Consider the following 113112-nt stretch of genomic DNA (forward strand, 5'->3'; position numbering starts at 1 on the left):
GTGCACCGCATCTGTTCGGTGACCGCCGTCAGCCCGTTCGCCCCCAGCCACATGGCCACGAGCAACGCGGACACGGCGATCGCCGCCTCGACCGTGACCATGCCCCGGTCGTCAGACCGAAGACAGCGCACGCTGTATCAGCCCTTCCATCAGTTTCCGCATGAAGTCGCTGGTGAGGAGCACGTACAGCAGACCGCCGAACGCGGCCGCCGCCAGCGTCCCGATCGCGTACTCCACCGTGCTCATACCGCTGTCGTCCTTCAGCAGTTCCATCTGCTTCTCCTAGTTGAGGAATTGGCCGGCCAGCCCCAGCACCACCGGTGCGACGCCGAGGCACAGGAAAGCCGGGAGGAAACACAGTGCGAGCGGGGCCGCCACCGCGACCGCCGCCTGCTGCGCCTTGGCCTCGGCGTCGTCACGCGCCTCGGCTCTGGTCCGTTCGGCGAGTTCAGCGGTCTGCCGGGCCAGTGCGGCACCCGATCGCGCGGTCCGGCGCGCAGCCCTCGCGAGCAGCGCCGTCGCGGGCTGGTCGAGCGCGGACGCCCACGCCGTGACCGGATCTGCGCCGAGCCTGAGCATCTCGGCGACCTGGCTCAGTTCCTTCATCTCGACCGCCTGGATCGCCGTGGACACCGGCAACCCGGCCTTCAGGCACGCGGCCAGCAGATCCCAGGTCGCCGCCCGTTCGAACGGGCCGTCCGGCTTCGTCCTGCCGTGCGGCGGGTCGTGGGACCTGGGCTTGAACCGGTCAATCGATCGTCGTGGCGCCGGTGCCAGCAGGACTGCCAGCGCGAGCAGGAGGAATGTCACGGCTGCACCTCCGTGATCCGCTGCGTCCACCACACCCCCGCCGCCCCGAGCACCGCGCCCAGCGCCAGCAGGAACTGCCCGGCCGCCGTGCTCGTGAGGACGTGGAACGGCCTGGCACCGCTGAACTCGCCCAGCAACACGCCCAGCACCGGAAGCACCGCCAGCACCAGCGCGCTGGCCCGCGGCCCGGCCATCCGCGCGTGCACCTGCCGCGCGAACGCCGCCCGTTGGTCGAGATCGCGCCTCGTGGCGTCGAGGACGTCCGCCAGCGCCACACCGTGCTTCGCCGACACGTGCCACGCCCTGGCCAGCTGGTCCACGGCTTTGCCGAGCAACGGCTGCTTCATCTCACGCAACGTCCGCTCCACATCGCCACCGAGCCTCGACGCGGCCGCCGCGGCTTTCAGCACCTCCTTCGCCGGCGCGGGCGTGTCCTCCGCCGCGCTTTCGGCCGCCTGGGCCGGGTGCGCGCCCGCCCGCAGCTCGTCGATCACGCCGCCCAGGCCGTTGCTCAACGCTTCCGCGGCTTGCCGGAGCGCCTTGTTCCGCCTGTGCTGCTTGAGGATTCGCCGCCCGGTCACCGCCAGCACCGCTCCGGCGACCAGTCCGCCGACGCCCGCCACGAGGTAGGTGAGCGTCGCCGCGGCCGCCAGCCAGATGTACGGCGGCACAACGACTTCTCTCTTGTCGCGCGGCCTGAGTCTTCGGAGCGGTCTGAGTTGCGGCCAGACGATCAGTGCCGTTGCCAGCAGCAGAAGGCTCAGCACAGCAACTCCTTCGCGAGCCACCCGCTTTCTCGCGTCCAAACCGGACGGACCGCGAGTTCCGGCTCCCGCTCGAACACCCCGATCTCGTTGAGGTACCTGCTGTTGTCGTCCCGGCGCATGTGGAGCACGACCCGGACCGCCGCCGCGACCTGACTGCGCAACGCTTCGGGTGAGAGCCCTCCCAACGCCCCCAACGCTTCGAGCCGCGCGGGCACCTCCGCCGGCGAGTTGGCGTGCAACGTCCCGGCGCCACCTTCGTGCCCGGTGTTGAGCGAGGTGAGCAACTCCTTCACCTCGGCACCGCGCACCTCCCCGACCACGATCCGGTCGGGCCGCATCCGCAGGGCCTCCCGCACCAGTTCCCTGGTGGTGACCTCACCGGCCCCCTCGACGTTCGCCGGCCGCGCGGTGAGCCGCACGAACTGCGGATGGTCGGGACTCAGCTCGCTCGCATCCTCGACACACACGATGCGTTCGGCCGGCGACACACAACCCAGCAGCGCCGACAACAACGACGTCTTGCCCGAGCCGGTCCCGCCGATCACCAGGAACGCCAAGCGCTTCCGGACGATCGCCCGCAACGCATCAGCGATCTCGGCGTCGAACGTGCCGAGCTCCTGCAACGCCCGCAGGTCGTGCGTCGCCGGCCTGAGGACGCGCAGCGACAGGCACGTGCGATCCGCGATGGGCGGCAACACCGCATGCAGGCGGACCCCGCTCCCCGGCAACCACCCGTCGACGCACGGCGAGGCGTCGTCGAGCCGCCTGCCCGCCGCCACCGCCAGCCGTTGGGCGAGGCGCCGCACGGCGTCCTCGTCGGGAAAGGTGATGCCGGTCCGGCGCAGGCCCGTCGTGCCGTCGACCCACACCTGGTCCGGCGCGGTCACCAGGACGTCGGTGGTGCCGGGGTCGTCGAGCAGCGGGTCGAGGGGCCCGGCACCGCTGAACTCCTGGCGGAGCACCTGGAGTGCTTCGAGGACGTCCGAGTCGGCCAGGACGCCGCCTGCCTCGGAGCGGACCGCATGCGCCACGACGGCCGCGGTCATCTCCATGTCGGCGCCGGCGAGGCGGTGGCGGACCCGGTCGATCAAGGCGGAGGTCATGTCGCCTCCGGGCGGTGGGCGTGGCGGCCGTAGGTGATCTCGCGGCCCGTGAGGCGGAGCCAGGTTTCCTGGCACCAGATGAGGAAGCGGTTCACTTCGGCTCCTCCTTGAAGATGTAGCGGGGCGGGTAGAGGCGGCGGTAGACGACGAGGTTGCGCAGCATCCGGCCGAGGATGCGAAGCAGGATCACGGCTGGAACTCCTTCGGTGGCAACGGGATCCGGAGGCGCTGACTACGAGCGGAGGGGCTACCTGGCTGCGGCGGATGACGCGGAGGCCGTGCGTTCCGCAGGCACGGGGACGTGCGGCGGAAGCTGCTAGGCGGTGGCGGAGGGTGGTGTGGAAGCGGTGAGTCCCACAGGGACAAGGGCGTGCGGCGGAGACTGCGATGCGGTGGCGGAGGCCGTGCGGCTCGCAGGCACAGGGACGTGCAGCGGAAGCTGCGAAGCGCCAGCAGACGGTGACGCGGAAGCGGTGCGTCTCGCGGAGACAGGGGCGTGCGGAGGCGCGCTGGCCTGAACCGGAACCTCCTCTGCCGCAAGGAAGTGGCGGGAAGAACGGGGCTGCGGGACCTCCGCCCCGTCCCCGCGCAGAACCGGGATGCACCCGCATCCGAAGGAGTCCGTCGACGCGACCTCGACATCTCTCGTGGCCAGCGCGACGTACTCGGCCTCATCGGCCACCACAACACCCATCGCGGCTTCGGGGGCGCTCACGGGCGGAGCTCCTTCAGCACCACGCGGGCCGCGGTGGCGAGCGGGCCCTTGGGGTTGCGGGGGAAGCGGCCCCGTTCGAGCACCTCGGACAGGCCCGGCTCCGGGCGCATCGAGGTCAGGAGGGAGACGCCGATCACGTCGGCCATCTCGGCCGGCTGGAGGTTGCCTGGGGACGGGCCGCGGACCACCAGGCGGAGGTTGCGGCCGTTGGTCAGGAGGGTGGTGGCCACCCGGCTGGCGGCCGCGGTGGCGCGGACCTCTGCCGGGACCACGAGGATCGTCAGGTCCGTGCGGTCCAGGGCTGCCGAGGCGGAGGCCGTGGGGAAGCGCGGGAGGTCGCAGATCACCGTGCAGCCCGCTCTGCGGCCCGCGTCCAGGACCGCCGCCACCGCTGCCGGTTCCGGGTCCGGGGCGGACCGGTCGCAGGCCAGGACGGTCAGGTTGCCCGTGGCCGGCAGGGCGGCTCGCAGGGCCGACATCGGGACCCTGCCGCCGGTGGCGTGCACGCCCGGCCAGCGGGCGCCCTGGTCGGACTCGGTGCCCAGGGCCAGGTCTATGCCTCCGCCGAGCGGGTCGCAGTCGACCAGCATCGCTTCGCCGCCCAGGGCCACCGCCTCGCGGCCGCAGGCGATGGCGAGGGTCGAGGCTCCCGCGCCTCCTCGGCCGCCGATGAACGACACCACGCGGCCCCGGTCCGAGGGCGGGCCCTCGCCCAGGTCGGTCAGCGCCGACACCAGGGAGCGGCCCTCCACCGGTAGTTCCAGGACTCCGTCCGCGCCCAGGGCCACGGCCGGTGCCCACGGCGGGTCGCCTCCGTGGACCACGAGGACGCCGGTGCGGCGGGGGAAGCCCGCGTCCAGGCAGGCGGAGACCGCGGCGGGGTCGAGGAGGACCAAGGGGGCGGTGTGCCACTGCGAGCGCAACGACGTGATGTCGGGGGCGCAGGAGAGCGGGCAGTCGGCCGCGGCGGCCACGCGGAGGACCTCGTCGAGCAGGTCCTGGTCCGTGAGCAGGGCGATGGGGTGGGTCATGGGTCTGACCGTGGCCGGTCGTGATGAATGACACAACGGGGTGAAGATCCACTTGTGGACAACACGGCGGCTGTGGACAAGTCGCGATCTTGGAAGCCTTGCCGGGCCTGAACTGTCGGACCCGTGTGCGACGCTGAAGGGTTGGGCACTCGGCGCTCGGACAAGAGCGGCAGAGGTCCAGTCGTACCCAGGCGGAAACGGGGTCCGGATATGGGACGACCCCCGCCAGGGGGGAGGGACGGGGGTCGTCAATGGTTCAGTCCCGGGGGGTCGGACTGAACCCGTCCGTCGAACCGGACTCTCCTACTGTATCCCCATGCGCCAGTGCTGCGCGCAACTTCCGCAACAGCTGAGGGCCAAGTTTCGGTAACCGTGAAGCACCAGGGTTTCGTACACGAACGAAATGCCGCCCGAACGGCCTACTGACGAGTACACCTAAGCTGAGGTACATGAGCCGGATCGCCGCCTTCTTCGACCTCGACAAGACCGTCATCGCGAAGTCGAGCACGCTGGCGTTCAGCCGGCCCTTCTTCCAGGAGGGTCTGATCAACCGCCGCGCCGTGCTGAAGAGCGCATATGCACAGTTCGTGTTCATGCTCGCCGGCGCGGACGCGGATCAGATGGACCGCATGCGCGCGCACATCACGGCGCTCGCCGCGGGCTGGGACGTGGAGCAGATTCGCGGCATCGTCAACGAGACGCTGTTCGACATCGTCGACCCTCTTGTCTACAAAGAGGCGACACAGTTGATCGCCGACCACAAGGCGGAGGGCCACGACGTGGTCATCGTCAGCGCGTCCGGCGAGGAACTGGTCGCCCCCATCGCCCAGATGATCGGGGCGGACTACAGCGTCGGCACGAAGATGGTGGTCCACGACGGCCGCTACACCGGTGACGTCGCCTTCTACTGCGCCGCCGACAACAAGGCGGTCGCGATCAAGCAGCTGGCCGCCGAGCACGCGTACGACCTGTCGAAGAGCTACGCGTACTCGGACAGCGTCTCGGACCTGCCGATGCTGGAGGTCGTCGGCCACCCGACGGCCGTGAACCCCGACCGGGGCCTGCGCCGCATCGCCGCCGAGAAGGACTGGCCGGTGCAGCAGTTCGTCGACCCGGTGAGCCTGCGCTCCCGCATCCCCACCCCTTCGGGCAAGGCGGTCGCGGTCGCGGCCATCGGCATCGGCGCGGTCGCGGCGGCCGGAGCGGCCTGGTACGGCCTGCGCCGCAAGCGGTCCCGCGACTGAAGTCAAGCCCCGGCGACCACATTGCACCGAGAAGTGACGGGTACCGGCGAGTAGCGGCAACACGCCGCACACGTGGTGCCCCGGTGAGTGTCCGGCGCCGCTCTCCCGGCGGTACCGAACACGAACCAAACCTCACAAATCCAGAAACCCCAGCACTTTCACTACTGAACGTGGCTTGACCGGTGCACCCGTCCGAGCCCTTGCTGTGACCGGGCCCACGCACTTAAATGGGTGGTGCGGACCTGGGGTCGGCCAGGGACCAGACGAAGAGAAGTCAGGATCCACCCCGGCCAAGCTCCGTGCGCGGACTTCGAGTACCCACGCGCAGCACGCCGCGGGAGGCTTGTCGTCTAGGGCCTGCGTACCGGGACGCCGGACGCCGAGGCCAGGGTTGTACGACTGGAGTTGCACGCTTGGTAGCTCGCAAGCCCGCGCTGAAGACGGGGCACCCTTTCGAGGGTGCCCCGTCTGCTTGTCCGGTCAAAAGTCAGCACCGAACGGCAGAATGTGCGCCCGTTGACCCACCACGCAGTCGTGAGTAACTTGCGAAATACGCCAGTTACCTGTGGGAACATCACCGGGAGGCACGGACAAGTGCGGAAGTTCGCCGCGTTGACGCTGGTCACAGCCATGGTCGCCCTCACGCCGGTGGCGAGAGCGGACGCCTCGGTGACCACCCTCCGCGGGATGTCGCTGGAACAGAAGGTCGGCCAGCTCTTCGTCACGTACGTCAACGGCCAGGCCGCCGACGTCCCGCACCCCAAGAACCAGACCGACTTCGGAGTGGCGACGGCCGCGGACATGGTGCGCAAGTACCAGCCCGGCGGCGTCATCTACTTCAACAACTCGAGCCGCGACAACATCGACACCCCCAAGCAGATCGCGGAGCTCTCCAACGGCCTGCAGAAGGCCAGCAAGATCCCGCTGCTCATCTCGATCGACCAGGAGATGGGTCTCGTCACGCGCATCGGCCCGCCGGCCACCCAGTTGCCGGGCAACATGGCCCTCGGCGCGGGCCGGAGCACCGAGGACGCCGAAGAGGCCGCGCGCATCACGGGCCGGGAGCTCCGCGCGATGGGCATCAACCAGAACTTCGCGCCGGACGCCGACGTCAACTCCAACCCGGCGAACCCCATCATCGGCGTGCGCAGCTTCTCGAGCGACCCGAAGCTCGCCGCCGACATGGTCGCCGCCCAGGTGCGGGGCTACGAGGGCCGCCGCTGGTTCGACATGACCTCGGTGACCTCGACCGCCAAGCACTTCCCGGGGCACGGCGACACGTCCGAGGACAGCCACACCGCCCTGCCGGTCTCGAACCGCAGCCTCGACCAGTGGCGCCAGATCGACGCGCCGCCGTTCAGTGCGGCCATCGCCGCCAAGATCGACTCGATCATGACCGCGCACATCCAGGTGCCGCAGATCGATCCGTCGGGCAACCCGGCCACGCTCAGCCCGAAGATCATCACCGGTCTGCTGCGCGACGAGCTGAAGTACGACGGCGTGATCGTCACCGACTCGCTGGAGATGGCGGGCGTCCGCAAACTGCACTCCGACGCCGAGATCCCGGTGCTGGCCATCAAGGCGGGCGTCGACCAGCTGCTGATGCCGCCGAACCTCGGCCTCGCGATCGACAGCGTCGTCAAGGCCGTGCGCAGCGGTGAGATCACCGAGCAGCGCATCGACCAGAGCGTCCTGCGCATCCTGAAGATGAAGCTCCTGCGCGGCGTCATGCTCACCGCCGAGGTCGACCTGAACAAGGTCGACCAGATCGTCGGTTCCGGCACGCAACAGGCCCAGGCCATCGCCGACCGCACCATCACGGTCGTCCGCAACGACGCCCAGGCGCTCCCGCTGAACGCCACCGCTCCCCTGGTCGTCGGCACCAGCGACGCGACCACGACGGCCCTCGCCACCAGGCTCAAGGGCACCAGGTTCGTCACCGCGACCAGCCCCACGGCCGCGCAGATCCAGCAGGCAGTCGCCGCGGCGGCCAACGCGGACAAGATCGTGGTGCTGACCAATAACGCGAGCACGAGGTCTGCCCAGGTCGACCTGATCAACAAGCTCGTCGCCACCGGCAAGCCCGTCGTCGCGGCCGCCACCGGCAACCCGTACGACGTCGCCCACAGCGGCGCCAAGACGTGGCTCGCCACCTACTCGACCACCACGGTCTCCATGGAGGCGCTGGCCAGGGTCCTGCTCGGCGAGGTCAAGCCGCAGGGCAAGCTCCCGGTCGACGTGCCAGGCCCCACCCCCTACCCGTTCGGACACGGAGTGACCTGGTGAGAAGGCGGAGCTTCCTCGCGGCAGGCGCCCTGTCCATCCCTCTCGCCGGCACCGCCACCGCCGGCGCGACCCCGAAGCTCGCCACGGCGGCCGAACAGCTCTCGCAGGACGGCTGGCACAAGCTCAAGGGCCGCAAGGTCGGCGTGCTGACGAACCCGACGGGCGTCCTCAAGGACCAGACCCACATCGTCGACTCGATGGTCGCCCACGGCGCCAAGCCGGCCGCCGTCTTCGGACCGGAACACGGCTTCCGCGGCACGGCGCAGGCAGGCGGCTCCGAAGGCGACTACGCGGATCCACGCACCGGTATCCCGGTGTACGACGCGTACAGCGCCAACGCCGCAAAGCTCCAAGCAATGTTCACGAAGGCGGGCATCGACACGGTCGTGTTCGACATCGCGGACGTGGGCGCGCGCTTCTACACCTACATCTGGTCGATGTACGTGGCGATGGAGGCCGCGCCGAACCTGGACTTCATCGTCCTGGACCGCCCGAACCCCATCGGCGGCACCGCGAACGGCCCGCAGCTCGACCCCGCCTACGCGACGTTCGTCGGACTGAAACCGATCGTGCAGCAACACGGCATGACGGTCGGCGAACTGGCGCGCTACTTCAAGGGCGAGTTCGACCTGGCCACGAGGCTCGAGGTGGTCAACGTCCGGGGCTGGCACAGGAACCAGCTCGACACCGGCCTGCCGTGGGTCCCGCCGAGTCCGAACATGCCCACCCCGGACACCGCGCTGGTCTACCCCGGCACGTGCCTGTTCGAGGGCACGGTCCTGTCCGAGGGCCGCGGCACCACCCGCCCGTTCGAGACCATCGGTGCGCCCGGCATCGACTGGCGCTGGGCCGAGGCCCTGAACGCCCTGGACCTCGGGGGCGTCCGGTTCCGCGAGACCTACTTCTCGCCCACGTTCAACAAGTTCCAGGGCAAGACCTGCGGCGGTGTCACCCTGCACGTCACCGACCCGCGGAAGTTCGACGCCATCAAGACCGCCGTGGCCATGCTGATCACCGTGAAGTCGTTGTACCCCGGCGTGTTCGCGTGGCGCCCCGACAACTGGATCGACAAGCTCAGCGGCTCCGACCGGCTGCGCAGGATGATCGACGCCCAGGCTCCCCTGGCCGAGGTCGTCGGCGCGTGGCAGCAGGAGCTCCAGCAGTTCCGCCGCACCCGCCTGCCCTACCTGCGCTACCGGTGAGGACGCCATGCTCATCCCTGCCCTGGCCACCGCACTCGTGACAGCCCTGGTCCCCGGCCACTTCGACCAGCCCCAGGACGGCTTCGCACACCAGTGGACGACACTGCGCGCGTCGAACCCGTTCTGGGCCGGCCTCGACCCGGAGCCGGTCAACGCGGCCCTGCGCCAGCTCCGCGACTTCACGAAACCCCAGGCCAACGGCAAGCCGCTCTACGCAGGCGCGGTCACGATGTACGTGCACGACGGCAAAATCGTCACGCACGACCGCACGGGCTACGCCGTTCTCTACCAGGATCAGCAGACCCAGCTGCCGGAAGCCGAACGCGTCCCGATGAAGAAGGACACGATCTTCGACTTCGCCTCCATCTCCAAGCTGTTCACGTCGATCGCGGTGATCCAGCAGGTCGAGCAGGGCCGGGTGGGCATCGACGAGAAGGTCGCCACCTACCTGCCCGAGTTCGGCGTGAACGGCAAGGAGAACATCACCGTCAAGCAGCTCCTCACACACACGAGCGGCCTCGAACCGTTCATTCCTTTGTGGAAGCTGTACCCGGACATCCCGTCACGCATCAAAGCCGTGATGGACGTGAAGCCGAAGTCCACGCCCGGCACCACGTACGTCTACTCGGACCTGAACCTGATCACGCTCGGCGAGCTGGTCTTCAAGGTCAGCGGCAAGAAGCTCGACCAGGCGGTGCGCGACGGCATCACCAGGCCGCTCGACATGAAGGACACCGGCTACAACCCGAAGGCCAAGGACCGCACAGCTGCAACGGAGTTCCAGTCGGCACCGCCACGCGGCATCGTCCGCGGCGAGGTGCACGACGAGAACGCGTGGTCCCTCGGAGGAGTGGCAGGCCACGCCGGTGTGTTCGGCACGGCCAAAGACCTCGCCATCCTCGGCCAGACGATCCTCAACGGCGGCACCTACCAAGGCCGCCGGATCCTCAGTGAACACTCGGTCGAGCTGATGCTCACGAACTTCAACCAGCAGTTCCCGGACAACGCCCACGGCCTCGGTTTCGAGCTCGACCAACGGTGGTACATGGGCGCACTGAGCGGTCCGGGAACCGCGGGCCACACGGGCTACACCGGCACGTCGTTCGTGATCGACAAGGCCTCGCGCTCGATCGCGATCCTGCTGACGAACCGCGTGCACCCGAGCCGTGACTGGGGCAGCGTCAACCCGGCCCGCCGCGTCGCCGCCGACGGCCTGGCCAACGCCCTCGCCGTCAAGTCACGCGGAAAGCAATGGCGCGCAACGACTTCCGGCGGCACCCTCACCGCGGAGCGTCCGGTCGAGGTCTTCGTGGACGTCGACAAGGGCGACAAGCTGACCGTCCAGCACTGGAACGGCACGGACTGGCAGGACGCGCGCACCATCACGACGACCGGACGCCGTTGGATGCCAACGGAATCCGTGAAGACCAGGTTCGTCTACACCAAGGCGGGCCAGTACAACGGCCGCGGTGTCTACGTGCACGCACGCGGCGATGTCACGGCCGAAGGCTGGTCAGTGGCACGCCGCTAGCACCTCGGTGAACAGCGGGAGCGCCCGTGCAAACGCGGGCGCTCCGAAGCTCACCACGATCCCCGTGCGGTCGTCGTCGCTCAGTTCATGCCGGAACCACGAGAGAGGACTGAGCTCGATTCCGCGTTCACGCGCGGTCCGCACGATCTCGGCTTCATGAGGCGTGTCAAGCACTGCGTGCATCCCGGCCGCGATGCCCGACACCGACGCGTACGGCGAGACGGCTTCCACCAGCCGGTCGCGGCGCCGCTGGTACTTCGACCGCATCCGGCGCACATGGCTGTCGTACGCCCCAGACTCCAGGAAGTCGGCCAACGTCAACTGGTCGAGCATGCTGATGTGCTGTTCGCGAGCGGTCTTCAACGCCAGCACGGGGTCCACGAACCGGTCCGGCAGCACCATCCACGCGATCCGCAGCGCCGGTGACAACGCCTTGCTGGACGTGCCCAGGTACACGACGTGCTCCGGGTCGAGCCCCTGCACGGCGCCGACGGGCTGCCGGTCGTAGCGGAACTCGCCGTCGTAGTCGTCTTCCAGCACAAGGCCGTCCACGCGCCGTGCCCACTCCACGGCTGATGCACGCCGCCGTGGGTGCAACGGGCCGCCCAACGGAAACTGGTGCGCGGGAGTCAATACACACGCCCGCAGGTTGTCCGGCAGTTGCTCGGTGTTCGCGCCGTGGTCGTCCACCGCCAACGGCACCGTCGACGTCCACATCGACCGGTGGAAGCCCAGCCCGTACTCCTCGACGACGACCGGCGGCGTCAGCAGCCGGTCGAACATCTGGACCGCACCCCCGAACCCCGAGCACACCACGATCCGCTCGGGATCGGCACGCACGCCCCGCGCCCGCGCGAGGTACTCGGCCAGTGCCGTCCGCAGTTCGATCCGGCCCTGCGGATCCCCCGGACCGAACGCCTCCGAAGGCGCCGCCGTCAGCGCCCGCCGCGTCGAACGGATCCACTCCGCGCGCGGGAACTCGGTGACGTCCGGCGTGGAGACCCTGAGGTCGAACCGCACCTCGGCGTCCACAGCACGGCGGGTGACTGGAGGAGGAGGCTCGACTCGTTGCGCCACAACGGTTCCCGAACCCTGACGCGCGGTCAGCCAGCCTTCCGCCACCAGTTCCGCATATGCCTCGGCGACGGTGTTGCGCGCGATCCCGAGGTCGAGCGCGAGCGACCGCGACGCCGGCAGACGGGTGCCGGGTGGCAACCGCGCCGACCGGACCGCCTCCCGCAACGACGCCGTCAACCGGTGCCGCAGACCACCCGGGCCGGACAGGTCCAGGTGGAAGTCAAGATTGGCCCACGATTCCACGATCAGATTGCACCATGCACAGGGCCAATCAGCGCCATAGGTTTGAGCCATGACGAACCGCATCGACCTCGCCAAGAAGGCACCGAAGGTCTACCGCGCCATGATCGCCCTCGACGCCGCCGCCCGCGAGGGTCTCGACGAGCAGCTCGCCGAGCTCGTGCGCATCCGCGCCTCCCAGCTCAACCACTGCGCCTACTGCATCAACATGCACACCGTGGACGCCCGCAAGGGTGGCGAGTCCGAGGCCCGCATCTACCTCCTCAACGCGTGGGAGGAGGCCGGCGACGTCTACACCGAGAAGGAGCAGGCGGCGCTGCGGCTCACCGAGGCCATCACCGTCATGAGCAGCCACGAGTACGTCAGCGACGAGGTCTACGAGCAGGCCGCGCAGCACTTCGGCGAGGAGGAGCTCGCGCAGCTCATCGCGTTGATCTTCACCATCAACTCGTGGAACCGGATCGCCGTGTCGACCAGGAAGAAGCCCGCCGTCCAGTGAGCCGTTCCGGGCCGAGAGAGTGACTTTCGGACACACTCCGTTGACCCTTGGAGTGGCGGTTAGTAAGTTTCCCACGTGTCCACTGAAAGCAGTGCCGAGTCCAGTCCGCTGGTGAAGATCCGGTCGTTGCTGCCGGGTCTCGCGCGCGCCGAGCAGCGCGTCGCGAAGGTGGTGCTGGAGAACCCCGGAACTGTCGCGCACCGCAGCATCACCGAGGTCGCCGAGCAGGCGGGCACGAGTGAGACGACGGTGACGCGGTTCTGCAAGGCCATCGGCGTCGGTGGATATCCGGAACTGCGCATCGCGCTCGCCGCCGACACGGCCCGCAGCCAGGTCAGGGCCAACCACGACATGGGTGGCGACATCGGACCGGGCGACGACCTCAAGCAGGTCGTCGGCAAGGTCGCGTTCGCCGACGCCCGCGCCGTCGAGGAGACCGCCGAGCAGCTCGACATCGAGTCGCTCGACAAGGTCGTCCAAGCCGTCGCGGGCGCCCGCCGTGTCGATGTCTACGGCTTCGGCGCGTCCGCGTTCGTCGCGTTCGACATGCAGCAGAAGCTGCACCGCATAGGGCTCACGTGCTTCGCGTGGAACGACACGCACATCGCGCTGACGTCGGCCGCCGTGCTCACCGCCGCGGACGTCGCCGTGGGCATCTCACACACCGGCTCGACCGCGGAGACCGTCGAGGCCCTGCGCGTCGCCCGCGAGACCGGCGCCACCACCGTCGCGCTGACGAACTTCCCGCGCTCACCCATCACCGAGGTCTCCGACCACGTGCTGACCACGGCCGCGCGCGAGACCACGTTCCGCTCCGGCGCGATGGCGAGCCGCATCGCCCAGCTCACGGTGATCGACTGCCTGTTCATCGGCGTCGCCCAGCACCACGTGGACACGGCGAAGATGGCGCTGGAGGCGACCTACGAAGCGGTGTCCGGCCATCGGCTCGGTGCCAGACCAGACGGCCGGCGGCGGCCGCGGGAGACGACTAAATGATCTCCCCCCGGAACGGTGTGGTGGTGCGCGTGGAATCTCCGACCGAGCAACGGAACCCGCGCACCGCGGACATCGACCGGGTATCCACGATCGACGTGCTGCGCATGATCAACGAGGAGGACCGCACGGTCCCCGCGGCGGTCGCGCAGGCACTGCCGGAACTGGCCGGCGCCGTCGACCTGGGCGTGGCGGCGATCATGTCCGGTGGCCGCGTGCACTACGTCGGCGCGGGCACGTCAGGGCGTCTGGCGACGCTGGACGCCGCTGAGCTCGTACCGACGTTCAACGCCCCGGCCGACTGGTTCGTCGCCCACCACGCCGGCGGTCCGGAAGCCCTCGTCCGCGCCGTCGAGGAGGTGGAGGACCACTCGGGCGCCGCCCAGATCCGCCGCCACGCCACCGCGAAGGACCTGGTCGTGGGCGTGACGGCGTCCGGGCGCACGCCGTTCGTGATCGGTGCGCTGCAGGAGGCGCAAGCGCTTGGCGCCCGCACCGTGCTGGTGTCGAACAACGCGTCGGTGCCCTTCACGCCCGACGTCCTCGTCGCGCTGAACACCGGTCCGGAGGCCATCGCCGGCTCCACGCGGATGAAGGCGGGATCGGCCCAGAAGCTGGTCCTGACATCGTTTTCCACGGCGGTGATGATCAAGCTCGGCCGCACGTACTCGAACCTGATGGTCAGCATGCGCGCCACCAACGCGAAGCTGCGCGGCCGGACGATCCGGATCCTGCACGAGGCCACCGGCCAGCCCGAGAACGCGTGCGAGCAGGCACTGGCGGACGCGGACGGCGACCTCAAGGTGGCGCTGGTCCACCTGCTCTCCGGCGCACCGACCGAACGTGCGGCCGCTGCCCTGGAGGACACCAAGGGCCACGTCCGCAACGCCCTGGACCGCCTAGCTGGTTAGGTCCGGACCGAACACCTCGTAGTGGATGTCGGTGACACCCGCTTCGAGGAGTTGGGCCCGCATCGCGCGCAGGAACGGCACCGGTCCGCACAGGTAGGCGGTGGTGTCCTGCGGGAGCTCGACCCCGCCGAGATCGACCAGCCCGGTCCGCTCGGCGGGCCAGTCGCCGATCGGCCGCTCGTAGAAGACGTGCGCCCGCGCGTTCTCCAGCTTGGCGACGAGCTGGGCGAGTTCCGCGCGGAACGGGTGCGTGAGCTGGTCGCGGTCCCCGTGGACGGCGACGACCCGCCGGGGTGAGTCCGTGGCGGCCAGCTCGGCGAGCATGGAGATCATCGGCGTGCAGCCGATGCCCGCCGACGCGAGCAGCACCGGACCGTCGCCGGGCTGCAGCGTCAGGTCCCCGGCCGGGTGGCTGACCAGCACGGTGCTGCCGACCGGCGCGAAGTCGTGCAGGTGGTTCGACACCTCGCCGTCTCGCTTCACCGAGAACTGCAGCGCGTCGTCGGACCGTCCGGACAGGCTGTACTGGCGGATCTGCCGGGCGCCGTCGGCCAGCGGGACCTGCACCGACACGTACTGCCCCGGCTCACCCGCTCGCACTTGCCCGTCGACCGGCCTGACCACGAACGTCACCACGTCCTCGGTCTCCTGGAACCGGGCGATCACCCGGTGCTCCTGCTGCCCCTGCGGCAGGAACCGCTCCAGGCCGATCAGCGTGTCGGCCATCAGCCAGTAGACCTCGCTCCAGGCCGCCGCCACCTCGGCCGAGACGTCCAGGACGTCGGCGATGGCCCCGAGCAGGTGCTTGTGCACGACCGCGTACTGGCCGGGCGTGACGCCGACCGAGACGTGCTTGTGCGCGATCCGCCTGAGCATCGCGTCGGGTGTCCGACCGGCGAGCAGGCCGGTGGCGAAGGCGGCGATCGACCCGGCGAGCGCCTGGGACTGCGTGCCGTTGGCCTGGTTGCCGCGGTTGAACACGTCCCGCAGCAGGATCGGGTGCTCGGCGAACATGCGCTCGTAGAACAGCGCGCTGATCTCACCGATGGCGGCGCCGACCGCGGGCAGGGTGGCTTCGAGAAGTTCAGCCGACTTCGGGGACAACATCGAGGATCTCCTCACCTCAGCCGCAGGCTGAGCAGGACAGGACCGGTGGGATCAGCGACGAGGTCCTCGACGCTCAGCGGATCGAGCGAGGCGTAGAAGGCTTCCTGGGCCTGGCGCAGCGCTTGGCGCAGGCGGCAGGCCGCGCTCAGCGGGCACGGTGCGTCGCCCTCGCAGTCGACGACGTCGCCCTCGCCCTCCAGCCGGCGCACGAGCCACCCCACCGAGACGGACCGTCTCGTCTCGGCGAGCGCCAGGCCGCCACCCCTGCCGCGGCGTGCCACGACCACGCCGAGGTGCTGGAGCTGGGCCACGACCTTGGCCGCGTGGGTGTACTGCACGCCCATGACCTCGGCGACTTCTCGCGTGGTCGGGTTCGACGAGACGAGATGGTCCGTCTCGTCGACGGCCAGCCGCATCACGATCCGCAGCGCGATGTCGGTGCTCTTGGTCAGCCTCACAAGATCGAGACTAGCTTAATTGGAATCTAAGATGCGTGTTATCCCGGCAACACCGGACGCCACGGGATGGGCGTCGACAGCACCATTGCGCTGGACGTCTCCCCGTGAGCGGCCAGCCGGACCAGCAGCCGTTCCAACTCGACGATGGACGTGGTGACGACCTTCACAACCGAGCAGATGTCTCCGGTCAGCCGGACGACCTCGACCACTTCGGGGAGATCGTCGAGCAGTTCGGGGTGCACGGTGATGCACCGCGGGCCGTAGCACTTCATGCGCACCAACGCGACGACCGGACGTCCGACGACGGTGGGGTCGACCACGGCGCGATAGCCGGTGATCGCGCCCATGTTCTCGAGCCGGCGGACCCGCTGCGCGACCGTCGGCGGTGAGACGTGGACCCGGCGGGCCAGTTCGTTGTACGACAGCCGCGCATCCTCTTGGAGTGCCTCCAACAGGGCCTTGTCCACCTCGTCCAACATGAACGCAAAGCTACTCGGCGATCCGTTTTGCGATTGGAAGAAGTTCGGGCCGAACGCCTTTCGTCGCCCATTCAGGTGACGGGCCGTTCCGGCGACGATTGAGCCATGAGCTGCCCCGTATCCCCCAAGCTGGATTTCGGCGGCACCACGCCGTACGAGGACTACGTGCACGCGTCGGTGCTGCACACCCTTCAACAGCAGTGGTCCAAAGATCCCCGTGAGATGTCGTTCCTGGTCATCACGCAGGTGATGGAGCTGTACTTCGGCCTGCTCTGCTTCGAGTGGCGGCAGGCCCAGACCGAACTGCGCGCCGACGACCTGCGCGCGGCCGTGCGCACGCTCCGGCGTTCCGACCTGCACCTCCAGGCACTCTCGGCGGCATGGAGGCCGATCGCGCGGATGACGCCGACCGAGTTCAACTCGTTCCGCGACGCGCTCGGCGAGGGTTCGGGCTTCCAGTCGGGCATGTACCGCGAGATGGAGTTCCTGCTCGGCGAGAAGTCCGCGTCGATGCTCGTGCCGCACCGCGCGGTGCCCGCGATGCACGACCAGCTGGAGAAGTCGCTGGCCCTGCCCTCGCTCTACGACGACGTACTCGCGGCCCTCAAGCGCAAGGGTTTCGACATCCCGCAGAGCGTGCTGGACCGCGACCTGACCAAGGCCTACGAGCCGTCGGCCGAGGTCGAGCAGGTGTGGGCGACGATCTACCGCGGCGACGACCGCGAGCTGCTGGAGCTGGGCGAGGCGCTGACCGACATCGCCGAGGAGTTCGCGCGCTGGCGCTACGACCACCTGCTGGCGACCCGTCGTTCCATGGGCTCGAAGGTCGGCACCGGCGGCTCCGCTGGTGTTGCATGGCTGGAGAAGCGCACCCAACGAGCGGTGTTCCCCGAGCTGTGGACCGCGAGGAGTCACGTGTGAGGCGCGAGCTGTTCGACATCCCCGAAGGCATCATCTACCTCGACGGCAACTCGCTCGGCGCGCCGCCGAAGCACGTGGCCGAGCGGATGCAGGAGGTCGTGAAGCACCAGTGGGGCACGCGGCTGATCAGGTCGTGGAGCGAGGGCTGGTGGGAGGCGCCGCAACGGATCGGCGACCGGATCGGCCGGCTGATCGGAGCCGCGGAAGGCCAGGTCGTCGTCGGTGACTCGACGTCGGTCAACGTCTTCAAGGCGTTGATGGGCGCGGTGAAGGGCACGAGCCGCACCGAGATCGTCGTGGACGAGTCGACGTTCCCGACCGACGGCTACATCGCGCAGTCAGTCGGTGAGCTGACCGGCCTGAAGGTGCGTGCCGTCAGTCCGTCCTCTTTGGACCTCACCGAGGACACCGCCGTGGTGCTGCTCAACCACGTCGACTACCGGACCGGCGCCATGCTGGACATGGCGAAGCTGACGGAAGAGGCACATTCCGCCGGGACACAGGTCGTCTGGGACCTCTGCCACAGCGCGGGCGTCATCCCGATCGAACTCGACGAGCTCGGTGTGGACTACGCGGTCGGCTGCACCTACAAGTTCCTCAACGGCGGACCGGGCTCGCCCGCGTTCATCTACGTACCGCACGACAAGCAGGCCAGCTTCGAGAACCCGCTGTCAGGGTGGAACGGCCACCGCGCACCGTTCGCGATGGAACCGAGCTACGAGCCCGATGCCGGTATCGCGCGGGCACGCGTCGGCACGCCGGACATCCTGTCGATGCTCGCGCTCGACGCGGCGCTGGACGTGTGGGACGACGTCGATCTCCACGTGCTGTGGAAATGCGGGCTGAGCCTGACGGCGCAGTTCCGCATGCACGTCTCGAACCTGACCTCACTCGAGATCATCACGCCGGACGAGATCCCGCGTGGCAACCAGATCTCGGTGCGTTGTCCCGACGCGGCCGAGGTGATACGCAAGCTCATCGCACGCGGGGTCATCGGCGACCACCGGCCGCCGGACATCCTCCGGTTCGGTTTCGCCCCGCTCTACGTGACCAGCGCCGACGTCCGGCGGGCTGCGGAGATCCTGGCCGAGGTCGTCAACTCGTGAGTGCGGCGTCCGCGATGCTCTTCGCCTCGCGGGCGCCCGCCTCCAGCGACGAGCAGACGAACAGGATCCACTGCGCGAGGCCCTCCAGGGACCCCGACGCGAACGCCACGGACGCGGCCTCGTACTCCGCCGAACGACGCAGGCACGCCACTTCCGGCACGCCGAGACCCTTGGGGTCGAGGCCGGTGGAGATCGACGTCATCCGCGCGGCCGCACGGGCAACCACCCCGTTGGCGACGCCGAACGGCGCCAGCCCGAGCAGTTCACCGTGCACCACCGCGACGACGATCGGCGCCGGCACGGACGTGCCGCCGGTGACCAGCGAGCCGAGCATGTCGAGCCGTTGCGACACGTCCTCGGAGACGCGCGGGCGTCCGACGTCGGTCGTGAGGTCGGCGGCGGCGAGAACGTGCAACCGCGCGAGGGCCTGCAACGGCGCGCGCTGCCACGTGGCGACGAGCCCGCCCAGTGCCTCCGCGATCCGCAAAGACCCTGCCAGCACGGGGTCCGAGACCTCACCGGACTCCGGGATGTCGGTCGGACCGCCTTCCAAAGCCGCCGACGCACGGGCCGCGCGGACGGACGCTTCGGCCGCCGTCGTGGCCCAGCCGCGCAGGTTCACCCGATGGCGGTGCACCTGGAAGACGGCGTCCTTGGCGGCGCTCGCGGCGTCTGCCACGCCAGGCAAGGAAAGCAGCGGTGCGAGAGGATCGGTCACGGTCGCGCAGAGTACCTGACCAGGTGAAACGGGTGACCCAGCTCACTGACCCAACCGCTGAGCGCGCAACTGCGCCCGTTCAACGCGCCACACGTGCCTGGACCAGACAAAACGGGTTACACAATGACAGCCGTGTAACCGATCTCCCCAGATTGGTCTGAACCTTTTTGGGGAGGAACCTGTTGGAAGTGAGCTGGCTCGCACTACGGTCAGTACCCGCATCCCCAACCGGTCTGGACTTTCCAGGAGGTCTCGCACCATGACGCAGTCGCCAGGCCAGGGCAACGCTCTGGACAACCTGCTCACGGAGAGCAGGACGTTCCCGCCTTCCGACGAGTTCGCGGCACAGGCGAACGCACAGCCCGCGCTGTACGAGGAGGCGAAGGCCGACCGCGAGGCGTTCTGGGCGAAGCAGGCGGAACGGCTGCACTGGGACACCAAGTGGGACCAGGTGCTCGACTGGTCCGGCGCTCCCTTCGCCAAGTGGTTCGTCGGCGGCAAGCTCAACGTGGCCTACAACTGCGTGGACCGCCACGTCGAGTCGGGCCACGGCGACCAGGTCGCCATCCACTGGGAGGGTGAGCCCGGTGACTCCCGCGCCATCACCTACGCCGAGCTGCAGCGCGAGGTCTCCAAGGCCGCGAACGCGTTGACGTCGCTGGGAATCGGCGCAGAGGACCGCGTCGCGATCTACATGCCGATGGTCCCCGAGGCGATCTTCGCGATGCTGGCGTGCGCCCGCGTCGGCGCGATGCACAGCGTCGTGTTCGGCGGGTTCTCCGCCGAGGCGCTGCGCACCCGCATCGAGGACTCCTCGTGCCGGCTCGTGATCACGACCGACGGCCAGTACCGCCGCGGCACGCCTGCTCCGCTCAAGCCCGCCGTGGACGAGGCCGTCGCCGGCGCGCCGTCCGTGGAGAAGGTCATCGTCGTCAAGCGCACCGACACCGAGGTCGCGTGGACCGACAAGGACGTGTGGTGGCACGAGCTGGTGGACTCGCAGTCCGACCAGCACACCCCCGAGGCGTTCGACTCGGAGCACCCGCTCTTCATCCTCTACACCTCGGGCACCACGGGTAAGCCGAAGGGCATCCTGCACACGTCCGGTGGCTACCTCACGCAGGCGTCGTACACGCACAACTACGTGTTCGACCTCAAGCCGGACACCGACGTGTACTGGTGCACCGCGGACATCGGCTGGGTCACCGGCCACAGCTACATCGTCTACGGCCCGCTGTCGAACCGCGTGACGCAGGTCGTCTACGAAGGCACGCCGAACACCCCGAACGAGGGCCGGCACTGGGACATCGTGCAGAAGTACGGCGTCTCGATCTACTACACGGCGCCGACGCTGATCCGCACCTTCATGAAGTGGGGCGCGGACATCCCGGCCAAGTACGACCTCAGCTCGTTGCGCGTGCTGGGTTCGGTCGGCGAGCCGATCAACCCCGAGGCGTGGATCTGGTACCGCGAGAACGTCGGCGGCGGCAAGGCCCCGATCGTCGACACGTGGTGGCAGACCGAGACCGGCGCGATCATGATCTCGCCGCTGCCCGGTGTCATCTCGGCCAAGCCCGGTTCGGCGCAGCAGCCGCTGCCCGGCATCGGCGCGAAGGTCGTCAACGACGAGGGCGTCGAGGTTCCGGCCGGTGGCGGTGGCTACCTCGTGCTGGACGAGCCGTGGCCGGCGATGCTGCGCGGCATCTGGGGCGACGAGGAGCGCTACCGCGACACGTACTGGTCGCGCTTCGGCGAGCAGGGCTTCTACTTCGCCGGTGACGGCGCGAAGTACGACGCCGACGGCGACATCTGGCTGCTCGGCCGCGTCGACGACGTGATGAACGTGTCCGGTCACCGCATCTCGACCACCGAGGTCGAGTCGGCGCTCGTGTCGCACCCGACCGTGGCCGAGGCCGCCGTCGTCGGCGCGTCCGACGACACGACCGGCCAGGGCATCGTGGCGTTCGTGATCCTGCGCGGTGGCGCGGGTGCGGACGCCGGTGGCGCGGACGCGATCAAGGCGTTGCGCGACCACGTGGCCAAGGAGATCGGCCCGATCGCGAAGCCACGGCAGATCATGGTCGTGCCGGAGCTGCCGAAGACGCGCTCGGGCAAGATCATGCGCCGCCTGCTGCGCGACGTGGCGGAGAACCGCGCGGTCGGCGACGTGACGACGCTGGCCGACTCGTCGGTCATGGACCTGATCTCGGCCGGTCTGCAGTCGGGCAAGTCCGAGGACTGATTTCTGCTTCAAACGTGACGGGCGTCCTCACTGAGGGCGCCCGTTCGCGTTAAGATTCCATCTTGGTGAGCCGGGAAGTCTGGTCGGCAGGATTATTTCGCGTACCTGCTGATCGCCCCGGGAGCCGTTTTGTCGCGTAAGAAGGCCGCAGTCGCCGATTTCGCCCGTTACCTGCGCACGGAAACCGTGGGCGGCACCGTGCTGCTCATCGCCACCGCCATCGCGCTGTTGTGGGCGAACTCGCCGCTCTCCCCCTCTTACTTCGGCCTGCGGGACCTGCATCTCGGACCGTTGAGCGTCGGCGACTGGGCCAAGGACGGACTGCTGGCGGTCTTCTTCTTCGTCGCCGGGCTCGAGCTCAAACGCGAACTCGTCGTCGGCGAGCTGTCCAACGTGAAGGCGGCGGTCCTGCCGATCGTCGCCGCGGTCGGCGGGATGGTCGTGCCCGCGCTGGTCGCGCTGGCGATCGGCTGGGGGCAGCCGGGGATCGAGAAGGCGTGGGCGATTCCTGTTGCGACGGACATCGCGTTCGCCTTGGGAGTGCTGGCGCTGACGGCGTCGGGGCTGCCGTCGAGCCTGCGGGTGTTCTTGCTGTCGCTGGCCGTTGTGGACGACCTGGGCGCGATCATCGTGATCGCGATCCTGTTCACGGCGAAGTTCAACCTGCTCGCGGCGGGCGCGGTCGTGCTGCTGCTGGCGCTGTACTGGTTCCTGCAGCACAAGAGGATCACCAGTCCCTGGATCTACGTGCCGGTCGCGCTGGCCACCTGGTGGTTCATGCACGAGTCGGGCATCCACGCCACGATCGCGGGCGTCGCGCTGGCGTTGCTGACGCGGGTGAGGCGTGACCCGTACGAGCAGGAGGCACCGGCGGTCCGGCTGGAGCACCGGCTGCAGCCGTGGTCGGCGGGGGTGGCGGTGCCGGTGTTCGCGCTGTTCACGGCTGGTGTGCCGGTGGGCGCCGAGGCGATGGGGAAGCTCTTCGCGGACAAGATCGCGATCGGCGTGATGGTCGGGCTGATCGTCGGCAAGGTGATCGGGATCGTGGGGGCGTCGGCGCTCGCGGTGTGGTTCAAGGCGGCGGTGTGGCCGTCCGGCGCGGGGCCCCGGGACGTCGTCGCGGTGGCCGTGCTCGGCGGCGTCGGGTTCACGGTCAGTCTCCTGATCGCGGACCTCTCACTCGACGAGCCGGAGACCGCGAAGGCCGCCGTGTTGATCGCCTCGCTGATCGCGTCGCTGCTCGCCGCGGTGTTGCTCATTCGTCGCAGCCGGGCTCATGGCACCATGTCCGAGTGACCACCAGGGAGCACATCGCGTCGATTCCGCTGACCGCAGACGACCCGACGGCCGAAGCGTCGATCGGCGGTCTTGTCCGTGATGCGACCGCCCACGTGTCGACTTTGGTCAGAGCAGAGGTCGAGCTCGCCAAGGGCGAGCTGGCGAAGGAGCTCAAGAAGGGCGTCAAGGGCAGCGTCTTCTTCATCGTCGCCCTGACGGTCCTCTGCTTCAGCCTGTTCTTCCTGTTCATGGCGCTCGGCTTCGGCTTCGCCGAGTGGTTCGGCTGGGGCTACTGGGCGGGCTTCGGGCTCGTGTTCGGCGTGATGCTGCTGACCGCCGTCGCCTTCGCCCTCCTCGGCTACCGCAAGGTCAAGAAGATCAGGGCGCCGGAGAAGTCGATCGCGGCCGCGAAGGACACCGTCGCGGCCCTCACGCGCAGGGGCGACGACAACTGAGCCGCAAACCCGACCCGTCCGTCGTGCGGGTCGCGGGTCCGTGGACGCACCGCGACGTCTCGGCCAACGGCATCCGCCTGCACGTCGCCGAGCTCGGTGAGGGCCCGCTCGTGCTGCTGCTGCACGGATTCCCCGAGTTCTGGTGGTCGTGGCGGCACCAGCTGACCGCACTGGCCGAGGCCGGCTATCGCGCCGTGGCCGTGGACCTGCGTGGCTACGGCGACTCGGACAAACCTCCGCGCGGCTACGACGGCTTCACCCTCGCGGGTGACATCGCCGGCCTGGTCAAGGCGCTCGGCGCCCCGCGCGCGCACCTCGTCGGTCACGCGTGGGGCGGCGCCACGGCGTGGACGGTCGGCGCCATGCACCCGCGCGTGGTCTCGTCGATCTCCGTGCTGTCCGCACCGCACCCCCTGGTGACGCGCCGGACGTTCCGCAGGCATCCCCGGACGAACTCGCACGTGCTGCGCTTCCAGCTGCCGATCCACCCGGAACGCTGGCTGACCGCCGAGAACGGTCTGCAGGTCGCCAAGCTGCTGTCCGCGTGGTCCGGCCCGAAGTGGCGGTCGGCGCCCGAGTTCGACGAGGTCATCCGCCGCTGCCGGCAGGCGATGACGGTGCCGGGCGTGGCCCACAGCGCGTTGGAGTACTACCGCTGGGCGGTGCGCTCGCAGCTGCGCAGCGACGGCCGCCGGTTCGCCGAGGCCGTCGACAAGCCGGTGCAGGTGCCGGTGCTGCAGATCCACGGCGCGCTGGACCCGATCGTCCTGGAGTCCTCCGCACGTGACTCGCTGCCGTGGCTCGGGCCCGAGTCGGAGTTCCGCTACCTGCCGGAGGTGGGGCACTTCCCGAACCAGGAGGCACCCCACACCACGAGCAGGCTGATCACCGAGTTCCTGCAGAAGCTGAGCTGAACGCGGTCGCGAGTGCGGCAGCCGGGTCGTCCGGCAGGTCCGCCGACCGCCAGGCGACGTAACCGTCGGGCCTGATCAGAGACGCACCCTTGGCGGACAGCCCGAACAGGTCCAGCTGCTCGATCCGTTCGTACCGGACGGCCAGGCCCGCCACGGCCTCCTCCCACTGCGGGTGGTCGGCCACGAGCACCCAGCCGCGCTGGAACAGGTCCAAAGTGGACCTGCCCGGCTCGATCCACGCGTGCGGTGCCCTGGTGCCCGGCTGGCCGTTCCACTGCTCGGGGAGCTGGGCGGGTGGGAGCTCCGGTCCCGCGCCGAGCACCGCGTCCGAGCGGTAGAGGACGCCGAAGTGCATGGCGTTGTTGTCGTACAGCGGCGCGTCGTCCGGTTCGCCGTCGCGGTTGTGGCCGTCGTTGCGCGCGAAGATCTGCTGGTGGCAGAGGGTCGCGACCGGACGCCGTTCCGCGTCGTAGGTGTCCAGGAGGGACGGTCGTGACTCGCCGTTCAGCACCGCGGCGAGCTTCCACGCGAGGTTGTGCGCGTCCTCGATGCCTACGTTCGCCCCGAACCCGCCGCGACTCGGTGGCAACGTGTGCGCGGCGTCGCCCGCGAGGAAGATCCGGCCCTGGGAGAACCGGTCGGCGACAGCCGCGCTGATCGTCCAGCGACCGGTGGTGATGATCTCGACGTCGAGGTCGTCGCGGCCGATGGCCTGGAAGATCTTCTGCCGCAGCTCGGGCTCGTCGTACTCGCGGTCGTCGAGCATCAGGACCCAGCGGCCGTCGCCGTACGTGGTCAGGAAACCGACGCCGTCGATGACGAACTGGCCGATCCCGTCCTTCAGGTACTCCTGCAACGGCGCGCGGAACAGCACGCTGCGGGAGGTGTGCATGTACCCGCGTCCGGTGCGGCCGATGCCGAGCCGTTCCCGGACTGGACTGCGGTGCCCGTCGGCCGCGATCAGGTAGTCGGCGCGGATCTCGTACGGTTCGCCGTCGCCCTGCACGATCGCCGTGACGCCCTCGTCGTCCTGCGTGAACTCCAGCATCCGGGTGCTCATGCGGATGTCCGCGCCGAGTTCGCGTGCCTTGTCGCGCAGGATCGGCTCCATCCGGTCCTGGGCCACACCGACACCCGTGGCGGGCGAGTGCTCGACGTCGGAGAGCTCGGCCGGTGGCGTCCAGAACGTCTCGTCGAACTTCTTCCCGACCAGGCTCTCGGCCCTGACCCGCCGGACGCCGAAGCCCTTCGTCATCCTGCTCGGCGGCAGCTCGTCCTCCAGCCCGACCGCCCGCAGCAACTCGCCGACCCGAGCGTTGAAACCGACTGCTCGCGGGTGCGCCGAGCTGCCCGGATGCTTCTCCACCAACGTCACGGACACCCCGCGCCACGCGAGGAACAACGCGGCCGACGTTCCCGCCAGGCCTCCCCCGACCACCAACACCGAAGTCTTCACGACCATCCCCTCTCAATACGGCGTATCGCTCAATACACCGTATCGGTAAGAGACGCTGTATTGTCCAGCCCGATGTCGAACGAACCCGTGTGGGACCGCCCAGAGCCGCCCGGCAAGCCGTCACCGACCCCGCTGACCAGGGAGCTGATCGTGAACGCCGCGATCAGGCTCGCCGACGGGGGCGGGCTCGACGACGTGTCGTTCCGCAAGGTCGCCGCCGCGCTGAACGCGGGCCCGATGCGCCTGTACGGCTACGTCGAGACCAAGGACGAACTGCTGGACCTGATGGTCGACGAGGTCTACGGCGAGATCACGCCACCGCCGGCGAAGTCGGACTGGCGTTCTGGGCTGAAGCACGTCGCGCACGAGATCCGGAACGCGGCGAAGCGGCACGAGTGGTTCATCGACCTGCTCAGCGGCCGTCCGCACCAGGGCCCGCACTCGCTCGCGCACATCGAGTCGACGCTCGCCACGGTCCGGCTCGCCGACATCGACCAGGTGCTCGGCGTGGTGAGTGCCGTGATGGCCTACGTGTTCGGCGCCGTCCGCAGCGAGATCACGGAGCTCCGCGCGGAACGGGCCACCGGCCTGACCGAGGAGCAGTGGCAGCGGGCGTCCGGCCCGTACATGGCACGGATGCTCGCCACCGGCCGCTTCCCGCTGCTGGGCAGGGTCATGCACGAGTCCACCGACCGCGACCACGCCGAGGTCTTCGGCACCGGTCTCGACTACGTCCTCGACGGCATCGCCGTCAGGCACGGTCTCTAGCTCGCGCAACCCTGGGTGGAGGCGCGTTTGGTCAGCGTCGGCGCCTTCTGCACCATCGGCTGCACCTGCTGGGCGGTGAGCACGAAGCCCGTCTCGGGGTCGTCGACCGCGGCGCCGAAGACCACGCCCATCACCCGGCCGTTCGGGTCGACCAGCGGGCCACCGGAGTTGCCGGAGCGGACCTCGGCACGCACCGTGTAGACGTCACGCGTGACCGTCTGGGCGTCGTAGATGTCCGGGCCGCGCAGCAGCGGAATCCGCTCGCGCACACGGGCCGGCGAGGCCTTGTACGGGCCGTCGAGCGGGTAGCCGAGCACGATGCCGTCCTCGCCCGGCTGCACCTCGTCCGAACGGAACTGCAGCGGCGTGGCCTCCAGATCCGGCACCGCGAGCACGGCGATGTCCGTGCGCGGGTCGTAGGAGACGACCGTCGCGTCGAACTGGCCGCGGCCGACCTCGACCGTCACCTCGTTCGTGCCGGCGACGACGTGCGCGTTGGTCATCACGCGTTCCGGCGCGATGACGAAGCCGGTGCCCTCCAGCGCACGGGAGCACGACGGCGCACGGCCGCGGACCTTCAGCACCGAGGCCTTCAGCCGGTTCGCGACCGGCGAGTTCGCCAGCTCGCCGTCCGGCGGCCCGACGTCCTTGAGCGGCGTGCGGTTGAACGGGTCCATCGCCTGCGGGAAGCCCGAGACGTCGAAGAGCTTCTGCAGGTCGCCGGACAGCACGCGGGCGGCCTGCGGCATGGTCTGGTCGACCTTGCCGAGGATCACCGACTGCTTGAGCGACGAGGTGAGGTCCGGCAGACCGACGACCGAGGTCAGCGGCAGCGCGATCATCCACGCCACGATGAAGACGACGAAGCCCTGCACGATGGCGCCCAGCGCGTTGTCCGCGCCGCGCAACGGCGACGCGTTGACCCGAGCCTTGATCGTCCGGCCGATGTACACGCCGATCGTCTCGCCGAGCGCCACGAGCAGCACGACGACGCCGACCGCGAACACGACCTTGGTGACGACGTTCTCGAACTGGGACACCAGCAGCGGAGCGATCTGCGTGCCGAGGACCAGGCCGACGAGCACGCCGACGAAGGCAGGCAGCGCGACGACCATGCCTTGCCTGGCCCCGGAGACCGCGGCGATCGCGGCAAGGCCCAGCACGAGCAGGTCAACCCAGTTCAACCCGAAACCTCCGCCTCACTGTGTAGCGCGCAACGCTAGTTCAAGGTCACGCACATCGGTCGCATCCCACGGCTGTTCCCAGCCGCCCAGTGCGATCAGGCCGTTGATCAACCCCGCGGTGAAACCCCACACGAGCATGCCCGGCGCGGAGAAGGCCGCTCCGACGTAACCCGCGGGGTGACGCACCCGGAACCTGTTGGCAGGATCGGCGAGGTGCGCGACCGGCACCCGCGCGACCGCGGCGGTCTCCGCCGGGTCGACAGGTGCGACGGGGCTCGGCTGTTCCCAGTAGGCGAGCACGGGCGTGACCACGAACCCGGACACCGGCACGTACAGCTCCGGCAGCGTTGCAAGTGGTCTCACTCCTGACTCAAGTACACCTGTCTCCTCGTAAGCCTCGCGTAATGCCGTGCCCACCGGCCCGTCGTCGGTGTCGTCCGACACGCCGCCGGGGAACGCGACCTGGCCGGGATGCGAGCCCAGCGTGTCCGAACGGCGCAGCAGCAACACGTCCGGCCCGTGCTCCTCGGACTCGCCGAACAGCATGAGCACCGCCGCCTTGCGCACGCCCTGCTCCGGCGCCCGCGGGACCCGCATGAACGTCGCCGCGTCGATCTCCTCGGTGGCCTTGGCCAGGCGCTGCATCCAGTGGGGTGGCTCTGCCGCCTCCGTCATCGAACCGCCTTCTCCACCTGTTCCGGTGCCGTGAAGTACGGCGGATCGGTGATCTGCCGGACCTGACCGTCCGCTGCTACGTAATACGTGGCGGGAAGCGTCATCGGCGCCTTGACTTGCTTGCGTAGCTCATCCGCCGCGTCGTGGACCGAGGGCAGCCGCACGCCGAGCCGGGCGAGCAACTCCAGGCCGTCCGCCTCCCTGCTCTCCACGAGAACTGGGACGACCGGGACGGCACCTGGTTGCTTCGCATAGGTGTCCAGCACCGGCAGCTCCTCCTGGCACGGCTGGCACCAGGTCGCCCAGAAGTTGATCAGGAGCGGGCCCTTGAGCGCGAGGGCCGTCCGGGTGCCGTCGCCGAGGCACGTCACGGCGACGCCGCCCTCCGCCCCTGGCACGCACGGCCGGAGCTGGGCCTGCGCGCGCAACGCGGCCATGTCCTGCGTAGGGCGGGAGGACGTGGGCGGCGGCCCCGGTGCAACGTCCCGGGGCCACAGCGCCAGGACACCCGCCACGCCGAGGACGAGGACCACGACGAGCCAGCGCGTGCGGTTGTTCACGCCCCTAGCTTCTCACCGGCCCGTACCCGCTCGGCGAGTTCGATCAGGTGTGGCTTCTCGTCGCCCTTCACGAGCTTGGCCGCCTTGTCCGGGTCTTCCGGGCCGAGGCCGTACGACGGGCAGTCGTTCATCAGCAGGCAAGCACCGCAGGCTGGGGTTTTGGCGTGGCAGACGCGGCGGCCGTGGAAGACGATCCAGTGCGAGGCCATGGTCCAGTCGCGCTTCTCGACCAGCTCGCCGATGGCGTGCTCGACCTTGACCGCGTCCTCCAGGTCGGTCCAGCCCCAGCGGCGCACGAGGCGGCCGAAGTGGGTGTCGACTGTGAGCCCGGGCACATCGAACGCGTTGCCGAGAACCACGTTGGCCGTCTTGCGTCCTACACCAGGGAGCTTGACCAGCTCCTCCATGTTGCCCGGCACCACACCGTCGTGCTGCTCCACCAGAGCGGCACCGAGACCCAGCAGAGACGTCGCCTTGTTCCGGAAGAAACCGGTGGGGCGGAGCATCTCTTCGAGTTCCGTCCGGTCGGCACCGGCGTAGTCGGCGGCCGTCGGGTACTTCGCGAAGAGCGCGGGAGTGACCTCGTTGACCTTTTTGTCGGTGCACTGCGCGGACAGGATGACCGCCACGACGAGCTCGAGCGGCGTGGTGAAGTCCAGCTCGCAGTGCGCGTCCGGGTATCCCTGGGCCAGCACGCGCACCATCCGGCGGGCCCTGCGGGTCAGGCCGAGTCTGGTTTCCGGTTTCTTGGTTGCGGGCACTGATCCAGAGTAGTCAACACGCCGAACCCCACCCCTAGATCCGCACTCGAATCCCTCATGCGCCACACTTCGGAGCATCATGACTGCCTGGCTTGTGATCGTCGTTCCGATCGTGATCATGTTCTTCGCGCTCTTCATGGAGCGCGTCGAAGCGAAGCTCCGGCACGTTGCCGTGCAGGAGAACGAGGTCGAGGAGTTCCTGGAGTCCGCCAGGCCCGAAGAGGTCAAGGCGCTCTACGGACACGGCATCGGTCGCGCCCTCGACATGTTCCGGCTCCGTCGCCGTGGCCGCGGTGGTGCGCGCAAGCGCGTCCGCTAGGGCCCGCGTTGACCGACACCCGAATGGCGTAGACTGGTTCGTTGGGTTCTGGATCGAGTCAGTCTTGTTCTGCCTAGTAAGACGGCGAGCCGAGCGGCGATCCACAAGCGAGCCCTTAGACTGCAACGCAGTGATCGGCGGCACGGCGCTGACTCCACCAAAGATGGTGGTAGGCGTGCCGTCGCGTCGATTAGGAGGGACGAGGTGGACGAGACCCTGGCGCGAGCGGGCATCTTCCAGGGGGTGGACCCGGCGGCCGCAGAGGCGCTGGCGACGACCCTGGAGACGGTGGAGTTCCCGCGTGGCCATGTGATCTTCGCGGAGGGTGAGCCGGGCGATCGCCTATACATCATCCAGTCCGGCAAGGTGAAGATCGGCCGCAAGTCGCCGGACGGCCGCGAGAACCTGTTGGGGATCTTCGGGCCCTCCGACATGTTCGGCGAACTGTCCATTTTCGATCCCGGGCCCCGCACGTCGACTGCGACGACGGTGACCGAGGTGCGCGCGGTGTCCATGGACCGCCCCGCGCTCCGTCAGTGGATCACCAACAGGCCGGAGATCGCCGAGCAGTTGCTGAGGGCCCTGGCCCGCAGGCTGCGCCGGACGAACTCGATGCTGGCCGACCTGATCTTCACGGACGTGCCCGGCCGCGTCGCCAAGGCGTTGTTGCAGCTCGCACAGCGCTTCGGCTCGCAGGAGGCCGGCCTGCTCCGCGTCACTCACGACCTGACGCAGGAGGAGATCGCGCAGTTCGTCGGCGCGTCCCGCGAGACCGTGAACAAGGCTCTGGCCGACTTCGCGCACCGCGGCTGGCTACGGCTCGAAGGCAAGAGCGTGCTGATCCTGGACCCGGAGCGCCTGGCGCGCCGAGCCCGCTAGTCAGAACGCAAAGCACCAAACGCAGCGGAGCCCCGGGCAGTCAACGGGGCTCCGCTGCGTTCAGGCCCCGAGTTCGCGACGCAGCTCCGACCGGGCGAGGAGTTTCGCGAGTTCGCGCTGGTCGTCGCCGTCTGCGGAGCAGCGGCCAACAAGCACAGCAAAACACAAAGGACCGGGCGCCACCCCCGACGTGGCGCACCGGTCCTTCGTGTTCGCGCGGCCCATCCCCCGACGAACCACGCCTTCCAACCCTCTGGCACGCAGGCCCCGACCCTCTGGCCAGAGGTTGGTCTTCGGTCGGCGAGTCAACTTTCGCATGTCAGCACCCCGACCACTCAAGCCCTTTCACCCTCAAGGACCTCGTATGTGGCCGATTCGTTGCATGTTTCACCCGGTCATCGCATTCCTGTGACCCAATCGCAACCATCGTGACCCTGCGCACCCGATCTGGTACATCCGTACCAGCTTTGGCATACTGGTACACATGTCCCACTCCGCCCGTCTCTCCGACTACCGCGCTGCCCTGACGACCCCCGGCATGCGCGGCCCCGTGGTCGCGTCACTGCTCGCCCGGCTGCCCATCGCGATGGTCGGGCTCTCGCTGCTGCTCTACGTCGAGCGCGCGACGGGGTCGTTCGCGGTCGCCGGCATGGTCTCGGCGGCGGCGCTGACGGGTGTGGCACTCGGTTCCGTCATCCAGGGCCGGCTGATCGACCGCTTCGGCCCGACCCGCCCCCTGCTCTGGGTGACCGGGATGTTCGCCGTCTTCGTCACCGTCGCCGTGCTCGCCGTCGAGGCGGGCGTGTCGGTGTTCGTGCTGGTCCCGCTGGCTCTCGGTGTCGGCGCGACCGAACCGATGGTGGGCTCGGCGTCGCGTGCGCTGTGGGAGCGGATGGTCCCGGCCGGCCCGACGCGGATGGCGGGTTACGCCTACGAGGCGATCAGCATGGAGGTCTTCTTCATCCTCGGACCGGGTCTCGCCGGTCTGCTGCTGGCCGCGCCGTGGGCGGGCACCGGTGTCATCGTCGGCGCCGTGCTGATGGTCATCGGTGCGATGTGGTTCGCGTTCAACCCCGTCGTGCGCGCCTGGGGTCCCGTCGTGCAGGCACCGCGCCCGTTGCTCGGCGCCTTCGCCTACCCCGGCATGCGCACGGTGGCGCTGGCCGCGCTGGGCTTCGGTGTGACCATCGGCTTCGTCGAGGTGGCCGTGCCGGCGTTCGCGAAGGCCGCGGGTCACGCCTCGATGGGTGGCCTGATGCTGTCGCTGTGGTCGATCAGCTCGGTGGTCTTCGGCGTGCTCTACGGCATGCGCCCGTGGCCGCGCCCGATGCACCTGCGCCTGCCGGTGCTGCTGGGCGGCTTCGCGCTGCTGACGTTCCTGCTCTCGATCCCGCTGACGCTGATCGGTCTCGCCATCGCGTTGTTCCTGGTGGGCACGCTGATCACGCCGCAGTCGACCGCGCACTCCGCGGCGATCGAGCAGGTCACGCCGAACGGCATGGCCGCCGAGGCGTTCGGCTGGGTGATCACCTCGGTGACCGTCGGCCTCGCCATCGGGCAGGGTCTGTCCGGCCAGCTGATCGAGCACTTCGGCACGCGGCCGGCGTTCGTCGCGGCAGGCGTCGCCGGGCTGCTGATCGCTCTGGCGGTCTGGCTGCTGCGCGGCACCGTGCAGCGCGGCGTGCCCGCCGAGGTGCCGGCCCGTTCCGACATGGAACTCGCCTCGCGCTAGATCCAGTCGCTGAAGGGCTCGGTGTTCGCACCGGGCCCTTCTCTCACGCCACCGAACGCATCGGCACCACGAGGTAGGTGAGCTCGACGCCGTCTTCACCGGGCGGCGACGTCAGCACCGTCGAGCGCAGGCCGTCCTGGATCTTCAGCTCGATCCGGCGGCCGGCGAACGCCTTCAGCGCGTCCGCGAGGTAGCGGGCCTGGAACGTCTTGGTCAGCCGGTCGCCCTCGACCGTGGCCTTGACGAACTCCTCCGACTCGCCCTGCTGCGGGTCGCTGCCCTTGACCCTGACCTCCGAGTCCTCGACCTGGATGGTCACGGCCTGGTGCGGGCCGCCGTAGGGCGTGGCTCTGCGGACGGCGCGCGCCAGCGCGTCGGCGTCCACGAGCACCGTGCTGTCGATGACTGCCTCCAGGAGTCGGCGCGCGCGGTCGTCCGGGAACGGAGCGGCCAGGAGCGCGGTGGAGATCGAGTTGTTGCCCCAGGCGAGGCCGATGCGGTCCTCGTTCGCGTGCAGGGCGACCTTGTTCGTCGCTTGCCGGGCCGCCTCGACGATGGCCTTCGCAGGTACCAACAGGTCGACTTGACCTTGTTGTTCCCACGGCAGTGTGGCGTAGGCCATGCGATAGCGGTCCGTGGCCATGAAGTGCAGCTTGTGGGCGTCCGACTGGATCCGGATGCCGGTGAAGATCGGCAACGCGTCGTCCTTGCTCGCCGCGCCCGCCACGGCCGCGATGATCCGGAGCTTGGCCGCGTCGATGTGGCCCTGGAGCTCCGGCAGCACCGGGACACCGGGGTGGTGGGCGAGGTCGAGCAACGGGAGCGCGAACCTCGACGTGGGCGTGCGGATGGCCAGCCGCTGACCCTCGACCTTGAGCCTCACCTGCGGCTCGTCGAGCGCCTGCAGGGTCGCGGCCAGCAGCTTCGCGGGCACGAGCACCTCGCCCTCGGTGTGCACCGTCGCGTAGACGCTCAGGCGCACGCCGTGCTCCTGGTCGCTGCCCGCGACCTCCACGTCGGTGCCCGCCTTCAGGCGGAGCCCGGCCAGCACCGGGTCGAGCACGCGGGTCGGCAGCAGCCGCGCCACCTCGGCGGCGGCACCGGCGAGCTCGGCTGTGGTGACGGTGAGGTCCATGCTTCCGGACGCTAGCGGGCACCCCTGACAATTTCGGGCGCCCCGGCCCCGGCTGGGACCTCAGGCACCCGCCTTGCGGCGCGCCAGGTCGATGATCCGCTGCAGGTGCAACCCACGCCGCACGTCGCATTCGTGCGTGGTGATGCCGCTGTCCACCATCGCCACGAAGTCGTCGAGCAGGTTCGTGAAGCACTCCAGCGCGGGCGTGTCCCGGTTCGTCAGGGTGCGGTGGCCCTCGGTGCCGAAGACGGTGAAGTCCGCGAACGGTGGCTGCATCGGCAGCGAGAGGCAGAGCGAGACGGTGCTGGTGGCGCCGCCGGCGTGCTGGAGGATCAGCTGCCACAGGCCGGTATCGGTGACGTTCGCGGCCAGGACGTCGGTGATCTCGCCCAGGGCGGCGTCGAGCAGGTCGAACGCGTGCGGGCCCACGTCGTCCAGTGCGCCCTTGTCGTGGCGCCACGGGGAGTTCGAGAACGGTCCGTCGAGCAGTGCACCGGAGATCCAGCGGCTGTCGGCTCCGGTCCAGCCGCCGGTGCGGTGCAGCTGGGCCAGCATCTGCTTGGTCTCGGGGGCGTAGCGGCGGGTCAGCACGACCAGGGACGCGACGCCCGCCTCCTCCACTGCCGCCACGAGCTCCGTTGCCACCTCGGCGTTTTCCGCGATCGGCTTCTCCAGAACGAGATGCTTGCCCGCGCGCGCCGCCTCGATCGCCATCGGGCCCTGCACGCCCGGCGGCACGCAGAACGCCACGGCGTCCACAGTGGACAGCATCGCCGAGTAGTCCTCGAACGGTTCCGCGCCGAAGGAGCCGGCCAGCGAAGCGGCCGCTTCCGGACGGCGCGCCCACACGCCGGTCAGCGTGGTGCCGGGATGGTTCGCGATTCCGGGGCCGTGGATCATCTGGGCCCACGGGCCCGCACCGACAAGTCCTACGCGCAGCTGTTCGTCCACTCGCACATCCTGCCTCAGGAGTAACTGGCCTTGGGGACGAAGATCTCGCCGCCGTTGTCGAACTTCAGGCGCACGCCGTCCTCGGCGGGCTCCCGCTTCGGCTCGTGACCCCAGCCACCGGGCACCGTCACCACGTAGCCGCGATCCGCTGACGGACCGAGCCAGATCTCGTAGTGGGTGGTGCCGACGACCCGTTCGATCTTCTTCACGTACATGCCCGGCGCGGTGGGGGTCGGTTCGACACTGGTCACGGTCGTGCTGTCCGGCACGAACATCACCACGCCCGCCACCGCGGTGAGGCCTGTGCCCATCACCGCGCCCAGCAGGAACAGCAGGACCTTCACCAGGCAGCCGGAGACGTTCGTCGCCATCACACCATCCTCGAGTAAGCGCGGTCGTACGCTCGGAGGATGCCCGACGACATGACCTTGCCGGGAAACCTGGTACCCGCAACGCCGGTTTCCCAACCCGCCGAGGCACGGGACGCCGTCACCGTGGTGCTGCTGCGCGACGGCGCCGAGGGCCTCGAGGCCTTCCTGCTGCGCCGCGTGAAGGGCATGGCGTTCGCGGGCGGCATGACCGTCTTCCCCGGCGGTGGTGTGGATCAACGCGACGCCGACACGTCCGTCGCGTGGACCGGTCCGCCGCCGGAGTGGTGGGGCGAGATCTTCGACGTCGACGCGGCGACGGCCCGTGCGTTCGTGTGCGCGGCCGTTCGCGAGATGTTCGAGGAGTCCGGCGTGCTGCTCGCGGGCCCCGACGCCACCTCGGTGGTCGCGGACACGAGGGACTACGCACAGGCCCGGCAGCAACTGGTCGACCGCGAGCTCTCCCTCGCGCAGTTCCTCGCGGCGAACAACCTCGTCCTGCGCGCGGATCTCCTGCGGCCGTGGGCGAACTGGGTGACCCCGTACGACGAGCCCCGCCGCTACGACACCCGTTTCTTCGTCGCCGCGCTGCCGTCGGGGCAGAAGGCCGACGGCGAGACGACCGAGGCCTCCGACGCGGCCTGGCAGACCCCCGCGGCCGCCATTCAGGACGCCCAGGAGGGTCGCCGCATGCTCATGCCGCCCACCTGGCGCACCCTCGACGAGGTGGGCGCTCTCGGCAGCGTCGAGAAGGTCATGGCCGAGGAACGCAGCATCGAGAAGATCATCCCCAAGCTGATCCGCGACGGCGACGTCATCCGGGTGGTGTTCCAGTGAGCGGCTCTCCGCTGATCGGCGCCCGCGCGCAGCACCCGCGGTACGGCGAGCTGCGCCAGATCACCGAACACGCCGCCGTGCTGCTGGCCGGCAATCCGTCCCCGATGACGCTCGACGGCACGAACACGTGGCTGCTCAAGGCCCCGGACGCGACGTCGTACGTGGTCGTCGACCCCGGCCCGCTCGACGCCGCCCACCTCAAGCGCATCGCGGAAGTCGGCCCGATCGCCGAGATCCTGCTGACCCACGGGCATCCCGACCACTCCGAGGGCGCGCGGGAGTTCGCAGAACTCGTGAAGGCCCCGGTGCGCGCGCTCGACCCGACGTTCACCTACGGATCAGAGGGCCTCACCGACGGCGATGTGATCACCAGCGCCGGCCTGGAGCTCCGCGTCCTGGGCACGCCCGGCCACACCAGCGACTCGCTGTGCTTCGTGATCGACGGTGAGGCGGTGCTGACCGGCGACACCGTTCTGGGCCGCGGCACGACGATCGTCGCCCACCCGGACGGCAGGCTCGGCGACTACTTCGAGTCGCTCAAGCTTCTCGCCGAACTGCCGGAGAACACCGCTGTCCTGCCCGGCCACGGTCCCGAGCTAGCGGACGCGGGCGAAGCGGCGCGGATGTACCTCGCGCACCGCACGCAACGCCTGGAACAGGTCCGCAAGGCCGTCCAGGAACTCGGCGGCGCACCGACGCCGCGCCAGGTCGTCGAGGTCGTCTACGCGGACGTCGACAGGGTGCTGTGGCCCGCCGCCGAGTGGTCGGTGCGGGCCCAGCTGGAGTACCTGCGGACCGGTTACTGAGGCTGGTGGCCGTTGTTCGAGGCCCCGAACGCCGACTGACGCGACGAGGACCGGTCGATCTGCCAGCGCCCGCTGTCGGTGGCCGGTGACCCGGTCTGCTCCCGTTGCGCCAGCTCCTCGTGCAGCTGCTGCAACAGGGCCCGCTCGCGCTCACTGAGGTTCGCGTCCACCGAGGACGGCTCGGCGGGCTCGGCCAAAGCCGCCTGCAGGGCCGCGAGCTCGTCGGGCTTGAGCTCGGTGGTGATCTCGGCCCGGTTGATCGGCATGGGCTCGGGAAGCGCCTCGATCTCGGGCTCCACGGTGGCCATCGGGATGCGCTTCACGGGCTTGGGCGGGAAGGGCTGCGAGCCCTCCATCGCCGGGGGTGCGGAACGAGTGCGTCGTGAGCCGGTCTCTTCCAGTTGCTCCGGCGCCGGTGTCGGCTCGGCCACCGGCGCCGGAGCCGGAAGCTCCTCGGCGGGCTGGTCGAACCAGGCTTGCTGCTGCTGTGAAACGTGGTCGGCCATCGGGGCCGGGGCACCGGAGATCGGCACCGCGAGAGACGACGTCACGGCGGCGGCGTGGTACTCGCTGACCTGCACACCGGTCGTCAGGACCTCGACGGCGGCGCGGACGCCCGCCTTGCGCAGCACCGAGTCGATCCGGTAGGCGGTCGCGGGCGCGAAGCCCTGCGGACCGATGTCCACCAGCACCACGCGCTGCGGTAACGGGCCCGGCGTGGAGCCCGTGGGCGAGGAACGCCAGACGCACCGCACCGAGCGGATGTCCGGCAGCACCGACACCGCACGGGTCAGGTCGCCGGCGATGTCCGAGGCCGGGTCGGTCTCGGAGGTGAAGCGGTGCCTGATGAACGGCAGCATCTCGACCACCGGCAGGCGGTCGGTCAGCGACGCGTCCGAGCGGACCTCGTGGAGGATCCACGTGATGGACGCGCGCTCGTCGGGAAGCACCGGGATGCTGCCCGCGACGAGCGAGCCGACGAGCAGCTCGATCGAGCGGTCCAGTTCTCCGACCGCGAGGAACTCGCGGGCCTGCGACAGAGCGGCGTCGTCCACGCGCCCGGCCATCGACAACAGGAGATCGTGGAGACGGACCGGCAGGCCGACACCGTCGTTCGTCACGTCAACTCTCCTTAGCTGAGCACCAGGTGCTCATCGGACTCGGCGCCGGCGCACACCAGCTCGGATGCGGCCAACGCCGCCCGGTGATAGGGCGGAAGGTCCATTCCGGACGACATGACCTCTACACACGGGTCGTGCTCGCCCAACGCTCGCAGAACGCGCTGCAACTCACCGGTCAGCCGGGCGTGGCCGGTGGTGGCCGCCACCAGCAGGACGCGGTTGATCCCGGAGGGACCGATGCGCCAGCAGGAGCGAACCTCACCGACCCCGTGCCGGCCTCGCAGCGTGGCACCGAGAACGACGGTCGCGGAATCACCCATCGGCACCCGATCGGGTGATTCCGGGGAAAAGGTGTAGTCGGTGGCAGGCAGTTCGTCCAGTCCTTTGACCGAACTGAGCGCACCGGGTTCCGCCCCGTAGGGCACCAGCGCGTCCTGCAAAAGGCGCAGTTCCTGATCGGTCAGAGGGATGCGTCCGTGCAGAAGGGTGCGCGGCAACGACCGCGCGAGCACCGCGTACGCGTCTGAAGCGGCCCAGTCCCGGTACCGCCACAGCAGCTCGTCCGGGAGGCGCCCGGCGAGCCGCAGCAGCAGTTCGTGGCACGTGTCCGACATGTCACACCCTTCAGCAGAACCCGTAACCCGAACCGGGAACTCAGACCTCGACGATCAGTTCGATCTCCACCGGAGCGCCGATCGGCAGCTCGGCCACGCCCACGGCGGAGCGGGCGTGCTTGCCCTCGTCACCGAAGATCTCGCCGAGCAGCTCGGAGGCGCCGTTGATGACACCCGGCTGACCGGTGAAGCCCTCGGCGGAGGCCACGAACCCGACAACTTTCACGACTCGCTTGATCGAGTCAATCCCCACGAGCGCGTGCACGGCCGCGAGAGCGTTGAGGATGCACGTCGCCGAGTACTGCTTGGCCTCCTCGGGGGAGACCTCGGCGCCGACCTTGCCGGTGGCGGGCAGCTTGCCGTCGACGAACGGCAGCTGGCCGGACGTGAACACCCACTGGCCGCTCTGCGTGGCGGGCACGTACGCGGCGAGCGGGGCGGCGACGCCGGGCAGCTCGATGCCGAGCTCCTTGAGGCGGTTGCTCCAGGTGGTCACGCCTTCACCCGCTTCAGGTACGCGACGTGCTGCTCACCGGTCGGATTCGTCAGCACGGTGACCAGTTCCCAGCCGTCCTCGCCCCACTGGTCGAGGATCTGCTTCGTGGCGTGGATCAACAACGGCACGGTCGCGTACTCCCACTTCGTCATGCGCGGAGCCTAACTTGCCACCCGAGCGGAGCCTGCGCGGTTGGTGCGATTGGAGCTACCTTGATCACATGGAGACCTGGCGGATCATCGCCACCGGCCTGTTCGCGGCGGGTGGGCTGGTGATGGTGCTCGTCGCCATGGCGCAGGTGCGTGACCGCAAGCACAGCCAGCGCGTCGCGGTGGTCCAGGCCGGACTGATCGGACTGGTGGTCGTGGTCGTCATCACGGCCAGCATCGCGCTGTGGCTGCCGTCGGTCGTGGCCTGGGCCTTGGTCGCCGCCACCGCCATGGCCGTTCTCTTCCTCACCATGGTCGATTGACCGACCGGTCCACCTTCGACCGATTTCACACATAGTCTGGACGTGTGACGTCGTGGACCGAGGAGCTGACCCGAGCCCGTCTGCACGTGGTCTCCGGCAAGGGCGGCACGGGCAAGACGACGGTGGCGGCCGCGCTCGCGCTCGCGCTGGCCACCGGCGGTCGCCGGGTGCTGCTGGTCGAGGTAGAGGGCAGGCAGGGCATCGCCCAGCTCTTCGACCGCGCCCCGCTGCCCTACTCCGAGGAACGGATCGCGTCCGCGCCGGGCGGCGGTGAGGTGCACGCGCTCGCGGTGGACGCGGAGGCCGCGCTCCTCGAGTACCTGGCGATGTTCTACAACCTCGGCTTCGCGGGCCGGACGCTGCGCAAGATGGGCGCGATCGAGTTCGCGACCACGCTCGCCCCCGGCCTGCGCGACGTACTGCTGACCGGCAAGGTCAAGGAGTGCGTGAACCGCACCGGGCCGGACGGCCGCCACCTCTACGACGCCGTGGTGCTGGACGCGCCGCCCACCGGCCGCGTGGTCAAGTTCCTCGACGTCACCAAGGCCATGGCCGACCTCGCCAAGGTCGGGCCGATCAAGGGCCAGAGCGACGGCGTCGTGCGGCTGCTGCACTCCGGCGACACGGCGGTGCACCTGGTGGCGCTGCTGGAGGAGATGCCGGTGCGCGAGACCCTCGACGCCGTCTCCGAACTGGACGGCGCCGACCTGCGTCCGGGCGCGGTGCTGGTCAACCGGGTCCAGCCGGTCCGGCTGCCCGCCCGCTCGCTGCCGGTCGCGGCCGAGGGCAGGCTCGACGAGTCGCGGGTGCGCGCGGGGCTGCAGACCGCGGGGCTCGACCTCGACGAGTTCACGCTCGAAGGTCTGGTCGACGAGACCGTGGAGCACGCCATCCGCGTGCAGTCACAACAAGAGGCCAAGGAGCTGCTCGCCGAGTCGGACCTGCCGACGCTGGAGCTGCCGGACCTGACGGACGGGGTGGACGTGGCCGCGCTGTACGAGCTGGCCGAGGCGCTGGTCGCGGCAGGAGTCCGATGAACAAGCTCGATTTCGACACGCTGCTCGACAACCTGGAGACGCGCGTCCTGGTCTGCTGCGGCTCCGGCGGTGTCGGCAAGACCACGACGGCGGCGGCGCTGGCGTTGCGCGCGGCCGAACGCGGCAGGCGCGTGGTCGTGCTGACGATCGACCCGGCGCGCCGCCTCGCGCAGTCGCTGGGCCTGCGGGAACTGGACAACCACCCGCGCGAGGTCGTCGTGGACGGCTTCGAGCCCAAGGGCGAGCTGTTCGCGATGATGCTGGACATGCGTCGCACGTTCGACGACATGGTGCTGACCCACGCGGGCCGCGACCGGGCCGACCAGATCCTGTCGAACCCCTTCTACCAGACCATTTCCTCGTCGTTCTCCGGCACGCAGGAGTACATGGCGATGGAGAAGCTGGGCCAGCTGGTGGCGCAGGACGAGTGGGACCTGATCATCGTCGACACCCCGCCGAGCCGGTCGGCGCTCGACTTCCTGGACGCGCCGCAGCGGTTGTCCACGGTGCTCGACGGCAGGTTCATCCGGATGCTGTCGGCGCCGGCGCGGGCGAGCGGCCGCGGTCTGCTCAAGATCGTTGGAACCGGTTTCAGCCTTTTCACGCGCGCCGTGTCGACCATCGTCGGTGGCCAGCTGTTGCAGGACGCGTCAACCTTTGTTCAGGCTTTCGACAGCATGTTCGGAGGATTCCGCGAGCGCGCCCAGCGCACGTACGAACTCCTGCGCTCGCCCGGAACCGGTTTCGTGGTGGTGGCGGCGGCAGAACCCGACGCACTGCGCGAGGCGAGCTATTTCGTGGAGCGGCTCGGCGCCGAGAACATGCCGTTGTGCGGGCTCGTCGCGAACAGGACGCATCCCGTGCTGGCGACCGATCTGCCCGCGGCGAAGGCGGTCGCCGCAGCGGACGAACTCGACCGCTCCGGTGACGCGCCGCTCGCCGCGGCAGTGCTCCGGCTGCACGCGGACCGGGTGGCAGTCGCCGATCGTGAGAAGCGGCTGCTGGCCCGGTTCACGCGTGCCCACCCCGGCGTTTCGCTGGTCGGCGTGCCCGCATTGCCTGCTGACGTGCACGACCTCGACGGCCTACGGGAGATAGGTCGCCGGCTGGCCGGCGAGTAGACGCTGACTGCGCCTAACCGACCCGTGTGTCCTCGACGTGTTCCTGACGTGCGTTGTCGAGGAGCTCGTGCCATGAGTCGACGTCCGGACGGCGGCGCAGCAGAGCACGGCGTTCGCGCTCGGTCATGCCTCCCCAGACCCCGAACTCGATCTTGTTGTCGAGCGCTTCGGCCAGGCATTCCATGCGCACCGGGCAACCCAGGCACACGAGCTTCGCCTTGCGCTGCTCCGCACCTCGGACGAAGAGCTGATCTGGCTCTTCATCACGGCACGAAGCGTTGATACGCCAATCCCCCTGGTTCATATCCCCCACTCCTCAGTGCTGTCCAAATGTGGAAATCCGCCACACCCCTGCCACGGATGCCGTAGCGTTCGAGCTACGGCTGCATTCCTTGGACGTTGACGGACTGTAGTGCCGTTCGGTTCCCTGTCCAAGCCTGGGTCACCCGACTGTTACCTGTCTTGCGTACGTCTACTCATGCTGAGTAACGGCACTTACTGATCACCTTCACCCGTTCGTGTACGGCGTACGCTGACCCGCGTGCGAGTCAGGAATGGCGTGCTCAAGATGCTCGGCCTGTGCCTGCTGGCTGGGGTTCTCCTCGCCGGCATGCTGTTCCCAGTCGTGGGTGCGACAGGCCTCGTCTCGAACAGAGCCAGCGACACGGTGGACAGCATCTCGGCCGACCTGGTGACGACGGATCCTCCGTTGATCACCACGGTCACGGACAAGGACGGGGCCCCGATCGCCTACCTGTTCGACCAGTACAGAGTGCTGACACCTCCCGAGAAGATCTCGCCGACCATGAAGGCGGCGCTGATCTCGGTCGAGGACCGCCGGTTCTACGAGCACCAGGGCGTCGACTGGAAGGGCACCATCCGTGCCGGTCTGACGAACCAGGTCAGCGGCTCGGTCTCGCAGGGCGCGTCCACGCTGACCCAGCAGTACGTCAAGAACTACCTGGTCCACGTCGTGGCGCGGAACAACAAGCTGGAGCAGGCCAAGGCCCAGGAGCAGACCATCGCGCGCAAGATGCGCGAGGCCCGGATCTCGTTGCAGCTGGAGCGCAAGCTCGGCAAGGAGGAGATCCTCGCCCGGTACCTGAACGTCGTTCCTTTCGGTTCGACCATTTACGGCATCGCGGCGGCGGCCCAGGCTTACTTCGGCACGACTCCGGACAAGTTGACGGTTCCACAAGCCGCGATGCTCGCCGGAATGGTGAACAGTCCGTCAGCACTCGACCCCGAAGCGTATCCGGACAAAGCTTTGGACCGGCGGAACAAAGTGATCGACAGGATGGTCGAGAACGACAAGCTGTCGCGCGACGCGGGTGAGGCGGCGAAGAAAGAAGGCCTGGGTCTCGCGACTCCGGTGCGTACCCCGCCGAACGGTTGTGTCGGTGCCGGTCCGGAAAACGGTTTCTTCTGCTCATACGTCGTGAACTACCTGCAGCGCGCGGGTTTCAGCGAGGAGCAGCTGCGCACCGGCGGCTACACCATCCAGACCACTTTGGACAGAGAAGCCACCTCGCAGGCGAAGGCCGCGGCGGAGGCCGGCGTCCCCAAGGGCACCGAGGGCATCGCGAACACGATGGCGATCGTGAAGCCGGGCAAGGAACGCCACGACGTGCTCGCGCTGGTCGCGAACCGCGACTACGGCCTGAAGTCCGACCTGCGCCAGACCACGTACGACCTGCCCAGCGGCGTGGAGAACAAGTTCGGCGCCGGCTCGATCTACAAGGTCTTCACGGCCGCGGCGGCGCTGGAGAAGGGACTCGGCATCGAGAACGTCATCCCGACGCCGACCTCCCACACGTCCAGGGTCTTCAAGGGTGGCGCCCAGCGCTGCCCGAGCACCGGCGAGCCCGGCACGCGCTGGTACTGCCTGTCGAACTTCGACTCGAGCTACCCGTCCTCGATGACGCTGCAGCAGGCCCTCGCGACGTCGCCGAACACCGGCTTCGTGATCCTCGAGGAGCAGACGGGCATGGACGCGGTCGTGGACATGGCCTCGCGGCTGGGCATGCGCGAGACGATGGCGACGAACCTGCAGGGCACCAGGCCCGACCCGAAGGCCAAGGACAAGCAGAACCGCATCTCGCAGACGGAGTTCTACAAGCAGAACGGCGGCAACGCGTCGTTCACGCTCTCGCCGGCGCCGGTGTCCACTCTGGAGCTCGCGAACGTCGTCGCGACCATCGTGAGCGGCGGCAAGTGGTGCCCGCCCACGCCGATCGCGAAGGTGCTGGACCGCAACGGCAAGGCCGTCCCCGTCAACGAGGCCCCGTGCGAGCAGGTCGTCGCCGAGGGTCTCGCGAACGGTCTCGCGGTCGGTATGAGCAAGGACGATGTCGGCAACGGCACCGCCGCGGCCGCCGCCCGTGCCGCCAAGTGGAGCCGCCCGATGATCGCCAAGACGGGCACCACCGAGGAGTACAAGTCGGCGGCGTTCATCGGCGCGACCCCGGACTTCGCGGGCGCCGTGCAGACGTTCAACGACGGCACCAACCCTCGTCCGATCTGCATCGGCGCCGCACCCCGGTTGTGCGGCAACGGCAACATCTTCGGCGGCACGATCCCGGCCAAGACGTGGTTCGAGACGATGACGAAGGTGCACGCCGCGATCCCTGTCTCGCAGCTGCCGCAGGTGGAGCAGCGCTACCTCAAGGGCGGCCGTGAGATCCAGGTGCCCGACGTGGTGGGCAAGCAGATCAACGACGCCACGCGGATCCTGAACCAGGCCGGCTACAAGGTGAGCCAGCAGTCGGTGAACTCCGAGCAGCCGAAGGGCACTGTCGTCAGCCAGACGCCGCGCGGCAACGCGTTGCGCGGCACGGTGATCACGCTGTCGGTGAGCTCGGGGTACGTGCCGCCGCCGGTAGCCCCGGAGCCGTCGCAGCCGCCGCCCACCCCCGGCAACCCGACCGAGCAACCACCGATCACGCTGCCGACCGAACCGGAGCCCGAGTAGTCACCGGCGGAGCAGCTGCTTGAGCTGCTCCACGCTCACGTCGATGTGCGCCCGGATCTCGGCGACCGCCCTGTCGTGGTCGCCGAGCCGGATCGCGTCGAGGATGACCCGGTGCTGCGCCACGACCTCCTCCGGCGTCTCGGACTTCGAGAGCACCGTGAGGTAGAAGCGCAGTTCCTTGGTCATCGCGGTGAAGAACTCGTCCAGCCTCGTGCTGTCGAGCAGCGCCACGATCGCCTGGTGGAAGGCCAGGTCTCGATCGACGATCCTGCCCGTGTCGCCTTCGGCTGCGGCCTCGGCGATCTCGTCGAACGCCCTGGTGATCGCTTCGAGCTGTTCTGGGCGCGGCGTGCGGATCACCGCCGCCGTCTCAAGGCGTTCACGGGCGGTGTAGAGCGCCTCGATCTTCTCCGGGGTCGGGGCGATGACGACAGCGCCCCGGTTGACCTCGTAGCGGACCAGGCCGGTCAGCTCCAGGATCCGGACGGCCTCGCGGATGGTGTTGCGCGCGACGCCCAACTCGGCCGCGATCGCGCTCTCCCTGAGCCTGTCACCAGGGCCGAAAGCGCCGGCCATGATCCGTTCGGAGAGGCCGTCGGCGAGCTGCTGGGCCGTCGTGGTGCGGCGCACTTCGAGGCCGTCGAGGGCTGACATGTGGCCAGTCTAACCAGTTGCACTACAGTTGAACTGTACTACAGTTTGGGTCATGGACCTGACGACGTTCAAGGCGCTCAGCTTCGACTGCTACGGCACGCTCATCGACTGGGAGGCCGGGCTCATCGCGGTGCTCTCGCCGTGGGCGCGGGAACAGGGACTCTCGCTGTCCGACGAGGAACTGCTGCTCGCCTACGCCTCCGCCGAAGCCGAGGTGGGGACGGCCGAGTTCGCGCTGTACCCGGATGTGCTGGCCGCCGCGTTCCGGCAGGCCGGTTCCGGCCTGGGCCGCGAGGTGAGTGACGAGTGGGCGCGGCGACTGGGCGCGTCCGTTCCGGACTGGCCGGCGTTCCCCGACTCCGCGGATGCGTTGGCGCGCCTGGCTTCCCACTACCAGTTGATCATTCTGTCCAACGTGCACCGCGAGGGGTTCGCCGGGAGCAACCGGCGCCTGCGCGGGAATTTCGCGGCGATCATCACCGCGGAGGACGTCGGCGCGTACAAGCCCGCCGAGAACCACTTCCGCGCGCTCGACGCCACGCTCGGCTCGTTGGGGGTGGAGCGTTCGGAACTGTTGCATGTGGCGCAGAGCCTGTTCCACGACCACGTGCCGGCCAAGCGCGAGGGGCTGCGGTCCGTGTGGATCAACCGGCGGCACGACCGGCCGGGCTGGGGCGCGACGCCCAAGCCGTCCGAGGACTTCAGCTACGACCTGGAGTTCGGCTCGATAGGCGAGTTCGCGGACGCGGTGGACAAGGCGTTCTGAGTTGGCGTGCCGCAGCGGTCACAGCCGCTGCGGCACACCAGTGCCGTGACCGGCACTGGTTTCAGCCGGCCAGCTTGGCCTTCACCGCGGCGGCCACCCGGCCACCCTCGGCGCGGCCGGCGACCTCCGCGTTGACGGCCTTCATGACCTGGCCCATCTGCCTCTGCCCCGGCGCCTCACCGAGCTGCGCGGCCACGGCGTCGAACGCCTTGTCCACAATGGACGCCAGTTCGGCGTCGTCGAGCTGCTTGGGAAGGTAGGTCTCCAGCACGGCGAGCTCCTGGCGCTCCAGCTCGGCCTTCTCGACCCGGCCGGCACCGTCGAAGGCCTCCGCGGCCTCCTTGCGCTTCTTCGCCTCGCGCGAGAGGACCTTCACGACCTCGTCGTCACTGAGCTCACGGGCCGTCTTGCCCGAGACCTCCTCGTTCGTGACGGCCGTGAGCGCCATCCGCAGCGCACCGGCCGTGACGGTCTCCCGTGCCTTCATCGCGACAGTCAGGTCGTTCTTCAGTCGCGTCTTCAAGTCCGCCATGACGCAGAACGGTACCGCCCGCCGGATGCCGCGCCGATCGAGTTACCGCCCTTCCGTACCCTTGAAGCGTGAACAAGCTGGGCCGCGCCCTCCTCGCCACGACCGCTCTCGGCGCCGCGACCGTCGCGTACGCGGCGGGAATCGAGAGAAGGCACTGGACCCTGCGCACCGCCACGGTGCCGGTCCTGTCCCCCGGTGCCAAGCCGATTCGCGTGCTGCACATCTCGGACCTGCACATGACGCCGAACCAGGTGTCGAAGCAGCGCTGGGTCGCTGCCCTGGCCGACCTGAACCCGGACTTCGTGGTCAACACAGGCGACAACCTCGCGCACAAGGACGCCGTTCCCGGCACCCTGCGCGCGCTCGGCCCGTTGCTCGACAAGCCGGGCGTCTTCGTGTTCGGCAGCAACGACTACTACGCGCCCAGGCTCAAGAACCCGGTGCGCTACCTGCTGCCGTCCTCCAAGACCAAGCGCATCCACGGCGTGACGCTCCCGTGGCGCGACCTGCGCGCAGGCATGATCGAACGAGGCTGGGAAGACCTCACGCACCTGCGCAAGACCATCATGGTGAACGGCCAGGCCATCTTCTGCGCGGGCCTGGACGACCCCCACCTGAAGCGCGACCGCTACGCCGACATCGCCGGCACCCCGGACCCGTCCGCGGCACTGAGGCTGGGCGTCACGCACTCACCCGAACCGCGCGTCCTGGACCCGTTCGCCGCCGACGGCTACGACTTCGTGATGGCCGGCCACACCCACGGCGGCCAGCTGCGCATCCCGTTCTACGGCGCCATTGTGACGAACTGCGAATTGGACCGGGGCCGAGCCCGCGGAGTTTCGCGCTGGGGTTCGCACATGTGGATGAACGTGTCCGCCGGCATGGGCACTTCGCCGTACGCGCCGGTGCGCTTCTGCTGCCCTCCCGAGGCTTCCCTGCTGACCTTGGTTCCGAGGCCCGTCACGCCTGGTCAGGGGCGCAATCAGGGGGTCCGATTCGGAGCTGGCGCGGACATGATGTAGAGTTCCACATGTTCCCAGCCGGGGTGTGGCGCAGCTTGGTAGCGCGCTTCGTTCGGGACGAAGAGGTCGCAGGTTCAAATCCTGTCACCCCGATTGAATAACACAGATCAGCCTCTGTCGCAGAAATGCGGACAGGGGCTGTTTTGTTTTTCTGGCCGTTTCTGGGAAGTCGGGGAGCACCGATAAGTCACCCGATCGTGTGACGAAGCTCGACACGCGCGGCCGTAGACGGGACCGTTCTTGCATGGCACAGCGCCATCGTTCCGCACCAAACTTTACGAACGACCACGTAACGTCAACTCTTAAGAGTGAAGGTTGACGGTTCAACTCACCTTGCGTAACTACCGCCTTGATCCGTACGCCGAAGGCAGTGGTTCAGGCATCGTGGATATGTCGGGAGATGTTCGTGATGGATTCCGCCTCCGCCGCCAACCCGTCTCATCGGTCGTGGATCGTCATTGCGGCCAAGGCAATTGTGGTGCTGCAGTGCCTGGGGATCGTTTTCATGCTCACTTCTGCCTGGGTGACGGCCGTGGTGGCCGTCGGCTTCATCGTGGTGTTCGTCGCGATCAGGGCGCTGTCGCGCACATCGAGGCAGGTCGACCAGATCTTCGAGGAGGAGCTCGGCCGCGAATAGGCTTGGCGCCATGCTGACGCGTGTGTCCGAAGCCGTGGTGAAGCCGGGCAGGGAGCAGGAGTTCGTCGCACGGGTGCGCGACCTCGTGAAGGGGTTTCCCGAGATCTACGACGGGCTGTTGGGGCACGAGGTGCTCGTCGACCTCGACGACCCGCTGCGCGTGCGGTATGTGAGCCGATGGCGGGACGAGCAGGCGCTCGAGAGCTACGCGGGAGCTGGGTGGCGCACCGATCCGGTGACGTTCCCGGACGAGGACGCGTACCTGCAGCAGCCGTTGGCGCTGCGGCACTTCCGGCACGTGAGCTGACTCAGCCGATGCCGGGACTCTAGTGTTGAACCGTGACCACGCACCCTTCTCCCGACATCCCGGAACAGCTCTTCGAGGACCCGGCCGCCGAGACCCGGTGGCGTGAGCGGTTCACCGCTCCCCGGATGAGCCTGCCCGGCTGGGCCGACGACGCCCCGGACCGCACCCTGTACGTCTCCAACGCCAGTGGCGTGTGGGAGATCTACGCCTGGGACCGCGCCACGGACGAGCACCGCAAGGTCACCGACCGCCCGAACGGCACGTCGCACGCCACGCTGAACCCGGACGGCACCGAGATCTGGTGGTTCGACGACCACGACGGCGACGAGTTCGGCGTCTGGGTCCGTGAGCCGTTCAAGGCTGACGGCAGCAAGGCCGAGCCCGCGGTCGCGGACGTGACGGCCGGCTACCCGGCGGGTCTGGAGATCGGCCGCAGCGTCACGGCCGTGGCCGCGTCGACGGACGACGGCACCACGGTCTGGCTGACGCGCGACGGCCGCAGCGAGGTGCTCTACCAGCACGTCAACGACGCCGGCGTCACCGCGATGGCCAAGGACGAGTCGATCGTCGTGATCGCGCATTCCGAGCACGGCGACAACCGGCACATGGCGCTGCGCGCACTCAACGCGGAGAACGGCGAGACGATCGCCGAGAAGTGGGACGGCAAGGGCAAGGGCCTCGACGCCATCTCGTTCAGCCCGGTGCGCGGCGACCAGCGGTTGCTGGTGCTGCACGAGCGCCGCGGCCGCGAGGAGCTGCTGATCTGGGACGTCGCCGCCGGCACCGAGCAGGAGATCGTCCTCGACCTGCCGGGTGAGGTCGCCGCAGACTGGTACCCGGACGCGTCCGCGCTGCTGGTCGTGCACACGCACCACGCCCGCAACACCGTGCACCGCTACGACCTCGCGACCGGCGAGCTGTCCACTCTGGACACCGCGCCCGGCGTGATCGGCTCGGCGGGCGTGCGGCCGGACGGCACGATCGAGTACTCGTGGTCGTCCGCCGAGAGGTCCACGGTCATCCGCGCGCTGGCCACCGACGGCACCGAGCGCGTGCTGGTCGAGCCGCAGGGCGCCGTGCCCGCGACGTCGCACAAGCTGGAGGACGTGTTCGTCGGCGACGTGCACGCGCTGGTCTCGAAGCCCGAGGGCGAGGGCCCGTTCCCGACCGTCTTCCTGATCCACGGCGGCCCGCACTCCTCCGACGAGGACCGCTTCTCCGCCTACCGCGCGGTCTGGCTCGACGCCGGCTTCGCCACCGTGCACGTGAACTACCGCGGTTCCAGCGGCTACGGCTCGAAGTGGCGCGACGCCATCGAGGGCAGGCCGGGCATCACCGAACTCGAGGACATCGCCGCCGTGCACGACTGGGCGGTCGAGTCCGGGCTCACCGACCCGGCGCAGTCGGTGCTCAACGGCGCGTCGTGGGGCGGCTACCTGACCCTGCTCGGCATCGGCACCCAGCCGGAACGCTGGGCCGTCGGCGTCGCGGGCGTCCCCGTCGCGGACTACTTCGCCGCCTACGAGGACGAGATGGAACCGCTACGGGCGTTCGACCGCGCGTTGTTCGGCGGCTCCCCGGAGGAGTTGCCCGAGCTGTACAAGGAGTGCTCGCCACTCACTTACGTCGACAAGGTCACCGCTCCGGTGCTGATCCTCGCCGGCGAGAACGACCCGCGCTGCCCGATCCGGCAGATCGACAACTACCTCGACGCCCTCGCGGCCCGCGGCCACACCTACGAGATGTACCGCTACGACGCGGGCCACGGCTCGCTGGTCGTCGCCGAGACGATCCGGCAGACGGCGGCCGAGGTGGACTTCGCACGGCGGCACCTCTCGAAGTAACCTGGTGACGGCGCCGCCGAGCGCCTCACCTCCTGATCGGTCACCCACGCTGGCCGGCGTCGCGGAGGCAAAGGGGACTCCTGTCCTCCCGGCGCCGGTCAGTCGTGTCTGTCGTGTACACCGCGAGCTGAGCCCGGACGAGCAGGGCCAGGCGTGGGGAACGGCTGCTGCGCGTCCGCGAAAGGCACGCCATGACCGAGCAGAAGTCGTTCAAGCGCCTGGTTCGCGCCCGGATGGAGCGCACCGGCGAGTCCTACACCACCGCCCGCAGGCACGTGCTGAAAGACGCGCGGCCCACCGGGCTGATGCACGACTCCTGGCTGCTGCGGGAGGTGCTCGACGACGAGTGGTCCGAGGCGATGCTGGCCGGGCTCGCCGGCGGCATCGGGTTCATGTACTTCGTGTTCGAGTACAAGGGTCACACGCCCACGATGACGATCGTGGCGCGGCACCATCCCGCGCCGTTCATCCCGACGGCGCTCATGCATGCCGGCATCGCGCACGAAGTCACCAGCACCACCTCCGCACGTAAGGCCGAGCAGCAGTTGCGATCGGCTGACGGGCCGGTGATCTGCTTGGTGGGCAAGGAGAAGCACCCGGTCGGGGTGCTCGGCACGGACGGCGACACCGTCACCGTGCACAACCACGGCACGCACCAACAGCCGCTCGCCGAGTTCATGGCGAGCTGGGGGCAGGGCAAGCACGAGATGATCAGCATCGGTGAGCACCGGGGCGAGCCGGATGTCGCGGCGGCGGTGCGGATGACGTGCGAGCACCTGACCGGGCCGGTGCTGGGCAACAACTTCGACGTGAACTTCGGCTTCTCCGGGATGCGCAGGTTCGCGGAGCAGTTGCGCGACAAGGGGAAGAAGGGCTGGGCCCAGCGGTGGGCCGACGACCCCGGGTTCGTTCAGCAGCGGCTGCACGACTGCCTGGAGGTCGAGTACACGGCGCCGGGTGCCACGCGGCCGCTGTACGCGGAGTTCCTGAGGGAGGTCGGACTTCCTGGCGTACAGGAGTTCCAGGAGTCCGGCAGGCTCTGGTCGGAGATCGCCAGGGGTGGCGACTACGACGAACTGGCCCGGAAAGTCGACGAGGCCCGTTCCATCGAGGAACGGGCCATCCGTCTGCTGTCGCGCTGACGGGCCAGACGAGAACCGGGCCAGGGCTAGGCCGCCTGGGCCTGCCACATCCAGTGCGCCTGCTCCAGTTCCTGCGTGATGCCGATCAGCAGGTCCTGGGTGACGAGGTCGGGCTTGTCGGTCTCGTCGATGCGCGAGCGCATGCGGGAGATCAGCGACGCCAGGGAAGCCGTGATCGACGTGACGACCTGCTCCTCCTTCAGCCAGCCGGTCTCCATCTCGGGCACGCCGGACGACGCGGCGATGGTCTTCGCCGTGCCGTTCGGCGTGACGCCGAGTGCGGCCGCGCGTTCGGCGACCTGGTCGGCTGCGTTGCGCGCGAGGACGACCAGTTCGTCGAGCTGAAGGTGGACGCTGCGGAAGTTCTTGCCGATCACGTTCCAGTGCGCCTGCTTCCCGATCAGGGAGAGGTCGACGAGGTCGACCAGGGTCGCCTGCAGAATGGCTCCGACCGCGTCGCGGTCGGCGTCAGCGAGCGGGCTGGTGATCGGGTTCTTGGCCATGGTGAAACGCGCCTCCTCAGACGGTGACGGTGAGCGCCACCTCGATGTTGCCGCGCGTCGCGTTCGAGTACGGGCAGACCTGGTGGGCCTGCTCGACGAGCTTCTCCGCGACCGCCTGGTCGAGTCCGGGGATCTTCACCGCGAGCTCGACAGCCAGCTGGAAGCCGCCGGTGCCGTTGGAGCCGATCCCCACCTTGGCGGTTACCTCAGAAGAAGCGACCTGAATCTTCCCTGCGCGCGCGACTGCTGCGATGGCGGAGTTGAAACACGCCGAGTAACCGGCTGCGAAGAGCTGCTCGGGGTTGGTCGCGTCGCCGCCGGGGCCACCCATCTCCTTCGGGATCGACAGCACCTCGTCGATCACACCGTCGGAGGAACGCACCTCACCGTTGCGGCCTTCTCCGTAAGCAGTCGCCTCAGCCGTGTACAGCGCTTCCATTCCGCTCTCCCTTGAGTCAGTGTTCAAAACCTTTCACTGCGGGAGAACGCATCGTGCACGACCTAAATGCCCGATCGTGACTCAGTTCACGTCCGAGATGGGGCGGCGCAGCGCGAACTCGGCCACCTGACGGCCGATCATCCGCAGGTTGCGGTCGACGTCGGCGTCCGAGCAGGCCCCGTCGCCGTCGAACTTGACCTGCGCGGAGTTGATCGCGGAGCCCAGCGGCGTCGGCCAGCCGCGCAGCGCGTGCACGATCGAGCGAACCGCCGCGAGCGTGTTCACCGCGGCCTGCCAGCCGTACGCGGCGGTGATGGTGCCGACCGCGCGGCCGTCGAGGTACGGACGGTCGTCGTCGCGCAGGTCCTCGATGTAGTCGAGGGCGTTCTTGACCAGGCCGGACACGGTGCCGTGGTAGCCGGGCGACACGACGATCACGCCGTCGCACCTGCGCAGGTCCTCGACCATCCGGAGGGCGACGTCCGTGCGGTCCGGCACCGACGGGTCGTAGAACGGGAGCACCAACTCGGGGCCGCTGTACTGGATCGTTCGCGCACCGAGCTCACGAGCACCCTCCAGAGCCACTCGCAGCGCCCGTTCGGACTGCGAGTCGGACCTGATCGAGCCCCCGATGCCTACCACCGTCACCGTCATGACAACGATCCTTCCACCTCCAGCTACCTGGAGATCCAGCACTACTCGCGAGTAACCTGCACCACATGTCGAACTTCCAGGCGGCCGTACTGGCCGGCGCTCTGCGCTTCGCGTTCGGTCTCCCCGGCCCCGTGCGCCGTCTCCTCGCCGGTGCGCCGATCCGCCTGGACGGCCAGGACCTGCATCCCGAGGCGCAGCTGCTGCTCAGGCTCCAGCAACTGTCCGGGACGGGTTGGCGCACGAGGACAGCATCCGAGAGCCGACTGGACCTGGAGTTGAGTTCGAAGCTCGTCTCCGGTCCGAAGATCACCGGAGTGGGTTCGCGCGATCTCACGGTCGGCGAGTTCGCCGGGCGCCTCTACACGCCGGACGGCCTCACGGAAGGCTCCCCACTGTTGATCTTCTACCACGGTGGCGGCTGGGTGACCGGAAGCCTGGAGACCCACGACAACCTCTGCCGCTTCCTCGCTCGCGAGGCAGGCATCCGGGTCCTCGCGGCCGACTACCGGCTCGCCCCGGAGGCACCGTTCCCCGCCGCGGCCGACGACGCCGCCGACGTGCTGCGCTACGCCGTCACGAAGGCCGAGGACCTCGGCATCGACCCGAAGCGGATCGCTCTCGGCGGTGACAGCGCGGGCGGCAACCTGGCCGCCGTCACGGCCCACAGCGCCGAGATCGACCTCGCGTTCCTGCTGCTCCTCTACCCCGGCGTGGACGCGTCGGTGCGCCGCCGGTCGCGGGAGATCTTCGGCAACGGGTTCTTCCTGACCGACGAGAAGATCGACTGGTTCCTCGACCAGTACACCTCCGGCGGCAAGGACCGGCACGACCCGCGCCTGTCGATCATGCTGGCCGAGGACCTGTCGAACCTGCCGCCGACCTACATCGCGACCGCGGGCTACGACCCGTTGCGCGACGAGGGCGAGGCCTTCGCGGAACGCCTGGCCGCCGAGGGCGTGCCGGTCGTGTTGCGCCGCCACGAGGGCCTGTTCCACGGCTTCGCGAACGTGCTCGGCGTCGGCGGGATCTTCCGCGAGGCCGTGTCCGAAGCAGTCGGTGCGCTCCGGACCGGCTTCGCGCTGGCCAACTCCGCTCAGGACGTGGAGGAGACCGCCTGACGCTGGCGCGACAGCACCCAGCCGACACCGGCGACCAGCAGCCCGGCCAGGCCCGCGACGAGGAAGCCGAGCGGAGGTCCGCTGTGGTCGACAGCGAGTCCCGCGAGCGGCTGACCGGCGGCGACGCCGAACGTGAAGGCGGAACCCTGCAGTCCCAGCGCGAGCCCGCGGGCCGTGGGTGGCGCGTTCTTGGCGATCAGCTCGGACGACGCCGTGATCGTCGGCGCGCAGGCGAGGTTCATCGGGATCAACGCGAGCGCCAGCAGCCACACGTTGCCGTCGCCGAGACCGACCGGTATCTCCAGCAAAGCCATGCAAGCCAGCAGGAACACACCGGTCGGCACCCGTTTGAGGCTGCCGTAGAAGAGCCCGCCGAGGGCCGACGCCGCGCACATCACCACGAAGACCAGGCCGAGCCAGCTCTGCTGACCCGAGCGCTCCAGCGAGGCGATCGCCGAGATCTCCATGCCGGACAACACCATCGTGGCGCCGAACGGGACGATCAGCGCCGCGATCATCGGCCCGCGCAGCCACTGCCGCAACGGAGGCGGCGGGCCCTCGGTCACGTCGTCCTCGTGCAGCAGCACCGGGTTCACGAGGAACAGCACCGCGCTCGCGGTCAGGATCGCCACGCCGATCACGATCAGCGCCGTCCCGGTCGAGTACTTCGTCGCGATCAGCACGCCCGCGGCGGGCCCGACCATGAACGACAGCTCGACCGAGATCGAGTCGAGTGAGAACGCGGGCCTGCGCTGCGGTTCGGGCACGATCGCGGTGAGCGCCTGCCGTCCGATCGACATCACCGGCACGGCCACGAGCCCGTTGGCGAAAGCGAGCACGAGCAGCAGGTAGTAGTCCATCAGCGGCGCCGTCACCCAGAAGGCGCCTTCGAGCAGGCTCAGTGCCAGCACGAACCGCAGGCCCTTGGAGTCGACCAGCTTGCCCATCAACGGCGACCCGAGGCCGAGGCCGACCATGGTCGCGAAGCCGACGGTGCCGGCCGCCGCGTAGCCCTTGTCGAGCGTGGTGACGACGTGCAGCGTCACCGTGACGCCCGCCGCCGTCGGAGGGATCCTGGCGAACAGCATCAGCAGCATCAGGGGACGAACCCCCGGCAGCGCCAGGACCGATCTGAACGGGGCGAGGTTCACGAGGACATCGTCACCTGGCTGGCAACGGGTTTGTTCTGCCGCGAGAGCAGCCAGGCGACGCCCGCGACCAGCAGTCCGATCACGCCGACGATCGCGAACCCGGCCGGTGCTCCCCCGCGGTCGATCGCGACGCCGGCGATCGGTGCGCCGATCGCGTTGCCGACGGTGAACGCCGACCCCTGCAGGCCGAGCGCCAGGCCACGGGCGGTGGGCGGCGCGAGCCTGCTGATGTGTTCACCGGAGGCTGCGATCAATGGCGCGCACATGAGGTTCATCGGCACGAGGAGCAGGCACAGCAGCAGCACGTTCCCGTCGCCCAGACCCACCGGAATCTCCAGAGCGGCCATCAAGACGAGCAGCACCAGCACGTTCGGCACTCTCTTCACGCCGCCGTAGACCAGGCCGCCGACGATCGACGCCGCGCACATCGCGAAGAACACCGCGCCAAGCCAGCTCTGCTTGCCGATGTGCTCCAGCGACGCGATCGCCGAGACCTCCATGCCCGTGAGACACACCGCCGTCCCGGCACACACGACCAGCACGCCGACGATCCGTCCCCGCATCCACTCGAACACGCGGGGCTGCGGCCCGTCGACGACCTCGTCCTCGTGCACCATCGGCGGGTTCGCCCAGTACAGGAGCACCCCGGCGACCAGGATCGAGACGCCGATGAACATCAGCGCGGCGCTCGTGGAGAACTTCGTCGCGACGAACACGCCGAGCGCCGGCCCGCCCATGAACGACAGCTCGACCGAGATCGAGTCGACGGACAGCGCGATCCGGCGCCGGCTCTCCGGCACGAGCGCGGTGATGACCTGCCGCCCGATCGGCATCATCGGCACGCCGAGCAGTCCGACCAGGAACGACGTCACCAGCAACGTCCAGTAGCCCATCAACGGCGCGGTCAGCCAGAACGCCGCCGAGGCCGTGACGCTCACGCCCAGCATCGACCGCAGACCTCGCGAGTCGATCAGCCTGCCCATCAGCGGGGCGCCGAGCCCCATGCCGATCGTGCCCGCCGCCCCGACCAGCCCTGCCGCGCCGTAGCCCTTGTCCAGCGTGACCGCGACGTGCAGCGTCAGGATCACGCCCGTGGCCGCCGGAGGCATCCTCGCGAAGAACATCAGCAGTGCGAACGGACGGACTCTGGGCAGCATCAGGACGTGTTTGAAGGGGGCGAGGTCCACACCGCCATCCTCACGCGGATGGCAAAAGGTTTTCTTTGCTAACGATGTGATTCGCCGTACAGCTCTTCCAGTACGCGGTAAGCCTTCACGACGAACGGCCGTGCGTTCGCGTACCTCTCGACCAGCCCCTCATCCGGCTTGATCGTCTGCGTCGGCCGCACGAGGTCGACGGTCAACGACTCGATCTCGTCCAGCGCCCGCCACGCAAGCAGCGCCGCACCCACGGCCGAACCACCACTGTCCTCGGTGAGGTGCAACGGCATGCCGAGCGTGTTCGCCAGGGTCTGGGCCCAGATCGGAGCGCGGAACGCACCGCCGGTGATCCGCAACGACTCGACGTGCGGCACGGCGTCCAGCACGAGCGCCAGCTGCTGACACACACCCTCGACCAGTGCCTTGGTGATCTGTTGAGGGGTGTGTTCGCGCCGGAGGCCGAGCAACGCCGCGTGCGCGGTCGGGTCCCACCACGGTGCCCGTTCGCCCAGCAGATAAGGCAGCGCGACGAGCCCATCGGAGTCGACGTCTGCGGCCTGGGCGAGCAGGTCGCCGACTGGAATGCCGAACGTCTCCGCGGCCCACTGGGCGACCACGCCACCGTTGCTGATCGCACCGCCGCGAACCCAGAGGCCCTCGCCGATGGCGTAGCTGAACGTGCGGCCTTCGTCGTCGACCCCCGGCCCCAGCTGCGCCACGCGGAGTGCGCCCGAGGTGCCGAGCGAGACCGCACCCGCACCAGGCCTGGCCGCGCCGACGCCGAGGTTGCCCAGCGGCCCGTCGCCACCGCCGACGATCACCGGGATGCCGGGGCGCAGTCCGGGGATCATGGCCGTCAGCGGCGTCGAGTGGGTGGGCTCGACCAGCGGCGGGAGCTGGTCCGCGGTGACGCCGGCGAACTCCAGCGACGGCTCGTGCCACTGCAGGGTGTGGATGTTCATCAGGCCCGTGCCGGAGCCGGACGAGTGCTCGTTGATCAGTTCGCCGGTCAGGTGCAGGTGCACGAAGTCCTTGATCTCGCACCACTTCGCGGCGCGGACGCCGTTCTCGTGGAACCAGGCGAGCTTCATCAGCGGGGTGAACGAGTGGATCGGCGCGCCGGTCGCCTGGTGCAGCGCACGGCCTTCCTCGGTCCCCCGCAACCGTTCGGTCTGCTCGATGGCACGGTTGTCGGCCCAGCTCAGGGCGTCCGTGATCGGACTCAGATCCGCGTCCAGGCCCATGATCGAGTGCATCGCACCGGTCAGCGCGATGGCCCGCACGTCCTCCGACGCCAGTTCGCGGAGGGCGTCGAGCGCGGCGTCGAGCACCTGCCGCGGGTCGTGCGTGGCTTCGAGACCGCTGGTGTGCATGGGATAGCGGCGTTCGGTCGAGGCGACGACACGAGCCTGCGCGTCGACCGCGACGACCTTGGTCGCCGAGGTGCCGAGGTCCACCGCGAGAACGATCACCGAACGCCTCGCACGGCCGAGAAGACGGCGAAGCTCGGGGACTGCCGCAACGGTCCCCAGAACTCCTCGCCACGGTCGTCGTCCGGCGTCACGGCGGGCTCCCGCGTGACTTCGAGACCCGCTCGGGTCAGCGCGCCGTCGAACACGCCGCGTTCCCAGTAGAACGAGTCGAAGTCGAACGGCGGATCGCCCAGCACATGCACGTTGACCGGCTGTTTCACGTTCATCGGGCCGGTGCGGGAGACCTCGTAGCCGTAGCGGCCGTACTGCGCGAGCAGGTCCCAGTCGGCGTCCGGGTTCGGTACCAGCACGACGAGCCGGCCGTCAGGAGCGAGGTTCGCGGTCAGGTTCGCGATCATGGCGTCCATCGCGGACTCGTCGTCCGCGTAGCCCAGCAGCCACACGGCCGTCACGACGTCGAACTCACCGAACACCGGCAGATCCGTCGCGTCGTGCTGCTCGTAGGTGATGCCGCGCGGCTCGCGTTCCTCGACGTAGCGGGCGTAGCCGATCATCTCCCCGGCCGAGTCGACGCCCACGACCGTCGTCGCGCCGAGGTCGTGGAACAGCCGGGCGTAGAACCCGGTTCCGCAGGCCACGTCCAGCACCGAGCGGCCCAGCAGGTCACCGACCGCGGACAGCAGCGTCGCGCGCTCGGCCAGTCCGGTCGGGATGTGCTTGGCGCGCTCGTAGATCGCGCCCAACGCGTCGTACTGATCGTCGCTCTCCGCCATGGATCACACCTTAGGGTCTGTTTCACAGGTCTCGTTCGATGAGAGTCGAGCCTGAGGTGGTTCCTGGCGGTGCGGCCGAATGGGCCGCATACCGGTGTTGTATGTGGTCCATTCGGCCGTGCCGTCAGGGGCCCGCCTCAGGCCCGGCTATCGCGAACACGGACCTGTGAAACAGACCCTAGGACGGCGGATACCGGACGAACCACTCCTGGGTCATCGGCGGGTTCGGGCCCGTCTCGGTCTCCCAGTCCGCGACCATCTCGTCGATGACGTCACGAAACTGCACGCGCTCGACCCAGTCCGGGCGGATCTTCTCGACGCCGTGCAGCGCACCGACGAGGTTGCCGCACAGGGACGCCGTCGAGTCGTTGTCGCCGCCGTGGTTGACCGAGATCAGCAACGCCTCGTTCGGATCGTCGGTGACCAGCGCCGAGTACAACGCGATCGCGAGCGCCGTGTCACCGACGCCGCCCCCGCCCAACTCCTCCACGCGCGCCACGCTCGGTTCTCCCAGCGCGGCGAGCTCGATGGCATGCTCGACGGCGGCGACGACCTCCTCGTGACCCTCGTGCCGCACGACCGCTTTCATCGCCGTGTCGACGCCGTCGAGTAACCCCTTGCCCCTCAACGCCTCCCAGACGAGTACGGCGAAGAACCCGGCGGACAGGTACCCGCTCGGATGGCCGTGCGTGAGCCCGGCGGCGCACTTGGCCAGCGCGAAAGCCTGCGAAGCGTCGTCGGCGTAGAAGGCGATCGGTGCGACGCGCATGACGCCGCCGCAGCCCTTCGAGTCGTTGGCCGGGTTCTCGGCCGTGGCCATGACGCCGGTGCGGCCGTACTGCTGCAACGCCGACGTCACGGTGAGACCGGGCGCCCGCAGGCGGAACAGGTCGCGGTGGCCGATCAGACGGCCGTCCGGCTCGTCCAGAGTGGACAGTGGTCCGCGCGCCTTCTCCCAAGGCGTCTTCTGGGTGTGCAGCCAACGCTGGTAGGCGTGTTGCACGACCGCGACGATCCCGCCGTTACCGGTGGTCCGCTCACGCACATGGCCCCTGATCATGGCCTCGAACGTGAACAGTGTCATCTGGGTGTCGTCGGTGATCGCCGGGTCGTCGGGCAGGTCGGTGATGCCCTGCGGACCGTGACGCTCGTAGACGACCTCCATCGGCAGGTTCTCGGTATTGGCGCCCAGCGCGTCACCGATGGCACCCCCGATCAGGCAGCCGCGCAGCTTTCCGTTGTCCTGACCCGCTTCCCGCTCCCGTACGACGAACCTGCGGCCTTGCTCATCGACGCCCAGCGTGAACTCGACCTTGACGGTGCGCACCGGCACGGCGTGGACCGGGCCCGAGCTCACGATGTGGTCCAGCGTCGCGATGTCCGCCCTGCTCAGCCACGGCGAGCGCTCGACCTTGAACGCGCCGTACTGCGCGCAGCCGCACATCCTGAGGTGCTGGGCGGCCTCGTCCACAAAGGTCCACATCCGCAGCTCGGTGTCGAAGGACAGGCCGGGGTTGATGTGCAGGTGCTGTGGCCGGGTGCCGGAGAAGTCGTCGCCGGCGAAGACCTTGCTGATGAACGTGTTGAGTGCGACCCGTGTCCACACCGCCGTGCCGGCGGGCAGCAGGTCCGGCCTTGTGAAGACCGGGAGGGTCTCCGGGTAGTCGAACCGGGTCGCCGGCACTTCCCCAGGGATGAGGACCTCGCCGTGGACGCCGTTGTGCCCCAACTGGTCCAGGCCGTACCAGCCGCGTCCGACGTAGTCGAGGAACCGTTCCATCGGGGTGAGCGGCAGAGGGTCGCCGGCCGCGATCGGGCCCGCCACCCGCGCCGGGTTCGGGTGAAACTCACCATCAGCGGTCCAGCCGGCGACGGCGGTGAAGTCCGGGTCCGTGCGCATGCCCGGCATGGAGATCAGCTCGGGATCGAACCGCGCCTCCCACGGCCGGTCCTTGACGCTGCCATCCTCGATGACGGCCGTGGTGCCGAGCACATGCACCTCGACGCCCTGCCTGGGCCACCTGCCGCCGGCGCGGACCTTGCCGTCCTTACCCGGAACGGCGTAGCCGATCTCCCAGCCGTCCCGCGTGCGGAACACGCTGTCCTGGTCGATCCGGAACTCCTCGCCCCGGCACTCCAGGATCCACCGCTCGGCGATCGCGAGCGCCTCGTCCCTGTTCACCACGACCTCCGGTGCAGCTGCTCGGCGACCTTCCGGACGTCGTGCTCCGGCCCGCCCCTGAGCGCTCCCGCGATCGCCCGCGCGACACCTCGGCCTTCACCCCGGACGGCCTGTGCCAACGCCCCCGCCGCGGTCGACGGGTCGGCGTCAGGAGGGTCGAGCTTCTCGGGCTCGAAGAGGTATTCGGCCAGCATGATCACGGCATCGGCGGCCGGCGAGTCCTTGCCGTGCGTGAGGGCGACGAGCTCGCGGACCTGGTCCGCCTCGAGGCGCCGGACGGCGGCGGGCAGCGCCCAGACCAACGCACCAGGCCCCTGCGATCTGACGCCGTTTCCCGCCTGCCGCGACACCAGGTCCGGTTGAACGGACGGCTGCGTGGCCCATTCGGCCAACGCCGTCAGCGGATCTCCTGCCGAACACGCGACCAGCTGGTCGACCAGTCCTGTTCGGACACCCGCGCCGTGCGCGAAACCCTGATAGGCGGCCACGACCTGAGAAAGTCGCGGCGGCCTGATCCATTCGATCTCCCCCATCGCCGTCCGACCATACCCGGACGGACGGCGTCACCAGATGACAATGCCGCCACCGGCGCCCAACGCCCAGCCCGCCGCGATCTGGATGTTGGCCAGGCGCGAGGAGATCCCCTCCAGGTACCACTCGCGGGTGCGGCGTTCGTCGACGCCTTGCGGCGCGAAGGAGGCCAGGTTCGCGCGGAGGACCTTCGTCTCCCGGATGAAGTCCGGAACCTGGTCCGGCGTCACGTAGAGGTCGTTCTCCGCCAGCACCGGGAAGAACCTGGCGCCAAGAGCACGCACGGCCTCGTTGCCCCACACCTCGGTGCGCCAGCTCTCGAACCCCGCGAGCTCCTCGCAGCCGGCCGGGGTCTCCGGGAACTGTCTGTTGCCGTTCTCGTCGAGGAGGTAGACGGACACAAGCAAGCTCATGCGGACAAGTAGAAGGCCCCTGCCGTTTCGCACCGGCAGGGGCCCTCGACTCACGTCGTTCAGAGGCGCTTCGCGAGCTCTTCCGCGACCTCGTAGGTGTTCAGCGCGGCACCCTTGCGCAGGTTGTCACCGCACACGAAGAAGTCCAGCGTGTTCGGGAAGTCCAGCGCCTGGCGCACGCGGCCGACGTACGTCGGGTCCTCGCCCACGGTGTCCGCGGGCGTCGGGAACTTCTGCGCGGCCGGGTCGTCGACCAGGACGATCGTCGGCTGCGACTCGAAGATCTTGTGCGCGGCCTCGACCGTGATCTCGCGGGCGAACGTCGCGTGGACGGACAGCGAGTGGGTCGTGACGACCGGGACGCGGACGCACGTCGCGGAGACCTTCAGGTCCGGGATGCCGAGGATCTTGCGGGCCTCGTTGCGGACCTTCAGCTCCTCGGACGACCAGCCGCCGTCCTTCAGCGAACCGGCCCACGGCACCACGTTCAGCACCAGCGGAGCCGGGAACGGCGAGTCCTCGGCGGACAGACCGGCGGCGGTCAGCGCCTCGGCCACGTCGCCCGCCGACACACCCGCCTCCTTGCCCGCCAGCGCCGCGATCTCGGCGTAGAGGCGGTCGATGCCGGACTGGCCGGCGCCGGAAGCGGCCTGGTAGGAGGCCACGACGAGTTCCTTGAGCTCGAACTCGCGGTGCAGGGCGCCCAGCGACGCCATCATCGACAGCGTCGTGCAGTTCGGGTTCGAGATGATGCCGCGCGGACGCTCGTTGATCTGGTCCGCGTTCACCTCGGGCACGACCAGCGGCACGTCGGCGTCCATCCGGAACGCACCGGAGTTGTCGATCGCTACGGCTCCGCGCTCGACGGCGATCGGCGCCCACTCGGCGCTGACCTCGTCCGGCACGTCGAACATCGCGATGTCGACGCCGTCGAACGCCTCGGCCGACAGAGCGACGACCGTGACGTCCTGGCCGCGCACGTTGATCTTCTTGCCCGCCGAGCGCGGGGACGCGATCAGCCTGATCTCGCCCCACGGCACGGACGAACGGGTGTTGATGATGTCGATCATCACGGTGCCCACGGCACCGGTCGCGCCCACAAGCGCGAGCACTGGGGCGGTCATCGTCCAGTCCCTGCGTAAACGACGGCCTCTTCGTCGGTGCCCAGGTCGAACGCGTCGTGCAGGGCACGGACGGCGTCGTCGAGCTGGGTGTCGCGGCAGATGACCGAGATGCGGATCTCCGAGGTGGAGATGATGTCGATGTTGACGCCGGCCGTGGCCAGCGCCTCACAGAACGTCGCCGTGACGCCGGGGTGCGAACGCATGCCCGCGCCGATCAGCGACACCTTGCCGACGTGCTCGTCGTAGAGCACCTGGTCGAACCCGATCTCGCCGCGGGACTTCTCCAGCGCGGCCACCGCGCGCGGGCCGTCGACCTTGGCCAGCGTGAACGTGATGTCCGTACGGCCGGACGCCGCCTGGGACACGTTCTGCACGACCATGTCGATGTCGAGCTCCGCCTGCGCGACGACGCGGAAGATCTTGGCCGCGATGCCGGGGTGGTCGGGAACTGCCGTCACGGTGATTTTGGCCTCGGACCGGTCGTGCGCGACGCCGGTGATCATCGCCTGTTCCACGGGAAGGTCCTCCACTGAACCGGACACGATGGTTCCGGTCTTGTTGCTGAACGAAGAGCGGACGTGCACGGGGACGTTGTAGCGCCGGGCGTACTCCACGCAGCGGAGCATCAGCACCTTGGCGCCACAGGCGGCCATCTCGAGCATTTCCTCGTAGCTGATCGTGTCGAGTTTCTTCGCGTTCGGCACGATGCGCGGGTCGGCGGTGTAGACGCCGTCCACGTCGGTGTAGATCTCGCACACGTCGGCTTTCGTCGCGGCCGCGAGTGCCACCGCGGTGGTGTCGCTGCCGCCACGGCCGAGCGTGGTGATCTCCTTCGAGTCCTGGGAGACGCCCTGGAAGCCCGCGACGATCGCGATGGCCCCCTCGGACGTCGCGTCCTGGATCCGGCTCGGCGTCACGTCGATGATCCGCGCTTTGCCGTGCACCGAAGTCGTGATCACGCCGGCCTGCGAGCCGGTGTACGAGCGCGCCTCGGCACCGAGCGTGTTGATCGCCATCGCGAGCAGCGACATGGAGATCCGCTCACCGGAGGTGAGGAGCATGTCGAGCTCACGGGCGGGCGGCACCGGCGAGACCTGGCGGGCGAGATCGAGCAGCTCATCAGTCGTGTCACCCATGGCGGACACGACGACGACGACGTCGTTCCCCGCCTTTTTGGTCGCGACGATGCGCTCGGCCACGCGTTTGATCCGCTCGGCGCTTCCAACCGATGAACCGCCGTACTTCTGGACGACGAGCGCCACCGACCTGACCTCCTTCACGCGACTAAAACCCCACGTCGAAGGCAGCCTACCCGGACCACCTGGTGAGACTCTGGAGCCGTGATGCGCGTGACTACTCTGTCCGGGTGTCGTCGAGTACCGATGTCGTGAAGGCCCCAGCTGCCGTGCATGAGAGCAGTGCGCGCTCGCGGATGGCCGAAGCGCTCAGACACCCGGCCGCGCTCTGGACCGCTCCCGCGCTCATCTACCTGATCGTCCGGCAGGTCGGCCTCTTCGTCCTGCAGCTCGTCGTGGAGTACCAGAACAAGCTGACCGGCAAGGCCGACACCTCGGTCGACAACCTGAGGTCGTGGGACGGCGACTGGTTCCTCGGCATCGCGTCGGGCGGCTACAACGGCGTCCCGTCACCCCCGTACGACGCGTTCGGCCACCGCACCGCCGAGACCCCGCTCGCCTTCTTCCCCGGCTACCCGGCGTTGATCAGGTGGGTGGACGGGCTGCCGGGTGTGGACGTGGTCGGCGCGGCCTTCGCGGTCAGCCTGATCAGCGGCATCTTCTGCGCGTACGGCCTGTTCGTCCTGGGCCGGGTCGTCCGCGACGGCTCGAACCGCGCGGGCCTGATCTTCGTGACGCTGTTCGCCGCGTCCCCGATGGCGGTCGTGCTCTCGATGACGTACTCCGAGGCCACGTTCTGCGCGTTCGCCGCCTGGGCGCTGGTCGGCGTGGTGAAGAAGCGCTGGATCCTCGCCGGCGTCTGCTCCGCGGCGGCAGGCCTGGTCCGCCCGACCGCGGCGGCACTCATCGTCGCCGTCGGCCTGGCCGCGCTGGTCGCCGTGCTGGCCGACAGGAAGGACTGGCGAGCCTGGGTGGGCGGCGCCATCGCCCCTCTCGGCCTGCTCGGCTACCTGGGCTGGGTGGCCGTCCGCACCGGCGACCTCATGGGCTGGTTCGGCGTGCAGCAACGGGGCTGGGGCTCGAAGTTCGACGGCGGCGCGGCCACCTGGGAGTTCGCCCTGGGCCACCTCGGCAACCCGCGCTCGCTGCTGGAGACCGGCACCGTCTGGCTCCTGGCACTCGCGATCGTCCTGGTCTTCTACGCCTTCCAGCGCCGCCTGGAGTGGCCGCTGGTCGTCTACGGCCTCGGCGTCCTGGTCATGGACCTGGGTTCGAACGGCCTGATGAACTCGAAGGCCCGCCTGCTGCTCCCGGCCTTCACCCTGCTGCTCCCCCTGGCCCTGGTCCTCGCCCGCCGCCGCCCGTCCACCGTCCTCACGATCCTGGGCATGGCGACGCTCTTCAGCGCATGGTTCGGCGCCTACTCACTGGCCGTTTGGCAGTATGCGATCTGATGAACGAGCTGATCTCGAAGCGCTGGAGCCCTCGCGCCTTCTCCGCCGACGCGACGGTGTCCGACGACGAACTCCGCACCGTGCTGGAGGCGGGCCGCTGGGCCCCGTCCCACGGCAACAGCCAACCGGCCCGCTTCATCGCGGGCCACCGGGGCACCGAGACGTTCGACGCGATCTTCGAAACCCTCACCCGCGGCAACAGGACCTGGGCCTTCCGCGCCTCGGTCCTGCTGATCGGCTGCGTGCTCACCACCGACCACCGCGGCGACATCCCGAACGTCGAGTTCGGCCTGGGCCTCGCAATGGAGAACATGGCCCTGCAAGCCGTGGACTCAGGCCTGATCGCACACATGATGGGCGGCTTCGACAAGGAAGCGGCCCACAAGACGTTCTCCATGCCCGCCGACGTCCGCCCGCTGGTGGCCATGGCACTGGGCAGGCAAGGCGACCTGTCAGCCCTCCCCGAGGACCTTCAAGCCCGTGAGCAGCGCGAACGCAAGCGCCTGCCGCTCTCCGAGACCGTCTTCACCGGCACCTGGGGCAAGTCACAGTTCAGTTGAGAAGTACTTCGTCGCAACGTCGTTGTGCAGCGGAAACGCCAACGGCACGCAGTCGAAGATGACCTTGCGCTCGGAAGCCTCGTCGTTGGGCACGAACGGCGGCATGTCCTCGGCGTTGATCGCGGGCGCGGTAGCGAACATCAACACCGTCCCACCGTCCGGCGTGGACACGAAGTGCAACGGCCGCAGGTCCTCCGGCGGAATGCGCACGTTCGCTTCTTCCTCAAGCTCCCGCACGGCACTCTGCTGCCAGGACTCCCCGCGATCCATGAAGCCACTGACGAACGCCAGCTCGCCAACAGGCGGAATCGCCCGGCGCACCGTCAACAGCCCGGTCCGGGGCCCGTCCTTCACAGGCACGAGCAACACCACGACCGGCGAGGGATTCGCCCACACCATGTGCCCGCAACCAACGCACCTACGCGGGTACGCGGACGTGTCGGAGTACTGAGTGCCACAGCTGCTGCAGAAGTCGTCGCGCGCCATGAACACGAACCTAGTTCAGCCGCCTAACGAGCTTAAGGACGATCGCTCGAACGCCAAGCCAGAACAACGCGGCCAGCCCAAAGTTCACGATCACCCGCAACTTGGCGTCCTCGGGCGAGAAGAGGTCCTTGAACGCCAACGCCACCGGCTCGGCCAGCGACTTGACCGTGCTGGTGATGGGGTTGCCAGGGTTGGCCCCGCCGACAGTGAGCACGACGTGAACCACGAGCAAGACCGCCAGCCCAAGGCCGACCCAACTGATGACTCCGGCGGCGATACCAACCACACGCGTCCGCATACCGCCGGAATCTACCCCTCAGTAGCGCGACAGCACACGCGCGATCAAACCGGTCACAACCAGCCAGAACACGGCAGCGAGACCGTAGTTGAGGAAGACGTCGAGGTTGTAGTTGCCGGTCGCGAAGAGCCCCGGGAAGAACAGGGCGAGAGGCTCGGCGAGGGACTGGATGAACTTGAAGAACGCGTTCCCCTGGTTCGCGCCCAACACGATCATCAGGATGTACAGCACCTCGATGAGGGCGAAGAGTGCACCGATGCCGCTGATCACGCGGGAAGCCGTGCCGCGGCCGCTGGAGGTACGTAATCTGGACATACATGAACAATTCCCAGATCTGAGCAAACCAAAACTTGCAGGTTGACCTGCTTCAGCCTGGTCACACGCGACGCCGAAGGCGAGCCGTCCTTACCAAAACGGGCCAACGCACTCTCTAAGCAACAGGCAGCCGCCCAACGCAACAGGCGTGCCATCAACCCGCTCGTGGCGTGGACCCCCTGATCAGATTGCCGGGGGTCTGGGGGCAGCGCCCCCAGGGGAAGCACGCAACCGCAAGGTCGCCGCCCGCAAGGTGACCACCCGCCCGGTCGCGGCACGCAAAGGTGATCACCCACAAGGGTCGCGACGCAGCCGGACGTCCCACGATCCGGTCGCCAAGTTCCATCAACCCCAGATCTGTGACTACTCTGTCCGACGTGTGGCGTTCCCTCCTGCTTCGCTGCCGTGACGGGGTCTGATCAGACCGGCCCCCCGTCGCGGGACTCAGCGTTGCCGCCGGTCGTTCCGATAAAACGACCCGCAGGAGCACAAGACCCATGACCTCGAACGAGGCCTTCACCACGACGAGCCCCGACTCGGCGGACGCCTACACCTCAGGCACCAGCCGAATCCGCAAGCCGTCCCGCCCGGCCCCGGACACCCAGCAGTCCTGGAACCGCCAACTGGGCAGCAGCATGCCGTTCCACCGCTACCGCCCGTTCGGCGAACTGGTCGAGGTCATCGACGTACCGGACCGCACCTGGCCGACGAAGAAGACGACCAAAGCACCCCTGTGGTGCGCGGTAGACCTGCGGGACGGCAACCAGGCCCTGATCGACCCGATGTCCCCGGCACGCAAGCGCAAGATGTTCGACCTCCTGGTCCGCATGGGCTTCAAGGAGATCGAGGTGGGCTTCCCAGCGGCCAGCCAGACCGACTTCGACTTCGTCAGGGAGATCATCGAGGACGGCGCCGTCCCGGACGACGTCACGATCCAGGTGCTGACGCAGTGCCGCGAGGAGCTGATCGCCCGCACGTTCGAGTCGCTGCGGGGCGCGAACAAGGCGATCGTCCACTTCTACAACTCGACGTCGATCCTGCAGCGCCGCGTGGTGTTCCGCAGCGACAGGGACGGCATCAAGAAGATCGCCGTCGAGGCGGCGAAGTTCGCCAAGCAGCAGGAACAGGGCTACCCGGAGACCGACTTCCGCTACGAGTACAGCCCCGAGTCCTACACCGGCACCGAGCTGTCCTACGCCCTGGAGGTCTGCAACGCGGTCCAGGACGTCATCCAGCCGACGCCCGAGAAGCCGCTGATCATCAACCTGCCGGCGACCGTCGAGATGGCCACGCCGAACGTCTACGCCGACTCGATCGAGTGGATGTCGCGCAACCTCGCCAACCGCGAGGCGATCATCCTGAGCCTGCACCCGCACAACGACCGCGGTACCGGTGTCGCCGCCGCCGAGCTGGGTTACCTGGCCGGCGCGGACCGCATCGAGGGCTGCCTGTTCGGCAACGGTGAGCGCACCGGCAACGTCTGCCTGGTCACGCTGGCCATGAACATGTTCAGCCAGGGCATCGACCCGCAGATCGACTTCAGCGACATCGACGAGGTCCGTCGCACCGTCGAGTACTGCAACCAGCTGCCCGTCGCCGAGCGCCACCCGTACGGCGGTGACCTGGTCTTCACCGCGTTCTCGGGCTCGCACCAGGACGCGATCAAGAAGGGCTTCGAGGCCCTGGAGGCCGACGCCAAGGAGGCCGGCCAGCACGTCGACGACTTCCTGTGGGAGGTCCCGTACCTGCCGATCGACCCGAAGGACATCGGCCGCAACTACGAGGCCGTCATCCGGGTCAACTCGCAGTCCGGCAAGGGTGGCGTGGCGTACCTGATGAAGCAGGAGCACCACCTGGACCTGCCGCGGCGCCTGCAGATCGAGTTCTCGAAGGTGATCCAGGAGGTCACCGACACGCAGGGCGGCGAGATCAACCCGAAGGAGATGTGGGACGCCTTCGCGGAGGAGTACCTGCACGGCAAGGTGCCGCTGTACCTGCTGAAGCACAGGGCGTCGGCGGACGGCACTGGGCGCGAGGAGATCACCGCGACGCTGCTGATCGACGGCGACGAGCAGGAGATCACGGGCTCGGGCAACGGTCCGATCGCCGCGTTCGTCGACGCGCTCGCCTCGGTGGGCTACGACGTGCGGGTGCTGGACTACGCCGAGCACGCGCTGTCCGCCGGTGACGACGCCCGCGCGGCCGCCTACGTCGAATGCGCCGTGGGCGACCGCGTGCTGTGGGGCGTGGGCATCGACTCCTCCACGGTCGCGGCATCGTTCCGCGCGATCGTGTCGGCGATCAACCGGGCACAGCGTTAGATCGTTCTGGGCTAACCGAGTACAAGCGACGGGGAGGACGCGTGCGGCACCAGTTGCCGCGGCGCGCCCTCCCCGTTCGCTTGCGCGGCCCAGATGCCCTCACCCGGCAGGCCGTAGGCAATGGTGTCGTTGTCGAGCCACACGACCTGGTCGTCGATCCCACGGGTCTCGGCCAGGGGTGTCTCCACCATCGTGGTCAGGTCCAGCACGTGCTGGCGCCACGGTCGCGCGCCGTCGCCGGGCACGCGCTTCTTGAACGCCACGCGCTTGCCGTCCGGGGAGAGCGACGGGCATTCGGCGTTCTCCCGCAACGTCTTCGCCGACTCGTCCACCGCGTCGCCCTGCACCAGGTAGGTCTTTCCGGCGGTGCTCATCGTCGCGTAGTACGTGCGGTCGTCCGGGGCGAACGTGACGCCCCACCAGTTCATGTCGTTGACGGTCTTCATGCCCGCGACGGACGTGCCCTCGATGTTGCTGGCGTAGGCCTCCGTCTGCTGGTCGAAGATCGCGGTGCGGGTGGAGAACGTGCCTGCCTGCGCGTACGAGTCGCCGGTGACGAACGTCGTCCACGACGCCATCCGCCCGTCCGCCGACAGCTTGGCGCGGTTGGGCACGCCGTCGACCTCGACGCGGCGGCGTTCGGCCAGCCCGCGGTCGACGAACACCGCGGTCGAGCCGGGCAACGGGCCGGAGGCGTCCGCGAGGCACAGCCCCTGCCCGCCTGCCGTGAAGAACCGCTTGCAGGACAACGAGCTCACCCGCCGCGGACCGGACGGGTCGGTCAGCGGCACCGACGCCACCCTGCCGCTCACCTCGTCCACGAACATCAGCCGTCCGGACGAGAGTTCGACCGGACCCTGTTCCACGGCAACGGAAATCTCGGCCGGAGCGCGCAGGGCGTAGGCGGTGGCGCCCGCGCCCAGCGCGATCACGGCGGCGATCACGATCAGGATCCTCACCAAGCGAACCACGTCCAAAGAGCACCGAAGAGAACGGAAGAGGCGGCGCGGGCGAGCACCTGCCCGGTCTGCAGCAGGGCCAGACCGGACGTGCGCAGCTCGTCCGGGATCATCGGCCCGGCAACGGCCATGAGCACGCCGTCGGTGCACGCGTAGAAGAGCCCGTGCAGCACCAGAACGCCGACCAGCAGGGAGATCCCGGAAACACCGGCGAGCAGCACGTACGCGCCGAGCAGCGCGAAATGTCCGAAAAGGAAGATCTTCCACCGGCCCACGCGATCGGCCAGTGAGCCCAGCGGCACGGCGGCGAGCAGGTACACACCGGCCGTACCGAGGGGCAGCAACGCGATGTAAGCGAGCTCGACGTCGAGCTTCTTCTGCAGCAACAGGTAGATGAACCCGTCGCCCAGCGTCAGGAACCCGAGCCCGCACGCGACCAGGCAGACCCGCCGGAACGGCCTGGACCGCAGCAACCCGAAAGCCGATCGCAGCGACACCGCGACGCGTGGCAGCACGTCCCGGTGATCACGCACGAAGAGCACCAGAACCAGAAAACCCAGTGCGGCGAAGCAGAAGCTCACCACGAACACCACGTCGTAGCGGGCCGGCAACGTCCACAGGAGACAGAACGCCAGCAGTGGGCCGAGGAACGCGCCCACGGTGTCCATCGCGCGGTGGACACCGAAAGCCCGGCCCAGCGCCGAAGGCTCGCTGCTCAACGTGATCAGCGCGTCCCTCGGCGCGGTGCGCAGGCCCTTGCCGGTCCGGTCCCCGGCCAGCACGAGCCCCATCGCGGTGGCCGAGGTCCCGGCGGCGAGCAGGCCGAGCTTGCCCAGCGCCGAGATCCCGTACCCGAGTCCGGCCACGAACTTGCGCCGTTGCCAGCGGTCCGCGGCGTGACCGCCCACCACGCGGACCAGTGCCGTCACACCGGTGTAGATGCCGTCGAGCACACCGAACTGCAGTGGGGAGAACCCCAGTCCCAGCACCAGGTACAGCGGCAGGATGGCGGTGACCATCTCGGACGAGACGTCCGTGAGCAGGGACACCGCGCCCAACGCGAGCACGTTCCCCGCGATCCTGCCGGTGCCACCAGATGCCGGAGCTTGTCTAGCGGTAGCGATGTACACGACGGCCTCCGATCAACAGCCAGATCCGATTAGCTGCCAGATCCGATCAACGACAGTTGTAGGGACCGGCCTTGTCGCGCACCTTGCCCGCCGTGTCGATGACCTCCCACGAGTAGGAGCGACCGGACAGGGTGAACTTCACGACGCCGTGCGAGTCGGCGAACCAGTTCTCCACGCCCGCACGGGGCTTGACGTTGGAGTAGAGGTAGTCACCGCCGATGCCGATGATCGCGGAGCGCATGCCGTTGGCCTGGTCGATCGATCCGCTCTTGCTCAGCGGGGCCAGTCGCTCGTAGTGGTGGTCGTGACCACTGAGCACCAGGTCCGCCTTGGCGTCGGCGAAGGCGTTCCACACCGTCGTCATCTTGGACTTGTCGCCGTACTCACCCGAGTTGAAGCGCGGGTGGTGCCAGTAACCGACGACGCACGCCTTGGTGTTCGCGGCGAGGTCGGCCTTCAGCCAGCTCATCTGCGTCGAGTCGGCACCCGTGTCGTACATCTTCTGGGAGTCGATCGAGACGAAGTGGAAGTCGCCGGCTTCCCAGCTGTAGAACGGCTTGCCCTGCGGGTAGGCCTGGGCACCGAAGTAGGACTTGTAGCCGTTGAGGCCGTCCTCCCACTCGTGGTTGCCGGTCGCGGGGTGGGTGATGCTCTTGTACCTGCCCCACGACTTGTCGTAGTGGTTCCGGAACTCCGTGATCGTGCCGCTGTCGTACTGGTTGTCGCCGACCGTGAGGATGTGGTTCGGCTTGATCTGGTCGATCAGCCTCGCGGTCTCGTAGTGCTCCCTGTTCGTCAGCGACGCGATGTCACCGGCCGCGACGACCGTGATGGTGTCGCCGGGCGCGGCCGGCAGGGTCGTCGCCTGCACCGAGTTGCTTGCGGGACCGAGGTTTCCGGCCGCGTCACGCGCCTTGACGGTGTAGGTGAACGCCGTACCGGACGCGAGGCCCGTGTCGGTGAACGTGGTGCCGGTCGGAGTGCCCACGACACTGCCGTTGCGCAGGACGTCGTAGCCGGTCACGCCGACGTTGTCGGTCGCGGCCGTCCACTGCAGACTGACCGAGCTCGACGTCGTGCCGGTGCTGGCGAGCCCGGACGGCGCGGTCGGCGCCGTGTTGTCACCGTTGGAGTTGCTGCCCCAGACCTCGAGGTCGAAGATCGAGTAACCCCACGCCGTGCCGCGCTTGGTGCCGTAGATCCGCACGTAGCGGCCTGACGTGCTCAGGGTCGTGTCGTCGATGCCACCGTTCTGACCGGTGAGGGTCTTCTTGGTGCTCCACGACGAGCCGTCGCTGGACGTCTGGATCTTGTACTCGGAGGCGTACGCCGCCTCCCAATTGATCTTGACCCTCGAGATGGTGGCGGCGCCACCGAGGTCGACGGCGATCCACTGCGGATCGACGCCCTCGAGGCTCGCCCACCGGGTGGTCGAGTTCCCGTCGACGGCGTTGGCGCCGCCGAAGGTCTCGGCCTCGACGGACGAGACAGTGGTGGGTTTGTTGGCGGACAGCAGGGAGTCAGCCGCGTTGGCCGTACCCGACGCGGCGATCTGGGGGACCACCAACGCGAACAGGGCGATCGCGACACCAGCTCTGGTGTGCTTTTTGATCACTTCGTTCCTCCTGGGCAAGGGCGGCGGCTCGAAGGATTGGTAAACAAGCTTTCCAATTGAGTTCGGACGTTAACCGCGGCCGAACACGCAGGTCAACGGCAGAAGCGCTGGATGAATCGATGACAGATCGGAGGTCTGTCGGCAGAACCGAGCGGTCATCGGCAGTCACGACGTGACCGCTCGACGCATATGGCCTGGATCACACCTGGCCCGCTGGCATGTGCGGCCTTCGACCGGATCACGCACCCGTCCAAGGACAAGGCCGGCGGCGACCGGGATTCGTGCCGGGAAACCTCCCCGGGTCACGCCCAGTCATGCCCTTTCGGTCAGCGGACAGGGCCGTTCGGACGAGCCGGGCGTGCTACCTGTGGGCACGCTGAAGAAACACCCAGGTCGGGATTGTTCACCTGGGTCACGTACGTTCACCGATCATGAGCACCGCAGCCAGCCTCATAGTGCTGTTCCTGGTCGCCGTCGTGCCGCTGGCACCGACGGAGGCCGTGCTCATCGGCGCCGGCGTCCTGGCGGCGTCCGGTCAGGTGCCGCTCTACCTGGTCGTGCTCGTCGCCGCGGCCGGGTGCCTGCTCAGCGACATGATCAACTTTACCGCAGGGCGCCGGATGGGGATGCGGGCCCTCGACAAGGTCAACAGGAACGCCAAGGCGCGGTCGATGGTCGTGTGGACGGCCGACCAGCTCGCGACGAAGGGCGAGACGATCCTCATCGCGGCACGGTTCCTGCCCGCGGGCGGCATCGTCGGGGCGCTGCTGACGGGGGCGCTGAAGTGGCCGCTGCGCCGGTTCGTGCCGGTCGCGGCACTCGGGTCGGCGCTGTGGAGCCTCTACCCCGCCACCGTGGGGTACATCGGCGGTCAGCTCGTCGACGAGGCGTGGCTCGCGATGCTGTTGTCGTTCGGCGTGGCCACGCTCATCTCCGTCCCGATCGGCATGGCGATCCGGGCGCGCAACGCCAACCGCACTCTCTCGTACGCCGAGGCGTCGTCGTAGAGCACCGCGAACCGGTCCGCGGCCGCCAGCAGGGCGTCCACCTCGAACGCCATCTGGGCGTCGCCGCACAGCCGTTCCAGCAGTGAGATCCAGCGCAGGTTGAAGAGCATCAACGCGTCGCGCACGCGGCCGGGACGAGCGGCGAACTCCGAGCGGGTCACGACGAAGAAGCAGCCGCCGGGGAACACGCGCCGCTTCGAGTAGTCGAGCCAGCGTTCGCTCAGGTCCAGGAGCGTTCCGCCCGCCATCACGACCTCGCGCGCGAAGATCTCCGCTGCCGTGTGCACGGTGCAGATCTGCAGTTCTTCCTTGGCGCCGAAGTGCGAGAACACCCCGCTCTTGCTCATGCCGAGCTCGACCGCGAGCCGCCCGATCGTGACGCCCTCCAGGCCGTCGACCGAGGCGATCTCCGCCGCGCGCAGGAGGATCGAGCCACGACTGTCCATCCACCGAGGACAACGCAGAGCCCTGGAGAAACGAACGGGGCCACCTCGAAGTGAGGTGGCCCCGGCCGGAGAACACGAACTACGGGTTGAGCGCTTCGGTCACCGAAGCCGGTCCCACGAGCGGGACGTCGGGCGACAGGCCGTCGCCCTCCTCCACCAGGATCGGCTTCACCTCGTGCGGCTGGATCTGGCCTGACTGGATCTGCTCGGCGTAGTGGCACGCCACCTTGTGCCCCGGCTTGAGCTCACGCAGCGCGGGCCGTTCGGTGTCACAACGAGTCTCCTGCCGCCACGGGCACCGGGTGTGGAACCGGCAGCCGCTGGGCGGGTTCGCCGGCGACGGGAGGTCGCCCGCGAGCAGGATCCGTTCGCGCCGGTCCTCGACCACGGGGTCGGGCACCGGGATCGCCGACAGCAGCGCCCGCGTGTACGGGTGCAGCGGCTCCGCGTAGAGGTCCGCGGCGGAGGCCTCCTCGACCAGGCCGCCGAGGTACATCACGCCCACGCGGTCGGAGATGTGCTTCACGACCGCGAGGTCGTGCGCGATCACCAGGTAGGTCAGGCCGAACTGCTCCTGGAGCTGCTCCATCAGGTTCACGACCTGCGCCTGCACCGACACGTCCAGCGCGGACACCGGCTCGTCGGCGACGATCAGGTCCGGCTCGAGGGCCAGGGCCCGCGCGATGCCGATGCGCTGCCGCTGTCCGCCCGAGAACTCGTGCGGGTACTTGCGCAGCGCCGTGGTCGGCAGGCCGACGGCCGTGAGCAGGTCGCGAAGCCGCTTGTTGGTCGACTCCTTGCCCTTGTCCAGGCCGTGCGCCCGCAGGCCCTCGATCAGGATGGACTCCACGGACTGCCGCGGGTCCAAAGAGGACAGCGGGTCCTGGAACACCATCTGGATCCGGCGCCGCATCTTGCGCAGCTCCTCGCCCTTGAGGGCGGAGAAGTCCTGACCGTCGAAGACCATCTTGCCCGCGGTCGGCTCGTTGAGCCGCAGCATCGCCCGCCCGAGGGTGGACTTGCCGCAGCCCGACTCGCCGACCAGGCCGTACGTCTCGCCGCGCTTGATCTCGAGGTCGACGCCGTCGACCGCGTAGACGTAACCGACGGTGCGGTCCATGAACACGCCCCGCTTGATCGGGAAGTGCACCTTCATGTCCTGCACGGAAACCAGGGTCTCGCTCATACCGGCACCTCCTCGGCGGCGGGAGTTCCCGGCACCACCGGGTTGTGACAGCGGAGCAGGCGACCCAGCTGGTCCTCTTCCGCGGGCGTGACCTGAACGCACACGTCCAGCGCGTTCGGGCACCGGGGTGCGAACGCGCAGCCCTGAGCCCACGGGATGTTGTCCGCAACGGAACCCCTGATCGGCGTCAGCTTCTCGCCGGGCGCCGCGTCGAGGCGCGGGATCGAGGCCAGCAGGCCGTGGGTGTACGGGTGGCGCGGCTCCGCGAAGAGCGGGTGCCGGTTGGCCTTCTCGACCACCTTGCCGCCGTACAGCACGTTGACCTCGTCGCACAGGCCCGCGACGACACCCAGGTCGTGGGTGATCATCACGAGCGCGGTGCCGAGGTCCTGCACCAGTTCCTTCATCACGGACAGGATCTGGGCCTGGATGGTCACGTCCAGCGCCGTCGTCGGCTCGTCCGCGATCAGCAGCTTCGGCCGGCACGCCAGCGCGATCGCGATGAGCGCGCGCTGCCGCATGCCGCCGGAGAGCTGGTGCGGGTACTCCTTGAGCCGGCGGTTCGGGTCCGGGATGCCGACCTTGTCGAGCAGGTTCTTCGCCTCGATCATGGCTTCCTTGCGGGCCAGGCCGCGGTGCCGTTCGAGCACCTCGGTGACCTGCAGGCCGATCGGGATGACCGGGTTGAGCGACGACAGCGGGTCCTGGAAGACCATGCCGAGCTCGCTGCCGCGCTTGTCGCGCATCTGCCTGTCCGACAGCTTCAGCAGATCCGTGCCGTCGTAGGTCACGGTGCCGGTGACCGTGGCGCCGCGCTTGGGCAGCAGACCCATGATCGCCAGCGATGTCACCGACTTGCCGCAGCCCGACTCGCCGACGAGGCCGACGGTCTGGCCGGGCTCGACGTCGAAGTTGACGCCGTCGACCGCGCGGAACGGTTCCTCGCCACGACGCTGGAACACGACGGTGAGGTCACGAACTTCGAGGAGTGCCACGACGACTCACCGCCTGTTCTTCGGGTCGAGGGCTTCCCGCAGGGTCTCGCCCATGAGCGTGAAACCGAGCGCGACGATGATGATGCAGACCGCGGGCCACGCGGCGAGGTGCGGATGCGTGTCGAAGACGTTCTGCACGTCGCCGAGCATCTGCCCCCACTCCGGGATCCGGTCGTCCGGGTTGCCGAGGCCGAGGAACGACAGCGCGGCCGCCTCGATGATCGCGGTGGCCAGGACGAGCGTGGACTGCACGATCACCGGGCTGAGCGAGTTCGGCAGCATGTGCCGGAACACGATCGCGCCCTTCTTGACGCCGAGCGCCGTGGCCGCCAGCACGTGATCGCTGTGCCGTTGCGCGAGCATCGAGCCTCTGAGCAATCGCGCGAACACGGGTATCTGCACGATCGCGACCGCGAGGATCACGGTGAACTGGCTCGGCCGGGCGAACATCGCCGCGATCGAGAACGCCAGCAGCAGCGACGGCAGCGACAGCATGACGTCGACCAGGCGCATGACGACCGAGTCGACCCAGCCGCCGATGGCGCCCGCGAGCGTGCCCAGGATCAGGCCGCCGGTGAGACCGATCAGCGTCGCGCCGACACCGACGATCAACGTCTGCTGCGAGCCGACCAGCAGGCGCGAGAAGAAGTCGCGGCCCTGCAGGTCACCACCGAGCGGGTGGCCCGGCTGGGCGGGCGGGATCTCGTTGCGCGCCTTGATGACCTGCTCGATCAGCAGCTTGTCGGACGGGTCGTGCGGGGCGAGCCACGGCGACAGCAGCGACACCACGATGAAGATGCCGATGATGGTCGCGCCGATGAGGAACACCGGGCTGCGCCGAAGCCGCTTCCACGCGCTCGCCGCGAGCGATACGCCCGCGGTGTCGGCGAGGTCGTCGATCTTTTCCTTCTTGGAGACTCCGAGTGCCACTGCGCTCACCTCGTCCTGATGCGCGGGTCGATGAGCGCGTACGAGAGGTCGACCAACAGATTGACCACGACGTAGACGATCGTGGCCATGATGATCAACAGCAGCAGCACCGGATAGTCACGCCGTTCGAACCCGATGGCCAGCGCCTGGCCGACCCCTGGGATCACGAACACCTTCTCGGTGAGCACCGCGCCGGAGAGCAGTGCGCCGGTCTGCAGACCGATCGTCGTGACGACCGGCAGCATCGAGTTGCGCAGCACGTGCCGGCGGCGGATCACCGATGCGGTGAGGCCCTTCGACTCGGCGGTGCGCACGAAGTCCTCGTCGAGCACGTCGAGCACGGCCGCCCTGGTGATCCGGAAGATCACCGCGAACGGGATCGTGGCGAGTGCGATGGCCGGCAGGATCAGGTGCTTCAACGCGTCGAGCGTCGCGTCGAACTCACCGGTGAGGATGCCGTCGAGGGTGAAGAAGCCGGTGACGCGGGTGGCGTTGATGTCGCCCTGGCGGCCGAACGAGGGAAGGCCGAGAGCGGCCGAAGCCGCGTCCTTGAGCACGTAGGCCAGGAAGAACACCGGCACGGCCACGCCGATGAGCGAGCCGATGACGCTGAGGTTGTCGAACAGGCCGCCGCGACGCTTCGCGGCGAGGTAACCGAGCGGAACGCCGACGAGGATCGCGATCACGATCGCGAAGAAGCTGAGCTCGATCGTCGCGGGGAACCGCTGGACGAAGATGTCGAGGGCCGAGTCACCGGGCTGAACACCGGTGGAGACGCCGAAGTCACCGGACGCCGCACGCCCGAGGAACTTGAAGTACTGCACGATGATCGGCTGATCGAGGCCGAGTTGCTTGGTGAGGGCTTCTCGCGACTCCGGCGTAGCGCGCTCTCCCAGGAGGGCCGAAACCGGCCCTCCTGGGAGGAGTCGCATCCACGCGAAGAGCAGCAGCGAGAGCACCAGCACCACGCCGACCAGCTGGACCAGCCGTCGAATGGTGTAGCGGAGCACTTGAGCTACCCCGTTGTTCTCTTGTGGTGGGAGGGGGTGTCACGACCGGCAGCCTCGACCGCGCCTTCCGGCGCCCAGCAGGGCGCCTCGCGGCACCGGCCCCACGTCCACAGCCAACCAGGATGAGGACGCGGGGCCGGCGCCACGACGCACCCGTCTGGCCACCGAAATACGGGGCCGACGCTGCCGGTCGAGACACTGGTCTCAGCTCAGCCCTTGGAGGCCGGGCCGAACTTCTCGTCGGTCAACGGGCTCGGGACGACACCCTTGATGTCCGACTTCAACACCAGAGCGGGCGGGGAGTGCGAGATCGGGATCGCGGGCAGGTACTCGTCCATGATCTTCTTGTTGATCTCTTCGTACAGCTTCGTGCGGTTGGCCTCGTTCGGCTCGGAGTTCGCCTTGGCCAGGTCCGCCGCGAGGCTGGCGCCCCACGCGGACACACCCGTGTTGAAGCGGTTGTCGGTGCGGCCGAAGAACGTGCCGACCCAGTTGTGCGCCGTGCCGTTGTCGCCGGTCCAGCCCAGGAGGAACAGGTCCGGGGCGCCGTTGTCGACGTCGGTCAGGTAGCCACCGTTCCACGGCTTCGTGGTGACCTCGATCTTGATGCCCGCGGCCTGCAGGTCACCGGAGATCGCGCCGAACAGGTCCTTCGGGTTCGGCATGTACGGACGCGTGACCTCGGAGGGCCAGTAGAACTTCAGCGTCAGGTCGGAGGCACCGGCCTCGGCCAGCAGGGACTTCGCCTTGGCGGCGTCGTAGCCGACGGCCTTGAGGTCCTTGGCGTAGCCGTTGACGGTGTCCGGCATGAACTGCGTCGCGACCTTGGCGCCCTCGGGCAGCTGCGACTTGACCAGCTGCTCGCGGTTGATCGCGTACTGCAGCGCCTGGCGCACCTTGAGGTCCGCGAGCTTCGGGTTGTTCTTCTGGTTGATGCCCAGGTAGAACACGTTGAAGGCGGGACGGATCGCGACGTTGAAGCCGTCGGTCTTCAGACCGGCCCAGTCCGCCGCGTTCGGCAGGTCGTAGCCGTCGATGTCGCCGGCCTTGAGCGCCTGCTTGCGGGCGGTCTCGTCCGGGATGATCTTGAAGACGATCTTGTCCAGCTTGGCCTTCGTGCCGTGGTAGGCGTCGTTCTTCACGAGCTCCACGGTGTTGTTGGCCTTGTCGTACTTGCCGAACTTGAACGGGCCCGTGCCGGTCGGGTGCTCGTTCGCGTAGGCCGGGTAGGTGAACGCGTCACCGGCGGCCTGGACGTTGTCCGCGTCGTACTTCTTCAGCGCCTCGGGGCTGGAGATCGAGAACGACGTGAAGCCGAGGACCGACGGGAACTGCGAGGTGACCTCGTTCAGCTCGATGACCGCGGTCTTGGCGTCCTTGGCCGTGCAGGACTTGTACAGCGAGGGCTTGTCCGGCGTGCTGGCGAAGCCGCCGAAGTTGTCCAGCCAGTACTGGGAGACGGCGTCACTCGTGCCGGCGCCCTTCTGGTTGTACCAGCGGTTGAAGTTGAAGCACACGGCCTCGGCGTTGAAATCGGTGCCGTCGTGGAACTTCACACCCTCCTTGAGGGTGAACGTCCAGGTCTTGCCATCGGCACTCGGGTCGTACTTCGTGGCCAGCGCGGGCTCGACCTCGGCGGTGCCCGGCTTGAAGCCGACCAGACCCTCGAACATCTGGCGGGAGACCCGGAAGGTCTCACCGTCGGTCGCGTAGAACGGGTCGAAGAGCTTCGGCGCGCCGGCAGCGCCGAAGGTCAGCGTGCCGCCTTCCTTGCCGCCGCCGCCAGAGTCGCGCTGGGATGTTGCGCAACCTGAGAGGGCGAGGGCACTGACGCTGAGGAAGCCGATCACGGCAACCCACCGGCGTCGAGCCGTTACTGAGTGGACCATCAAACACCCCTTGCAGAAATCCGCACGTCTCACGGTGTGGTCGCCGACGATAACCGTTGTACATACCCCCTCCGGGGCAACTCAGGTCACGATCCGGCCACTAGACCAGGCATTCTGATACGTCCGGCGCATGCCCGCTGACCCAACGTGAGCACTGCGGATGCGTCGAACGCTCTCCTAGGCTGTAGAAACAACAACGACACGCGGAGGAGGTTCCATGAGCAGACTGGTCGAGTTCCGCGTGCTCGGCCCCCTCCAGGTCCTCCTCGACTCCGAACCACTGCTGGTCCGAGCCGGCCGCCAGCGGGCGCTGCTCGTGTCGTTGTTGCTGCGCGCGGGCACGTCGGTGTCCGTGGACGAACTCGCCGCCAACGTGTGGGGTGAAGATCCACCCGCACGTGCGAGAGCGACACTTCAGACATATGTGATGCGTCTCAGACAGCTGCTCGGGCCGTCCGTGCCGATCAGGACCGTGCCCGACGGGTACCTGATCGACGTCGACGAGAAGACCATCGACCTGATGCGCTTCGAACCCCTGATCGACCAGGGCGAACAGGAGCGCGCCGCCGGGAACCTGCGGGCCGCGTCGGCCGCGTTCGCCGCCGCGCTGGGCCTGTGGCGAGGTCCGGCCCTGGTCGACGTGCCGTCGGAGGTCCTGCACCGCGACGAGGTGCCGCGGCTCAACGAACGCCGCCTGCACGTGCTGGAACGCCGGGTCGAGGTCGATCTCGAACTGGGCCGCCACGGTGAGCTGGTCGCGGAGTTGTCCCGGCTGACCAGCGAACATCCGTTGCGCGAACGGTTCTGGGCGCAGTTGATGGTCGCGCTGTACCGGTCCGGCCGGCAGAGCGAGGCGCTGGCCGCCTACCAGCGCGTTTCGCGGTTGCTGGGCGACGAGCTGGGCATCGATCCCGGCGACGAGCTGCGGCGCGTGCACGGCCAGGTGCTGTCCGGGTCGATCGGCACGGTGGCGGCCTCGGCCGGTGCGCCGGTGGTCGCCGCGAAGCCGGAACGGGTCGTGCCGTCGCAGCTACCTGCGGACATCCCCGACTTCGTCGGCCGCGACGAGGCCGTGTCGCTGATCGTGGCCCTGCTGCGGACCGCGCAGGGCGTGCCGGTCGTGACGCTGGCGGGCCCGCCGGGCGTGGGCAAGACGGCGTTGGCCGTGCACGCGGCGCATCGGATGCGCGCGGACTTCGCGGACGGTCAGCTGTACGTCAACCTGCGCGGATACGCCCCCGGACCGCCGTTGAGCGCGGTGGACGTGCTGCCCCGGTTCCTGCGCGCTTTGGGGACCGAACCCGATCAGGTGCCGTTGGACCAGGACGAGCAGGAGGCGATGTTCCGGTCCACGCTGACCGGTCAGCGGGTCCTGTTGCTGCTGGACAACGCGTCTTCCGCCGAGCAGATCCGTCCTCTGCTGCCCGGCTCGCCGGGGTGCGCGGTGCTGGTGACCTCGCGCGACACGTTGCGCGGCCTGGCCGTGTCGCACGCGGCGTCGAACGTGCGGCTCGACGTGCTCGACTGGCACGAGACGAAGTCACTCCTCGCAGGCATTTTGGGTGCGGACGAGGTGGCATCCCAAGAGGACGCCGCGTTGGAGCTGGCGGCCCTCTGCGCGCATCTGCCATTGGCTTTGCGTATCGCAGCCGCGAACCTCGTGTCGCGCCCGGAGCTGTCCATTGCGGACTACGTGGAGGAGTTGCGGGCGGGCAACCGGCTCGCGGCGCTGGCCGTCGAGGGCGACGAACGGGTCGCGGTGCACGCGGCGTTCGACCTCTCCTACACGGCGTTGAAGCCCGAGCTCGCGCAGATGTTCCGGGTGCTGTCGCTGGTCCCCGGCACGGACTTCACGCCCGAGATGGCCGCCGCGCTGAGCGGGCTGACCACTCAGGACGCTCGCCGGCGGCTGGACCGCCTGGCCACCGCGAACCTGATCTCGAACCACGCGCCGTCGCGCTACCAGTTCCACGACCTGCTGCGCGACTACGCGGCCGAGCGCCTGGCGTTCGAGGAGGGCCGTGCCGACGCGCGGCTCGCGTTGCGGCGGCTGCTGGACTGGGCGGTGCGCTCGGTCGACAACGCCACCTCGGCGATGAAGTCGACGCTGTTCCGCTTCCCCCGCCCGGCCCCGCTCGACGGCGTGGTGCCGCGGACGTTCAGCACGTCCACCGAGGCCCTGACCTGGCTGGACGTCGAACGCGCCAACCTGGTCGCGCTGGTGGCGCACTCCGTCGAACGCGATCCCGAGAACTCGCCGTGGCAGCTGGCCGACGCCCTGCGTGGCTACTTCTACACGCAGTCGTTGACGGCGGAGTGGCGCGAGACCGCGAAGGCCGGCCTGCTGGGTGCTCGCGCGCCCCGGGACGAGCTCGGCCAGCTCGCGATGCTGTCCTCCCTGGGCACGCTGTACTGGGTGACCGGGCAGCACCGCAACGCGCTCGGCTACTACCAGCAGGCCATCGTGCTGCAGGAACAGATCGACCTCCCCCAGGCCGAAGCCGCCGTCCTGTCCAACGCGGGCAGCGTCCACATCGACCTCGGCGAACTCGAACACGCCGCCGACCACCTCGAACGCGCCCTGGTGATCGCCCGCCGGGTGGGCGCGCCCCAGCTGCTCGCGAACGCGCTGTTCAACCTCGGCGGCGTCTACATGCAGCTCGGCCAGCTCGACCGCGCCGCGTCGACGTTCGAAGAAGCGCTGGAGGACGGCAAGCGCCTCGACTCGTGGATCCTGCAAGCGAACTCGATGCGCGCGCTCGGCGAGGTGCAGGCCTGGCGCGGCAAGCCGGACCTCGGCGAGGACTACTTCGTGCGCGCCCGTGAGCTCTACGAACGTGCGGCCGCCCGGAACTTCGGGCACACCATGCACGAGGGCATGGCCATCACGCTGATCATGCGCGGCCGTTACGAGGAAGCCGCTCTCGAAGCGTCCGCCGCCATGCAGATCGCGCAGGACCTGGAGAACGTCAAGAGCGTCTGCGACGCACAGAACCTGCTCGGCCGCGCGCTGGAAGGCGGCGGCCGCTACGAGGACGCTCTGGAGCAGTTCTCGTCAGCGCTGGCCATCGGCCTGGAGACCGGTTACTCGTGGGGCATCTGCTCGGCCCGCCGCGGCCTGGCCTCCTCCTACCGCGCGGTCGGCCGTTACGAGGAGGCCATGTCGACGGCCACCGCGGCGCTGGTCGAGGCGGGCAAGTCGCAGTTCCGCCTGGCCGAGATGGAGGCGTTGCTCGTGCTGGGCCGCACCCACCTCGACACTCTGGACGCCGCCGAAGCCCTGGAATGCGCCCTGCGGGCCGTCTCGGTCGGCTCGGACTCCGGTCACCGCTGGGTGTTCGGCCGCGCGCTGCAACTGGCCGGCGACGCTTCCTCCGCGTTGGGTGACGCCGCCGGTGCCCGGTCGTACTGGTCCACGTCGCTGGAGGTCCTCAGCGCGATCGGAACCCCCGAGGCTTCCGTCGTCCAGGCTCAACTGCTTGACGTGACAACGTAGTCAGCTCTGGTTTTGGTCTCGTCGACCGCGAACCAGCCTCTTTCGTACTGCTGCCAACGGATGAAGTGTGCTCGTTGGTGCTCGCCGTCGCGTTGGACCGCGCGTTCCAGCCTCGCTGGTTCGTCCTCGTGGTCCACGAAGATCGCGAGGCTCAGGCGGGTGTTCGCTTTCCTGGCCGAGGAGAAGCCTTCCAGGATGATGGTCCTTTGTGGAGTGATGACGACCTCGTCGCCTTCTCCGATGCACGGAAACCCTTGGGACCAGTCGGTTTTCCGGTAGCGACCCTCGCGGTTCTGTGCCACTTCATCGAGTGCTCGTTGCAGCCGTGGCCACCACTGCGTCGTGGGGTCGTCCCACGTGGCGAAGTGGTCGGTGCTGATGAGCTGGGCGCCGAGCTCGTGCGCCAGGTCCCTCGCGAACGTCGACTTGCCCGCACCCGACGGACCGTCCACCGCGACCAGGCGGGTGCCGCCCAGCCGCGGTGGAGTTCCCGCTACATGCTCCGGCGACCAGATAGCGCACGTCCCAGCGTCAGCTCGTCCGCGAACTCCAGGTCGCCGCCCATCGGCAGCCCGCTGGCGAGCCGCGTGACGGACAGACCTGGGAAGTCCCTGAGCATCCGGACGAGATAGGTGGCCGTGGCCTCGCCCTCGGTGTTCGGGTCCGTGGCGATGATGACCTCGGAGATGTCGACACCGTCGACGGCCGTGCCGATGCGGTTGAGCAGCTGCCTGATCCGCAGCTGGTCCGGGCCGACGCCGCTCAGCGGATCAAGCGCGCCACCCAGGACGTGGTACCGGCCCCTGAACTCCCTGGTGCGCTCGATCGCCTGGACGTCCTTGGGCTCCTCGACCACGCAGACCAGACTCAGGTCACGCTTGGGATCGCGGCAGATGCGGCACCTGGTCTCCGCACTCACGTTGCCGCAGACATCGCAGAAGACGACGCCTTCCTTCACCTTCTGCAGTGCCTGCTGGAGCCGCTCGATGTCAGCGGGTTCCGTTGCCAGCAGGTGGAAGGCGATGCGCTGGGCGCTCTTCGGACCAACGCCCGGGAGCCTGCCCAGTTCGTCGATCAGGTCCTGTACCGGGCCTTCGTACATGTGATTAGCCGAGCAATCCGCCGAGGCCGCCCTGGGCGAGCGGGCCGAGCTTCTGCTCCACCAGCTCCTGCGCCTTGGCGTTGGCGTCCTTGATCGCGGCGATCACCAGGTCCTGGAGGGTGTCGACGTCCTCCGGGTCCACGATCTTCGGGTCGATGGCGAGGTTGATGAGCTCGCCGCCGCCGGTGACCGTCGCGGTGACCAGGCCGTTGCCCGCGTTGCCGGTGACCTGCGTTTCGGCCAGCTGCTGCTGGGCGTCCGCCATCTGCTGCTGCATGTTCTGGGCCTGCTGGAGAAGGGCCTGCATGTCGAACTGACCGGGTTGCACCGCTGGTCCTCTCGGATGGGGTTGTTCTGGTCCAGCGTACGGGGGGTGGCGCGTTGGGTTGCGTAGGCCGTCCCCCATTCCTGGGGCTCCGCCCCAGACCCCGCCAATCTGATCCAAAGCCGGGGTCCACGCCGTACGCGGGTTGATGGCACGCCTGTTGCGTTGGGCGGAGGCGCGTTGCGTAGATGGTTGCGTTGGTGGGGTGGCTTCGTCACGAGTCGAGCCAAGAGCGGGCCACATGGGTGAAGGGGTGTCAACTCGACGAAAAGCGTGTCGAGTTGACACCCCTTCACCCATGCAGCAAGAGCTATGGCACGACTCGTGACGAAGCCACCCCACCCAGACCGCACGGTAAGGACTGCTCGCCTACGGCATCGCGGATGGGATGTGTGCCCATGAGCGCGCACTTGGACTGCTCGTCTTCGACTTCGCGGGAGTGTCAGACCCCGTCGCTATGTTGGGTCGCGGGGGGTCCAAGTTCGGAGGGACCCCTGCGTGAGCATGCGTTGGAGCGTTCGCCTGCCTTGCTGCGCTGCGGCTAGGCCCTTTTCAGGGGGCGGGCGCCCAGTTCGTCTGCCAGGAGTTGGAGCATGACCGACTCCGGGTCCTTGGCCTGGACCTCGTTCACCGCGCCTGGATCTACCGGGCGGGCGGCCTCGGCCAGCATTGCTTCTTCGTCGTCCGGTTCCGGCGGGAGCGGGTCATCCGGCTCCGGGGGCTCCGGCGGGGGTGGGACGTCGTCGACCGGTGGGCGCGGGGCCGCCTGTTGTGGTTGTGGCTGGGGGCTTGCCTGTTGGTTTTGTGCCTGGCTTGGGCGGGTGGGGGCCGGGCGGGCCGCCTTTGCCTGGGTTGCCTGCTGCGGGGTGGCGCCTGGGGTGCCGTGGGTGCAGCGGACCTGCCAGGTGCCGCCCAGTACCGAGGCCAGGGCCGTGGCGATGGCCTCGGTGTTGCGGGATTCGGCCAGGCGGCGGGCCAGCGGGGCTGAGGTGTGGGTGATCGTGACTACGTTGCCGTCCACCTCGCTGACCACGGCGTTGGTCAGCATCGCCTCGGTGCTTCGGCTGGTCGCGCGGACCGCGGCGAGCAGGTCGGACCAGATTCGGCGGACCGCTGTCGCGTCCATGGCGCCGGAAGCAGCGGCGGTAGGGGCGGGAGCGGTGGCAGCAGGGGCGGGAGCGGCGGCTGCGGGCTGCGCGGGTGCGGCGGATGCGACTGGTGCGGCTGCCGGGGGTGGGGTCGCGGGCTGCGCGGGAACCGGAGTGGGCGCTGCCACCGGCGCCGGAGTGGCGGCAGGGACGGGCTTGGTCGCGGCCGGGGCCGGGGCCGGGGCTGCGCGCTGGGGTTCTGGTTGCGCTGGGGGCTGGTCCGCCGGCTGCTGGGACCTGCGGGTGAAGACCGGGGTGCCTGCGGCAGCGGCGGGCTCGCCCGAGGCCGCGATGGCGGCTGGTGGGCGGCGTTCCAGCTGTTCGAGGCGTTGGAGCAGGGCTGCTTCCGACTGGCTCACCGACGGCAGGAGCATTCGGGAGACCAGGAGTTCCAGCAGCAGGCGGGGGGCGGTGGCTCCCCGCATGTCGACTAGGCCCTGGTGGACGATCTCGGCGTAGCGGGTGAGGGCTGCCGGGCCGATTCGTTCTGCCTGGGCCGACATGGTGGCCACTTCTTCGTCCGGGGCGCTGACCAGGTTGCGCTCCGCGGCGTCCGGGACCGCGCAGAGCAGGACCAGGTCGCGGAGGCGGTCCAGCAGGTCGGAGGCGAAGCGGCGGGGGTCGTGGCCGGCGTCCACCAGGCGGTCGATGGTGCCGTAGACCGCGGCGCCGTCGCCTGCGGAGAGGCCGTCGACCACGTCGTTGATCAGGGCCGAGTCGGTGACGCCCAGGAGCGAGAGGGCTCGCTCGTACTTCACGCCGTCCGGGCCCGCGCCGGAGAGGAGCTGGTCCATGACGGACTGGGTGTCGCGGGCCGAGCCGCCGCCCGCGCGGATCACCAGCGGGAAGACGGACGGTTCCACCGCCACGCCCTCGGCGGCGCAGTTGCGTTCCAGCAGGGAGCGCATGACGCCGGGCGGGATCAGGCGGAACGGGTAGTGGTGCGTGCGCGAGCGGATGGTCGGGAGGACCTTGTCCGGCTCGGTCGTGGCGAAGATGAAGATCAGGTGGTCCGGCGGCTCTTCCACGATCTTCAGCAGGGCGTTGAAGCCCTGCGTGGTGACCATGTGCGCCTCGTCGATGATGAAGACGCGGTACTTGGACTCGGCCGGTGCGTAGAAGGCCTTGTCACGCAGGTCGCGGGCGTCTTCGACACCGCCGTGCGAGGCCGCGTCGAGTTCGACGACGTCGACGCTGCCGGTGCCGTTCGGGGCGAGGCCGATGCAGCTGTTGCACTCGCCGCACGGATCGGGCGTCGGGCCCTGCACGCAGTTGAGCGAGCGGGCCAGGATTCGGGCTGAGGACGTCTTGCCGCAGCCGCGTGGGCCCGAGAACAGGTAGGCGTGGTTCACCCGGCCTGCCGACAGGGCGACGCGCAGCGGGTCGGTCACGTGCTCCTGGCCAACGACCTCGGAGAACGTGGCCGGACGGTACTTGCGATACAGAGCGAGCGCCACGCCGCAGACAGTACCGGTGGACCCCGACACAAAAAGGGGACCCCGTGCACCCACCAGAGCCCGCTTATCCTTGCTGCCTTCCGGCCCTGGGGAGGTTCGCGAGATGTGTGCCGCACGAGGTCCGATGCAAGTGTAGCGAACCCCTTAGATCGAACGTGTGTTCGAGTTGCCCACAGTGTTGTCCCCAGGTGTGGACAACTTCCGGCCGGTGGCGATCATCAGCAGGTCAGGGGCAGGAAGGTCGGGGATTCCGGACTCCCGGAAACGCTTGCGAGCACCCCAGAATGGGCTCTTCAACACATGGTCGAGGGCCGCCTGGGCCGGTTCGAGCGGCATCTCGCGGACGCGGCCCAGCGGGCGGGCGATGTCCTGGCCGTGGACGAGGAAGTCGACCAGCGGGTCGATCGGGGCGGCCATCGGCGCGCGCTTCGGCGAGGCGGCGGTGTCGCGGATCTGCGCGATCAACTCCGACCGGGTGAACCGTGCGGCGATCGCGCGGGCTTGCTCGTCCCCCATGCGCTCCCAGTCGAAGCGCGCCTTGACGATGCCGGTGAGTACGTCGCGCCAGCCCGTGCGGGTGGACGTGCTCAGGTGGGCGGCCATCGTCTGCATGGTCCAGCCGGCGCAGAGGGTGTCGCGCTGCCACTCGTCGTCGGTGAGGTCTTCGAGGAGGTCGGCGACGCCCAGGCGTTCGGCCTCCAGCCACTTCATGATCATGGTCGCCCCTCGATGGCGGTCAGCCTGCGGCGCAGGAAGTCCTGTTCGGATTCGGTGCCCGCGAGCGCGATGGCCTCGCGGTAGGCCTGGGCCGCCTCGGCGTCGCGGCCCAGCCGGTGCAGCAGGTCCGCGCGGGCCGCCCGGTACGGGTGGTAGTCGCGCAGCCTGGGAACACCTGCCAGCGCGTCGAGCAACGCGAGGCCGGTTTCGGCGCCGTCGCGCATGGCGATCGCGGCGGCCCTGTTGAGGGCGACGACGGGCGACGGCGTGAGCTTGGTCAGCACGTCGTAGAGCGCCACGATCTGCGGCCAGTCGGTGCTGTCGAAGTCCGGCGCCTCGTCGTGCAGCGCGTTGATCGCCGCCTGCACGCCGTACGGACCGTGCCCGCCCGTCAGCGCCCGTTCGGCCAGCGCGCTGCCCTCGTTGATCATGTCGCGGTCCCAGAGTGCGCGATCCTGGTCCTCCAGCAGCTCGGCGCGGGCGTCGCGGCGGGCGTGGATCAGCAGCATCAACGCCAGCAGCCCGGTGACCTCGCGGTCGGGCAGCAGGCCCTGCAGGATCCGCGCCAGCCGGATGGCCTCGCCGGCCAGTTCGCCGCGCTGGGCCGCGTAGCCCTCGGTGAAGATCGAGTAGACGGCCTGCAGCACGCCGGGCAGGCGTTCCGGGAGTTCGTGCGGGTCCGGCACGCGGAACGGGATGCGCGCTTCCTTGATCTTCTTCTTCGCGCGCACGATCCGCTGCTGCATGGTCGTGACCGGCACCAGGTAGGCCCGCGCGACCTCGGGTGTCGTGAAGCCGGCCAGGCAGCGCAACGTCAGCGCGCCGCGATCCTCCTCGGCCAGCGCCGGGTGCGCGCAGGTGAAGAACAACTCCAGCCGCTCGTCCGGCAGGCCGTCCCCGGTCCGCGGATCCGCGCGGTCGACCTCCACCTGCAACAACGCCAGCCGGGCCGCGTAGACCTGATCGCGGCGCAACCGGTCGACGGCCTTGCGGCGCGCGGTCGTGAGCAACCACGCGCCGGGCCGGTCCGGCACCCCGTCCACCGGCCAGTGCTTCAGCGCCGCCTCGATGGCGTCGGAGGTGACCTCCTCGGCCAGGTCGAGGTCGCCGAAGCGCTTGACCAGCGTCGCGAGCAGCCTGCCGCGCTCCTCCCGGAACACCTGCTCGACGTTCATGTGCTCAGAAGTCGAACTCGGCGATCGGCCGCACGACGACCGCCCCGCCATCGCGCGATCCGGGACACTTCGCCGCCCACTCCAGCGCCGCGTCGAGGTCGGGCACGTCGATGATGTCGTAGCCGCCCAGCACCTCCCGGGTCTCGGCGAACGGCCCGTCGGTGACGGTGCGTTTGCCGTCCTGTCCGACCTGGACGGTGGTCGCGGTGACCAGGTCGGCCAGCGAGTGCCCGGAGACCAGGACGCCCGCGTCCTTCATCTCCTTCTCGTAGGCGATCCAGTCCTCGACCGTGCAGCTGGCCTGCTGGTCAGAGGCCGCGTAGATCAACAGCATGTACTTCACGATTGCCCTCCTCGGTCCGGTCTTACGGGATCACGACGAGCGGGCTGCCGCCAGATCGACACGGGCTTCGGAACTTTTTCCGGCGACCCCCGTTTTGGGCCCCGGAACACCCGTCCGGTAAGGTTCTCCACGGAGGATTCGCATAGCGGCCTAGTGCGCACGACTGGAAATCGTGTTGGGTTCACCCCCTCACGGGTTCAAATCCCGTATCCTCCGCTCGCTGACAAGGGCGCCGAACGTTCAACGTTCGGCGCCCTTGGTGCATTGTGAGGGCATGCTGCCTGAAGACCTGATGCTGTTGTTCATCAATGAGCAGAACGGCAAGCTGCGCACCGACTCCTCGTCGGTGGAGAACGCGCTCGCGGGCGCCGTGCTGATCGAGCTCGTGAACTCGGGGCGCGTCGCGTTCGATCCCAACGGCAAGAAGCTCCAGGTCGTCGATCCGACGCCGTTGAAGGACCCGTTGCTGCAGGAGTCGGTGGCACGGTTCGACAAGCCGATGAAGCCGCAACGGGCGGTGGAACGTCTGCGCAAGAAGGTGCGCGACAACGTGGCCGCGCAGCTCGAAGGCCGTGGCGTCGTGCGGGTGGAGCCGAGGAAGGTGCTCGGGATCTTCCCGGCGAAGAGTTACGTGATCACCGACGAGACCGTGGCCGGCGGTGTCCGCAAGGCGGTCGGCGAGGTCGCGTTCGGGTACCGGGGAGCGGATGCGCGCACCGGGTCGCTGATCACGTTGCTGCACGCGGTCAAGGCCGTGCACAAGGTGTTCGACGGCGACAAACGCGACATGACCAAGCGGGCCAAGGAGATCGCGGCCGGCAACTGGGCGGGTGACGCCGTGCGCAGGGCCGTCGAGGCGATCCAGGCCGGTGTGGTCGCCGCAACGGCCGCTGCCGCCGCCGCGTCCCAGGCTGGATGACACGGCGGCGGCAGCGGCGGAGCGGTTACTTCTTCAGGCGGTCGATGAGGTCCTCGAGCGCGAACACGATCCGGTCGACGTTCGCGTCACCCGTGGACGGGCGGGCACGGACGATCTGCGGATCGTGGTCGCTCGCCTGATCGGCGAACTCGGCGTTGATGTGGACGACGTCGTAGCTGAAGCGCGTGATGTTCCTGCTCATCACGAGGTGGTCGAGCGTCTGCGAGTTGCCCTCGAAGACGTAGCTGTACCGCTCGTTCGCGGGCAGCGACTCGATCAGCGCCTTGAGGTTGCCGTCACCGGTCAGCGTCTTGAGCGCGGGTGAGAACTGGTAGTCGTTCAGGTCACCGGCGAGGACGACGTTGGCGCCCTTGTCGACCGCGCGGAGCTGTTCCGTGAACGCCTTGAGCGATGCCGACTGCTTCATGCGCTGCACCTCGGACGTGCGGTTCGGCGGCTGGTTGCGGCCGTGGATGGCCTCGTCGCCACCCTTGGAGGCGAAGTGGTTCGCGACGACGAAGACCGTGCGGCCGCGGAACTTGAACTCGCCGGCGAGCGGCTTGCGGCTGTCCTCCCACGCGTCGTTCAGCGGGTCGATCCGGCCCGGTGACACGGAAAGCGCCGCACGGCCGTTCTTCTTCACGACCTGGACCGGCGTCTTGAAGTCGCCGCCAGGACGGTCCACGAAGGACACCCGCTGCGGGTTGAAGAAGAAGCCGACGCGGATGTTGCCGCCGGGCTGTCCGCCGTCCTTGAGGTTCTCCGGGTCGATCTGGCGCCACTGGTAGCGCGGGCCGCCCTTGGCGACGATCGCGTCGGAGAGCTTCTGCAGCGTCTGGTCCGCCGCGACGACACCGTCGTTGGTCGCGCCGTTGTTGTCCTGGATCTCCTCCAGCACGACGACGTCCGGGCTGCGCAGGTTCGTCGTGACGCCCTCGGCGAGCCGGTCGAACTTGTCCTGCGGGTCGGACGGGTCGAGGTTCTCGACGTTGTAGGTCGCGACCGAGAGCTCGGACTCCTTCTGCTGCGCGGTGATCTCGCGCTGCAGGTTGGCCGACGTGTGCGCGCCGAGCGCGAGCGCCGCCAGCGTGTAGCCGCCGAAGTTCGTGTACTCGATGGCACCCACGGTCGCGCCGGCGAAGACGTCACCGACGTTGGCGGCGGGCAGCGGGCCGGCGGTCTTGATCTTCAGTCGGCCGCTGTTCTGCTGGTCGTAGCTCGGGTAGGTGGTGCCGCCGCGCTGGTTGCGGTTCTGGTCGGGGTTGACCGTCACCCAGACCTCGCCGAACCTGTTGCTCGGGCCCACGACGCGGGCGTCGTCGACCTGGACCAGCGTGCCTTCGAGCGACTCGAAGTAGTCGAGGCCGTACTTCGCGGGCTCCAGCGGGAGCTGCTCGATGCTGCCGCCCGGCGCGGGCAGGTAGCCGGCCGGGACGTTCTTCACGACGACCGGCGCCGGCACGGGGTTGCCCTTGGAGACCGTGATCGTGGTCGGCGCGGTGATCTCGGTGAGGGTCTGGTTGGACCCCGTCTCACCGCCCGGCCGGTACTCCGCGATCGTGCCGCTGACCAGCACGCTGTCGCCGACCGCGACGGTCGGCGCGGTGCCCGCGGTGTAGACGAAGACACCCTCGCTGGTGCGCGGGTCGGCGTCGGGATCGGTCACGTCCTGGATCCAGAAGCCGCGGTCACCCGTGGCGCGCGTGCCGGTGACGACGCCGGGGACGTTGGTGACCTTCTGGCCGTTCAGCGGCGAGATGCGCGTGACGCCCTGGATGTCGTGGACGCGCTTGTCGCCGGGGGTGGGGTCCGGGTCGGGATCGGGATCCGGGTCGCCGCCGCCCGGGGTCTCGCCCTTGGAGTTGGTCGGGGTGGGGTTGCCGACGGTGAAGTCGGCGGAGTTGTCGTCGGTGTCGCCGAGCGCGGTGGCGCGGGACGCCGAGGTCGTGTTGCTCAGGGCGCCCGACGCGCTGCCCTCGCGCACGACCGCCGTGCCGTAGCCGACGAGGTCCTTGATCCGCGTGTCCGCGGCGCAGTCGGCGGCCGTCTTGCAGGTCAGCGCCGCGGTGCCGGAGACCAGTGCGATGGTGCCGTTGGTGGCGCTCATGGCGATCGTGCCGGTGGCGTCCGGGGCCGGCAGCTCGACGGTGCCGCCGGTGCCCTTGGCCTCGGCGACGAGGAACGTCCTGCCCGGCGCGATCGAGCCGGTCAGCGGGGTGACGCCCCACTGCGTGCTCGCGCCGGGGGTGGCCGAGATGTACTGGACGCTGTAGCCGTCCAGGCTGACCGCGCTCGCGCCCTTGTTGGCGAGCTCGACGAAGTCCTGCGTCAGCGTGGCGCCGGAGTTGCCGCCGCCTCCGTAGACCTCGGAGATCAGCGCGTCCGTGCTGGGTGCGGCGACGGCGGGGACGGCGGCGAGCACGAGTGCCGCCACCGCTGTCCCGACGACGGGCAGGGTGGGTCTCAAAACTTCCTCCAGGGAATGCGGCGGATCGACGCATCTTTCCCCGATCGAGTGAGCTTTGGTAGCCGTTGTTACTAACGGTTAACCGGTTGGCCCATCAAATATCACTCGAACAAGTGTTCGATCATGGTGTATGCTCCATTTCGGAACGCCGGCCAGTGGGCCCCTCCCAGGCACCGGCCGGCGTCCCTACATCCAGACGTGTGGGATTCCGAGCTACGAGCGCCGCTGCGCCGAGATCATCAACCAGACCGCACTGCTGGTCTCTTCCCTGAACGACGCTGACCTGGGCATACAGGTCCCGTCAACCCCGGACTGGACACTCAACCAACTGCTGCGCCACGTCGGCCACGCGCACCGCTGGGCCGACTCGATGCTCCGCGACAGACTTCCGGAGATCGACTTCTCGCGCAACGGCGCGCAACTCCTGTCGTCGTATGAGGGTGAACGCGTCCGTGCTGATCCCGTGGCTGACCGACGGCGCGGCGTCGCTCGCGGAGGTGGGCTCGTGCGCCTATCGCGGTCCGACATGCTGGCCGCACTGCTCAGAGGGGGAACTGCCACCACGAATGCCACCGAACGTCAGAGCCCCGGTTGCCATGATCGGCAACCGGGGCTCTGAGCAGCGGTGGCGGTGGGATTTGAACCCACGGAGGCTTTCACCTCACACGCTTTCGAGGCGTGCTCCTTCGGCCGCTCGGACACGCCACCGATAAGAACAATACACAGCCCGCGCGACTGGTTTAACGCTGGGTCCGGAAGAAGCGTTCGAGCAGATCAGCGCATTCCTGTTCCAGCACGCCGCCTTCCACCTCGGGCCGGTGGTTGAGCCGGCGGTCGCGAACGACGTCCCACAACGAGGCCACGGCACCGGTCTTGGGCTCCCAGGCACCGAAGACAAGCCGCGACACGCGTGCGAGCACCAACGCGCCGGCGCACATCGTGCAGGGTTCCAAGGTCACCGCGAGGGTGCAGCCGTCGAGGCGCCAGCCGTCGCCGTACTTCGCGGCAGCGGCACGCAACGCCAGGATCTCGGCGTGTGCGGTCGGGTCGCCCAGCGTCTCTCGGGCGTTGCACGCTTCGGCCAGGACGGTGCCGTCCGGTGCGAAGACGACGGCGCCGATCGGGACGTCCGCGCCCGCGTTCGTGGCCGCGTTGAGGGCGGCGCGGACCATGTCCTCTGAGGAGATCACGCTTGGATGGTGTCGAGCAGCTTCGTGAACTCGTCGATGAAGCCGACGCGCTGGGCGATCATCTGGAGCTGCTCGTCCGGGTAGAGGTCGACCTCGTCGACGATGATCTGGAGTTCGTGCGCGGGCATGCCCAGGTCGGTCAGGACGCCGAGGTCGCCTTCCGGCCAGAGCTCGTTGTCCTCCTCGTCCGGTGGGTCGACGCGCAGGAGGTCGAGGACGTCGGCCGCGATGTCGTAGTCGAGGGCGGCGGCCGCGTCGGACAGGAGCAGCGCGACGCCACCCGGCACGGGGCGCAGGATGATGAAGAACTCGTCGTCGACGGCGAGGAGTCCGAACACGGCTCCTGTCGACCTCAGTTGGCGCAGCTCCGTGATAGCCGCGTCCAGCTCCGACAGCGCGGAGCTGTCCATCCTGCTGCACCGCCAGCGGCCGTCCTCTCGGACGACCGCGACCGCGAAGCCGTTGACCGGCTCCTGCTGTGTCATGTGCACACCGTAGGGCCCAGACGACCTTCCCGGTAGCCGAGGTGGTGGCACCATCGGGAGATGAGCACAACTACGCCGGACCCGCGTCTCGCCGGACTGCTCGAAGGGGCCCGCTCGCTGCAGCCCCGCACGGTGGCGCTGCGTCGCCAGATCCACCGGCACCCTGAACAGGGACTTCACCTCCCCAGGACGCAGGCCGCGATCCTGCACGCGCTGGAGGGGTTGCCCGTCAAGGTCACGAAGGGCGAGTCGTCGACCTCGGTCGTGGCGGTCCTCGATGGCGACCGGCCGGGGCCGACGGTGCTGCTGCGCGGCGACATGGACGGCCTGCCGCTCCAGGAGGCGACGGGGCTGCCGTTCGCGTCCGAAGTGGACGGCAACATGCACGCCTGCGGTCACGACACGCACGTGGCGATGCTCGCTGCCTCCGCACGGCTGCTGGCCGACCGGCGTGATGCGCTCAAGGGCCGCGTTCTGTTCATGTTCCAGCCGGGCGAGGAGGGCCACCACGGCGCCCGGCACATGATCGAGGAGGGGCTGCTCGACGACGGCGTGGAGAAGGCGTTCGCGCTGCACATCACCTCGACGATGAAGTCGGGCGTGGTGACCTGCCGGCCAGGGCCGATGATGGCGTCCGCGGACTCGTTCCACGTGCACGTGAAGGGACGCGGCGGGCATGGCGCGATGCCGCACAACGCGCTGGACCCGGTGCCCGCGGCGGCGGCGATGGTCGGAGCGATCCAGACGATGCTCGGGCGGCGGGTGAGCGTTCACCACCCCGCTGTGGTCACGGTCGCGCAGATCAACGCCGGTACGACGACGAACATCATCCCCGAGGTCGCGACGCTCGACGGGACGATCCGGACGTTGTCGGAGGAGACGCGGGCCCTGGTCCACAAGGAGCTCAAGCAGACCGTCAAGCACACGGCCGCCGCGTACGGGTGCCACGCCGAGGTCAGCATCGTGCCGGGGTATCCGGTGACGGTGAACGACGACGCCGTCGGGCAGCACGTGGTGGACCTGGCGGCGACGGCGATGGGTCCTTCGTGGAGTGAGCCGATGCAGGACCCGCTGATGGGCGCGGAGGACTTCTCCTACGTGCTGCAGCGCGTTCCCGGGGCGTTGGCGTTCCTCGGGGCGTGCCCTCGCGGGATCGACCTGGAGCAGGCCGCGCCGAATCACTCGAACCGGGTGCTGTTCGACGAGGCCGCCATGGAGCACGGGGTCGCGATGTACGCGGCGTTCGCGCTGGACGCCCTCCGGTAGTTGCAGGTACGCATCACACGGAATGATGGACGCCGTGCGAGACGTGTGCGTGATCGGACTGGGACTGATCGGCGGCTCCGTGCTGCGAGCCGCCAAGGCTGCCGGACGCACGGTGTGGGGTGCGACGGCAGGCAAAGAGGACGCGGACAAGGCGCGCGCTGAGGGCTTCGACATCGTGAGCGTGGACGAGGCCCTCAGCCGGAGCGCCGAGGCGCTCGTCGTCCTCGCCGTGCCGCTGCCGGCGTTGCCCGACCTGCTGCGCAAGGTTCCGGAGGGCACGAGACTCACGGACGTCACGAGTGTCAAAGGGCCCGTGCACGACGCCGTGCACCGGTACGCGCCACACGCGCGCTTCGTCGGCGGACACCCGATGGCCGGCACGAGCAGGAGCGGGTGGGACGCGGGCAGCGCGAGCCTCTTCGACAACGCCGCCTGGGTCGTCACGCCCGAGGAGGCCGACGACCACCTCAACGACGTCATCCGGCTCGCGCTCGATCTGAAGGCGCACGTGGTGCCGACGACGCCCGAGGAGCACGACGAGGCCGTGGCACGGATCAGCCACCTGCCGCACATCATGGCGGCGATCCTCGCGTCGGTCGGCGCCGACGGCGGACCGCTCGCCATGGCGCTCGCGGCCGGCAGTTTCGGGGACGGCACGAGGGTCGCGGGCAGCCGTCCCGAGCTCGTCCGGGCGATGTGCGAGGGGAACCGGGACGCGCTGCTGATGGCGGTCGACGACGCACTGGGCAGGCTGGGTGCGGCCAGGGGTTCGCTGGCGTCCACCGGAGGCCTCGCCAAGACGATCGAAGCTGGTCACGAGGGCCGGAACGCGCTGGTCGACCAGCCGAACCGCACCCCGATCACGATCGACCTGACCAAGCCCGGAGCACTCGCCGCGCTGCGCAACCTTGGGTCTCGTGGGGGACGTGTGGTTGGTCTGAACGGCAGCATCGCCCAAGCGGAAACCTCGTAGGGTCGCCGGGTGGATCGACGGACACTCGCCGGCGGGCTCGGTGGTCTCGCCCTCGTCGTCGCCGCCGTCGTGGCGCTCCGCAGCGGTGACGCGCCGGGCACCCTCAAGAAGGAAGTCGCGGACGGCGTCGAGGTCGTCGCGCTCCAAGAGCCGATGAAGCCCGCGAACCCGAGGGCCCAGGCGCTCGACGCCGACGCGCTGCAGATCGCGTGGAACGGCTCGGCGTCCGCCTACGAGGTGCGCTGGAACGGCAACGAGCAGCTCGTACCCACGCCCGAGGTCGAACTGCCCGGGCTCGATCCCGAGCAGGAGACACAGGTCGAGATCCGGGCGGTGAGCGCCATCGGCAAGCGCAGCGAGCCGCTCAAGATCGCCGCGAAGCCCAAGGACCTCTACAACGGCAAGTGGGACGACCAGCTCGTCGGCCGGCCGGACAAGTTCGGCGGCCCGGAAGCGCTCGACCCGCGCAAGTGGCGGGTCGAGGCGGACCCGGACTGCCTCGGCCTGCGGCCGTTCGGGCCGGGCAGGCGCATCGATGTCGACTGCCCGATGGCGGCCTTCCAGTCGAACACGCCCATCCGCTTCGGCATGCCGGCGAACGACGGCGCGACCGGCCGGGCGATCATCAGCGTCGCGGGCGCGGTCGAGTCGAGCCACGTGCGGCTGACGTTGCTGCCCGACCCGTGGCAGTACCTGCCGGAGACCGAGGCGCAGCCCAGGGGCGCGGTCAGCCTCGACATCACGACGCAGGGCACGCGGATCGTCGCGGACCCCGCACTGCCCCGCACCGGCAAGCAGGTCACCCTCGGCGACGCGCCCATGACCGGACTCGTCGCGGGCGTGCGGCACCGGTGGGAGATGCGGGTGCTGCCGGACGCGGTGGTCGCGCTGCGGGACGGCGTCGTGGTCGCCTACGAGCCCGTCGCGATCACGGAACGGGTGGTGCACCCGCGGATCCGCATCGACGGCGGCGGCTTCCTGGACACGTTCGGCGTCGGGGGCGTGCCGGAACGCGTCGTGCCCACCGAGGTCGTCCCGCTCGACCAGGACGTCGAGGTGCCGCGGGACGTCGTCGCGGCGAAGCTCGTCAAGGCCGGACAGGACGACCAGGTCACGATCACCGACGTGCCTCTCGACGCCGGGAGGATCGCCGCCCAGGAACAAGCGCGGCTCGTGGTCATCCGCAAGCCCGAGAGCCGTCCCGGCGCGCTCCCCCGGCTCGTGGACCGGCCCGGCGGCATCAAGACCGGCGGTCCCCGGCTGCACGTCATGCACGAGGACGGCGCGAAGCCCCCGCAGCCGTTGCCGGGCAAGGGACGCGTTCTCGTCACGGCCGAACTGAACGACGTCGGCCACCGCGGCATCGAGCTCGAACTGGACGGCAAGCGGATCGTCGCGCTGCCCACCAACGAGCAGGGTCCCGGGGTCCCCGGCAGGCACGAGTTCTGGCTCGACACCTCGAAACTGGTCTCCGCGGCACACGCCCGGCTCAAGCTCAGCGTCCTTCCGGCGGACGGTGGCGAACCCGTTATCGCGGAAACCGTGTTCGAGCTGGGGTGAAGCCTTAGCGTGACCGCTATGAAGCGGGTCGTCCTCGTTGTCGCGGGACTCGCGCTGGTGGCGGGCGTGATCGTGCTGCGCGACACCGGCGGGGGCGACCTGCCCACGGCTCCTCCGCCGCCGACGAAGCTCAAGGCGTACGCGGCGGAGAAGTTCCTGGTGCCGGGCCCGCAGAACCGCCCGGCCACCCCGGCCGGCGTCGTCGCGCGGGCCGGCCACCACAAGATCGGGCTCAACTGGACCGGCGACGCGCCCGCGTACGAGGTGCGGTGGGGCGAGCAGGTCAGGCTCGTCACCCGGCCCGGCACCCAGCTCAACGGCCTGGAGAACGGGCGCGAGCAGCAGATCGACATCCGTGCGGTCGACGCGTTCGGCCAGCGCTCTCAGCCCGTCACGACCAAGGCGACCCCGCGCGCCGACAACGCCCCGTACACGTTCGTCGACCGGTTCGACAGCCGGACCGGACCCGATCCGCAACGGTGGCGGCTCTCCAAGCGCACCGACTGCGCCCGCGCCACCTCGGGCGACGGGGACGACGACGACCGGCTCGTGATCAGCAGCAGTTGCGGCACCCGCGCGGTGACGCTGAGGTCGCGCACGCCGTTCGTCCGCAACGACGACGAGAGCCGCCTCGTGATCGAGACCGACGCCCCGAGCACCGGCGGCAAGCTGCTGCTCGACCTCGTGCCGGGCCCGGTCAGCGTGCAGGGCGAACCGGTGCCGCCGAACACCGTCCGCGCCACGATCTCCACGGACAACTCCGGCAACTCGATCGTCGAGCTCGTCCCGGACGGCACGACGGTCAAGCCCGTCCCGGCCGCGGTGCCGGGCTTGACGGTGCGCTGGGAGCTCGTGCTGACGCCCGCCGGTGTCCAGGTCGTGCGCGACGGCGACGTCCTCGCCACCTCGCCGTTCGTGCCGCAGTGGCGCGAGGCGACAGCCCTGATCGGTGTCGCGGCGCTGGCGGGCGACCGGATCCGCGCCGGCGTCGACCTGATCGGCTACCGCACCGCCAAGGCCGACGTCCCGCTCACCGGCCCGACGCCGCAGGTGCGCGTGGACGGTCCGGTCAGCACCAGCACCAACCCCATCGCGGACGTCACCGCGGGTCAGCTGCGCATCGCGATCATCCCGTCACGCGAGAGCGAGCCCATCACCGCGGTCAAGGTCAACGGCATCCAGGTGCCGCTCAGGCCGGCCGTCGAGGGCTCGCCGTGGAAGCCGGGCGCGGAGTACCCGGCCGTCGCCGAGCTGCCGGCCGAGGCCTTCACGGACAACCTGAACGTCCAGCTCGTCACCGAGGAACGCGTCCAGATCACCCACACCGACGTCGAGCTGACCGGCCCCAAGAGCAGTGCCCGGCGCGAGTCCGAGGCTCCGCTGGTGGATGCGAAACCGACGCTCGCCGACCCGATCCCCGAGATTCTCGACGCCGGTGGCCAGCCCATCGAGAACGGTGCCGCCTTCAACCGCGGCCGCGTGGTCCTGGAGGTGCGCGTCAACGCCCTCGACACGTCCGTGGCGGGCCTCGCCGGGTTCGAGATCAGGCTCGACGGCAACCACGTCGCGACCATCCCGACCACGGCGGACGGACCTGCCGCAGCGGGCCGGTGGCGGATTTCACTCAACACGGGCGCGCTGACCGCCGGAGCGCACGCCATCGAGGTGAAGGCCTTCAGCACCGATTCAGAGGTGCACCCCGAGACGGGTTACGTTCCTTTTTTGCTCAAGCCGTGAATACTCCAAGATGGAGTACATGGCACGCGCACTGATCATCGACGCCGCCCGCACTCCGTTCGGCAGGTACCGGGGAGGTCTCTCCGGCATCCGGGTGGACGACCTCGCGGCGCTGCCCATCGTCGACCTGCTGCGCCGCTATCCGTCGCTCGACCTGACGCGCATCGACGACGTGCTCCTGGGTGACGCGAACGGCGCCGGCGAGGACAACCGCAACGTCGCCCGCATGGCCTCGTTGCTGGCGGGACTGCCGGTCTCCGTGCCGGGCGTGACGCTGAACCGGCTGTGCGCCTCGGGCGGTGAGTCGATCATCCAGGGCGCCCGGGCGCTGATCACCGGGGACGCCGACCTGATCATCGCCGGCGGGGTCGAGGGGATGTCGCGGGCGCCGTTCGTGACGGCCCGCCCGGACAAGGCCTTCCCGGACCGGCTGGAGACCGTGTCGACGGCGTTGGGCTGGCGACTCGTGAACCCGCGCATGCCCAAGCACTACACCGTGCCGTTGGGGCTGGCCGCCGAGAACGTGGCACACGAACTCGGCATCACGCGCGACCAGATGGACAACTTCGCCCTCCGCTCGCACCGTCGCGCCGCTGCCGCCTGGGACGCGGGCGTGCACGAGGGGTTCGCGTTCCCCGTGCAGCTGCCGGACGGGACGGCGATCCGGCGCGACGAGAACGTCCGTGCGGACACCAGCCTCGAGAAGCTCGCGAAGCTGAAGCCCGCGTTCTCGGAGACCGGGTCGGTGACGGCGGGCAACGCGTCGCCGTTGAACGACGGGGCACTCGCTGCTTTGCTTGGTACGGAAGCGATCGCGTCCGAACTGGGTGTCGAGCCGCTGGGTGAGGTGCTCGGATCGGCGGCGACCGGCGAGGAGCCGCACCGGTTCACGATCGCGCCCGTCTCGGCGATCCGGAAACTGTTGAAGCGCCTGCACATCGAGGCCGGTCAGGTCGACCTGTGGGAGATCAACGAGGCCTTCGCGGCGATGGCGTTGTCGGTGGTGCACCACCTTCCCGAGATCGACAAGGAGAAGGTCAACGTCCACGGCGGCGCGATCGCCTACGGGCACCCGCTCGGCGCCTCTATGCCGCGCGTGATCATCGACCTGTGCCGCCACCTGCGGGCTCGTGGTGGCGGCGTCGGCATCGCGGCTGCCTGTGTCGGCGTCGGCCAGGGCGTGGCGGTCGCGGTGAGGGTCTAGGGCTTGGAGTGCAGGATGTCGCGCGCCTGTTCGGCGGCGCGGACGATGCCCTCGCTGACGAAGTCCAGGAACCGTGCGATGTTCTCCAGCCGGACGGCGGCGGGCGTGCCGGGGCCGAGGCTGCTGACGCCCTGGCGCGCGGCCTCGGCCAGCGTGGTCGTGCCGGCCGCGCTCGCGATCATCGACTGGTACCAGATGTCGCCGTCGTCGACGACGTAACGCTCACGGCGGCGTTCGTCGCGCTCGCGCCCGATCAGGCCCTGACTCTCCAGGTAGGACATGGCCTTCGAGACGGACGCCGGACTGACCCCCAGGTGCCCCACCAGTTCTGACGCGGTCAGGCTGCCGGAGTCGGTGGCGTAGAGGCTCGCGAGCGCCCTCGCCGTCATCTTCGGCAGGCCCTGGCCTATGAAGATGCCCGAGAACACCTCCTCGAACTCCCGCACGGCCTCCGGGTCGCGCCCGTCAGAGCGGTCGGCCACCTGCCGCCGGGGTGCGGCCTGCTTGCGGCGCTGGGCCCGGCGTTCGGTGGCTAGGTGGGCGATGTCGGCCTTGTAGCCGGCCGGACCTCCGTTGCGCATCACCTCGCGCGTGATCGTCGAGGTCGGCCGGTCGAGGCTTCTCGCGATCTCCGCGTAGGCGAGGCCGTCGGCCAGGCCGAGGGCGATCTGGCGACGTTCCTGCTGGGTGAGTCGACCTCCTGGCATGCGCCGATCATAGCGTTCACTGACGCTTCATTGCAACGCGCGTTGCATTAGATCTACAACCCGTTGCAACGATCTTGTGGCTTTTAGCTGCTGTTATGCGTTCTCGTCGCAACGAAGTTGTTGGCGAGATCTGGAAACGCAACGTAGCTTTTCACTCATCAGAAACAACGAGCCACAGGAGCCAGAGATGCAGACCTTCGCCACCCCCGCCCCCATCGCCGCCCTCCTCGACATCCCCGCGGGCCGCGTCCGGTTCATCGCCGCCGACCGCTCCGACACCGCCGTCGAGGTCCTGCCGGCCAACGCCTCGCAGAGCCGCGACGTGAAGGCCGCCGACAAGATCGCGGTCGACTTCGCCGACGGCGTCCTGCGCATCAGGGCCGAGGCCGGCAGCAAGATCCTCGGTTCGTCCGGCGCCGTCGAGATCACCGTCCAGTTGCCCACCGGTTCCCGCGTCGAGGCGAAGGCCGCCAGCGCCGAGTTCCGCGGCGTCGGCCGGCTCGGCGACATCGCCTTCGAGGCCGCGCAGAGCGACATCAAGATCGACGAGGCGTCGAACGTCCACGTGAAGACGCAGGCCGGTGACGTCACGGTGGGCCGCCTCAACGGTTCCGCAGAGATCAGCACCCAGAAGGGCGACATCACCGTCGCTTCCGGACTCTCGGCTTCCCTGGACGCCGGCACCTCCTTCGGCCGCATCACCAACTCGCTGCGCAACGACGGCACGGCCGACATCACCATCCGCGCCACCACGTCGTACGGCGACATCACCGCCCGCAGCCTCTGACCACACACACTTCTGGGGAGAAAAACATGAGCACCGCAGCCAACTACCAAGCCGCAGAACAACTCCTCCGCCGCATCGCCCGCCCCGGCGAGCTCGTCGTCGGCGACAAGGTCCGTCCACAATGGATCGAAGACGGCCGGCGCTTCTGGTACCAGGTCCGCGACGGCGACGACAGGCAGTTCATCGTCGTCGACCCGGCCGCGGGCACCCGCACCCCCGGCTTCGACCCGATGCCGTTCGTCGCGGCGCCGGGCAACCCCCTGGAGGTCTCCTCCCCCGACGGCAAGGTCGCGGTCTCACGGCGTGGCCAGGACCTGTGGGCCCGCTCCGGTGAACGCGAGTGGGCGCTCACGACCGACGGCGAACAGGACTACGGGTACGGCTACGGCCCGGACGTCCTGAGCTACAGCACGCTGATGCGCAAGTTCGGGCTGCCGCACATGCCCCCGGCCCTGGCCTGGTCGCCCGACTCGGCGAAGGTGCTCGCCCACCGCACCGACCAGCGCAAAGTCCGTCAGACCCACCTGATCGAATCGCGTCCGGCCGACGGCGGCGCCCCGGTGACGCACACCCAGCGCTACGCCTACCCCGGCGACGCCGACCTGCCGTTCGCCGAACTCGTCGTCTTCGACATCGCCGCGGGCAGGACGGTCCACGCCCAGTGCGACCCACTGCTCATGCCGGAGGTCTCGCCGATCGCGGCCGGATGGGCGTGGTGGTCCGAGGACAGCGCGACCGTCTACTTCCTCACCCGCCCCCGCGACCAGCGCGCCCTGACCCTGAACCGGATGGACGCTTCGACGGGCGAGGTCACCGTCGTGCTCAGCGAGACGGGCACCAACCGCGTCGCCCCCAACCAGCTGATCTACGGCACGCCGCTAGTCCGGGTGCTGGCCGACGAGGTGCTGTGGTTCTCGCAGCGCGACGGCTGGGGCCACCTCTACCGCTACGACCTGCACACGGGTGAGCTGCTCGGCCAGGTCACCACCGGCCAGTGGCTGGTCCGCGAGATCCTGCACGTCGACGAGACGAACCGTCTCGTCTCGTTCACGGCCGGCGGGCTGGTCGCGGAGGACCCGTACCGGCGCACGGTGTGCCGGATCGGACTGGACGGCACCGGCTTCACGGTCGTCACGGACGACTCGCTGGACCACGTCGTCACGGTGGCTCCGAACGGCGAGTACTTCGTCGACTCGGCGTCCACTGTGGACACGCCGCCGGTGACGACCGTGCGTTCCTGGACGGGAGAGGTGCTGGTCTCGTTGGAGAAGGCCGACATCAGCCGGATGATCGCCACGGGCTGGACCGCACCGGAGCGCTTCCGCGTCAAGGCAGCCGACGGCACCACGGACATCTACGGCGTGCTCTACAAGCCGCGCGACTTCGACCCGGCGCAGAGCTATGCCGTGGTGGACAGCATTTATCCCGGCCCGCAGGTCACGAGGGTCGAGCCGTGCTTCGAACCCGGCGGCATGGGGTTGGACGGGGAACCGTTGGCAGCGGTCGGTTTCGTGGTGGTCGCACTCGACGGACGCGGCACGCCGGGCCGTTCGAAGGCCTTCCTCGACGCCTCGTACGGCCGGTTGGCCGACGCGGGCAGTCTGGAGGACCACGTCGCGGCACTGCACCAGCTGGCGGAGTCGCGGCCGTGGATGGACCTCTCCCGTGTGGGCGTGATGGGCCACTCCGGCGGAGGATTCGCTGCGGCACGAGCGATGCTGGACTTCCCGGAGATCTTCAAGGCCGGTGTCTCGTTGTCCGGCTCGCACGACGCCACGTGCTTCATGCAGGGATGGGCGGAGACCGTCGACGGCCCGGACAACCCTGAGGCCTGGACGCGGGCGTCGAACGTCGGCATCGCGGCCAGGCTCGAAGGAAAGCTGCTGCTCATCCACGGCGAACTGGACGACACGGTGCACCCGGACCAGTCACTGCGGCTGGCCGACGCGCTGATCGCCGCCGGCAAGGACTTCGATCTGGTGATCGTGCCGGGGGCCGAGCACCTGCTCCTCGACCGGCTCGCCTACGTGCGGACGCGGTCCTGGGACTTCCTGGTCCGGGCGTTGATGGGGGTCGAGCCGCCCGCCTACCGGCCGGCGCCGATCGTCATCGACCCCGAGGTGCTGGGAGAGATGCTCTAGCGAGCGGACTTCACCTCGGTCAGGAACGCCGACCACGCCTTGTCCGACACGGGCAGGTGTGTGGTCGGCGCCTTGCTGTCGCGGATGCCGACACCACGACCAACCTCGACGCAGTTGTCCACCGGGCTGTAGCTGCTCTTACGCCACATCGACATGCCGAGGGCCTCCTCAAGCCAGGATGCTGGTGATCAGCTCCTTCGATTGTTCCGCATCCAATGCTTGACCGTCGAGCAACTTGAGCACGTCGACGTAGGTGGTGAGAGACGCCTTGTCCTCAACGAAGAGGCTGGTGTTCTCGGTTTCGGTGAAGACCACCGGCTCGTACTTCTCGTAGTTGAGGAGGCGGAACGAACCGGAGAGCCCTGCGTGCGCTCCGAAGGAGGAGGGCACGACCCTCATGGTGATGTAGTTCCGGTTGCCCATGGCGAGAAGGTGGAGCAACTGGTCCTGCATCACCTTGGGGCTACCCACTGGCAGCCGCAGGGCCTGCTCGTGGACGTAGAAGATGAAGTCCCTGCTGTAGTGGAAGATTCCCTGGCGCGCAGTCTTGGCAGCGACGACCTCTTCGGCGTTCACCGTCTTGGCGCGAACGGACCGTTCGATGAGGGCGCGGATGTAGTCGGGAATCTGGAGAGGGCCGGGGATCACGTTCATCGACCAGATGGTGATCTTGTTGGCAAGGCGCTCCTGATCGATCAGTGAGCGCACCTGATCCGGGATCCCGTCCTCGGGGAAGACGAGGAAGCCCTTCTCCCGCGACTCCCTGAACAGTGCGAGCAGGTAGCGCGCATCTTCCGCGGGAACCCGGCAGAGGCCGAGGAGCATCGCCAGCTCGACCTCCGTGACCCCGCCCTTGCCATTGACCAGGTCGGAGAGCTTGGCCTCTTCCCAGTCGAGCAACTCGGCGATCTGCCGCTGCGTGAGCCCGGTGGACCGGATGGCGTCGCGGACGCCATCACCGAACGAGCGACCGACCACGCTCGAAAATCGTTTCGGCATGGTCGGAAGCTAGAAGGTCGAACCGCCACCTTCCATCGTTTGGATGCGACTCGCCACGAAGGAAGTACTTCTTGGAGCGGTTCTAAATCCGCTTCGAGATCAGCGGGTACTCGACCACCAGGCCGTTGGGATCGACCTTGATGTTCTGCTCGAAGCCGCCGCTCTTGAACCGCACCACCGAGACCTCGTCGCCCACGGACACGGTCCGGTAGGTCTGGGTGACTGCCTTCACCGACAGGTCCGGCAGCGACACCCGCACGACGGGCAGCGCGTGCTCGCCCGGTTCGCGGTGCAGACCGAGCCTGCGGATCGGGATGGCGTTGAACAGCACGGCGAACTGGACGTCGACGTCCAGCGCGTCGTTGAACGTCTCGCGTTTGCTGCCCTGGCCGTGGTCGACCAGCCAGGCGCCGTCCTCGGTGCGGGACAGAGAGCACTGGCGCTCTTCCAGCACTGTCGCCGTGCGCAGCAGCAGCCGGTTCACCTGGCCGCTCTCGCCCACGGACACCTCGAAGGAGGCGTTGAACTGCTCGTTGGGGCCGGCGGCGACGAGACGGCCCGACGCACGGAGGCGCTGGTCGCTCGACAGGAGCAGGCGGACCTGCTCGAGGCGCGGCTCGTGGATGCCCTGCCAGGTGATCATGTCCGGCCGGCGGGCAGAAGGAGAGCGGGTCTCTCCGGTGGAGGTGACCCGCCCCGCGTCAGTGGTGTTGAAGGAGTTCACTCATCCACCTGGAAGGATGTCCTTGATCTTCTCGGCAACCGAGTCGACCTGGTCTTCGTGACCGAACTTGCCGGCGACGAAGTCCGCCGCGGCGTCAACGCCCTGGTCGACCTTCTCGTGGTTCTGCTCGGCCAGGTCCATGGCCTTGTTCTTGATCTCGTCGAAGTTCATGTGGTGCTCCCTCGTCCCTGACGCAGGGTACCCGAGTAGGCCCCGCGTGTTGATAGCCGCGATCACGTTAACCGTGCCTGGACAAGTCGGCTCGGCGACAACGAAGATGTCGTCACCGCCGCCTGGTCGGCCGCCGTCGCGGTCAGAACCAGGAGGAAGTTGCATGACACGGCTCCTGCGTGGAGTTATGTCCGCAGTACTGCTGTTGCCGCTCGTCGCGGTCTCCTCGGCCAACGCCACGGCCGATGTTCAGGGGAAAGCGAAGTTCACGGTGACGACCACGGCCACGAGCGTCGCGGCCCGCAGTGACCGGCGTCCGGTCGCAGGCGGTGTCCACGACAAGAAGGTGGACAAGACGTTCATCTCGTGGGCCGGTCAGTACGAGGACAGCTACGTCCAGTCGTACGACCACCGCAAGTCCACTTGGTCCACTCCGAACCGGATCGCGGACGGTGCGTCGGACGCGCACAACTATCCGACCATGGTCCAGGCCAAGGACGGGCACCTGCTCATCTTCCGCGGCATGCACAACGTCGAGTTGCGCATGTCCCGTTCGCCCGAGCCCCACTCGGCCGACGGCGTCTGGGAAGAGACGCTGATCTCGAAGAACGCGGCCACGTACCCGATGCCGTTCGTCACGCGCGACGGCACGATCTACGTGTTCTACCGCGAGACGACGCGTGACCTCGACGGCACGACGCCGACGGACACACGTCCGATGCTCTACGTGGTGTCCAAGGACAACGGCAAGACGTGGAAGACCTCCACGGACGTGACCGGGGACCGCTTCGCGATCGGCTCGACCGCCCGCGCGGACAACATGAACGAGATCTACATCGGCCAGCTCCGCCAGGAGGAGAACGGCCGCGTGCGGATCGTCTACACGCTCGCGGGCGGTGGGCCCGAGGGCAACAAGCACGACCGCTATCACCGCAACATCTACTACACGTGGTTCGACCCGCAGAACCGGCACTTCTACTCGGCGTCCGGCAAGGACCTGGGCACCCAGATCGACGACGCCGACCAGGAAAGGCACCTGAAGGTCGCGGAGACCCCGCTGACCCTGCCGAACAAGGTGAAGTCGCCCGACTACATCCAGCAGGTGGGCACGATCCTGGGGCAGCCGTTCCTGTTGTGGTTCATGGGCGACGAGGCCGGTGGCCCGCTGCGTAACTACATGTCCACTTGGAACGGTCGCAGCTGGGAGACCAGGGAGGTCGCACGGGGCCTGCGCACCCGTGAGGTCGAGAAGGTGGATCCGTTCACCTGGCGCGTCTACGCCACCGAGGACGGCAAGCCGAACGTGAACACGTACCTGGTGCGGCTGGGCCGTTTCTGGTCGCCGGAGACCGTCATCCCGACGGCCAAGCCGGTGCAGCGCGTCGAGATCGTCGAGAACTTCCGCGATCCCGCCCGCGCGATCTTCTCGGGAGCGTCGTCCAACCGGGACGTCGCGATCGCCGACGGCGACATCTACGTGGCGGGCTTCAGCCGCCGGTAGGTCGTTCTGCGGAAAGGCAAACGCCCCCTGCTCCGGCGCGGAACCAGGGGGCGTTCGTCTTGGGGGCTAGCGGCCTAGATCAGGCGCCGGCCTTGTTGCGACGGACCACGAACAGCGCACCGACACCGGCGCCGACGAGGACCAGACCGCCGAGCAGCGGCCACAGGATCGACGCACCGGTCGACGCGAGGTCGTCCTCGCCGCCACCCGGAGCCGGGTTGGCCGGGGTGGTCGAGGTGGCCGGAGTGGTGGTCTCCGGCGCCGTGGTGGTGGTCGTGGTGGTGGTAGCCGTCGTGGTCGTGGTGGTCGGCACGACGCCGACCTTCCAGTCGGCCTTGGCCAGCTTCTCGACCTTGGCCTTCTGCGGCTGCGCGATGACGAGGGACTGCGCGACGTTCTTCGAGTCCTTGTTGTGCGCGACGAACAGGCGGCCCAGCGCGATCTCGGCCTCGGCGGAGAGCTTGAAGTCGGCCTGGCCGTCCTTCGCGTCCGCCGGAACGTTCACGAAGAACTCGGAGATCTTCTCGGTGCCCTTGATCGAGACGCCGTCAGCCTTCTGCTTGACCTCGAGCGGGTTGCCCTGCGCGTCGACGATGGTGACGCCCTCGGGCAGGTTCGCGGTCAGCTTGACCTCGTTGGCCGTGGTCGTGACCTTGAACGGGCCGATCTTCTCGCCCGGCTTGCCCGACTTCGACTCCGGGTCGATCGTCAGCGTCGGCTTCGGCGCTTCCTCGACCTTGGCCTCGGCGACGAACTTCTTGTAGAGGGCGACGACCTCGGCGTCGTTCTTCTTGTTGTCGACGTCGAGCTTCGCGTCGTCCGAGAAGTGCCAGAGCGCGGCCTGCGTGGCGGCGATGACGTCCTGCTTGTCGAGCTTGTCGATCCCGAAGGTCTTCCGGATCTCCTCCACCGACTTGTTCGGGTAGGACCGGTTCAGGATCCAGAGGACCTTGCCGGGGTTCTCACCCTTGAACTTGGTGTTGGGGTTCGGGTGCTTGTCCCACGGCACCTCCTTGAGGACGTCTCCGTCCTCAAGCGGGGTCGGCAGCTCGACGCAGTACGCGAGGACGTTGGTGCGGCTCTCGTCGTCCTCGATGCGGAGCTTGATGACCCAGGTGTCCTGCTTCTGGTCCTTGTCGCCGTCCTTGAGCCACACGTTGTGGCCCTGCTCCTGGCCACCGCGGTCCGGAGTGATCTTGACGTCGGCGTGGGCCGGAAGGGCCGAGAACGCGAGGGCGGCGGTGGCGCCGAGCAGCGCCGTGCCGATCCTGAACCGGGAAGCCATTGGTCTCCTCTTGCTCACTGAAGTTAGCCCGAACGCGGCGGGAAGTCGTCATCCGTCGGGACGGCCGGCACGTCGTCATCGACACTGAACCGACAGGAAGCGAGCGGGACGTTAGCCGATGGGGTGACACACGTATGAGTGAGGTAAGAAGAGGGTGCTACACAGCCAGTGAGCAGCGAAAACATACTCGCGGTGTCCACAGTGGATAGGGTTGCGATGCATTCATTCCGTCAGGTGACGTTAAATTCGTTGCCGAACAGTTATCGAGCGCGGCGTTTCGCTACGGATGATCGCCGCGATCGGTTCAAGACCTAGGCCACCATTTCGGTAACTTCTGCCGGACGAATGTCGCCGGGACGCAGTGAGGTGCCGCGCAGGCACATCTCCCTGGGCTCCGGGCGGTCGCCGGTGAGAATCCACCTGGTCAGCCCGGCCAGCTGGTAGGCGATCAGCGGCGGGACGGCGTCGCCCACGTGCCGGTAGGCGTTCCCCAGAATCGAGACGTCGAACTTGAACCGGCGCGGGAACCCTTGCAGCAGAGCCATCTCGCGGACCGTGCACAGGCGGTGCTGGACCGGGTGGGCATAGCGCCCGTTGCCGACGTGGCCGCATTCCCGCTTGATCGTTCGGGCCGGTTCGTCCCACCACAACCGGCCGTAGACATCGGGGTGCGAACCCCAGTTCTGCTGCTCGACGATCTTGCGTTGGGCAGGGTTCAGCAACTCCGCGGTCTCCGGTGAGCGGAGCAGATCAGCCCACGATCCGCCGTTCGCCGGAATTGCACGCATTCTTTCGAGACTGCGGTCCTGGGAAAAGGTCGGCGAGACGTGAATGGGGTCTTCCAGGTCCGCGACGCCGGCCGCGAGGACGGGCAGCTTGCCGATCGCGCGCCGGACCGTGACGGCCGACGGGCGGATGACCCGGCCCGCCCACAGGTCGTCGAGCGTGAGCAGCGGCAGGCCGCCGTCGACGGCCACCATCAACGTCCGCTCGCGCAGCTGCGGCAGGCCGAACCTGGACAGCATGTGCGTGCCGCCCCAGACGGAGTACCCGATTCGGGTGAGTTCCTCGGCGAGGCTGTCGAAGTGGTGGCGCTGCTTGCCCTTGACGAGCTCGCGGGCGTTCTCCATCAGCACGACCTTCGGGCGCAGCTCCTGCGCGTACACCGCGATCCGGCCGACCAGGGAGTTCCGCGGGTCGTCGCGCAGGTGGTTCTGGGAGGTGATGCGGCTGAAGCCCGAGCACGGCGGGCACGCGAGCAGCACGTCCAGTTCGCCCCGCTGCAGGCCCCACACCTCGCGCAACGCCGCGGGCGAGACCTTCGCGAGGTCGACCTCCAGCGGGTCGACGCCGATGTTCGCGCGGTAGGTGTCGTTGCAGCGCAACGAACCCAGCTTCGAGCTGGGCTTGCCGATCTGCGCGTCGGCGGCACCGACGACCCGGAAGTCGCGGTGGGCGTGGAAGCCGAAGCTCATGCCGCCCGCACCCGAGAAGATGTCGGCCACCGAGAAGGACACGGCGAGATCGTACGGGCGAGGCGCCGAGGACCTTTCCCTGACATCCCGTACCTTTCCCGCCTATGGAGCTGCCGCGCGCCTGGCAACGGCCTGACCCGTTGCGCGGACTCGACAGGATTTCCTGGAGCGAGGTCTACGACGGCCGGGGTGGCGCCGGTCACGTGCCCCGCCTGCTGCGCTCCCTGATGGACCCCAGCGAGGACGAGCGGCAGAGCGCGCTCTCACAGCTCGCTGAGCGGATTCTCACCGACGACACGGTGTCCGAGGCCTCGTTCTGCACCGTGCCGTTCCTGGTGGAACTGGGAGCCTCGTACAAGGTCGCCGGGGACGTGCGGGACCGGGTGATCTTCCTGCTGGCCGCCATGGCGTTGGCGGGCAAGGGGTTCACCGAGGACGGACGGCGCACGCACCGCAGGTGGAACGCCCTCGGCCGCGAACTGCCTCGCACGGCTCCGGACTGGTTGACGCAGACCCGGCACGCCGTCGCCCAGGGTGCGCCGAAGATCTTCGAGGCGCTGGCGTCCGAACGGGTCGCGTGCCTGGTCGCGCTGGCCTGCGCGGTGCCGGAGAAGCTGCCGCCGTTCGTCGGCGGCCTGATGAACGACATGGTCGAACTGCCGGGCGAGGAGATGCTCGCGGACGCCGCCGAGATCGCCGTGGCGTTGCTGAAGGACTCGCCGGAGTTACTGGGCGTCGACCTGCCGAAGGTGCTGGGCGAAGGGCTGGTGCGTCCGGTGCACCAGCCCCGCGAGGTCGCCGCCGCCCTGATGGGCTACCGGTTCGCCCTCATCTCCGCGTACGGCGACGAGGGCGCCTGGTGACCGCGCTTACGCGGTGACGGCCTCTTCGATGACCTGCTCGACCCGGGCCTCGTCCTCGACCGCGATGGCGGGTTCCAGGGCGCCGAGGCCAGTGCCCCACTCCTGGTCCGCCAGCGCGAACGCGGCGACGGTCAGCGCGGCCACGGGAGCGCCCACGGGCATGTTCTCGCGGTGCAGGTCGAGGTCGAGCCGGCCGCCGATCGGCGACGGGCTCAGCCGCAGCGTCGCGTGCGCGGCCTCGTCGGCGTACGCGAGCCGGCACGCCCAGCCGGTGAAGATCACCCGGCGCTCGTCGGCCGTCGTCGGCTGCACCGCCCGCACGTTCGCGCCCACGGCCCCGGCGCGGTGGTTGTCCGCGGCCTGCAGCACGAGCTCCTCGAACTGCATCGAGGAGATGCCCAGGTCCCAGCCGGCGACCAGGGC

Annotated in this window: 112 protein-coding genes, 3 tRNA genes, 1 other RNA gene and 2 pseudogenes (2 of these 118 running past the window's edge); 48 read left to right on the plus strand and 70 right to left on the minus strand. The window is 68.8% G+C overall.

The features are described 5' to 3' along the window. The 6 genes from IG04_RS0116590 to ssd form a co-directional block, all read right to left on the minus strand. Window positions 1-101 carry the start of a TadE family type IV pilus minor pilin gene (locus IG04_RS0116590; RefSeq protein WP_051770055.1) on the minus strand. It extends 199 nt beyond the left edge of the window, so only the first 101 of its 300 coding nucleotides appear in the window; its start codon is at window positions 99-101; its stop codon lies off the left edge, out of view. Between the two features lie 10 nt (window positions 102-111). Continuing rightward, window positions 112-273 carry a DUF4244 domain-containing protein gene (locus IG04_RS45280; protein ID WP_084402016.1) on the minus strand — a complete coding sequence of 54 codons (162 nt, stop codon included), beginning with the start codon at window positions 271-273 and terminating at the stop codon, window positions 112-114. Window positions 274-282: 9 nt separating this feature from the next. Next, window positions 283-810, minus strand: a complete 528-nt coding sequence (locus IG04_RS0116600; protein ID WP_030477560.1) for a type II secretion system F family protein — start codon at window positions 808-810, stop codon at window positions 283-285. Beyond that, window positions 807-1577 carry a type II secretion system F family protein gene (locus IG04_RS0116605; protein ID WP_030477561.1) on the minus strand — a complete coding sequence of 257 codons (771 nt, stop codon included), beginning with the start codon at window positions 1575-1577 and terminating at the stop codon, window positions 807-809. Before IG04_RS0116605 ends, IG04_RS0116600 begins: the two co-directional genes overlap by 4 nt. After that, on the minus strand, window positions 1571-2680 hold the full coding sequence (locus tag IG04_RS0116610; RefSeq protein WP_030477562.1) for a TadA family conjugal transfer-associated ATPase: 1110 nt from the start codon (window positions 2678-2680) through the stop codon (window positions 1571-1573). The genes IG04_RS0116605 and IG04_RS0116610 overlap by 7 nt, the downstream gene beginning before the upstream one ends. A 711-nt stretch (window positions 2681-3391) precedes the next feature. Then, a complete protein-coding gene (gene ssd / locus IG04_RS0116625; protein ID WP_030477563.1) occupies window positions 3392-4426 on the minus strand; it encodes a septum site-determining protein Ssd in 1035 nt (344 codons plus the stop codon). A gap of 449 nt (window positions 4427-4875) precedes the next feature. Between ssd and IG04_RS0116630 the strand changes: the two genes are divergently transcribed. From IG04_RS0116630 to IG04_RS0116645, 4 genes are all read left to right on the plus strand, one after another. Continuing rightward, window positions 4876-5670: an HAD family hydrolase gene (locus IG04_RS0116630; protein WP_051770057.1), complete on the plus strand. Its 795-nt coding sequence runs from the start codon at window positions 4876-4878 to the stop codon at window positions 5668-5670. Between the two features lie 630 nt (window positions 5671-6300). Further along, on the plus strand, window positions 6301-7956 hold the full coding sequence (locus IG04_RS0116635; protein ID WP_051770095.1) for a glycoside hydrolase family 3 protein: 1656 nt from the start codon (window positions 6301-6303) through the stop codon (window positions 7954-7956). Continuing rightward, on the plus strand, window positions 7953-9158 hold the full coding sequence (locus tag IG04_RS0116640) for an exo-beta-N-acetylmuramidase NamZ family protein (protein ID WP_084402017.1): 1206 nt from the start codon (window positions 7953-7955) through the stop codon (window positions 9156-9158). The genes IG04_RS0116635 and IG04_RS0116640 overlap by 4 nt, the downstream gene beginning before the upstream one ends. Before the next feature lie 7 nt (window positions 9159-9165). After that, the gene (locus tag IG04_RS0116645; RefSeq protein WP_051770059.1) at window positions 9166-10689 is read left to right on the plus strand and encodes a serine hydrolase domain-containing protein; all 1524 of its coding nucleotides are present in this window, start codon (window positions 9166-9168) and stop codon (window positions 10687-10689) included. Here IG04_RS0116645 and pdxR read toward each other — a convergent pair. After that, the gene (pdxR, locus tag IG04_RS0116650; RefSeq protein WP_245816604.1) at window positions 10672-12009 is read right to left on the minus strand and encodes a MocR-like pyridoxine biosynthesis transcription factor PdxR; all 1338 of its coding nucleotides are present in this window, start codon (window positions 12007-12009) and stop codon (window positions 10672-10674) included. The genes IG04_RS0116645 and pdxR overlap by 18 nt on opposite strands. A 49-nt stretch (window positions 12010-12058) precedes the next feature. Here pdxR and IG04_RS0116655 point away from each other — a divergent pair, with 49 nt between their 5' ends. The 3 genes from IG04_RS0116655 to IG04_RS0116665 all read left to right on the plus strand — a co-directional run bounded on the left by IG04_RS0116655 (window position 12059) and on the right by IG04_RS0116665 (window position 14409). After that, on the plus strand, window positions 12059-12505 hold the full coding sequence (locus IG04_RS0116655) for a carboxymuconolactone decarboxylase family protein (RefSeq protein WP_030477569.1): 447 nt from the start codon (window positions 12059-12061) through the stop codon (window positions 12503-12505). Between the two features lie 75 nt (window positions 12506-12580). After that, the gene (locus IG04_RS0116660) at window positions 12581-13501 is read left to right on the plus strand and encodes a MurR/RpiR family transcriptional regulator (protein ID WP_245816606.1); all 921 of its coding nucleotides are present in this window, start codon (window positions 12581-12583) and stop codon (window positions 13499-13501) included. Next, window positions 13498-14409, plus strand: coding sequence for an N-acetylmuramic acid 6-phosphate etherase (locus tag IG04_RS0116665; protein WP_030477571.1), 912 nt, complete (start codon window positions 13498-13500; stop codon window positions 14407-14409). Before IG04_RS0116660 ends, IG04_RS0116665 begins: the two co-directional genes overlap by 4 nt. Here the strand turns inward: IG04_RS0116665 and IG04_RS0116670 are convergent. Genes IG04_RS0116670 through IG04_RS0116680 form a run of 3 tightly spaced genes read right to left on the minus strand, consistent with a single transcriptional unit; the run spans window position 14398 to window position 16453 of the window. After that, on the minus strand, window positions 14398-15516 hold the full coding sequence (locus IG04_RS0116670; RefSeq protein WP_030477572.1) for a globin domain-containing protein: 1119 nt from the start codon (window positions 15514-15516) through the stop codon (window positions 14398-14400). The genes IG04_RS0116665 and IG04_RS0116670 overlap by 12 nt on opposite strands. Before the next feature lie 11 nt (window positions 15517-15527). Then, window positions 15528-15974 carry an RrF2 family transcriptional regulator gene (locus tag IG04_RS0116675; protein ID WP_030477573.1) on the minus strand — a complete coding sequence of 149 codons (447 nt, stop codon included), beginning with the start codon at window positions 15972-15974 and terminating at the stop codon, window positions 15528-15530. Window positions 15975-16012: 38 nt separating this feature from the next. Next, window positions 16013-16453 carry an Lrp/AsnC family transcriptional regulator gene (locus IG04_RS0116680; protein ID WP_211257779.1) on the minus strand — a complete coding sequence of 147 codons (441 nt, stop codon included), beginning with the start codon at window positions 16451-16453 and terminating at the stop codon, window positions 16013-16015. A 105-nt stretch (window positions 16454-16558) separates the two neighbouring features. Here IG04_RS0116680 and IG04_RS0116685 point away from each other — a divergent pair, with 105 nt between their 5' ends. After that, window positions 16559-17374, plus strand: a complete 816-nt coding sequence (locus IG04_RS0116685) for a tryptophan 2,3-dioxygenase (RefSeq protein ID WP_030477575.1) — start codon at window positions 16559-16561, stop codon at window positions 17372-17374. Continuing rightward, window positions 17371-18480, plus strand: coding sequence for a kynureninase (gene kynU / locus IG04_RS0116690; protein ID WP_245816608.1), 1110 nt, complete (start codon window positions 17371-17373; stop codon window positions 18478-18480). Before IG04_RS0116685 ends, kynU begins: the two co-directional genes overlap by 4 nt. Here the strand turns inward: kynU and IG04_RS0116695 are convergent. Then, window positions 18470-19198, minus strand: coding sequence for a hypothetical protein (locus tag IG04_RS0116695; protein ID WP_030477577.1), 729 nt, complete (start codon window positions 19196-19198; stop codon window positions 18470-18472). The genes kynU and IG04_RS0116695 overlap by 11 nt on opposite strands. 259 nt (window positions 19199-19457) lie before the next feature. Here IG04_RS0116695 and acs point away from each other — a divergent pair, with 259 nt between their 5' ends. The 4 genes from acs (at window position 19458) to IG04_RS0116715 (ending at window position 24087) form a co-directional block, all read left to right on the plus strand. Then, the gene (gene acs / locus IG04_RS0116700) at window positions 19458-21440 is read left to right on the plus strand and encodes an acetate--CoA ligase (protein WP_030477578.1); all 1983 of its coding nucleotides are present in this window, start codon (window positions 19458-19460) and stop codon (window positions 21438-21440) included. A 129-nt stretch (window positions 21441-21569) separates the two neighbouring features. After that, window positions 21570-22736: a Na+/H+ antiporter NhaA gene (gene nhaA, locus IG04_RS0116705; RefSeq protein ID WP_030477579.1), complete on the plus strand. Its 1167-nt coding sequence runs from the start codon at window positions 21570-21572 to the stop codon at window positions 22734-22736. After that, window positions 22733-23173 (plus strand): phage holin family protein, encoded by a 441-nt coding sequence (locus IG04_RS0116710; protein ID WP_030477580.1) that lies wholly within the window; start codon window positions 22733-22735, stop codon window positions 23171-23173. Before nhaA ends, IG04_RS0116710 begins: the two co-directional genes overlap by 4 nt. Further along, complete coding sequence (locus IG04_RS0116715; RefSeq protein ID WP_030477581.1) at window positions 23170-24087, plus strand: alpha/beta fold hydrolase; 918 nt, start codon at window positions 23170-23172, stop codon at window positions 24085-24087. Before IG04_RS0116710 ends, IG04_RS0116715 begins: the two co-directional genes overlap by 4 nt. On the opposite strand, the gene IG04_RS0116720 is transcribed toward IG04_RS0116715, so the two are convergent. Further along, window positions 24059-25543: an FAD-dependent oxidoreductase gene (locus tag IG04_RS0116720; RefSeq protein WP_245816610.1), complete on the minus strand. Its 1485-nt coding sequence runs from the start codon at window positions 25541-25543 to the stop codon at window positions 24059-24061. The two genes, IG04_RS0116715 and IG04_RS0116720, sit on opposite strands and share 29 nt — an antisense overlap. Window positions 25544-25615: 72 nt before the next feature. Here IG04_RS0116720 and IG04_RS0116725 point away from each other — a divergent pair, with 72 nt between their 5' ends. Continuing rightward, window positions 25616-26311: a TetR/AcrR family transcriptional regulator gene (locus IG04_RS0116725; protein WP_030477583.1), complete on the plus strand. Its 696-nt coding sequence runs from the start codon at window positions 25616-25618 to the stop codon at window positions 26309-26311. Here IG04_RS0116725 and IG04_RS0116730 read toward each other — a convergent pair. From IG04_RS0116730 to nth, 4 genes are read right to left on the minus strand one after another with little or no spacing between them, the layout of a single operon-like run. Then, entirely contained in the window at window positions 26308-27495 is a 1188-nt protein-coding gene (locus IG04_RS0116730) for a MarP family serine protease (protein WP_030477584.1), read from the minus strand. The two genes, IG04_RS0116725 and IG04_RS0116730, sit on opposite strands and share 4 nt — an antisense overlap. Before the next feature lie 15 nt (window positions 27496-27510). After that, window positions 27511-28170, minus strand: a complete 660-nt coding sequence (locus IG04_RS0116735) for an NUDIX hydrolase (RefSeq protein ID WP_030477585.1) — start codon at window positions 28168-28170, stop codon at window positions 27511-27513. Continuing rightward, on the minus strand, window positions 28167-28730 hold the full coding sequence (locus IG04_RS0116740) for a TlpA family protein disulfide reductase (RefSeq protein ID WP_030477586.1): 564 nt from the start codon (window positions 28728-28730) through the stop codon (window positions 28167-28169). Before IG04_RS0116740 ends, IG04_RS0116735 begins: the two co-directional genes overlap by 4 nt. Beyond that, window positions 28727-29434 carry an endonuclease III gene (nth, locus tag IG04_RS0116745; protein ID WP_036014892.1) on the minus strand — a complete coding sequence of 236 codons (708 nt, stop codon included), beginning with the start codon at window positions 29432-29434 and terminating at the stop codon, window positions 28727-28729. Before nth ends, IG04_RS0116740 begins: the two co-directional genes overlap by 4 nt. 136 nt (window positions 29435-29570) lie before the next feature. On the opposite strand from nth, the gene IG04_RS0116750 reads away from it, so the two are divergent. The 3 genes from IG04_RS0116750 (at window position 29571) to IG04_RS0116760 (ending at window position 32421) form a co-directional block, all read left to right on the plus strand. Continuing rightward, the gene (locus IG04_RS0116750) at window positions 29571-29810 is read left to right on the plus strand and encodes a hypothetical protein (protein ID WP_030477588.1); all 240 of its coding nucleotides are present in this window, start codon (window positions 29571-29573) and stop codon (window positions 29808-29810) included. A gap of 204 nt (window positions 29811-30014) precedes the next feature. Then, window positions 30015-30689, plus strand: a complete 675-nt coding sequence (locus IG04_RS0116755; RefSeq protein WP_030477589.1) for a Crp/Fnr family transcriptional regulator — start codon at window positions 30015-30017, stop codon at window positions 30687-30689. A gap of 484 nt (window positions 30690-31173) precedes the next feature. Beyond that, a complete protein-coding gene (locus IG04_RS0116760; RefSeq protein WP_036014896.1) occupies window positions 31174-32421 on the plus strand; it encodes an MFS transporter in 1248 nt (415 codons plus the stop codon). A gap of 43 nt (window positions 32422-32464) precedes the next feature. Here IG04_RS0116760 and dnaN read toward each other — a convergent pair whose 3' ends face one another. Genes dnaN through IG04_RS0116775 form a run of 3 tightly spaced genes read right to left on the minus strand, consistent with a single transcriptional unit; the run spans window position 32465 to window position 34878 of the window. Continuing rightward, window positions 32465-33556 carry a DNA polymerase III subunit beta gene (gene dnaN / locus IG04_RS0116765; RefSeq protein WP_030477591.1) on the minus strand — a complete coding sequence of 364 codons (1092 nt, stop codon included), beginning with the start codon at window positions 33554-33556 and terminating at the stop codon, window positions 32465-32467. A 60-nt stretch (window positions 33557-33616) separates the two neighbouring features. Beyond that, window positions 33617-34507: a Gfo/Idh/MocA family protein gene (locus IG04_RS0116770; RefSeq protein ID WP_030477592.1), complete on the minus strand. Its 891-nt coding sequence runs from the start codon at window positions 34505-34507 to the stop codon at window positions 33617-33619. A 14-nt stretch (window positions 34508-34521) separates the two neighbouring features. Next, on the minus strand, window positions 34522-34878 hold the full coding sequence (locus IG04_RS0116775) for a hypothetical protein (protein WP_030477593.1): 357 nt from the start codon (window positions 34876-34878) through the stop codon (window positions 34522-34524). A 39-nt stretch (window positions 34879-34917) separates the two neighbouring features. Here IG04_RS0116775 and IG04_RS0116780 point away from each other — a divergent pair, with 39 nt between their 5' ends. Together IG04_RS0116780 and IG04_RS0116785 are read left to right on the plus strand one after the other, a co-directional pair. Beyond that, complete coding sequence (locus IG04_RS0116780) at window positions 34918-35712, plus strand: NUDIX hydrolase (RefSeq protein WP_036014899.1); 795 nt, start codon at window positions 34918-34920, stop codon at window positions 35710-35712. Further along, window positions 35709-36518, plus strand: coding sequence for an MBL fold metallo-hydrolase (locus tag IG04_RS0116785; protein WP_030477595.1), 810 nt, complete (start codon window positions 35709-35711; stop codon window positions 36516-36518). Before IG04_RS0116780 ends, IG04_RS0116785 begins: the two co-directional genes overlap by 4 nt. Here the strand turns inward: IG04_RS0116785 and IG04_RS0116790 are convergent. Genes IG04_RS0116790 through IG04_RS46515 form a run of 4 tightly spaced genes read right to left on the minus strand, consistent with a single transcriptional unit; the run spans window position 36512 to window position 38901 of the window. Then, window positions 36512-37639: a hypothetical protein gene (locus tag IG04_RS0116790; RefSeq protein WP_051770061.1), complete on the minus strand. Its 1128-nt coding sequence runs from the start codon at window positions 37637-37639 to the stop codon at window positions 36512-36514. The genes IG04_RS0116785 and IG04_RS0116790 overlap by 7 nt on opposite strands. Window positions 37640-37650: 11 nt before the next feature. Beyond that, window positions 37651-38253 carry a hypothetical protein gene (locus IG04_RS0116795; protein ID WP_030477597.1) on the minus strand — a complete coding sequence of 201 codons (603 nt, stop codon included), beginning with the start codon at window positions 38251-38253 and terminating at the stop codon, window positions 37651-37653. 40 nt (window positions 38254-38293) lie between these two features. After that, complete coding sequence (locus tag IG04_RS0116800; protein WP_030477598.1) at window positions 38294-38749, minus strand: RidA family protein; 456 nt, start codon at window positions 38747-38749, stop codon at window positions 38294-38296. Continuing rightward, on the minus strand, window positions 38746-38901 hold the full coding sequence (locus IG04_RS46515; protein ID WP_086668176.1) for a Sp36 family protein: 156 nt from the start codon (window positions 38899-38901) through the stop codon (window positions 38746-38748). Before IG04_RS46515 ends, IG04_RS0116800 begins: the two co-directional genes overlap by 4 nt. A gap of 68 nt (window positions 38902-38969) precedes the next feature. On the opposite strand from IG04_RS46515, the gene IG04_RS0116810 reads away from it, so the two are divergent. From IG04_RS0116810 to bagB, 3 genes are read left to right on the plus strand one after another with little or no spacing between them, the layout of a single operon-like run. Next, on the plus strand, window positions 38970-39221 hold the full coding sequence (locus IG04_RS0116810; protein ID WP_030477599.1) for a hypothetical protein: 252 nt from the start codon (window positions 38970-38972) through the stop codon (window positions 39219-39221). Between the two features lie 44 nt (window positions 39222-39265). Further along, window positions 39266-40258, plus strand: a complete 993-nt coding sequence (gene bagA / locus IG04_RS0116815; protein WP_030477600.1) for an ATPase BagA — start codon at window positions 39266-39268, stop codon at window positions 40256-40258. After that, window positions 40255-41379 (plus strand): ATPase BagB, encoded by a 1125-nt coding sequence (bagB, locus tag IG04_RS0116820; protein WP_030477601.1) that lies wholly within the window; start codon window positions 40255-40257, stop codon window positions 41377-41379. The genes bagA and bagB overlap by 4 nt, the downstream gene beginning before the upstream one ends. Before the next feature lie 13 nt (window positions 41380-41392). On the opposite strand, the gene IG04_RS0116825 is transcribed toward bagB, so the two are convergent. Next, window positions 41393-41683 (minus strand): WhiB family transcriptional regulator, encoded by a 291-nt coding sequence (locus IG04_RS0116825; RefSeq protein ID WP_030477602.1) that lies wholly within the window; start codon window positions 41681-41683, stop codon window positions 41393-41395. Window positions 41684-41920: 237 nt separating this feature from the next. Between IG04_RS0116825 and IG04_RS0116830 the strand changes: the two genes are divergently transcribed. Then, the gene (locus IG04_RS0116830; RefSeq protein WP_036014902.1) at window positions 41921-44350 is read left to right on the plus strand and encodes a penicillin-binding protein; all 2430 of its coding nucleotides are present in this window, start codon (window positions 41921-41923) and stop codon (window positions 44348-44350) included. On the opposite strand, the gene IG04_RS0116835 is transcribed toward IG04_RS0116830, so the two are convergent. Further along, entirely contained in the window at window positions 44351-45004 is a 654-nt protein-coding gene (locus IG04_RS0116835; protein ID WP_030477604.1) for a GntR family transcriptional regulator, read from the minus strand. Between the two features lie 52 nt (window positions 45005-45056). Between IG04_RS0116835 and IG04_RS0116840 the strand changes: the two genes are divergently transcribed. Beyond that, window positions 45057-45770 (plus strand): haloacid dehalogenase type II, encoded by a 714-nt coding sequence (locus IG04_RS0116840; protein ID WP_030477605.1) that lies wholly within the window; start codon window positions 45057-45059, stop codon window positions 45768-45770. 61 nt (window positions 45771-45831) lie between these two features. Here the strand turns inward: IG04_RS0116840 and IG04_RS0116845 are convergent, their stop codons facing one another. Further along, on the minus strand, window positions 45832-46302 hold the full coding sequence (locus IG04_RS0116845; protein WP_030477606.1) for a GatB/YqeY domain-containing protein: 471 nt from the start codon (window positions 46300-46302) through the stop codon (window positions 45832-45834). Between the two features lie 68 nt (window positions 46303-46370). Here IG04_RS0116845 and IG04_RS0116850 point away from each other — a divergent pair, with 68 nt between their 5' ends. The 6 genes from IG04_RS0116850 to IG04_RS42655 all read left to right on the plus strand — a co-directional run bounded on the left by IG04_RS0116850 (window position 46371) and on the right by IG04_RS42655 (window position 51254). Further along, complete coding sequence (locus IG04_RS0116850; RefSeq protein ID WP_169746001.1) at window positions 46371-47324, plus strand: metallophosphoesterase; 954 nt, start codon at window positions 46371-46373, stop codon at window positions 47322-47324. A 19-nt stretch (window positions 47325-47343) separates the two neighbouring features. Continuing rightward, window positions 47344-47417 (plus strand) — tRNA-Pro (locus IG04_RS0116855). Between the two features lie 316 nt (window positions 47418-47733). Further along, complete coding sequence (locus IG04_RS0116860; protein ID WP_144065614.1) at window positions 47734-47961, plus strand: hypothetical protein; 228 nt, start codon at window positions 47734-47736, stop codon at window positions 47959-47961. Between the two features lie 10 nt (window positions 47962-47971). Beyond that, entirely contained in the window at window positions 47972-48268 is a 297-nt protein-coding gene (locus IG04_RS0116865; RefSeq protein WP_030477609.1) for an antibiotic biosynthesis monooxygenase family protein, read from the plus strand. A 32-nt stretch (window positions 48269-48300) separates the two neighbouring features. Then, a complete protein-coding gene (locus IG04_RS0116870; RefSeq protein WP_030477610.1) occupies window positions 48301-50112 on the plus strand; it encodes a prolyl oligopeptidase family serine peptidase in 1812 nt (603 codons plus the stop codon). Between the two features lie 191 nt (window positions 50113-50303). Further along, window positions 50304-51254, plus strand: coding sequence for a BtrH N-terminal domain-containing protein (locus IG04_RS42655; protein WP_036014906.1), 951 nt, complete (start codon window positions 50304-50306; stop codon window positions 51252-51254). A 26-nt stretch (window positions 51255-51280) separates the two neighbouring features. Here IG04_RS42655 and IG04_RS0116880 read toward each other — a convergent pair whose 3' ends face one another. The 3 genes from IG04_RS0116880 to IG04_RS0116890 form a co-directional block, all read right to left on the minus strand. Next, on the minus strand, window positions 51281-51757 hold the full coding sequence (locus tag IG04_RS0116880) for a Dps family protein (protein ID WP_030477611.1): 477 nt from the start codon (window positions 51755-51757) through the stop codon (window positions 51281-51283). A gap of 16 nt (window positions 51758-51773) precedes the next feature. Then, a complete protein-coding gene (locus IG04_RS0116885) occupies window positions 51774-52196 on the minus strand; it encodes an organic hydroperoxide resistance protein (RefSeq protein WP_030477612.1) in 423 nt (140 codons plus the stop codon). An 81-nt stretch (window positions 52197-52277) separates the two neighbouring features. Then, a complete protein-coding gene (locus tag IG04_RS0116890) occupies window positions 52278-52850 on the minus strand; it encodes an NADPH-dependent FMN reductase (RefSeq protein ID WP_030477613.1) in 573 nt (190 codons plus the stop codon). A gap of 65 nt (window positions 52851-52915) precedes the next feature. On the opposite strand from IG04_RS0116890, the gene IG04_RS0116895 reads away from it, so the two are divergent. Then, window positions 52916-53968, plus strand: coding sequence for an alpha/beta hydrolase (locus tag IG04_RS0116895; protein ID WP_030477614.1), 1053 nt, complete (start codon window positions 52916-52918; stop codon window positions 53966-53968). Here IG04_RS0116895 and IG04_RS0116900 read toward each other — a convergent pair. From IG04_RS0116900 to IG04_RS0116940, 9 genes are all read right to left on the minus strand, one after another. After that, window positions 53944-55119, minus strand: a complete 1176-nt coding sequence (locus IG04_RS0116900; protein ID WP_030477615.1) for an MFS transporter — start codon at window positions 55117-55119, stop codon at window positions 53944-53946. The genes IG04_RS0116895 and IG04_RS0116900 overlap by 25 nt on opposite strands. After that, entirely contained in the window at window positions 55116-56306 is a 1191-nt protein-coding gene (locus tag IG04_RS0116905) for an MFS transporter (protein WP_036014910.1), read from the minus strand. The genes IG04_RS0116900 and IG04_RS0116905 overlap by 4 nt, the downstream gene beginning before the upstream one ends. 38 nt (window positions 56307-56344) lie before the next feature. After that, complete coding sequence (locus IG04_RS0116910; RefSeq protein WP_030477617.1) at window positions 56345-57751, minus strand: gluconokinase; 1407 nt, start codon at window positions 57749-57751, stop codon at window positions 56345-56347. Further along, window positions 57748-58485 (minus strand): class I SAM-dependent methyltransferase, encoded by a 738-nt coding sequence (locus tag IG04_RS0116915; protein ID WP_030477618.1) that lies wholly within the window; start codon window positions 58483-58485, stop codon window positions 57748-57750. Before IG04_RS0116915 ends, IG04_RS0116910 begins: the two co-directional genes overlap by 4 nt. A 178-nt stretch (window positions 58486-58663) precedes the next feature. Beyond that, window positions 58664-60667 (minus strand): ADP-ribosylglycohydrolase family protein, encoded by a 2004-nt coding sequence (locus tag IG04_RS46520; RefSeq protein ID WP_144065615.1) that lies wholly within the window; start codon window positions 60665-60667, stop codon window positions 58664-58666. Next, entirely contained in the window at window positions 60664-61200 is a 537-nt protein-coding gene (locus tag IG04_RS0116925) for a hypothetical protein (RefSeq protein ID WP_144065616.1), read from the minus strand. Before IG04_RS0116925 ends, IG04_RS46520 begins: the two co-directional genes overlap by 4 nt. Before the next feature lie 30 nt (window positions 61201-61230). Then, window positions 61231-61611 carry a hypothetical protein gene (locus tag IG04_RS0116930; protein WP_030477621.1) on the minus strand — a complete coding sequence of 127 codons (381 nt, stop codon included), beginning with the start codon at window positions 61609-61611 and terminating at the stop codon, window positions 61231-61233. Between the two features lie 59 nt (window positions 61612-61670). Continuing rightward, window positions 61671-62735 carry an aspartate-semialdehyde dehydrogenase gene (locus IG04_RS0116935; protein ID WP_030477622.1) on the minus strand — a complete coding sequence of 355 codons (1065 nt, stop codon included), beginning with the start codon at window positions 62733-62735 and terminating at the stop codon, window positions 61671-61673. Beyond that, entirely contained in the window at window positions 62732-63997 is a 1266-nt protein-coding gene (locus IG04_RS0116940; protein ID WP_030477623.1) for an aspartate kinase, read from the minus strand. The genes IG04_RS0116935 and IG04_RS0116940 overlap by 4 nt, the downstream gene beginning before the upstream one ends. A gap of 104 nt (window positions 63998-64101) precedes the next feature. Between IG04_RS0116940 and IG04_RS0116945 the strand changes: the two genes are divergently transcribed. Both IG04_RS0116945 and IG04_RS0116950 read left to right on the plus strand, forming a co-directional pair. Next, window positions 64102-65325 (plus strand): glycosyltransferase family 39 protein, encoded by a 1224-nt coding sequence (locus IG04_RS0116945; RefSeq protein ID WP_245816612.1) that lies wholly within the window; start codon window positions 64102-64104, stop codon window positions 65323-65325. Continuing rightward, the gene (locus IG04_RS0116950; RefSeq protein WP_030477625.1) at window positions 65325-65885 is read left to right on the plus strand and encodes a nitroreductase family protein; all 561 of its coding nucleotides are present in this window, start codon (window positions 65325-65327) and stop codon (window positions 65883-65885) included. Before IG04_RS0116945 ends, IG04_RS0116950 begins: the two co-directional genes overlap by 1 nt. Here IG04_RS0116950 and IG04_RS0116955 read toward each other — a convergent pair. The 3 genes from IG04_RS0116955 to IG04_RS0116965 are packed head-to-tail and all read right to left on the minus strand — an operon-like array spanning window position 65871 to window position 66984. Further along, entirely contained in the window at window positions 65871-66371 is a 501-nt protein-coding gene (locus tag IG04_RS0116955) for an NUDIX domain-containing protein (protein WP_030477626.1), read from the minus strand. The genes IG04_RS0116950 and IG04_RS0116955 overlap by 15 nt on opposite strands. Before the next feature lie 10 nt (window positions 66372-66381). Continuing rightward, window positions 66382-66669 (minus strand): hypothetical protein, encoded by a 288-nt coding sequence (locus IG04_RS0116960; protein ID WP_051770068.1) that lies wholly within the window; start codon window positions 66667-66669, stop codon window positions 66382-66384. An 18-nt stretch (window positions 66670-66687) separates the two neighbouring features. Further along, on the minus strand, window positions 66688-66984 hold the full coding sequence (locus tag IG04_RS0116965; RefSeq protein ID WP_051770070.1) for a hypothetical protein: 297 nt from the start codon (window positions 66982-66984) through the stop codon (window positions 66688-66690). A gap of 497 nt (window positions 66985-67481) precedes the next feature. Here IG04_RS0116965 and leuA point away from each other — a divergent pair, with 497 nt between their 5' ends. After that, window positions 67482-69305 (plus strand): 2-isopropylmalate synthase, encoded by a 1824-nt coding sequence (leuA, locus tag IG04_RS0116970; protein ID WP_084402019.1) that lies wholly within the window; start codon window positions 67482-67484, stop codon window positions 69303-69305. Window positions 69306-69316: 11 nt separating this feature from the next. On the opposite strand, the gene IG04_RS47185 is transcribed toward leuA, so the two are convergent. The 3 genes and pseudogenes from IG04_RS47185 to IG04_RS0116985 all read right to left on the minus strand — a co-directional run bounded on the left by IG04_RS47185 (window position 69317) and on the right by IG04_RS0116985 (window position 73009). Further along, window positions 69317-70201 carry a TolB-like translocation protein gene (locus IG04_RS47185; protein ID WP_420843986.1) on the minus strand — a complete coding sequence of 295 codons (885 nt, stop codon included), beginning with the start codon at window positions 70199-70201 and terminating at the stop codon, window positions 69317-69319. Beyond that, window positions 70190-71394: pseudogene (locus IG04_RS47190) on the minus strand (MFS transporter); the annotation flags it as partial. The pseudogene IG04_RS47190 and the gene IG04_RS47185, both read right to left, overlap by 12 nt. Window positions 71395-71440: 46 nt before the next feature. Beyond that, window positions 71441-73009 carry a discoidin domain-containing protein gene (locus IG04_RS0116985; protein WP_338043538.1) on the minus strand — a complete coding sequence of 523 codons (1569 nt, stop codon included), beginning with the start codon at window positions 73007-73009 and terminating at the stop codon, window positions 71441-71443. Window positions 73010-73440: 431 nt separating this feature from the next. Here IG04_RS0116985 and IG04_RS45290 point away from each other — a divergent pair. Next, window positions 73441-73860: pseudogene (locus IG04_RS45290) on the plus strand (DedA family protein); the annotation flags it as partial. 20 nt (window positions 73861-73880) lie between these two features. Here the strand turns inward: IG04_RS45290 and IG04_RS0116995 are convergent. From IG04_RS0116995 to IG04_RS0117020, 6 genes are all read right to left on the minus strand, one after another. Continuing rightward, entirely contained in the window at window positions 73881-74462 is a 582-nt protein-coding gene (locus tag IG04_RS0116995; RefSeq protein WP_030477634.1) for a TetR/AcrR family transcriptional regulator, read from the minus strand. Between the two features lie 79 nt (window positions 74463-74541). Continuing rightward, window positions 74542-75648: an ABC transporter ATP-binding protein gene (locus tag IG04_RS0117000; RefSeq protein ID WP_030477635.1), complete on the minus strand. Its 1107-nt coding sequence runs from the start codon at window positions 75646-75648 to the stop codon at window positions 74542-74544. Further along, on the minus strand, window positions 75645-76643 hold the full coding sequence (locus IG04_RS0117005) for an ABC transporter ATP-binding protein (RefSeq protein ID WP_030477636.1): 999 nt from the start codon (window positions 76641-76643) through the stop codon (window positions 75645-75647). The genes IG04_RS0117000 and IG04_RS0117005 overlap by 4 nt, the downstream gene beginning before the upstream one ends. Window positions 76644-76649: 6 nt before the next feature. Next, window positions 76650-77573, minus strand: coding sequence for an ABC transporter permease (locus IG04_RS0117010; RefSeq protein ID WP_051770072.1), 924 nt, complete (start codon window positions 77571-77573; stop codon window positions 76650-76652). A 5-nt stretch (window positions 77574-77578) separates the two neighbouring features. Continuing rightward, window positions 77579-78583: an ABC transporter permease gene (locus tag IG04_RS0117015; protein ID WP_030477638.1), complete on the minus strand. Its 1005-nt coding sequence runs from the start codon at window positions 78581-78583 to the stop codon at window positions 77579-77581. Between the two features lie 209 nt (window positions 78584-78792). Next, window positions 78793-80472, minus strand: a complete 1680-nt coding sequence (locus IG04_RS0117020) for an ABC transporter substrate-binding protein (protein ID WP_030477639.1) — start codon at window positions 80470-80472, stop codon at window positions 78793-78795. A gap of 217 nt (window positions 80473-80689) precedes the next feature. On the opposite strand from IG04_RS0117020, the gene IG04_RS42660 reads away from it, so the two are divergent. After that, on the plus strand, window positions 80690-83968 hold the full coding sequence (locus IG04_RS42660; protein WP_036014918.1) for an AfsR/SARP family transcriptional regulator: 3279 nt from the start codon (window positions 80690-80692) through the stop codon (window positions 83966-83968). On the opposite strand, the gene IG04_RS0117030 is transcribed toward IG04_RS42660, so the two are convergent. From IG04_RS0117030 to IG04_RS0117060, 8 genes are all read right to left on the minus strand, one after another. Then, window positions 83944-84420, minus strand: a complete 477-nt coding sequence (locus IG04_RS0117030; RefSeq protein ID WP_245816617.1) for a uridine kinase family protein — start codon at window positions 84418-84420, stop codon at window positions 83944-83946. The genes IG04_RS42660 and IG04_RS0117030 overlap by 25 nt on opposite strands. Before the next feature lie 41 nt (window positions 84421-84461). Further along, on the minus strand, window positions 84462-85070 hold the full coding sequence (gene recR, locus IG04_RS0117035; RefSeq protein WP_030477642.1) for a recombination mediator RecR: 609 nt from the start codon (window positions 85068-85070) through the stop codon (window positions 84462-84464). Window positions 85071-85074: 4 nt separating this feature from the next. Further along, the gene (locus IG04_RS0117040; protein ID WP_176929737.1) at window positions 85075-85377 is read right to left on the minus strand and encodes a YbaB/EbfC family nucleoid-associated protein; all 303 of its coding nucleotides are present in this window, start codon (window positions 85375-85377) and stop codon (window positions 85075-85077) included. 559 nt (window positions 85378-85936) lie between these two features. After that, the gene (locus IG04_RS0117045) at window positions 85937-88000 is read right to left on the minus strand and encodes a DNA polymerase III subunit gamma and tau (RefSeq protein ID WP_030477644.1); all 2064 of its coding nucleotides are present in this window, start codon (window positions 87998-88000) and stop codon (window positions 85937-85939) included. 30 nt (window positions 88001-88030) lie between these two features. Next, window positions 88031-88127: signal recognition particle sRNA small type (ffs, locus tag IG04_RS44740), an RNA gene on the minus strand. Between the two features lie 17 nt (window positions 88128-88144). Beyond that, entirely contained in the window at window positions 88145-88717 is a 573-nt protein-coding gene (locus IG04_RS0117050; RefSeq protein ID WP_030477645.1) for a maleylpyruvate isomerase family mycothiol-dependent enzyme, read from the minus strand. After that, complete coding sequence (locus tag IG04_RS0117055) at window positions 88714-89943, minus strand: RNA polymerase sigma factor (protein ID WP_084402021.1); 1230 nt, start codon at window positions 89941-89943, stop codon at window positions 88714-88716. The genes IG04_RS0117050 and IG04_RS0117055 overlap by 4 nt, the downstream gene beginning before the upstream one ends. Further along, window positions 89897-90235, minus strand: coding sequence for a YciI family protein (locus tag IG04_RS0117060; protein ID WP_030477647.1), 339 nt, complete (start codon window positions 90233-90235; stop codon window positions 89897-89899). The genes IG04_RS0117055 and IG04_RS0117060 overlap by 47 nt, the downstream gene beginning before the upstream one ends. A 131-nt stretch (window positions 90236-90366) precedes the next feature. On the opposite strand from IG04_RS0117060, the gene IG04_RS0117065 reads away from it, so the two are divergent. Both IG04_RS0117065 and IG04_RS0117070 read left to right on the plus strand, forming a co-directional pair. Beyond that, a tRNA-Ser gene (locus IG04_RS0117065) sits at window positions 90367-90451 on the plus strand. Window positions 90452-90509: 58 nt separating this feature from the next. Further along, window positions 90510-91154 carry a GOLPH3/VPS74 family protein gene (locus IG04_RS0117070; RefSeq protein WP_036014923.1) on the plus strand — a complete coding sequence of 215 codons (645 nt, stop codon included), beginning with the start codon at window positions 90510-90512 and terminating at the stop codon, window positions 91152-91154. Between the two features lie 25 nt (window positions 91155-91179). On the opposite strand, the gene IG04_RS0117075 is transcribed toward IG04_RS0117070, so the two are convergent. Further along, window positions 91180-93621 (minus strand): endonuclease/exonuclease/phosphatase family protein, encoded by a 2442-nt coding sequence (locus IG04_RS0117075; RefSeq protein WP_245816619.1) that lies wholly within the window; start codon window positions 93619-93621, stop codon window positions 91180-91182. Between the two features lie 130 nt (window positions 93622-93751). Here IG04_RS0117075 and IG04_RS48965 point away from each other — a divergent pair, with 130 nt between their 5' ends. Beyond that, the gene (locus IG04_RS48965) at window positions 93752-94240 is read left to right on the plus strand and encodes a maleylpyruvate isomerase N-terminal domain-containing protein (RefSeq protein ID WP_030477650.1); all 489 of its coding nucleotides are present in this window, start codon (window positions 93752-93754) and stop codon (window positions 94238-94240) included. Window positions 94241-94244: 4 nt separating this feature from the next. Here the strand turns inward: IG04_RS48965 and IG04_RS0117085 are convergent. The 3 genes from IG04_RS0117085 to IG04_RS0117095 form a co-directional block, all read right to left on the minus strand. Continuing rightward, window positions 94245-94329 (minus strand) — tRNA-Ser (locus IG04_RS0117085). 32 nt (window positions 94330-94361) lie between these two features. Continuing rightward, entirely contained in the window at window positions 94362-94793 is a 432-nt protein-coding gene (locus IG04_RS0117090; RefSeq protein ID WP_030477651.1) for a nucleoside deaminase, read from the minus strand. A 14-nt stretch (window positions 94794-94807) separates the two neighbouring features. Further along, entirely contained in the window at window positions 94808-95296 is a 489-nt protein-coding gene (locus tag IG04_RS0117095) for a tRNA adenosine deaminase-associated protein (RefSeq protein ID WP_030477652.1), read from the minus strand. Window positions 95297-95356: 60 nt separating this feature from the next. Between IG04_RS0117095 and IG04_RS0117100 the strand changes: the two genes are divergently transcribed. From IG04_RS0117100 to IG04_RS0117120, 5 genes are read left to right on the plus strand one after another with little or no spacing between them, the layout of a single operon-like run. Next, a complete protein-coding gene (locus IG04_RS0117100; protein WP_030477653.1) occupies window positions 95357-96562 on the plus strand; it encodes a M20 metallopeptidase family protein in 1206 nt (401 codons plus the stop codon). Between the two features lie 25 nt (window positions 96563-96587). Next, window positions 96588-97535, plus strand: coding sequence for a prephenate dehydrogenase (locus IG04_RS0117105; protein ID WP_030477654.1), 948 nt, complete (start codon window positions 96588-96590; stop codon window positions 97533-97535). 9 nt (window positions 97536-97544) lie between these two features. After that, on the plus strand, window positions 97545-99095 hold the full coding sequence (locus tag IG04_RS0117110; RefSeq protein ID WP_030477655.1) for a fibronectin type III domain-containing protein: 1551 nt from the start codon (window positions 97545-97547) through the stop codon (window positions 99093-99095). A gap of 18 nt (window positions 99096-99113) precedes the next feature. Then, entirely contained in the window at window positions 99114-100832 is a 1719-nt protein-coding gene (locus IG04_RS0117115; protein ID WP_030477656.1) for a hypothetical protein, read from the plus strand. Between the two features lie 19 nt (window positions 100833-100851). Next, window positions 100852-102036 carry a thiolase family protein gene (locus tag IG04_RS0117120; protein WP_030477657.1) on the plus strand — a complete coding sequence of 395 codons (1185 nt, stop codon included), beginning with the start codon at window positions 100852-100854 and terminating at the stop codon, window positions 102034-102036. On the opposite strand, the gene IG04_RS0117125 is transcribed toward IG04_RS0117120, so the two are convergent. Next, complete coding sequence (locus IG04_RS0117125) at window positions 102033-102743, minus strand: GbsR/MarR family transcriptional regulator (protein WP_030477658.1); 711 nt, start codon at window positions 102741-102743, stop codon at window positions 102033-102035. The two genes, IG04_RS0117120 and IG04_RS0117125, sit on opposite strands and share 4 nt — an antisense overlap. A gap of 187 nt (window positions 102744-102930) precedes the next feature. Here IG04_RS0117125 and IG04_RS0117130 point away from each other — a divergent pair, with 187 nt between their 5' ends. Both IG04_RS0117130 and IG04_RS0117135 read left to right on the plus strand, forming a co-directional pair. Continuing rightward, window positions 102931-103530: a DUF4097 family beta strand repeat-containing protein gene (locus IG04_RS0117130; RefSeq protein WP_030477659.1), complete on the plus strand. Its 600-nt coding sequence runs from the start codon at window positions 102931-102933 to the stop codon at window positions 103528-103530. 26 nt (window positions 103531-103556) lie between these two features. Continuing rightward, window positions 103557-105671 carry a S9 family peptidase gene (locus IG04_RS0117135; RefSeq protein ID WP_030477660.1) on the plus strand — a complete coding sequence of 705 codons (2115 nt, stop codon included), beginning with the start codon at window positions 103557-103559 and terminating at the stop codon, window positions 105669-105671. Here the strand turns inward: IG04_RS0117135 and IG04_RS45295 are convergent. The 4 genes from IG04_RS45295 to IG04_RS45300 all read right to left on the minus strand — a co-directional run bounded on the left by IG04_RS45295 (window position 105668) and on the right by IG04_RS45300 (window position 107565). Next, window positions 105668-105826 carry a DUF397 domain-containing protein gene (locus IG04_RS45295; protein WP_084402022.1) on the minus strand — a complete coding sequence of 53 codons (159 nt, stop codon included), beginning with the start codon at window positions 105824-105826 and terminating at the stop codon, window positions 105668-105670. The two genes, IG04_RS0117135 and IG04_RS45295, sit on opposite strands and share 4 nt — an antisense overlap. 13 nt (window positions 105827-105839) lie before the next feature. Further along, window positions 105840-106670: a helix-turn-helix domain-containing protein gene (locus IG04_RS0117145; RefSeq protein ID WP_144065617.1), complete on the minus strand. Its 831-nt coding sequence runs from the start codon at window positions 106668-106670 to the stop codon at window positions 105840-105842. Between the two features lie 82 nt (window positions 106671-106752). Further along, the gene (locus tag IG04_RS0117150) at window positions 106753-107394 is read right to left on the minus strand and encodes a putative glycolipid-binding domain-containing protein (RefSeq protein WP_051770076.1); all 642 of its coding nucleotides are present in this window, start codon (window positions 107392-107394) and stop codon (window positions 106753-106755) included. After that, complete coding sequence (locus tag IG04_RS45300; protein WP_084402023.1) at window positions 107395-107565, minus strand: antitoxin; 171 nt, start codon at window positions 107563-107565, stop codon at window positions 107395-107397. 187 nt (window positions 107566-107752) lie between these two features. On the opposite strand from IG04_RS45300, the gene IG04_RS0117160 reads away from it, so the two are divergent. Next, window positions 107753-109066: a BNR-4 repeat-containing protein gene (locus IG04_RS0117160; protein ID WP_245816623.1), complete on the plus strand. Its 1314-nt coding sequence runs from the start codon at window positions 107753-107755 to the stop codon at window positions 109064-109066. Between the two features lie 79 nt (window positions 109067-109145). Here the strand turns inward: IG04_RS0117160 and IG04_RS0117165 are convergent, their stop codons facing one another. Together IG04_RS0117165 and IG04_RS0117170 are read right to left on the minus strand one after the other, a co-directional pair. Further along, a complete protein-coding gene (locus tag IG04_RS0117165) occupies window positions 109146-110351 on the minus strand; it encodes a thioester domain-containing protein (RefSeq protein WP_030477664.1) in 1206 nt (401 codons plus the stop codon). Window positions 110352-110662: 311 nt separating this feature from the next. Beyond that, on the minus strand, window positions 110663-111868 hold the full coding sequence (locus tag IG04_RS0117170; protein ID WP_030477665.1) for a DNA cytosine methyltransferase: 1206 nt from the start codon (window positions 111866-111868) through the stop codon (window positions 110663-110665). 62 nt (window positions 111869-111930) lie between these two features. Here IG04_RS0117170 and IG04_RS0117175 point away from each other — a divergent pair, with 62 nt between their 5' ends. Further along, window positions 111931-112689, plus strand: a complete 759-nt coding sequence (locus tag IG04_RS0117175) for a hypothetical protein (protein ID WP_030477666.1) — start codon at window positions 111931-111933, stop codon at window positions 112687-112689. A gap of 6 nt (window positions 112690-112695) precedes the next feature. On the opposite strand, the gene IG04_RS0117180 is transcribed toward IG04_RS0117175, so the two are convergent. Further along, a protein-coding gene (locus IG04_RS0117180) for an ATP-grasp domain-containing protein (RefSeq protein WP_245816625.1) crosses the window boundary here: on the minus strand, window positions 112696-113112 show its 3' portion. The gene runs 837 nt beyond the window's last position; the window shows 417 of its 1254 coding nt (coding positions 838-1254); its start codon lies beyond the right edge, outside the window — the gene reads right to left on this strand; the stop codon is at window positions 112696-112698.

Origin of the sequence: Lentzea albidocapillata (genome assembly GCF_000719115.1) — a bacterium.
In the GTDB taxonomy this organism is placed as follows: Bacteria; Actinomycetota; Actinomycetes; order Mycobacteriales; family Pseudonocardiaceae; genus Lentzea; species Lentzea albidocapillata.

Coding starts and splice junctions, on each gene's coding strand:
- IG04_RS0117095 (WP_030477652.1), bottom strand. CDS start 95,296: ATGACACAGCAGGAGCCGGTCAACGGCTTCGCGGTCGCGGTCGTCCGA.
- IG04_RS0116725 (WP_030477583.1), top strand. CDS start 25,616: ATGTCGAACGAACCCGTGTGGGACCGCCCAGAGCCGCCCGGCAAGCCG.
- IG04_RS0117040 (WP_176929737.1), bottom strand. CDS start 85,377: ATGCAGGCCCTTCTCCAGCAGGCCCAGAACATGCAGCAGCAGATGGCG.
- IG04_RS42660 (WP_036014918.1), top strand. CDS start 80,690: ATGAGCAGACTGGTCGAGTTCCGCGTGCTCGGCCCCCTCCAGGTCCTC.
- IG04_RS0116840 (WP_030477605.1), top strand. CDS start 45,057: ATGGACCTGACGACGTTCAAGGCGCTCAGCTTCGACTGCTACGGCACG.
- IG04_RS0116610 (WP_030477562.1), bottom strand. CDS start 2,680: ATGACCTCCGCCTTGATCGACCGGGTCCGCCACCGCCTCGCCGGCGCC.
- IG04_RS0117070 (WP_036014923.1), top strand. CDS start 90,510: ATGCTGCCTGAAGACCTGATGCTGTTGTTCATCAATGAGCAGAACGGC.
- IG04_RS0116775 (WP_030477593.1), bottom strand. CDS start 34,878: ATGGCGACGAACGTCTCCGGCTGCCTGGTGAAGGTCCTGCTGTTCCTG.
- IG04_RS0117130 (WP_030477659.1), top strand. CDS start 102,931: ATGCAGACCTTCGCCACCCCCGCCCCCATCGCCGCCCTCCTCGACATC.
- IG04_RS0116780 (WP_036014899.1), top strand. CDS start 34,918: ATGCCCGACGACATGACCTTGCCGGGAAACCTGGTACCCGCAACGCCG.
- IG04_RS0116795 (WP_030477597.1), bottom strand. CDS start 38,253: ATGTCGGACACGTGCCACGAACTGCTGCTGCGGCTCGCCGGGCGCCTC.
- IG04_RS0116750 (WP_030477588.1), top strand. CDS start 29,571: ATGACTGCCTGGCTTGTGATCGTCGTTCCGATCGTGATCATGTTCTTC.
- IG04_RS0116950 (WP_030477625.1), top strand. CDS start 65,325: ATGAACGAGCTGATCTCGAAGCGCTGGAGCCCTCGCGCCTTCTCCGCC.
- IG04_RS0117165 (WP_030477664.1), bottom strand. CDS start 110,351: ATGGCTTCCCGGTTCAGGATCGGCACGGCGCTGCTCGGCGCCACCGCC.
- IG04_RS0117125 (WP_030477658.1), bottom strand. CDS start 102,743: ATGCCAGGAGGTCGACTCACCCAGCAGGAACGTCGCCAGATCGCCCTC.
- IG04_RS0116760 (WP_036014896.1), top strand. CDS start 31,174: ATGTCCCACTCCGCCCGTCTCTCCGACTACCGCGCTGCCCTGACGACC.
- IG04_RS0116860 (WP_144065614.1), top strand. CDS start 47,734: ATGGATTCCGCCTCCGCCGCCAACCCGTCTCATCGGTCGTGGATCGTC.
- nth (WP_036014892.1), bottom strand. CDS start 29,434: ATGGTGCGCGTGCTGGCCCAGGGATACCCGGACGCGCACTGCGAGCTG.
- IG04_RS0116645 (WP_051770059.1), top strand. CDS start 9,166: ATGCTCATCCCTGCCCTGGCCACCGCACTCGTGACAGCCCTGGTCCCC.
- IG04_RS0117100 (WP_030477653.1), top strand. CDS start 95,357: ATGAGCACAACTACGCCGGACCCGCGTCTCGCCGGACTGCTCGAAGGG.
- IG04_RS0116670 (WP_030477572.1), bottom strand. CDS start 15,516: ATGTTGTCCCCGAAGTCGGCTGAACTTCTCGAAGCCACCCTGCCCGCG.
- IG04_RS0116925 (WP_144065616.1), bottom strand. CDS start 61,200: ATGGGGGAGATCGAATGGATCAGGCCGCCGCGACTTTCTCAGGTCGTG.
- IG04_RS0116915 (WP_030477618.1), bottom strand. CDS start 58,485: ATGGCGGAGAGCGACGATCAGTACGACGCGTTGGGCGCGATCTACGAG.
- IG04_RS0117120 (WP_030477657.1), top strand. CDS start 100,852: ATGGCACGCGCACTGATCATCGACGCCGCCCGCACTCCGTTCGGCAGG.
- IG04_RS0117115 (WP_030477656.1), top strand. CDS start 99,114: ATGAAGCGGGTCGTCCTCGTTGTCGCGGGACTCGCGCTGGTGGCGGGC.
- IG04_RS0117000 (WP_030477635.1), bottom strand. CDS start 75,648: ATGAGCGAGACCCTGGTTTCCGTGCAGGACATGAAGGTGCACTTCCCG.
- IG04_RS0116965 (WP_051770070.1), bottom strand. CDS start 66,984: ATGTCCAGATTACGTACCTCCAGCGGCCGCGGCACGGCTTCCCGCGTG.
- IG04_RS0117160 (WP_245816623.1), top strand. CDS start 107,753: ATGTCCGCAGTACTGCTGTTGCCGCTCGTCGCGGTCTCCTCGGCCAAC.
- acs (WP_030477578.1), top strand. CDS start 19,458: ATGACGCAGTCGCCAGGCCAGGGCAACGCTCTGGACAACCTGCTCACG.
- IG04_RS0117135 (WP_030477660.1), top strand. CDS start 103,557: ATGAGCACCGCAGCCAACTACCAAGCCGCAGAACAACTCCTCCGCCGC.
- IG04_RS0117050 (WP_030477645.1), bottom strand. CDS start 88,717: ATGATCATGAAGTGGCTGGAGGCCGAACGCCTGGGCGTCGCCGACCTC.
- IG04_RS0116890 (WP_030477613.1), bottom strand. CDS start 52,850: ATGACGGTGACGGTGGTAGGCATCGGGGGCTCGATCAGGTCCGACTCG.
- IG04_RS45295 (WP_084402022.1), bottom strand. CDS start 105,826: ATGTCGATGTGGCGTAAGAGCAGCTACAGCCCGGTGGACAACTGCGTC.
- IG04_RS46515 (WP_086668176.1), bottom strand. CDS start 38,901: ATGACGAAGTGGGAGTACGCGACCGTGCCGTTGTTGATCCACGCCACG.
- IG04_RS0117105 (WP_030477654.1), top strand. CDS start 96,588: ATGGACGCCGTGCGAGACGTGTGCGTGATCGGACTGGGACTGATCGGC.
- IG04_RS0116685 (WP_030477575.1), top strand. CDS start 16,559: ATGAGCTGCCCCGTATCCCCCAAGCTGGATTTCGGCGGCACCACGCCG.
- ssd (WP_030477563.1), bottom strand. CDS start 4,426: ATGACCCACCCCATCGCCCTGCTCACGGACCAGGACCTGCTCGACGAG.
- IG04_RS0116810 (WP_030477599.1), top strand. CDS start 38,970: ATGGAGACCTGGCGGATCATCGCCACCGGCCTGTTCGCGGCGGGTGGG.
- recR (WP_030477642.1), bottom strand. CDS start 85,070: ATGTACGAAGGCCCGGTACAGGACCTGATCGACGAACTGGGCAGGCTC.
- IG04_RS0116735 (WP_030477585.1), bottom strand. CDS start 28,170: ATGACGGAGGCGGCAGAGCCACCCCACTGGATGCAGCGCCTGGCCAAG.
- IG04_RS0116680 (WP_211257779.1), bottom strand. CDS start 16,453: ATGTTGGACGAGGTGGACAAGGCCCTGTTGGAGGCACTCCAAGAGGAT.
- IG04_RS48965 (WP_030477650.1), top strand. CDS start 93,752: ATGCTCCATTTCGGAACGCCGGCCAGTGGGCCCCTCCCAGGCACCGGC.
- IG04_RS0116655 (WP_030477569.1), top strand. CDS start 12,059: ATGACGAACCGCATCGACCTCGCCAAGAAGGCACCGAAGGTCTACCGC.
- IG04_RS0116930 (WP_030477621.1), bottom strand. CDS start 61,611: ATGAGCTTGCTTGTGTCCGTCTACCTCCTCGACGAGAACGGCAACAGA.
- IG04_RS0117175 (WP_030477666.1), top strand. CDS start 111,931: ATGGAGCTGCCGCGCGCCTGGCAACGGCCTGACCCGTTGCGCGGACTC.
- IG04_RS0116935 (WP_030477622.1), bottom strand. CDS start 62,735: ATGACCGCCCCAGTGCTCGCGCTTGTGGGCGCGACCGGTGCCGTGGGC.
- IG04_RS0117055 (WP_084402021.1), bottom strand. CDS start 89,943: ATGGCGGGGCGGTCGTCGTGCGGCCGATCGCCGAGTTCGACTTCTGAG.
- IG04_RS0116835 (WP_030477604.1), bottom strand. CDS start 45,004: ATGTCAGCCCTCGACGGCCTCGAAGTGCGCCGCACCACGACGGCCCAG.
- IG04_RS0116895 (WP_030477614.1), top strand. CDS start 52,916: ATGTCGAACTTCCAGGCGGCCGTACTGGCCGGCGCTCTGCGCTTCGCG.
- IG04_RS0116955 (WP_030477626.1), bottom strand. CDS start 66,371: ATGGCGCGCGACGACTTCTGCAGCAGCTGTGGCACTCAGTACTCCGAC.
- IG04_RS0116630 (WP_051770057.1), top strand. CDS start 4,876: ATGAGCCGGATCGCCGCCTTCTTCGACCTCGACAAGACCGTCATCGCG.
- IG04_RS0117020 (WP_030477639.1), bottom strand. CDS start 80,472: ATGGTCCACTCAGTAACGGCTCGACGCCGGTGGGTTGCCGTGATCGGC.
- bagB (WP_030477601.1), top strand. CDS start 40,255: ATGAACAAGCTCGATTTCGACACGCTGCTCGACAACCTGGAGACGCGC.
- IG04_RS0116995 (WP_030477634.1), bottom strand. CDS start 74,462: ATGGACAGTCGTGGCTCGATCCTCCTGCGCGCGGCGGAGATCGCCTCG.
- IG04_RS0116885 (WP_030477612.1), bottom strand. CDS start 52,196: ATGGAAGCGCTGTACACGGCTGAGGCGACTGCTTACGGAGAAGGCCGC.
- IG04_RS0116865 (WP_030477609.1), top strand. CDS start 47,972: ATGCTGACGCGTGTGTCCGAAGCCGTGGTGAAGCCGGGCAGGGAGCAG.
- dnaN (WP_030477591.1), bottom strand. CDS start 33,556: ATGGACCTCACCGTCACCACAGCCGAGCTCGCCGGTGCCGCCGCCGAG.
- IG04_RS0117145 (WP_144065617.1), bottom strand. CDS start 106,670: ATGCCGAAACGATTTTCGAGCGTGGTCGGTCGCTCGTTCGGTGATGGC.
- IG04_RS0116635 (WP_051770095.1), top strand. CDS start 6,301: ATGGTCGCCCTCACGCCGGTGGCGAGAGCGGACGCCTCGGTGACCACC.
- IG04_RS0116665 (WP_030477571.1), top strand. CDS start 13,498: ATGATCTCCCCCCGGAACGGTGTGGTGGTGCGCGTGGAATCTCCGACC.
- leuA (WP_084402019.1), top strand. CDS start 67,482: ATGACCTCGAACGAGGCCTTCACCACGACGAGCCCCGACTCGGCGGAC.
- IG04_RS0116960 (WP_051770068.1), bottom strand. CDS start 66,669: ATGCGGACGCGTGTGGTTGGTATCGCCGCCGGAGTCATCAGTTGGGTC.
- IG04_RS42655 (WP_036014906.1), top strand. CDS start 50,304: ATGACCGAGCAGAAGTCGTTCAAGCGCCTGGTTCGCGCCCGGATGGAG.
- IG04_RS0117090 (WP_030477651.1), bottom strand. CDS start 94,793: ATGGTCCGCGCCGCCCTCAACGCGGCCACGAACGCGGGCGCGGACGTC.
- IG04_RS45300 (WP_084402023.1), bottom strand. CDS start 107,565: ATGAACTTCGACGAGATCAAGAACAAGGCCATGGACCTGGCCGAGCAG.
- IG04_RS0116845 (WP_030477606.1), bottom strand. CDS start 46,302: ATGGCGGACTTGAAGACGCGACTGAAGAACGACCTGACTGTCGCGATG.
- IG04_RS0116880 (WP_030477611.1), bottom strand. CDS start 51,757: ATGGCCAAGAACCCGATCACCAGCCCGCTCGCTGACGCCGACCGCGAC.
- IG04_RS0116825 (WP_030477602.1), bottom strand. CDS start 41,683: ATGAACCAGGGGGATTGGCGTATCAACGCTTCGTGCCGTGATGAAGAG.
- IG04_RS45280 (WP_084402016.1), bottom strand. CDS start 273: ATGGAACTGCTGAAGGACGACAGCGGTATGAGCACGGTGGAGTACGCG.